Here is a 112,960-nt window from a genome sequence, read left to right as displayed (position 1 = left end):
CTGACAAAATCAACAACATGCTGAAAATACCCGCTACAGCCAACCGTCACAACTGAATAAAGTGCTCGCGGTAGTACGCCAGCTCCGCAACCGATTCGCGGATATCGTCCAGTGCCTGGTGGGTATTGCGCTTTTTAAAGCCCGCCAGAATCTCGGGTTTCCAGCGGCGCGCCAGTTCCTTGAGCGTACTGACGTCCAGATAGCGGTAATGGAAGTAGGCTTCCAGTTCCGGCATGTAGCGGAACAGGAAACGACGATCCTGCCCGATGCTGTTGCCGCAAATCGGCGATTTGCCCGCTGGTACCCACTGTTGCAGGAACGCAATGGTTTCCCGCTGCGCCGCGTCTTCGTCAACGCGACTGGCTTTCACTCTCTCTACCAACCCGCTGGCGGTATGGGTACGCACGTTCCAGTCATCCATCAGCGCCAGTTGGCTGTCAGGCTGATGCACCGCCAGCGTCGGGCCTTCTGCCAGCACATTCAGGTTAGCGTCGGTCACCAGTGTTGCGATCTCGATGATCCGATCCCGTTCAGGATCCAGCCCCGTCATTTCCAAATCGATCCAGATCAGGTTGTTTTCATTTACCATCGTCGCGTTCCCGTGTCGCCCTTGCTATTGAAAGTTTCGCCGCCAGCAGGCTGACAGGCCCGGCGGCGGTTAATTAAAATAAAATAGCGTGTATTATAGTCGCTTCCATCGCCACCGGCGATAAGCGCCGAACCAAGAGAGACTGCGTGAGTAAAAAGAAACTGTCAAAAGGTCAGCAACGGCGGGTTAGCGCCAACCATCAGCGCCGCCTGAAGCATGCCGACAGCAAGGTCGAGTGGGATGACAACCAATTGGGCGAACCGCAGGAAGGCATCATTATCAGCCGCTTCGGCATGCATGCCGATGTGGAAGCGCCGGATGGCGAGGTACACCGCTGTAATCTCCGCCGTACTATCCCCTCGCTGGTCACCGGTGACCGGGTCGTCTGGCGTGCCGGTAATGAAACGCTGGCCGGCATCAGCGGTATTGTCGAAGCGGTACACCCACGTCAGTCGGTGTTGACCCGGCCGGATTACTATGACGGTATCAAACCGATCGCCGCTAATATCGACCAGATTGTGATTGTCTCCGCCATATTGCCGGAACTGTCGCTCAACATTATCGACCGCTATCTGGTGGCCTGTGAAACGTTGGAAATCGAGCCGTTGATCGTGCTCAACAAAACCGACTTGCTGGATGACGAAGGCCGTGAGTTCGTAGAAGACGTGATGGATATCTATCGCAACCTGCACTACCGGGTACTAATGCTGTCCAGCCACACCCAACAAGGCATCGCCGAACTGGAAGCCGCGTTGACCGGCCGTGTCAGTATCTTTGCCGGGCAGTCCGGCGTCGGCAAGTCGAGCCTGCTCAATGCGTTGCTCTACCCTGATGACGCCAAAATTCTGGTCAACGATGTGTCAGATGCTTCAGGGCTTGGCCAGCACACCACCACCGCCGCGCGGTTGTACCACTTCCCCCACGGCGGCGACGTTATCGATTCGCCGGGTGTACGCGAATTCGGCCTGTGGCATCTGGAGCCTGAGCAGGTCACACAGGGTTTTATCGAGTTTCGCGACTATCTGGGCAGCTGTAAATTCCGTGACTGCAAACACGATACCGACCCCGGCTGCGCCATCCGCGCCGCGCTGGAGCGAGGTGAGATAGCCGCTGAGCGTTTTGATAACTACCACCGCATTCTGGAGAGCATGGCGCAGGTAAAAACGCGTAAATCCTTTTCTGCTTCGGATAACTGACATTTATCGTATCCACCGCTACAATGCGCCCCTTTTTACGGCGTACCCTTAGAAAACGACGAGGCTCACTGTGCTGGACAGAATCAAGATTGCTCTACAACATCTGCTCCCGAAGGTCTGGCTGACGCAACTGGCCGGTTGGGGAGCCAACCGCCAGGCTGGCCTGCTTACCAGACTGGTGATTGAACTGTTTGCGCGCATCTACAAGGTCAATATGCAGGAAGCGCAGCAACCCAAGGCCGCATCCTACCGTACGTTCAACGACTTTTTTGTGCGCCCGCTAAAACCGGGGATCCGTCCGGTTGATCCGCTGGCAAACCGGTTAGTGTTCCCTGCCGATGGCGCTATCTCTCAGTTGGGCACCATTGACGATCTTCAGGTCTTGCAAGCCAAACAGCACAACTATTCGCTGGAAGCGCTGTTGGCCGGTAACGTTATTCTCGCTGACCTGTTTCGCGACGGTGTGTTCGTCACGACTTATCTCTCGCCGCGCGATTACCACCGCGTGCATATGCCGTGTGACGGTATTTTGCGCGACATGATCTACGTGCCGGGTGACCTGTTTTCCGTTAATCCGCTGACCGCCGCCAACGTGCCGAACCTGTTTGCCCGCAACGAGCGAGTGATCTGCCTGTTCGATACGCCATTCGGCCCTATGGTGCAGATCCTGGTAGGCGCGACCATCGTCGGCAGTATCGAAACGGTGTGGGCGGGTGTGGTTACGCCGCCGCGTGAAGGCATCATCAAACGCTGGGCCTATCCGCTGGAAGGCGAAGACGCGGTTATTCTGGAAAAAGGCGACGAAATGGGTCGTTTCAAACTCGGTTCCACGGTTATTAACCTGTTTGCGAAAGGTCGTGTAGAGTTAATGCCGGGACTGGCCAGCCAGAGTGTCACCCGTATGGGTGAAGCCATGGCCGAGGCATTGGATGAGAGTGTACGGGCTCGCATGAGTGCGGCCAACGACAGCGACACGACCGATACCACCCCCTGACCCCATCAATAACCTGAGGAGGCCAGCCGTGCGTCTGATTCTGATTTTCCTGATGGGATGCCTGTTATCAACCACGTCGCTGGCCGCCCAGTTGCCTGACGAAACGCAACTGAAACAGGATCTCCAGCAAGCCGAAACCAACAAGAACGCCCCGGCGCAAGCCGACATCGTCAAAGAACTGCAATCGGCGTTGCGGCTGCTGGATGAGCGCCGGGAGACCCGCCAACGGGCCGACCAGTACCAGCGTGCGATTGATGACTTCCCCAAACTGACCCGCGAACTGCGCCAGCAGTCTGACGCGGAAGACGCAAAACCGGCGGCACCACCCAAAACTACATCGGTTAACGACCTGGAACAACAAATTGTCCAGATCAGTAGTCAGTTGCTGGAGCAAACCCGCCAGTTACAACAAGAGCAGGACCACCAGCGTGAAATCAGCGACTCGCTGGCCCAGTTGCCACAGCAGCAGACCGAAGCCAACCGCGCACTGAGCGACGTCGAACGACGCGTACAGGCGCTGGGTACTCCCACGACACCTCTCGGTCAGGCGCAACTGGCCGCGTTACAGGCTGAAGCCGCGTTGCGTAAAAGTCGTCTGGAAGAGCTGGAACTGGCGCAGCTTTCCGCCAGTAACCGTCAGGAGCTCTCGCGTCTACAAGCCGAGGTCTATAAAAAGCGGCGTGACCGGCTGGATAATCAGCTCCAGTTATTGCGCAGTACGCTGAATACTTTGCGCCAGCGTGAGGCGGAGCAGGCATTAGAAAGAACGGAGCAACTGGCAGAGCAGGAAGGCCAGTTACCCACCGCCGTCGCCAGCCTGCTGCAAACCAACCGTGAGCTTTCCATGGCACTGAACCAGCAGGCGCAGCGCATGGATCAAATAGCAGCACGCCAGCGCCAGACCGCCGCCCAAACGCTACAGGTGCGTCAGGCGCTGAGTACGCTACGCGAACAGGCGCAATGGCTCGGTTCCTCACCAGCGCTGGGAGAAACGTTGCGCGCTCAGGTCGCCAGGCTGCCGGAAATGCCCAAACCCCAGCAACTGGATGGCGACATGGCGCAACTGCGTGCCCAGCGCCTGCATTATGAAGACCAGCTCAATAAGCTGTCGGCAACCGGCGAACCGACCCGACAGGATAACGGTACCCCGTTGACTGCCGCTCAACAAAAGATCGTCAACGATCAGCAACGCACCCAGCGCGATCTGCTCACGTCGCTGATTTCCGGTTGCGACACGCAGATTCTGGAGTTGACCAAGTTAAAGGTCGCCAGTAACCAACTGGAAGATGCCCTGATCGAGATCCGCGACGCGGCACACCGCTACCTGTTCTGGGTGGCGGATGTCGACCCGATTGGTTTTGCCTACCCGCTGAACCTGTTACGCGATCTATCGCGCCTGTTATCGCTCGATACCCTCACCCAGCTCAGTGGCGCCATGCTGATGATGGTTACCAGTCAGGGAACCCTGTTGCCGCTGCTGGGCGCGTTACTGCTGGTCGGCCTTAGCATCAGCTCACGTCGCCATTACCACGCCTTTCTGGACCGTGCCAGTAGCCGGGTCGGCAAGGTGACGCTTGATTACTTCATGCTGACACTACGTACCGTGTTCTGGTCGGTGATGGTAGCGATGCCGTTGCCAGTGCTGTGGGCCGCACTCGGCTACGGGTTGCAAAACGCCTGGCCTTACCCGGTCGCCGTTGCCATCGGCGACAGTGTGACCGCCACCGTGCCGCTGATGTGGGTGGTGATGATTGGTGCCGCGTTTTCTCACCGTCAGGGGTTGTTCATCGTGCATTTCGGCTGGTCGCCGAAGCAGGTGGCGCGCGCCATGCGCTACTACCGTCTTTCTATCGCCTTTATCGTGCCGCTGGTGATGGCATTGATCACCTTCGATAACCTCAACGATCGGGAGTTTTCCAGTACGCTGGGACGGTTGTGCTTTATCCTGCTGTGCATGGCGCTCAGTCTGGTAACCACAAGCCTGAAACGGGCTGGGATCCCGTTGTATCTGGATAAAGAAGGATCCGGTGAAAACCCGGTAAACCGTGCGATGTGGAATCTGATGATCTGCATTCCGCTGATTGCCGCACTGGCATCCTGCCTGGGCTATCTCACCACGTCGCAGGCGTTGCTGGCACGGCTGGAAACCTCCGTCGCCATCTGGTTCTTCCTGCTGGTGATTTATCACATCATCCGCCGTTGGATGCTGATTCAACGCCGCCGCATCGCGTTTGACCGCGCCAGACAACGCCGGGCGGACATGCTGGCGCAACGCGCCCGGGGTGAAGACGACAATACGACGCTGTCGTCGCACGAAGCCAGCGGGGATGCCGTGGAAGAACCGGTGGTGGATCTGGATGCCATCAGCGCACGCTCACTGAAACTGGTAAGGTCTATCCTGACATTGGTCGCCCTGGTCTCGGTCATCGCGCTGTGGTCGGAAATCCATTCCGCTTTTGCGTTTATGGAGAATATCAGCCTGTGGGACGTCACCAGCACGGTGAAAGGTGTAGAGAGCGTACAACCGATTACGCTGGGCTCGGTATTGATAGCGCTGCTGGTGTTTATTATTACCGCGCAGTTGGTGCGAAATCTGCCTGCGTTGCTGGAGCTGGCGGTATTGCAGCATATTGAACTGTCACCCGGTACCGGCTACGCCATTATTACCATCAGCAAGTACCTGATGATGCTGGTTGGTGGGCTGACTGGATTCTCACTGATCGGCATCGAGTGGTCGAAATTGCAGTGGCTGGTGGCCGCACTCGGTGTAGGGCTGGGTTTTGGTTTACAGGAGATCTTCGCCAACTTTATTTCCGGGTTGATCATTCTGTTCGAAAAGCCGATCCGTATTGGCGATACCGTGACCATTCGCGATCTGACCGGCAGTGTGATGCGCATTAATACCCGCGCCACCACGATCTCCGACTGGGATCGCAAAGAGATCATCGTGCCCAACAAAGCCTTTATCACCGAACAGTTCATCAACTGGTCGCTGTCTGACTCGGTCACCCGTGTGGTACTGACTATTCCCGCCCCCGCCGATGCCAGCACGCAGGAAGTGACCACACTACTGCTGGATGCGGTGAAACGCTGTTCGCTGGTGCTGGATAATCCCCCACCGGAAGTGTTTTTGGTCGACCTGCGTCAGGGCATCCAAATTTTTGAACTGCGTATTTTCGCCGCCGAGATGGGTCACCGTATGCCGTTGCGCCACGAACTGCACCAGCTGATTCTGGAAAGCTACCGCGAGCACAATCTGGTGATGCCGTTCCCACCGTTCCATGTCCGGATGGACTCAGTACAAATCGCCGGGCGCAACGCCGCGACCGCCACCCGTACTACGGGGGGGTTGTAATGGCGCTTACGTGGTCATTTCGCTGAATGCTGTTATTGCGCTGAATAAAGAAAACCACGGTAAGCAATAGCTTCCGTGGTTTCTGTCAAACTCGATTCTTAAGAAGAGAAAACGGTATCAGGCGCGATCCACCGTAAATGCCATCACCTCGCCGATAGACTCGGCGTTCAGCGCCAGCATCACCAGGCGATCGACGCCCAGCGCCACGCCGGAACACGGCGGGATACCCGCGGCCAAGGCCGCCAGCAGGTTTTCGTCAATCGGTTGTACCGGCAAACCACGCGCGGCGCGCTTGCGGTTATCCTGCTCGAAGCGTTGACGCTGCTCTTTACTGTCCGTTAGCTCGCAAAAACCGTTGGCCAGCTCGATACCTTTGTAATACACCTCAAACCGCTCCGCCACGCGGTGATCCTCGGTGCTGATTTCCGCCAGCGCAGCCTGCGTGGCTGGGAAATGGTAGACGAACGCCGGTTTATCACGGCCAATCTGCGGCTCGACGCCAAATGCGAACAGCAACTGCAACAGGGTATCGCGATCTTCTTCCCGGTTCGCCACATCACCGACGCCGATTTTCTCCGCCGCTTCACGCAGCTGTGCTTTATCGGCCGACAACGGGTCTACTTCCAGATGACGCTGGAACGCCTGCTGGTAAGACAGCATTTCGGCGCTGTCACATTCCAGCACCTGTTGCAGCAGGTCATCCATTTCATTCATCAGGCGATACATATCGTAGTGGGGGCGATACCACTCCAGCATGGTGAATTCAGGATTGTGATAGCGGCCGGACTCTTCGTTGCGAAAGCTGCGACACAATTGGTAAATCGGTCCACTTCCTGCCGCCAGCAAGCGCTTCATGTGGTATTCCGGACTGGTCATCAGATACAACGCCATACCATCAGCAGCACCGGGGCCGACAAAGTGGGTCTGGAACGGGAACAGATGCACATCCGTCACCGTCGCCTGGCTCATGGCCGGCGTCTCCACTTCCAGCACGCCCCGGTCTGAGAAGAAACGCCGGATTTCTTTCATTATCGACGCCCGCTTCAACAGATTAGCGACAGGGGCACTGGGTTGCCAACTGGCCGTTTCGCTCATGATTTCCACTCCACACTCAAACTGGAGATGCAGTCTACCCGTATCCCCCCAACCAGACAAATTTATCCAGCGGAAGACTTTCTTCAATTTGATTTGTCGAGATTATTAAAGAAATAAAAGTGATATTTATGAATAAATCACATTTCCCGTCACGTTTTCCGGAATATGTCCGTGCGGATATTAAAAAACAGCAAAATACTGGATCACATCAAATTTCAGACATCTTCAAATCGCTATAATCATTTCCATACAAAAAAAGAGTGATTGAATCTCTCTTTATAGGTAGATCAGCTATTTTTCACTCGATTTACTGTCTTGAAATTAAAACGGAAAATAAGTGACGACGTTGGATTGCATATTATTTTCTTAATTTAATTTATTTAACTTAAGTAACTGGAGGCATGCAGTGCAAACCTTTAATGCCGATTTGGCCATTATCGGGGCCGGGGGAGCAGGTTTACGGGCCGCGATTGCTGCGGCGCAAGCAAATCCCCAACTCAAGATTGCGCTGATTTCCAAAGTCTACCCAATGCGTAGCCACACTGTGGCGGCAGAAGGTGGTTCGGCGGCGGTCACACAGGATCATGATAGCTTCGACTTCCATTTCCACGACACCGTGGCAGGGGGAGACTGGTTATGTGAACAGGACGTGGTGGACCACTTCGTGCAGAATTGCCCGCGCGAAATGACCCAGCTTGAGCAGTGGGGTTGCCCGTGGAGCCGTAAACCGGATGGTTCGGTTAACGTACGTCGTTTCGGCGGGATGAAGATCGAACGGACCTGGTTTGCTGCGGATAAAACCGGTTTCCACATGCTGCACACCTTGTTCCAGACCTCTCTGAAATACCCACAGATTCAGCGTTTCGACGAGCATTTCGTTCTGGACATCCTGGTGGATGACGGACATGCCCGTGGGGTCGTTGCCATCAATATGATGGAAGGGTCGCTGATTCAGATTCGAGCCAACGCCATCGTGATGGCAACAGGCGGTGCGGGTCGCGTCTATCGCTACAACACCAACGGCGGCATCGTCACCGGTGACGGTATGGGGATGGCGTTCCGTCACGGCGTTCCATTGCGTGATATGGAATTCGTTCAGTACCACCCTACCGGTCTGCCGGGTTCCGGTATTCTGATGACCGAAGGCTGCCGTGGCGAAGGCGGCATCATGGTCAACAAAGACGGCTACCGCTATCTGCAAGACTACGGCCTCGGGCCGGAAACGCCGCTGGGCGAGCCGAAAAACAAATACATGGAACTGGGGCCGCGCGATAAAGTATCGCAAGCCTTCTGGCACGAATGGCGCGCCGGACGCACCGTATCGACCCCGCTGGGCGATGTGGTCTACCTCGACCTGCGTCATCTGGGCGAGAAGAAACTGAAAGAACGTCTGCCGTTTATTTGCGAACTGGCAAAAGCCTACGTCGGTGTCGACCCAGTGAAAGAGCCGATTCCGATTCGTCCTACTGCGCATTACACCATGGGCGGCATCGAAACCGACCAGCAGTGTGAAACCCGCATTCAGGGCTTGTTCGCCGTTGGCGAATGTTCATCCGTTGGTTTGCACGGCGCTAACCGCCTTGGCTCCAACTCACTGGCAGAACTGGTGGTGTTCGGCCGCGTAGCCGGTGAAAAAGCCGTAGAACGTTCGCAGTCAGCAGCACCGGCCAACGCCAGCGCACTGGATGCTCAGGCGAAAGACGTGGAACAGCGCCTGCACGCGTTGCTCAAGCAGGAAGGTACCGAAAGCTGGTCTAAAATCCGCGACGAAATGGGTATGTCGATGGAAGAAGGCTGCGGTATTTACCGTACCACCGAGCTGATGCAGAAAACCGTCGACAAGATGGCCGAGCTGAAAGAACGCTTCAAACGCGTGAAAATCACCGACCGTTCCAGCGTGTTCAACACCGATCTGCTCTACACCATCGAACTGGGTCACAGCCTGGACGTCGCCGAGTGTATGGCGCATTCCGCCATCAACCGTAAAGAATCACGTGGTGCACACCAGCGTCTGGATGAAGGCTGCACCGAGCGTGATGACGTCAATTTCCTGAAGCACACGCTGGCGTTCTACAACCCGGAAGGCGCACCACGTCTGGAATACAGCGATGTGAAAATCACCAAGCTGCCGCCGGCAAAACGCGTTTACGGTGCCGAAGCAGAAGCTCAGGAGAAAAACAAGAAGGAGCAAGCGAATGGCTGATATGAAAACCCTGAAAATGGAAGTCATGCGCTATAACCCAGAGCAGGATAACGCCCCGCACTTCGCTACCTACGACGTGCCGTATACCCGCGAAACCTCGCTGCTGGATGCGCTCGGCTACATCAAGGACAACCTGGCACCGGACCTGTCTTACCGCTGGTCCTGCCGTATGGCGATTTGCGGCTCTTGCGGCATGATGGTCAATAACGTGCCGAAACTGGCCTGTAAAACCTTCCTGCGTGACTATGCCAGCAGCGGCATGAAGGTTGAAGCGCTGGGCAACTTCCCGATTGAACGCGATCTGGTGGTGGATATGACCCACTTCATCGAAAGTCTGGAAGCTATCAAGCCTTATATCATCGGCAACAACCGCACACCGGAGCAGGGCCCGAACACACAGACACCGGCACAGATGGCGAAATACCATCAGTTCTCCGGTTGCATCAACTGCGGGCTGTGCTACGCCGCCTGTCCTCAGTTCGGCCTGAATCCGGAGTTCATCGGTCCTGCCGCGATTACGCTGGCACACCGTTACAATCTGGACAATCGCGACCACGGTAAGAAAGAGCGTATGCCGCAACTGAACAGCGACAACGGCGTCTGGTCCTGTACCTTCGTCGGTTACTGCTCTGAAGTGTGTCCGAAGCACGTCGATCCGGCGGCTGCTATCCAGCAAAGCAAAGTGGAAAGCGCCAAAGACTTCATGATCGCCATGCTGAGACCACAATAAGGGAGGCAACAAATGATCACCAAACGTAAAGCGTATGTCCGTGGCATGACGCCCACCTGGTGGCAGAAGCTCGGTTTCTACCGTTTCTATATGCTGCGCGAAGGTACTGCGGTGCCTGCGGTCTGGTTCAGCATCGTCCTGCTACATGGCGTGTTTTCGCTCAAAGCCGGTCCGGAAGGCTGGAGCCAGTTTATCGGCTTCCTGCAAAACCCGCTGGTGCTGCTACTCAACATTGTCGCCCTGCTGGCGGCGGTATTGCACACCAAGACCTGGTTTGATCTGGCACCGAAGGCCTCCATCATCATCGTGAAAGATGAAAAAATGGGGCCGGAGCCGATCGTTAAAGGACTGTGGGCGGCCACTGTGGTCATCACGCTGGCGGTGCTGGCCATCGCCTTGCTGTTCTGAACAGGAGGAATCTCGTGAGTAATCAACAACCCAAACGTTCCGACGAACCACCGTTCTGGGGCCTGTTCGGCGCAGGCGGCATGTGGAGCGCGATGTTCGCGCCGGTTATCATCCTGCTTATCGGGATTTTGTTGCCGCTTGGCCTGTTCCCACAGGCGCTGACCTACGATCGTATCGCCGCGTTCAGCCACAGCCTGATTGGCCGTGCATTTCTGCTGCTGATGATTGTACTGCCGCTGTGGTGCGGTCTGCACCGTATCCATCACGCCATGCATGACCTGAAGATTCATGTTCCGGCCGGTAAATGGGTGTTCTACGGTCTGGCGGCAATCCTCTCCGTCGTCACCATCATTGGTGTCGCAACGCTGTAACAGCGCCTCATGGTTATACGTCACGGCCCGCACTACGCGGGCCTTTTTTATTGCATCTTTGCATTCCGCTTCCTACCTTTAACCCCGAGATAAACCAACACAGGAAGCCGCAAATGAAAAGTTGGCGCGTATTGCTGACCTCATTGATCACCTTATTCACGACAGCCTGCAGCACCACACCACCGCAGGGTGTTCAGGTCGTGGATAATTTCGAACCTGCCCGTTATATGGGAACCTGGTATGAAATCGCCCGGTTGGATAACCGTTTCGAGCGTGGTCTGGAGCAGGTTACCGCGACCTACAGCCCACGGGACGATGGCGGTATCACCGTGGTTAACCGTGGTTTCGACCCGGTGAAACGCGTCTGGCGCGAAAGTATCGGCAAGGGGTACTTCACCGGCTCGCCACAACGTGCTGCGCTGAAAGTGTCTTTCTTCGGAGCATTCTATGGCGGCTACAATGTGATAGCGCTGGACAGCGACTACCGTTATGCACTGGTTTGCGGGCCAAATCGCGAGTATCTGTGGATTCTCTCCCGTACCCCCGAGATTTCCCCGCTTGTAAAGCAAGCACTGCTGGCAAGCGCGCAGCGTAATGGCTTTCAGACAGATAAATTAATTTGGGTAAACACGAAAGCCAGTACGGGGAAATAAACAGCGGGAACCAACAGAAAGAGAAAATAAATAAAACATCGTTTTGATATGATTATTTCACATCATGATAACGCCGCTCATTGGCGTATTTTCAGCCGGTTGTTATACCGGCTGTTTTATCGAATAACGTGACGGCCGATCAGCCCATAATTTTATCGCGGAACATAAAGAATACCGCGCCCAACAGGCACAGCCCGGCCCAAATATAGTCGGTACGGAAGGGTTCTTTGAGAATCACTATCGAGAAAGGAATAAACACCGACAGACTGATCACTTCCTGCAAGATTTTCAGTTGCCCAGCGGAGGCGACCTGATAGCCAATACGGTTCGCAGGCACCTGCAACAAATATTCAAACAGTGCAATCCCCCAGCTGACCAGCGCGGCCACCATCCAGGTCCGTCCACTAAAATAGCGAAGGTGCCCGTACCAGGCAAAGGTCATAAATACATTGCTGAGGGTCAGCATGAATACCGTGATAATAAGTGGGGACATAGCTCTGCTCTCTCCTTAACCAAGACGCGGCATTATTACGTTAGCCGGGATAAAATACCATCAGGGAACGTTCTGGTTGTGTGAAAGAGTTTTTCAGACGGGAATCAGAGGAATGGCAACGCGTAAACCGCCCGATGGGCAGTTTACGCGCCAGGAAGGCTTACTTCACGCGGGAAACGTATTCGCCAGAACGGGTGTCAACCTTGATAACTTCGCCGATCTGTACGAACAACGGTACTTTCACCACAGCACCGGTAGACAGCGTTGCCGGTTTGCCACCTGTACCTGCGGTATCCCCTTTCAGGCCCGGATCGGTATCGGTGATTTCAGCTTCGATAAAGTTCGGCGGCTGAACGGCGATCGGACGACCATCCCACAGGGTAACGATACATTCAGCGTTGTCCTGCAACCACTTGGCAGAATCACCCACGGTTTTCGCTTCAACCTGATGCTGTTCAAAGGTTTCAGGGTGCATGAAATGGAAGAACTCCCCGTCGTTATACAGGTAGTTCATGTTGGTATCCATTACGTCAGCGCCTTCTGCCGAGTCAGTAGACTTGAAGGTTTTCTCAACGCGGGAGCCCGTCAACAGGCGACGCATTTTGACACGAGCAAAAGCCTGGCCTTTACCCGGCTTCACAAACTCACTGGATTCGATAGCATACGGCTCGCCCTCGAACATGATTTTAAGACCGGAACGGAAATCGTTGCTAAAATAAGTCGCCATAATGGCCCTCTACATTGATACTGGTACTTAGCCAAAAAAATGGCACACATTGTAACCCTAAATATACCCTCCCGAGAAGATTGGTTGCAGCAACTCGCCGACGTTATTACCGATCCCGATGAATTGCTGAGACTTCTGGCACTGGATAAGCATCCGCAACTGACCGCCGGACGCGAAGCTCGCACGCTATTTCCGTTGCGGGTACCGCGTGCCTTTGCCGCTCGCATGCGCCCCGGCGACGCCCACGACCCACTGTTGCTACAGGTACTGACCGCCCAGGACGAGTTTATTGTCGCGCCGGGCTTTAGCCAGGACCCACTGGACGAACAGCAGAGTGTCGTTCCGGGGTTACTGCATAAATACCACAACCGTGCTCTGCTGCTGGTGAAAGGTGGATGCGCTGTCAACTGTCGATATTGTTTCCGCCGCCATTTCCCTTATCAGGATAATCAGGGCAACAAAGCTAACTGGCGTCAGGCGCTGGATTATATCCGCCAGCACCCGCAGTTGGACGAAATCATCTTCTCCGGCGGCGACCCGTTGATGGCCAAGGATCACGAGCTGGACTGGTTGCTAACCGAACTGGAACAGATTCCGCATCTCAAGCGCTTACGCATCCATACCCGCCTGCCGGTGGTGATCCCCGCACGTATCACGGCGGAGCTTTGCCAGCGGTTGTCGCAATCCCCGCTGCAGGTGGTGCTGGTCACCCACATCAACCACGCCAATGAAATCGACGCGGATCTCACCGACAGCATGGCGCGTCTGCGTCGTGCCGGGGTGACATTGCTCAACCAAAGTGTCTTGCTACGTGGTATTAACAATCGCGTTGACGCGCTGGTGGCACTCAGCAACGCCTTATTTGACGCCGGTATTTTGCCCTACTACCTGCATGTGCTGGATAAGGTTCAAGGTGCCGCGCACTTTCTGGTACCGGATGATGAAGCTCGTACGTTGGTTCGGGGGCTGATGACGCAGGTTTCAGGCTATTTGGTGCCGAGCCTGACGCGGGAAATCGGCGGTGAGGCCAGCAAAACACTGCTGGATATTGGTATGCGCCAGGAAAATCAGAGCTGAAACGCTGTCAGCGCCATGGGTATTTACCCATGGCGCTGACGGTCTTGAATATCAAGGGCACTTATAAACCTGGCCTTGCATTTTGCTGTCCAGCGGCGCGAAGCTGGACAGGAACGTCTGACTCGGCGTGCTCACGCCATAAATTACGTTACCGCCCATGGCCGCCGCCTTATTGCGCAGATCGTTCGCCGCACCACGCATGGAGCTGCCTTCATTACCACTGCCCGACAACCAGTTAGACTGTGTGCCAGTAACGCTACCCAATAACTGGCATTGCGCTGCCGGTTTGGTGTCAGTAAAACGTACCGCCTGACCGGCAGCACTGAGATCGTTATTCGTACTGCACCCTGCCAACAGCGTGATGGCAGCCAATCCCATCAGTATTCGAGTCCGCATGCTTCTCTCCGTGATGATCGATACACTGGCCGAAGCCGGGCTAACCCGACCCGACAACCGAAAACTTATGCCGAAACAATCCCATGTTACCACCATCAGCATGGCAGTCATTGTTCATGGAGCAACTATTTCTGTCACCATGACGGCGATCACGTCCCCTACAAACTCACAGGCCCCGAAATCGGGGCCTGTTTTATGACTCATCATCATGACATGGCTGTTATAGCGCAGCGCTCAAGACGCGGCTGCGCCGCGGTCATTACGCACGCCACTGTTTGAAGCGGTTGATAAGCCCGTTGGTGGAGCTGTCGTGACTACTGACGGCACTGTCATCCTGCAATTCCGGCAGAATGCGGTTAGCCAGCTGTTTGCCCAGCTCCACGCCCCACTGATCGAAGGTGAAGATGTTCAGGATAGCGCCCTGCGTGAAGATCTTGTGCTCGTAAAGCGCGATCAACACCCCTAGGCTGTACGGTGTGATTTCTCGCAACAGGATGGAGTTGGTCGGGCGGTTGCCTTCGAACACCTTGAACGGTGCCACGTGCGCCACATCAGCAGCGGACTTGCCCGCAGCGGCGAACTCAGCTTCCACCACCTCGCGGGATTTACCGAACGCCAGCGCCTCAGTCTGCGCGAAGAAGTTCGACAGCAACTTGCTGTGGTGGTCGCTCAACGGGTTGTGGGTAGTCGCCGGTGCAATGAAATCACACGGCACCAGCTTGGTCCCCTGATGAATCAACTGGTAGAACGCATGCTGACCATTGGTACCCGGCTCGCCCCAAATGATAGGACCAGTCTGGTAATCTACAGCATTGCCGTTGCGGTCAACGTACTTACCGTTGGATTCCATGTTGCCCTGTTGGAAGTAAGCCGCGAAACGATGCATGTACTGATCGTACGGCAGAATCGCTTCAGTTTCCGCGCCAAAAAAGTTGTTGTACCAGATGCCGATCAACGCCAGCAGTACCGGCAGGTTTTTCTCAGCCGGGGTGGTGGCGAAATGCTGGTCCATGGCATGTGCGCCACTCAGCAATTGCTCGAAGTTATCGAAGCCGACGGACAGGACAATCGACAGACCAATAGCGGACCACAGCGAGTAGCGACCACCGACCCAGTCCCAGAACTCAAACATGTTGTCGGTATCAATGCCGAATTCGCCAACTGCTTTCGCGTTGGTAGACAGCGCGGCAAAGTGCTTGGCGACATGTTTTTCATCACCGGCAGCCTTGAGGAACCAGTCACGCGCGCTGTGGGCGTTGGTCATGGTTTCCTGGGTGGTAAAGGTCTTGGAGGCCACCAGGAACAGGGTGGTTTCCGGGTTGACGCGTTTGAGCACTTCAGCAATGTGGGTGCCGTCAACGTTGGAAACAAAGTGCATGGTCAGGTGATTTTTGTAAGGGCGCAGCGCCTCTGTCACCATGAACGGCCCCAGGTCGGACCCACCGATACCGATGTTCACCACATCGGTAATCGCCTTACCGGTATACCCTTTCCATTCCCCGCCAATGACGCGCTCGCTGAACTGCTTCATCTTTTGCAGCACGGCGTTCACTTCCGGCATCACATCCTTGCCATCAACCACGATCGGCGTATTGCTGCGGTTGCGCAACGCGACATGCAACACGGCACGATCTTCAGTACGGTTGATCTTCTCGCCGGAGAACATGGATTTAATGGCCGTGGACAGATCGGTTTCACGCGCCAGCGCCTGCAGTTTTTCCAACGTTTCAGCGGTGATGCGGTTTTTGGAATAATCCACCAGCATCAAATCGCCGAATGTGGCGGAAAAATGCGAGAAGCGATCAGGATCCTGGGCAAAAAGATCGCTAATCTGAACCTCTTTCATCGCGGCAAAATGCTGCTGCAATGCCTGCCAGGCGGCAGTCTGCGTCGGGTTGATATTTTTCATCACACTACTCTTCGGTTTGAGAACAAATCGGTCGACAGGCGGGAAAACCCACCCGCTTTTACCCCGATTGTATCCCTTAACGCCGTGCTGGGAAGCCCTTTTCTTGCGAAATGCCCCGCCCCCATCCAATGTTGATTGACAGCCGACGCGTTACCCGCTATTTGTAAAAGACTACTTGCGCACGTGTTGCGCAAGCCAGAAGAGGAGCGCCGCCCAGGCAAGGTATCGGAGGAACCGTATCCGATGACGATATCAGAGGGGGAGCAGCGCCGAGACGGACGTAACCTACGGTGTTTACGCTGTCGACTGCAGGGGCTGAATCCCCTGGGTTGTCACCCGCATCGCTTCGCAACGCGAAACGATCAGCAAGGTGGAGCGCTTCTGGGTGTGCCGTAGCCAGTTCCTACGCCTGCCCCCTGCTTACCGCTCTTCCCTTGTGCCAAGGCTTAACGATGGAATGCTGTTGTCGATAACGACGATGACGCCCCTGACACGAGGTTTTTTGAATGTCTGTTAATACGAACAACTCACTGATTATCGCTAAATTCGGTGGCACCAGCGTCGCAGATTTCGACGCCATGAACCGCAGCGCCGACATCGTGCTGTCTGACGCTCAGGTACGCGTGGTGGTGCTGTCTGCCTCTGCCGGCGTCACCAACCTGCTGGTTGCACTGGCTGAAGGTTTGCCGCCGGATGAACGTGCGGCGCAACTGGAAAAACTACGCCAGATCCAATACGCCATTATCAACCGCCTCAACCAGCCTGCCGTTATCCGCGAAGAAATTGAACGTATGCTGGAAAACGTAGCCCGCCTGTCGGAAGCGGCGTCGCTGGCTACCTCCAACGCCCTGACCGACGAGCTGGTCAGCCACGGCGAACTGATGTCCACCCTGCTGTTTGTGGAAATCCTGCGTGAGCGTAGCGTCGCCGCAGAATGGTTCGACGTGCGTAAAATCATGCGCACCAATGACCGCTTCGGCCGCGCCGAACCAGACTGCGACACGCTCGGCGAGTTGACCCGCAGCCAGTTGGCACCGCGTCTGGCACAAGGTCTGGTCATTACCCAGGGCTTTATCGGCAGCGAAGCCAAAGGCCGCACAACCACACTGGGCCGCGGCGGCAGCGATTACACCGCCGCCTTGCTGGGCGAAGCGTTAAACGTTAGCCGCATCGATATCTGGACTGACGTACCCGGTATCTATACTACCGACCCGCGCGTGGTGCCCTCTGCCCACCGCATCGACCAGATTACCTTTGAAGAAGCCGCCGAAATGGCGACCTTCGGTGCCAAAGTGCTGCACCCGGCGACGCTGTTGCCTGCCGTGCGCAGCGATATTCCGGTATTTGTCGGCTCCAGCAAAGACCCGGCAGCGGGTGGCACGCTGGTGTGCAACAACACCGAAAACCCACCGTTGTTCCGTGCGCTGGCCTTGCGCCGCAAGCAGACGCTACTAACCCTGCACAGCCTCAACATGCTGCACGCACGCGGCTTTCTGGCGGAAGTGTTCAGCATTCTGGCTCGCCACAACATCTCGGTGGATTTGATCACCACGTCTGAGGTCAATGTCGCGCTGACGCTGGATACAACCGGCTCAACCTCCACCGGCGACAGCCTGCTGTCCAGTGCGCTTTTGACTGAACTCTCCTCGCTGTGCCGGGTGGAAGTGGAAGAGAACATGTCACTGGTAGCGCTGATCGGTAACAAACTGTCGCAAGCCTGCGGTGTCGGCAAAGAAGTGTTCGGTGTACTGGAGCCGTTCAATATTCGCCTTATCTGCTATGGTGCCAGCAGCCATAACCTGTGCTTCCTGGTGCCGTCCAGCGATGCCGAGCAGGTGGTACAGACACTGCACCACAACCTGTTCGAATAAGCCTTCCGTACTGCCGCAACAAAAAAACCGAAATCCATAGGATTTCGGTTTTTTTTACCTTCACTGAACGGCTATCACCGGGTTACGCCGACGCAGAGGACTCTTCCCGCTCGTCATCCTCATCTTCCGTCATCATCAACACGTTATAGGCCACCGCGCAGAACAGTGAATTCAGTCGGTTCATATCGCCCAGTAACCCAAGATGCAGCGAACTGGTTTCCAGACTTTGCACATTTTGCTGATGCAGCCTGTCAACATGCGCATGGGAATAACGCCGATTCAGAATACGGAAACGGTGTTTGGCGCGGCGCAGGCGTCTGGCGCTGGTCACATCCGACGACAGGAATACCGACATCCCCAGACGCAGGTTGTTCATCAGTTGCTCATAAAGCGTGTTCAGCTCATCCTGACCTGCCGTTGAGAACCCGCGCAACCCGTCAGGCGCGCGGGCGTCTAAATCGCAAACCACCCGTTCGATGATATCGCCAGCCTGTTCCAGACTGAGCGCCATTTCGATCACTTCCGCCCAGCGTTGGGAATCACGCTTATGCAGGCCGGCTTTTTCAATCTGCGCCAGATAGAGCTTGATGGCGTTGTAGAGCACGTCCACATCATCATCCAGCTTACGGATCTCGCGCACCGGCGGGCGGTTGCCCTGCAGTGCGTCCTGAAACATCTTCAACATCTGTTCAATCACATCGCCAATACGCAGTGTTTCCCGCGCGGCGTTAGCCAGCGCCAGCGTCGGGGTATCCAGCGCACTGACATCCAGATGACGGGGGCGCAGTCGTGGGTCGAGATCCGGTTCAACCCGCACCAGATTACTGCACAACTCCGCCATACGCCCGGCAAACGGCAACAGCAGCAGACAGCGCACCAGGTTGTAAAACAGATGGAAATAAATCACCCGCTCTGCATCCGGTAATGCCAGCGCTTCCATCAGGTCCGTCAGATAACCGATAGCTGGCAACGCCGGCAGACAGCCGATCAGTTTGAAGAACATACTCCCCAGCGCTACCTGTCTCGCTGCAGCCCCCTGCGTGCTGGCATTCGCCAGCGCCACAATGCCGCTGCCCAGATTGGCGCCGATCACCAGACACAACGCTGCCTCAAGAGAAATCATATGGCTGGCAGTCAATGTCGCCGTCAGCAATACCGCCGCCAGACTGGAATAACTCACCACGGCAAACACCGCCCCGACCAGCGCATCCAGCATCACATCGCCGGTCAGCGATGAAAACAACACCTGAACACCTGCGGTCTGGGTAATCGGCGTCGCCGACTGCACAATCAGCTCCAGCGCGAGCAGAATCAATCCCAGCCCGATAGCAACGCGGCCCAATTGACCGGCGCGGGTCTGTTTCCGGCTGAGAAAAAACACCACGCCGAGGAAAATCAGCAGGGGTGACAACCAGGACAGATCAAACGTCAGCACTCGGACCATCAAGGCAGTACCGACATCGGCCCCCAGAATGATGACCAGCGCCGGAGCCAGTGCGATCAGCCCCTGTGAGACAAAAGAGATGGTCAGCAGCGCGGTCGCGTTACTGCTCTGTACCAGTGCCGTCACACCTATCCCTGCGAGAAACGCCAGTGGCTTACGGCTCACGCTATCGCTGATGGTGCGACGCAAACGTGCGCCGTACACCCGCATAATTCCGGTACGAACAATATGCGTCCCCCACACCAACAACGCGATGGCAGACAACAAGTTCAACAACGTCAGCACAGAACCTGGCCTCCTTTAGTTAAAACCGCGGTGATTAACACAGGTATTCCCTCCCTAAACCAGGCGCCTCCTGCCTGTATCCGTTCTTTAGGCTGCCATCTTACTGATATCTTATCTATTCTTACGTGAGCCAACGGGGGTAAATACACGTAATTTTTTAAAAACACGGTCTAAATCAAAAACAAGGTGTTTTTCCACCACGCCGCCTATTTCTGGCGTTATGCTTTTTTCATCAGCCGTTGCAGTCAATACCGGCGACGGTAACGTTTCAGCCCTGAGCAAAGGAAATATGGATGAAGACTAAAACCGCATATGGCCTGAACTGGCTGGCATTGCTCATTATTGTGATTGTGAGCGCCTTCTTCTGGCAACTGACGCCACCTACCGGACTGAAACCCGCCGCCTGGCACTCCGCCGTACTGTTTGTTGCTACTATCATCAGCATCGTGGCGAATGTCTTGCCTATTGGCGCTATTGGCCTCATCAGCATTACCTTGTTCGCCCTGACGTATGCCGCTGGCGACACCAATGCCAGCGCCTCGATTCAAACCGCATTGAGCGATCTCAACAGTTCGCTTATCTGGTTGATCGTGGTGGCGTTCATGATCGCCCGCGGTTTTATCAAAACAGGCCTGGGTCGCCGTATCGCCTTGCAAATGATCCGCCTGTTGGGAAAACGCACGCTAGGGCTGGCTTATGGATTAGCCTTCGCCGATCTGGTGCTGTCCCCCGCCATGCCCAGTAACACCGCACGCTGCGGCGGGGTCATTTACCCGATTGCCGACTCGTTAGCTCGCAGCTTCGACTCCAAACCGGAAGACGCCTCCCGCAGTAAGATCGGCACCTTTCTGATTACCTGTATCGGCAACGTGAATGATGTCACCGCCGCCTTGTTCATGACCGGGTACACCGGCAACCTGCTGGCGGTGAAACTGGCAGCCAACGCCGGTGTCACTATCACCTGGGGCAGTTGGTTTGTCGCCGCGGTGGTGCCCTGTGTGATTTCGCTGTTACTGGTGCCACTGTGTGTGTATGTGCTGGCGAAACCGGAAATTCGACACACGCCGGACGCACCGAAACTGGCAATTACCGAACTGCAAAAAATGGGGCGCATGTCGCGCGGCGAATGGCTGATGGCCGTCACCGTGGTGATCCTGCTGGTCTTGTGGATTTTCGGCGACATGCTGGGAGTGGACGCCACCACCGCCTCCTTTGTCGGCCTGTCCTTTTTACTGCTGACTGGCGTACTCAATTGGGAAGACATCAAGAGCGAAAAAGGCGCGTGGGATACGCTGATTTGGTTCGCCGCGTTGCTCATGATGGCTAACCAGTTGAAGAAACTCGGTTTCACTAACTGGTTTGGCGATCTGATCGGCAATAATATCGGTCATCTGATGCAGGGCACCAGTTGGGTACTGGTGTTGTTGTTGCTCAATGCCGCCTATTTCTACACTCACTACTTTTTCGCCAGCGGCAACGCTCAAATTGCGGCACTGTACGCGGTGTTTCTTGGCGTCGGCATTAATCTGCACATCCCAGCGGCACCGATGGCCCTGATGCTGGCGTTCACCAGCAGCCTGTACTGTTCGCTGACCCAATACACCCACGCCCGTGGCCCGATTCTGTTCGGCGCAGGTTACGTTCCCACCGCCGTCTGGTGGCGCACCGGCTTTATCATCAGCCTGATTAATCAGGCGATATTCATGACTGTTGGCCTGTTGTGGTGGAAAACCATCGGCCTTTACTAATCCTATCAGACATCAAAAAAAGCACAGGCCGGGTTACCCCGGCCTGTTTTTTCTTATCAACCCTACTGGTTAATCAATCTGCGTCATACCCCAGATTCGGCGCCAGCCAACGCTCAATGTCCTCTATCGGCATCTGCTTGCGAACCGCATAGTCTTCCACCTGGTCACGCTGGATTTGCGCCACGGCGAAATACTTGCTGTCCGGATGACTGAAGTACCAGCCAGACACCGACGCACCCGGCCACATGGCGTAAGACTCGGTAAGTTTCATGCCAACGGTGTTGTCCACGTCCAGCAATCGCCAGATGACGGCTTTCTCGGTGTGATCCGGGCAAGCCGGGTACCCCGGTGCCGGGCGAATGCCCTGATAATTTTCGCGGATCAACTCGTCGTTACCGAGGTTCTCGTTCGGCGCATAGCCCCAGTAGACCTTGCGCACCCGCTCGTGCAGGTACTCGGCAAACGCTTCTGCCAGCCGGTCTGCCAGCGCCTTGAGCATGATCTTGTTATAGTCGTCGTGCTGCGCTTCCCATTGCGCCGCCAGCACGTCTTCTTCCAGACCGCCGGTCACCGCGAACGCACCAAGGTAATCCGGCTTGCCGCTGATTTTCGGCGCCACCACATCCGCCAGACAGTAGTTCGGGAAATCCGTCTTTTCGGTTTGCTGACGCAGGTGATGGCTGACGGTCAGCACCTCAGTGCGACGCTCATCGGTATAGATTTCAACGTCATCGCCTACCCGGTTAGCCGGGAACAGCCCCACTACGCCACGCGGGTTCAGCGTACCGTTGGCGGACAGGGTATCCAACATGGCATTCGCGTCCGCAAACAGCCGCTTGGCCTCCGCCCCCACCACCTCGTCTTCCAGAATGTTGGGGTATTTGCCTGCCAGCGACCAGGTCATAAAGAACGGCGTCCAGTCGATATAGTTGCGCAAGGTCTCGATACTGGCGGTAACCGGTTGTACCCCAAGGCGATGAGCTACTGGTGGTGTATAACTTTCCCAGTCGATCGGCATCGCGTTATCGCGCGCCACCTCCAGCGACACCGGCGGTGTGCGCGGTTTTTTACGGCCATGCTGGATGCGCACCGTTTCGTATTCTTTGCGGATACGCGCCACAAAGTCATCGCGCTGCGTATCCGAGAGCAGCGCCGACACCACGCCCACCGAGCGCGACGCATTCTGCACGTATACCGTCGGGCCGCTGTAATTCTGCTCGATCTTCACCGCTGTATGCGCTTTGGAGGTGGTCGCGCCGCCAATCAGCAACGGCAACGTAAAGCCCTGGCGTTCCATCTCTTTGGCGACGTTGACCATTTCATCCAGCGAGGGGGTAATCAACCCTGACAGGCCGATGATATCGACATTTTCTTCACGCGCCGTCTTGAGAATTTTATCGGTCGGCACCATCACGCCCAAATCGATGATTTCGTAGTTGTTGCACTGCAATACCACGCCAACGATGTTTTTGCCGATGTCGTGTACGTCGCCTTTCACCGTCGCCAGCAGAATTTTACCCGCGCTGGACCCTTGCTCTTTACTGGCCTGGATAAACGGCTCCAGGTACGCCACCGCCTGTTTCATGACCCGCGCCGACTTCACCACCTGCGGCAGGAACATCTTACCGGCACCGAACAGGTCGCCGACCACGTTCATGCCGTCCATCAACGGCCCTTCGATCACTTCGATGGGACGTGCTGACTCCGCTCGCGCCTCTTCGGTATCCGGTTCGATAAACTCGGTGATACCTTTAACCAGCGCGTATTCCAGCCGTTTTTTCACCGGCCAGCCGCGCCATTCCGCTTCGCCTTTGTTGCTATCGTCGTCGGATTTGCTGCCCCGGTATTTCTCGGCAATCTCCAGCAACCGCTCGGTGCCGTCGTCGCGCCGGTTGAGAATGACGTCTTCGACGGCGTCACGCAGTTCAGCGGGCAGATCGTCGTAAATAGCCAACTGGCCGGCGTTGACGATCCCCATGTCCATGCCATTACGGATGGCGTAATACAGGAACACGGCGTGAATCGCCTCACGTACCGGCTCATTGCCGCGAAACGAGAACGACACGTTAGACACACCACCGGAAATCAGCGCGTGCGGCAACTGGGCTTTGATATCGGCGCAAGCCTCAATGAAATCCACCGCATAGTTGTTGTGTTCTTCAATACCGGTGGCAACAGCAAAAATGTTCGGGTCGAAAATGATGTCTTCCGGCGGGAAACCGACCTCTTCCGTCAGGATCTGGTAAGCACGGCGACAAATTTCAATTTTGCGCGCGCGGGTATCCGCCTGCCCCACTTCATCAAATGCCATCACCACCACGGCTGCACCGTAACGGCGCACCAGCCGGGCGTGATGAACAAAGGCTTCCACGCCTTCTTTCATCGAAATCGAGTTGACGATGCCTTTACCCTGAATGCACTTCAGCCCCGCCTCTACCACTTCCCACTTGGAGGAGTCGATCATGATAGGCACACGGGCGATATCCGGCTCACCGGCGATAAGATTCAGGAAACGCACCATCGCCGCTTCGGCGTTAAGCATCCCTTCGTCCATGTTGATGTCGATGATTTGCGCGCCACTTTCCACCTGTTGACGCGCCACATCCAGCGCTTCACTGTACTTTTCTTCTTTGATCAGTCGCTTGAATTTGGCGGAACCGGTAACGTTGGTACGCTCGCCGACGTTAACGAACAGCGTGTCGTCACCAATATTCAGTGGCTCTAGCCCGGACAGGCGGCAGGCGACCGGTAGCGTCGGCAGCGCGCGCGGCGCGACACCCTCAACGGCTTTCACCATTGCAGCGATGTGTTCTGGCGTGGTACCGCAGCATCCGCCGATGATATTCAGGAAACCAGACAGCGCCCATTCGCCAATCTGGCGCGCCATTTCATCCGCATCCAGATCGTATTCACCAAAGGCGTTCGGCAGCCCCGCGTTGGGGTGCGCGGTGACATAACATTCAGCAATGCGCGATAACTCCGCCACATACTGGCGCAGCTCATCCGGCCCCAGTGCGCAGTTCAAACCGAACGACAGCGGCCGGGCATGGCGCAGCGAGTTATAAAACGCTTCGGTAGTCTGCCCGGACAGGGTACGGCCGGAAGCGTCGGTGATGGTGCCGGAAATCATCACTGGCAGCGTGACACCCAGCGCCTCGAATTCGGTTTCTACCGCAAAAATGGCGGCCTTTGCGTTCAGCGTGTCAAAAATCGTTTCAATCAGGATGATATCAACGCCGCCGTCAATCAGCGCGCGGGTCGATTCCCGGTAGGCAGCCACCAGTTGGTCAAAACTGACATTACGATACGCCGGGTCGTTCACATCCGGTGAGATTGACGCGGTGCGGTTAGTTGGCCCCAAGACCCCGGCCACATAGCGTGGACGCTCTGGCGTACGTGCCGTCCACTCATCGGCGCAGGCGCGCGCCAGCCGGGCAGCGACCGTGTTGATTTCCGCCGATAGCGCTTCCATCTGGTAGTCGGCCATGGCGATACGGGTGGCGTTGAAGGTGTTGGTTTCCAGAATATCCGCGCCCGCGGCCAGATAATCGTGATGAATGGCGGTGATGACTTCCGGCTTACTCAGTACCAGCAGGTCGTTATTCCCTTTCAGGTCGCAGTGCCAGTCGGCAAAACGTTCACCGCGATAATCTTCCTCCTGCAGACGGTAACTCTGGATCATGGTGCCCATGCCGCCATCCAGAATCATAATACGCTGCGCCAGTTGCTGCTGTAATGCCTGTAACCGATTTGCCATCATCTTATTCTCGTTATTACCCTCGTCTGTGCGAATCCTTATCCTAGCACAAGAGTGCGTCGTGCCAGCGCTGCGCGCCGTTGATAACCCCATCTGATAAGACGGTTGCATTCTGCGCTAAAAAAACGAAAATCGATTCCATGATATGAAAAAGGAAACCGATGATGACGCCACCCGAACCCGCCAAACGCGGTAAAAAACCCCGCGCTACCACTGCCAGCGCAGCGCAGCCCGCCGGTCAGGTACAATCGCTGACCCGTGGTCTGACACTGCTGGAATATATCGCCAAAGCCAACGGCAGCATCGCGTTGACCGATCTGGCCCAACAAGCTGGCTTGCCCAACTCCACCACACACCGATTGTTGACCACCATGCAACAGCAAGGCTTTGTTCGCCAGGTCGGTGATTTAGGATTATGGACCATCGGTACCCATGCGTTTATCGTCGGCAGTAGCTTTCTGCAAAGCAGAAATCTGCTCAGCCTGGTGCACCCGATGCTGCGTCAACTGATGGAAAGTTCCGGTGAAACGGTGAATCTGGCCGTGCTGGACCAAACCGATTATCAGGCGATCATCATCGATCAGGTGCAGTGTACCGCGCTGATGCGTATGTCAGCGCCTATCGGCGGCAAGCTGCCGATGCACGCCTCCGGTGCCGGAAAAGCGTTTCTCGCCATGCTGCCTGATGACAAGGTCACCCAGCTACTGCACCGCAAAGGGCTACACAGCTATACCCCACACACCTTGAACGCCCAGACGTTGAAAGAGAATCTGACGGCGATTCGCCGCCAGGGTTACTCGCTGGACGATGAAGAACATGCGTTAGGCTTACGGTGTGTCGCCGCCTGCATTCTCGATGAACACCACGAAGCCTTTGCCGCTATCTCTATTTCCGGGCCGGTGTCCCGCATCACCGACAGCCGCATTACCGAATTAGGTGCGCTGGTGATTAAGGCGGCCAAAGAGATTAGCTACCAATACGGCGGCGCACGTTAAGCTGCTCACGACCAGCACATCATGACGTCAGCGCCCTGTCTGACGTCACCGGGTCGGCATAGCGCACACTAAAGCGCTTTCTGCGCCGATAGGCGTAGACATCCTCGATATGACCGCTGCGGATCCGCTGCTGTAACGCCCGCCAGTACTCAGCCCGAAACAGGTCGGCGTGCAGTTCCTCAAACAGCGGCAGCAAACGGCGGTCGCTACACAAAAACTGGCGGAACTCCTCGGGAAAGACATCATTCGGCCCAACGCTATACCAGGGCTCTGCCGCCAGCTCGTCCGCCGGATCGCGGGGTGGTGGTATATCGCGGAAATTCACTTCGGTCATGTAGCAGATTTCATCGTAGTCATAAAACACCACCCTGCCGTGACGAGTCACACCGAAGTTCTTAAACAGCATATCACCGGGGAAAATATTGGCGGCCGCCAGTTGCCGGATGGCGTTGCCATACTCCTCAATCACATCGCGCAGCGCCTGCCCGCTAGCCTGCTCCAGATAAAGATTCAGCGGTGTCATCCGCCGCTCCATATACAGATGGCGGATGACCAGTCGGTCGCCCAAGTCTTCCAGCTTGTCCGGCACTTCCCGCCAGAGCTCCGCCAGCAGTTCAGGGCTGATGCGCGCTTTCTCCAGCACGAAGTTTTCATACTCCTGCGTATCGGCCATGCGTCCGACGCGGTCATGCTCCTTCACCAGCCGATAGCACTCGCGTACCCGTGCCTCGCTGACCTCTTTTTGCGGCGCAAACTTGTCTTTAATCACCTTGAACACCCGATCGAACGTCGGCAGTGTAAACACCAGCATCACCATCCCTTTCACGCCCGGCGCGATAATAAACGGCTCCTGAGTGCTGGCGATAAAATCGAGGTACTCCCGGTAGTACTCCGTCTTACTGTGCTTCTGACACCCAATAGCCAGATACAATTCGGCCGTTGTTTTACCCGGCAAAATGTCTCGCAGCCAGGCTACCAGTGCCGACGGCAGCGGCGCGTAGACCATGAAGTAGGAACGGGCGAAACCAAATACAATACTGGCGTCCGAGTGACGAGTCAGGCAGGTATCCAGAAACAACGCACCGCGTTCGTTATGGTGAATCGGCAGTAAAAAGGGAAACACGCCCCCCGGTAAACGCAGTTTCCCCACCAGCCAGGCCGCTTTATTACGATAAAAAAGCTCGTTGGCTACCTGCAGCGAGGCTTTAGCCAGCGATGCTGTCGGAAACGCCTCCCGCAGCGATCGCTCCACATAGCCGATATCCCGCGCCAGGTCTTCCCACGGCAACCGCAACGGCAGTGCCGTCAACACCGCTTCCAGCATAGCCGCCCACCCATTGTCAGGTGTATAAGTTCGAGCCAGTGGTCGTGGAATCGCCTGAAAGCGTCTCGCGGGCTGCGAGCTAAACACAAACAGCTTGTCCGGCGTCAGTTCCCGGTGATTAAACAACCGACAATACACGGAGTTGAAGAAACTCTCTGCAATTTCGAAGCGGGGATAATCCGGCAGCAAGGCGGTGTAAATCTGTTTAACCCGGGCGACGAAGGTGGCGTCATAACATTGCCGATCAGTGATACAGCCCAGTTGTTCCACGACCAGCCCGACATGGTGATCGTAAAGCTGGATACGCTGCTTCATCGCCTGCTGTACCGCATGCCAGTCTGCTTGTTCGAAGCGCTGTTGCGCCCCGGCGGTGATTTCCAGAAACCGACCATACTGTGCATCGAATCCTTGCAGAATGGTCTGTGCCACCAGTTTTTCCCGTCCCCGACTCATCCAACTCTCCTCTTTGGCCATCGACATAACGACACGCGGCCAGCATCAGGCTGGCCGCGATAGGGCGGATAATCCGCGTCAGAACTGTTGTTCTTCTGTCGATCCGGTCAGTGCCGTCACCGACGACACACCTCCCTGAATCAGCGTGGTCACTTTGTCAAAGTAACCGGTCCCCACTTCCTGCTGGTGAGAAGAGAAGGTGTAACCTTGTTGAATAGCCGCAAATTCCGGCTGCTGTACTTTCTCCACATAGTGTTTCATCCCTTCGCCTTGCGCATAGGCATGCGCCAGATCGAACATGTTGAACCACATGCTGTGGATACCCGCCAGCGTAATGAACTGGTATTTGTAGCCCATCGCCGACAGTTCATCCTGGAAATGAGCAATGGTGCGATCGTCCAGATTCTTCTTCCAGTTGAATGACGGCGAGCAGTTATAAGCCAGCAGCTTACCGGGGAAACGGGCATGAATCGCCTGCGCAAAACGCCGCGCCTGTTCCAGATCCGGCTTAGAGGTTTCACACCACACCAAATCGGCGTAAGGGGCATAAGCCAGTCCACGACTGATGGCCTGCTCTACACCGGCGCGGGTACGGTAAAAACCTTCCACCGTACGTTCACCGGTAATAAAGTCCCGGTCGTAGTCATCACAATCCGAAGTCAGCAGATCTGCCGCATCCGCATCAGTTCGCGCCACCAGCAATGTCGGCACGCCCAACACATCGGCTGCCAGACGAGCCGCGACCAGCTTCTGTACCGCTTCCTGCGTCGGTACCAGCACTTTGCCCCCCATATGACCGCATTTCTTCACCGACGCCAGTTGGTCTTCAAAATGCACGGCGGCAGCACCGGCTTCAATCATCGATTTCATTAACTCAAACGCATTCAACACCCCACCAAAACCGGCCTCCGCATCGGCCACTATCGGTAAGAAGTAATCGGTATAACGCGGGTCATCCTGCCCGATACCGTTAGCCCACTGGATTTGATCCGCACGGCGGAAGGTATTGTTAATGCGCTGCACTACCGCAGGCACCGAGTTAGACGGATACAACGACTGGTCCGGGTACATACTGGCAGCCAGGTTGGCATCTGCCGCCACCTGCCAGCCGGACAAATACACCGCTTCCAGCCCGGCTTTCGCCTGCTGCAATGCCTGCCCGCCGGTGAGCGCGCCAAGGCAGTTGACGTAGCCTTTACGTGACTTGCCGTTCAATAACTTCCACAGTTTTTCCGCCCCCAGTTGCGCCAGTGTGCAGGCAGGGTTCACTGAACCACGCAAATTCACCACATCCTCAGCGCGATACGGGCGGGTGATGCCTTCCCAGCGCGGGGTATTCCACTCTTTTTCCAGTTGCTCGATTTGTTGGGTACGAGAGGTGCTCATAGCGATTCCTTTTTTAAACAGGATTAATCAAGTAAGTCGTAACCGGGTAAGGTAAGAAAATCGATTAGCGCGTCTTGCGTGGTGATACGCTCCATCAGTCGGCCTGCTTCCTCGAAACGACCGCTATCGAAGCGGGTGTCACCCAGCTCACTACGGATAACCTGCATCTCTTCAGCCAGCATCTGGCGGAACAAGGCTTTGGTCACCACGCGGCCATCACTGAGGGTTTTGCCATGGTGAATCCACTGCCAGATGGAGGTGCGGGAGATCTCTGCGGTGGCCGCGTCCTCCATCAGACCGTAAATCGGTACGCAACCGTTGCCGGAAATCCAGGCTTCGATGTATTGCACGGCTACGCGGATATTGGCACGCATACCCGCTTCGGTACGCTCACCTGGGCAAGGGGCCAGCAGTTCATCAGCGGTTACCGGATCATCATCTTCACGCAACACATCCAACTGATTGGGGCGATCACCCAGTAAGCGGTCAAACACCGGCATCACGGTGTCAGCCAAACCGGGGTGGGCAATCCAGGTGCCGTCATGACCATTGCGCGCTTCCAGTTCTTTGTCCTGCCTGACCTTCTCTTGCACCCACGCATTACGTTCCGCCTCTTTGCTGGGTATGAAGGCAGCCATCCCCCCCATAGCAAATGCACCGCGCCGGTGACAGGTTTTGATCAGCAAACGCGAGTAGGCGCTCAGGAACGGTTTGTCCATCGTCACTGACTGACGGTCTGGTAATACGCGGTCCGGGTGATTCTTCAACGTTTTGATGTAACTGAAGATATAGTCCCAACGACCGCAGTTCAGCCCGACGATATGGTCACGCAGGTGATACAGGATCTCGTCCATCTGGAACACAGCAGGCAAGGTTTCAATCAATACCGTTGCTTTAATAGTGCCGCGCGCTAAACCGAACTGGTCTTCGGTATAACTGAACACCTCGCTCCACCAGGCTGCTTCCTGCCAGGATTGGGTTTTCGGCAAATAGAAATACGGGCCGCTGCCTTTGGCCAACAGTTGACGGTAGTTGTGGAAAAAATAGAGCGCGAAATCAAACAGGCTGCCGGGGATAGGCTCATCATTCCACAGCACATGTTTTTCCGGCAGGTGTAACCCACGAACCCGGCAAATCAACACCGCGGGATTGGGCTTGAGCTGATAAATCTTTCCCGCCTCGTTGGTGTAGGCGATGGAGCCACGCACGGCGTCACGCAGGTTGATTTGCCCCTCGATCACTTTTGACCAACTGGGTGCCAGTGAGTCTTCAAAGTCTGCCATGAAGACTTTCACATTGGCGTTCAGAGCGTTAATCACCATTTTGCGTTCCACCGGACCGGTAATCTCTACCCGGCGATCCAACAGGTCATTCGGAATACCACGAATTTTCCAGTCAGATTTTTTTATGGAATCCATTTCCGAAATAAAGCCCGGTAATTCACCACTATCAATCCGCGCCTGTATTACCTGACGTTCGGCCAGCAGGTGATTGCGCTGCGATGTAAACCGGCTTACCAGCGCAGTGAGAAAATCAACCGCTTCCGTCGTCAGAATCTGCCGTTCCGCGTCACCTAACGCTGCGGTGAACACCAGTTCCCTGCTTATCGTCTGTTGTGTCATGTCGTCGTTCCTTTTTGCTCCGCCATCTTCGCCTTATTGGCTGCTCAATCTGCGAACTTAACTCGAACGTTTTTCAGCCAACAGCACTAAGCCTAATCCAATAAAATTAAAAATCAAAAACTATTTCCATTTTATTTAAAAGTTAAAAGCAAATACTTGATTAATAAAAAGTTAAATTTCTATGTAATAGAGAAACCTATTTCATACATCATAAAAACAGGTACAAGGAGGAGCCTGTCGTATACCAACAGGAAAAAGAAAAGGCGCCGTTAGGCGCCTGACAGGAAAAATGAAGGTAGGGGGAATCAGTCCAGTGTAGGGTTCATATGACGCAAGTCGAACGGCGTGATCTGGTAAACGTAATAATTCAGCCAATTGGAAAACAGCAGATGCCCGTGGCTACGCCAGGTCGCCCTTGGGGTTTTCTCAGGGTTATCGTCTGGAAAGTAATTTACCGGGATCACCGGCTCCAGACCTGCTTCACGGTCACGGAAATACTCACCCGACAGGGTCAGCGCATCATACTCAGGATGTCCGGTAACAAACGCCAGCCGCTTGTCCTTGCTGGCAAACAAATAGGCGCCTGCTTCATCAGACTCCACCAGAATATCCAAATCGGTATGCTCGCGGATAACACTGGAAGGAAAATCGGCATAACGGGAGTGAGGAGCCAGAAAAGTTTCATCAAAGCCACGCGTCAGCAAGGCATGAGGCTGCAACGTAAGGTGCGAATATACACCGGATAACTTCACCTCGCGGGTCAGTTTGGGAATACCGTACAGGACATTCAGTGCCGCCTGAACCGCCCAGCACACAAACAGAGTGGAAGTGACATGTTCCTTAGCCCACTTAACAATCCGCTCGATCTGCGGCCAATACACCACATCACAAAAATCGACCAACCCCAACGGTGCGCCGGTCACAATCAGGCCGTCAAAGTTCTCGTGCTCGATATCTTCAAAATCGCAGTAGAAGTTGTTGAGGTGCTCTACCGGCGTGTTCTTCGACTCTCGGCTATCGATACGCAGCAATTGAATATCTATCTGCAGTGGTGAGTTCGACAGCAGCCTCAGAAACTGGTTTTCCGTTTCGATCTTCTTTGGCATCAGGTTAAGCACCAACACCTTCAAAGGACGAATTTCCTGTGTTTTTGCTCGGGAAGACGTCATTACAAAGACGTTTTCATTACGCAAAAAGCTGACCGCTGGCAACTCATCAGGAACCCGGATTGGCATAGCCTACACCTCACTGCACACGTTTATACGTTTATACGTTTAGACTTCTAGGCAGCTAAAGATAGCGATTTTCAGTAGCAATGTCGAGTGCATAACCCTCTGGTTGAAAATCTTTCATAAGGAATTCGATTTGTATATCCATCTTTAGCATAAGAGCGAAGAGCAAGGCAGAGTGGGGCTTAGTTCAGCCTCAGAATATTGCTCTCTCATGCTCAGGAATGGGGAAAAACAACAAGGATATAGAGGAGAACGGATGAGAGATAAGGGCGATGGTGGAACCGATGCCCGGGTGAAGAGGCTCGCGTATAAATCAGCGTAATCAAGGCACCGTATCAGAAGTGGCTGACCAGCTGTCTCAGGCTGCCACCTGGACGATACCCATTAAAATCCCGGTGTTAGCCGGGGCGCGCTGTGCGCGCTGACCCTGCTCAACCGGTCATTCATCCGCCCGGTCATTACCCCGCAAACCACAAAAAACAAAAGGCCCGGTCTTTCGACCGGGCCCTTCGCTCTGTTTGATGCCTGGCAGTTCCCTACTCTCGCATGGGGAGACCCCACACTACCATCGGCGCTACGGCGTTTCACTTCTGAGTTCGGCATGGGGTCAGGTGGGACCACCGCGCTCTCGCCGCCAGGCAAATTCTTTTGACGTCTTTCAACGTCCTAACCTTTCATGTCGCCGTGCATCGCTACACCACGCCATCCAATCCTCGAACAAGCTAAAAATTCCGTCTCTCTCACCAAAACACCTTCGGTGTTGTAAGGTTAAGCCTCTCGGGTCATTAGTACTGGTTAGCTCAACGTATCACTACGCTTACACACCCAGCCTATCAACGTCCTCGTCTCGAACGTCCCTTCCGGGGAATCAAGTTCCCAGGGAAGACTCATCTCGGGGCAAGTTTCCCGCTTAGATGCTTTCAGCGGTTATCTCTTCCGCACGTAGCTACCGGGCAGTGCCATTGGCATGACAACCCGAACACCAGCGGTGCGTTCACTCCGGTCCTCTCGTACTAGGAGCAACCCCCCTCAATCTTCCAACGCCCACGGCAGATAGGGACCGAACTGTCTCACGACGTTCTAAACCCAGCTCGCGTACCACTTTAAATGGCGAACAGCCATACCCTTGGGACCTACTTCAGCCCCAGGATGTGATGAGCCGACATCGAGGTGCCAAACACCGCCGTCGATATGAACTCTTGGGCGGTATCAGCCTGTTATCCCCGGAGTACCTTTTATCCGTTGAGCGATGGCCCTTCCATTCAGAACCACCGGATCACTAAGACCTGCTTTCGCACCTGCTCGAGCCGTCACTCTCGCAGTCAAGCTAGCTTATGCCTTTGCACTAACCTCCTGATGTCCGACCAGGATTAGCTAACCTTCGTGCTCCTCCGTTACTCTTTGGGAGGAGACCGCCCCAGTCAAACTACCCACCAGACACTGTCCCCGGCCCGGATGACGGGCCCAGGTTAGAACATCAAACATTAAAGGGTGGTATTTCAAGGTTGGCTCCATGCAGACTGGCGTCCACACTTCAAAGCCTCCCACCTATCCTACACATCAAGGCTCAAGGTTCAGTGTCAAGCTATAGTAAAGGTTCACGGGGTCTTTCCGTCTTGCCGCGGGTACACTGCATCTTCACAGCGAGTTCAATTTCACTGAGTCTCGGGTGGAGACAGCCTGGCCATCATTACGCCATTCGTGCAGGTCGGAACTTACCCGACAAGGAATTTCGCTACCTTAGGACCGTTATAGTTACGGCCGCCGTTTACCGGGGCTTCGATCAAGAGCTTCTCCTTACGGATAACCCCATCAATTAACCTTCCGGCACCGGGCAGGCGTCACACCGTATACGTCCACTTTCGTGTTTGCACAGTGCTGTGTTTTTATTAAACAGTTGCAGCCAGCTGGTATCTGCGACTCCCGTCAGCTCCATCCGCAAGGGACTTCACCAACAGGAGCGTGCCTTCTCCCGAAGTTACGGCACCATTTTGCCTAGTTCCTTCACCCGAGTTCTCTCAAGCGCCTGAGTATTCTCTACCTGACCACCTGTGTCGGTTTGGGGTACGATTCAATGTTACCTGATGCTTAGAGGCTTTTCCTGGAAGCAGGGCATCTGTCACTTCAGCACCGTAGTGCCTCGTCATCACGCCTCAGTGTTGACAGCAGACCGGATTTGCCTGGTCCACCCACCTGCACGCTTAAACCGGGACAACCGTCGCCCGGATGACATAGCCTTCTCCGTCCCCCCTTCGCAGTAACACCAAGTACAGGAATATTAACCTGTTTCCCATCGACTACGCTTTTCAGCCTCGCCTTAGGGGTCGACTCACCCTGCCCCGATTAACGTTGGACAGGAACCCTTGGTCTTCCGGCGTGCGGGTTTTTCACCCGCATTATCGTTACTTATGTCAGCATTCGCACTTCTGATACCTCCAGCAGCCCTCACAGGCCACCTTCACCGGCTTACAGAACGCTCCCCTACCCAACAACACATAGTGTCGCTGCCGCAGCTTCGGTGCATGGTTTTAGCCCCGTTACATCTTCCGCGCAGGCCGACTCGACCAGTGAGCTATTACGCTTTCTTTAAATGATGGCTGCTTCTAAGCCAACATCCTGGCTGTCTGGGCCTTCCCACATCGTTTCCCACTTAACCATGACTTTGGGACCTTAGCTGGCGGTCTGGGTTGTTTCCCTCTTCACGACGGACGTTAGCACCCGCCGTGTGTCTCCCGTGATAACATTCTTCGGTATTCGCAGTTTGCATCGGGTTGGTAAGCCGGGATGGCCCCCTAGCCGAAACAGTGCTCTACCCCCGAAGATGAGTTCACGAGGCGCTACCTAAATAGCTTTCGGGGAGAACCAGCTATCTCCCGGTTTGATTGGCCTTTCACCCCCAGCCACAAGTCATCCGCTAATTTTTCAACATTAGTCGGTTCGGTCCTCCAGTTAGTGTTACCCAACCTTCAACCTGCCCATGGCTAGATCACCGGGTTTCGGGTCTATACCCTGCAACTAGACGCCCAGTTAAGACTCGGTTTCCCTGCGGCTCCCCTATTCGGTTAACCTTGCTACAGAATATAAGTCGCTGACCCATTATACAAAAGGTACGCAGTCACACCTAAAAGGTGCTCCCACTGCTTGTACGTACACGGTTTCAGGTTCTATTTCACTCCCCTCGCCGGGGTTCTTTTCGCCTTTCCCTCACGGTACTGGTTCACTATCGGTCAGTCAGGAGTATTTAGCCTTGGAGGATGGTCCCCCCATGTTCAGACAGGATACCACGTGTCCCGCCCTACTCATCGAACTCACGACCTGTGCATCTTCGTGTACGGGACTGTCACCCTGTACCGTGCGCCTTTCCAGACGCTTCCACTGACACACAAGCCGATTCAGGTTCTGGGCTCCTCCCCGTTCGCTCGCCGCTACTGGGGGAATCTCGGTTGATTTCTTTTCCTCGGGGTACTGAGATGTTTCAGTTCCCCCGGTTCGCCTCATTAACCTATGGATTCAGTTAATGATAGTGTGACAAGTCACACTGGGTTTCCCCATTCGGGTATCGTCGGGTATAACGGTTCATATCACCTTGCCGACGCTTTTCGCAGATTAGCACGCCCTTCATCGCCTCTGACTGCCTAGGCATCCACCGTGTACGCTTAGTCGCTTAACCTCACAACCCGAAAGTGTCTCGGGATGCGAGTATTTTGAGAGACTCGAACAACACATGAATTCTCATTCACATGCTGTCGTTTCAATTTTTCAGCTTGTTCCGGATTGTTAAAGAGCAGATAACATAAACCTGACTATCTCTAATCAGTTTTAGGTTAGCGTTGACCGTGCCTTTCACCCACTGTCAGTCATACTGGCGTCCCCTAGGGGATTCGAACCCCTGTTACCGCCGTGAAAGGGCGGTGTCCTGGGCCTCTAGACGAAGGGGACATCACTTGTCAGCTTCGCAAGACGCTTTTGACTCTTTCTTATCATCAGACAATCTGTGTGGACACCACGCAGGCACTTCTACTCGGTAAGGAGGTGATCCAACCGCAGGTTCCCCTACGGTTACCTTGTTACGACTTCACCCCAGTCATGAATCACAAAGTGGTAAGCGCCCTCCCGAAGGTTAAGCTACCTACTTCTTTTGCAACCCACTCCCATGGTGTGACGGGCGGTGTGTACAAGGCCCGGGAACGTATTCACCGTAGCATTCTGATCTACGATTACTAGCGATTCCGACTTCATGGAGTCGAGTTGCAGACTCCAATCCGGACTACGACGTACTTTATGAGGTCCGCTTGCTCTCGCGAGGTCGCTTCTCTTTGTATACGCCATTGTAGCACGTGTGTAGCCCTACTCGTAAGGGCCATGATGACTTGACGTCATCCCCACCTTCCTCCGGTTTATCACCGGCAGTCTCCCTTGAGTTCCCACCCGAAGTGCTGGCAACAAAGGATAAGGGTTGCGCTCGTTGCGGGACTTAACCCAACATTTCACAACACGAGCTGACGACAGCCATGCAGCACCTGTCTCAGCGCTCCCGAAGGCACCCTCGTATCTCTACAAGGTTCGCTGGATGTCAAGAGTAGGTAAGGTTCTTCGCGTTGCATCGAATTAAACCACATGCTCCACCGCTTGTGCGGGCCCCCGTCAATTCATTTGAGTTTTAACCTTGCGGCCGTACTCCCCAGGCGGTCGATTTAACGCGTTAGCTCCGGAAGCCACGGTTCAAGACCACAACCTCCAAATCGACATCGTTTACAGCGTGGACTACCAGGGTATCTAATCCTGTTTGCTCCCCACGCTTTCGCACCTGAGCGTCAGTCTTCGTCCAGGGGGCCGCCTTCGCCACCGGTATTCCTCCAGATCTCTACGCATTTCACCGCTACACCTGGAATTCTACCCCCCTCTACGAGACTCTAGCCTGTCAGTTTTGAATGCAGTTCCCAGGTTAAGCCCGGGGATTTCACATCCAACTTAACAGACCGCCTGCGTGCGCTTTACGCCCAGTCATTCCGATTAACGCTTGCACCCTCCGTATTACCGCGGCTGCTGGCACGGAGTTAGCCGGTGCTTCTTCTGCGGGTAACGTCAATGGGTAAAGGTATTAACCTTACCCCCTTCCTCCCCGCTGAAAGTGCTTTACAACCCGAAGGCCTTCTTCACACACGCGGCATGGCTGCATCAGGGTTTCCCCCATTGTGCAATATTCCCCACTGCTGCCTCCCGTAGGAGTCTGGACCGTGTCTCAGTTCCAGTGTGGCTGGTCATCCTCTCAGACCAGCTAGGGATCGTCGCCTAGGTGAGCCTTTACCCCACCTACTAGCTAATCCCATCTGGGCACATCCGATGGCAAGAGGCCCGAAGGTCCCCCTCTTTGGTCTTGCGACGTTATGCGGTATTAGCTACCGTTTCCAGTAGTTATCCCCCTCCATCAGGCAGTTTCCCAGACATTACTCACCCGTCCGCCGCTCGCCGGCGGGGAAGCAAGCTTCCCCCCGCTGCCGCTCGACTTGCATGTGTTAGGCCTGCCGCCAGCGTTCAATCTGAGCCATGATCAAACTCTTCAATTTAAAGTTTGATGTGTTTTCCGAAGAAAACGGCGCTCAAAGAATTTACTGTTTATTCGTAATGAATTAACTGTTGTCACTCTTCAAGACTTTCACTAAATATTTTTAGTGAAGTGTCCTGCGAGTGCCCACACAGATTGTCTGATTGATTGTTAAAGAGCAGTGCGACCGGCCTGAGCCTGCTGTCGCGAGGTGGCGTATACTACGCTTTCCTCATGAAGTGTCAACGATTATTTTCGTTTCCGCTTCCTGACACCGCGCTGCGTTGCCGCTGTTGCCGTGTCAGTGGAAGCGCATTATAGGGATCCGAACGGGTTACACAACCACTTTTTCAATCTTTTTTTCCGTTCGCGCATTTTTCCACCCTTACGTTGAGTTATTGTGCAGGCAACGCTATTTTCTGAGCAATAACGCCGGATCAATCGCAGATCTGGGATCCATTACACTAACGTTAGGAGAATACGGCATATGTCCGAGACATTACGCCCGTTTAAAGGAACGCGCCCTGTTATCGGTAAAAATGTCATGGTGGATCCTTCCAGTGTTGTTATCGGGGAAGTCACACTGGCAGACGATGTGAGCATCTGGCCACTCGTCGTCATCCGGGGGGATGTTAACTTCATCCAGATTGGCGCTCGTACCAACATTCAGGATGGTTGTGTTTTACATGTCACCCATCGTTCAGAAAAGAACGAACATGGAAATCCACTCATCATCGGTGAAGATGTCACTGTCGGGCACAAGGTCATGCTGCATGGCTGCACCATCGGCAATCGTGTGCTGGTAGGAATGGGATCAATCCTTCTTGATGGCGTCACAGTTGAGAATGACGTCATCATCGGAGCAGGTAGTCTGGTTTCACCTGGGAAGACGCTGGAGACAGGCTACCTTTATCTGGGTAGTCCAGCTAAAAAGATCCGCCCACTCACTGAGCAAGAGCTGGAAGGTTTACACTATTCAGCCAACAATTATGTGCGTTGGAAAGACGAATACCTAAACCAGCCATCCCAGTAAATAAAGCATGGGCGCTTTTCATTAATTAATAGATTCATTCCCAAAACAGAAAGCGCCCTTTTCATCATACTCATCATTACGGATCAAACGCTCAAACTCATCTTCCCAATCCCAACGATGTTCGCGAAACAGTGACAGCCACTGTTCCGGCTGTGCTTCACCGTAGCGGGCAAGCAAAACATCTCGTCTAATGATGCACTCACGCTGGAACCCACCGACCAGTACCGGAAAAATGATCGCCTCATCAAGATCACTCCACCGCTCCCGGTCGGGGAATTGGATCGCCTGATTCATGCCCCCAGTTCCTGCTTCATTTTACGGATCACCGGCACAACGTCAGGCATGACACCGTGCCACAAATTGAACGCATGTGCCGCCTGCCAGACCAACATACCTATACCGTCAACATACCGTTGCGCCCCTTGCTGGATGCACCATTTCAAAAAAGGCGTCGGTTCCGACTGATAAAACATGTCATAACAGCACACATCGGGAGATATCAGAGAAGCAGGTAAATCAGGCACCTCACCCGCTATACCTGATGAGGTGGCATTAATAATTACATCAACACGCTGACCATCCAGTGTTTCTAGCGGTAGTGCACTTACCAGACCATAGCAGTTGAAATGCTCAGCCAGTGCTGCTGCTCTGGCAAATGTACGGTTAACGATGATTACCTCGCATCCGTATGCAAGCAAAGGCTGAATAACGCCACGTGCTGCGCCCCCAGCTCCCACGAGCAACACCCGATTACGCGGCTGGATAAACTCATGCTGCTGCAAATCACTCAACAGGCCTATACCATCCGTATTATCACCATACAGCGAACCATCACCTTTCTTTTGAACCGTGTTAACGGCACCAGCAGAACGGGCTCGTTCACTCAACTCGTCCACCGCAGCACATGCACGTTCCTTGAATGGGGCAGTCACATTCGCGCCACATGCACCATTCTGAAAAAATGCATTCAGGCTATCTTCAAAACCATCCAATGGGGCGAGGATACGCTCATATGTCAGCGAAATCCCGGTTTGCTCTGCAAACAACGCATGAATACGCGGCGATTTGCTATGCGCGATAGGATGACCAAAAACAGCAAAAGATTGACTCGCGGGCACCTTATTCTCCAGTAGTTACTACCCTTGACGCAGCATTTCACCCGTCAAAGCATCACGAATTTCAGACGGATTCAGACGACCGCCAACGTCCCCATTGAGGACAGGAAAACGCTCGCCAAACTGCGCAGTAACTTCTCTGGCGGTACGACAGGGCGGCTGACCGCTCAAGTTAGCGCTGGTTGAAACCAGCGGCTTGCCAAATGCCAGACACAATTGCTTCACCAACGGGTGATCACTCACTCGCACCGCCAGCGAACTAAAACGTCCGGTCAACCAGTCCGGTGTTTCCGCTCTGGCTGGAATCACCCAGGTCACCGGACCAGGCCAGGTAGCGAAAATCGTCTGACGTTGCACATCTGACAAGGCAGAGAACTCAATATAAGATTCCAGTTGCTGAAAATTCGCTGCAATCAGAATCAGACCCTTTTCACGCGGGCGTTGTTTTAGCGCCAGCAAGCGCTCTACCGCCACCTCACTGTCAGGATCACATCCGAGTCCAAATACAGCCTCCGTTGGATAGGCGATCACTCGCTCCTCCCGCAATTGCTGTAACAGCAGTGCTAAATATTCAGAATTTACGTTACTCATCACTATGACGTTCTTCTACCGGCTTTCCACATAATTTACTGGCGCAAAAGCGTCTTACTCCGTGCGCAGTTTTCTTCTCGAGTAATAATGGATAATGACAATACTCACACTCCCCTGCGAGCGGCTTATGATTCAGCGAAAATTGACAAGAAGGGTAACGCTCACAAGCGTAAAACGTCTTGCCGTAGCGAGATTTCCGCTGAAGTAATCGGCCTTCATGGCATTGGGGGCATATCAAGGCAGTTTCATCTGGGTGATCAATCGCTTCTGTATGATCGCATTCAGGATAGTTGCTACAACCAATGAACATACCATAGCGCCCTTGACGTAACACCAGTGTCGACTGGCAGCGAGGGCAAGATTGACCATCCAGCACTTTCACCACATGCCCATCAGCATTGGCTTTAAGCGGCCGGATATAACGACATTCAGGATAATTTGAACAGCCAAGAAACGGGCCGTGCTGCCCGGAACGGATAATCAGCACAGCCCCACATTCAGGACATACCTGTTGATGCTTGTCAGCAATAACGGCTTTGTTCATGATTCACTCTGATTCCCGACTACTGCAAATACCCTTCATTAGCCTCAAAGAGTAAATCTTCCATTTGCTGATAAGCATTTTCACAACCAGGCACATTGAACAGCACCATCAAAATGACCCATTTCAAATCCTCAAGGTCAAAATCCTGTGTCTCAAGTGCCATGACCCGATCAATAACCATTTCTCGGGTTTCCAGATTAAGGACTTTAATCTGCTCAAGAAACAGCAGAAAACCGCGGCAATCTGCATCCAGACGCTGCTCTTCTTCAGCCGTGTAGATGCGTAACGCCAGGGGATCACTGGCCAATGCTAAAGGCGGGGTTTGCCCTTCCTGCAGATCAGCCAGTTTTTCCAGCCAGTCCAACGCGCTGTAGATATCATCACGATCAAATCCCGCGCGGGTGAGGTCATCAGTCAACGTATCCTGATCGACACGCATTTCAGTTTCATTGTGGATGTAAGTTTCAAACAAGTACATGAGTACGTCGAACATGGCCTGCCCTCCTTATACGGACATAGCCGCCGGGTACAGCTGCGATCCACCCTGCTAACTCCAGATCCAGTAACTTACTCACCACCTCTGGCACAGGTTGGCCGGCACGTTCAGCGACAACGTCAACAGGTGTAACCTCATCTCCTACGGTAGCCAACACATCAGCAAATGGCAATTCCAGTTCGCCTTCCGTCGCACAAATAATTTCCGGAACGCCCTCATTGGGAATATCGGCAAACCAACGCAGCCCATTATGGAGTTGTTCAAAAATGTCCAGAGGTTGAGTAACCAGGCTTGCGCCTTGTTGTATCAGCCAGTGGTTACCCTCCGTCATCGGATTGCCAATCGGACCGGGCAAGGCAAAAACCTCACGATTCTGTTCCAATGCATAACGCGCCGTCACCAGCGATCCACTACGCAGCGACGCCTCTACGACCAGAACCCCCAGACTTAATCCACTAATAATGCGATTACGGCGAGGAAAGTTTATCGGCAGCGGCGGTGTATTTAGAGGAAACTCCGACACCAGAGCACCGCCCTGTGCCACGATGGCATCCGCTAACGCCACATGTCGGCGGGGGTAAAGTCGGCGTAATCCACTTCCTAAGACGGCAAGGGTTTTCCCTTCTGCCTGTAACGCGGCACGATGGGCAATTCCATCAATACCAACAGCCAGCCCACTGGTTACTGTCAAACGATTCTGGCTGAGCTGTTCGCTAAAGAAATGTCCCCACTGTTCGCCATAAGCACTATTGTTACGGCTACCCACCACCGCGATTTGCGGAGATGACAGGAGGGTTGGCTCTCCAATGACATACAAACATGCCGGGGGAGACGCAATGTTACTGAGCAGTGGAGGATAATCGTCGCTGCCGAATGTCACCAGATGATGGGCCGACGTTTCCAACCAGTTTATGGAATTCTGTATATCCAAATCACTCAGGCCGAAAAATTGCTCAGTCTGATTTTGCGTCAAACCTAATGCTTTCAGATGTTCGGCCGAATACGAATTCTCGGCCTGCAATTGGCTGAACACTAGCGTACAGCGTTTGGCGCCAAGCCCCTTAACCGACGCCAGACGCAACCAGATTTCCGTATCCGTCATACCCCACTCCACACCCTGCTCTACTGTGGCCATGATGCTGTCAATCCCCCCCGGAAATGTCTACAATAAAGACTGGAGCATTCTAACCACCTGAATACAGATCTAAACCTATATGTCAGTCTTGCAAGTATTACATTTTCCCGATGAGCGGCTTCGCACTCAGGCAAAGCCGGTAAAAGAAGTTAATGCAGAAATTCAGCGTATCGTGGACGATATGTTCGACACCATGTACGAGGAAGAAGGTATTGGCCTTGCCGCAACACAAGTTGATATCCATCAGCGCATCATTGTTATCGATGTCTCCGAAGAACGGGATCAACGACTTGTGCTGATCAACCCGGAACTGCTGGAAAAATCCGGCGACACCGGAATAGAAGAGGGTTGCTTGTCGATTCCAGAAACCCGCGCACTGGTTCCTCGGGCTGAGCACGTCAAAGTGCGGGCGCTAGACCGTGAAGGAAAACCTTTTGAACTTGATGCTGATGGATTGCTGGCAATTTGTATCCAACATGAAATGGATCATTTGGTTGGTAAGCTGTTTGTCGACTATCTGTCGCCGCTGAAGCGCCAGCGCATTCGCCAAAAGCTGGAGAAATTAGCCCGGCAAAACAGCAAGGCATAAAACAGTATCGTAAACCTATATCCAGACAGGAAACTACGTGTCATTACGCATTATTTTCGCAGGAACGCCCGATTTCGCCGCGCAGCACCTTGCGGCGTTGTTATCCTCGGAGCATGAGATTGTCGGCGTCTTTACCCAGCCTGACCGCCCAGCAGGGCGCGGTAATAAACTGACCCCCAGTCCGGTCAAGGTGTTGGCTGAGCAGCATAGTATCCCGGTATTTCAACCCAAGTCATTACGCCCTGGCGAAAACCAGCAAATCGTGGCAGGACTCAACGCTGACGTGATGGTCGTGGTTGCCTATGGTCTTATCCTGCCACAAGCGGTTCTGGATATGCCTCGTTTAGGATGCATCAACGTTCATGGGTCACTATTGCCACGCTGGCGCGGAGCCGCACCGATACAACGTGCGCTTTGGGCTGGTGACAGCCTGACTGGCATCACGATTATGCAAATGGATGCCGGATTAGATACAGGAGCCATGCTTCATAAAATCGAATGTCCTATTTTGCCGGATGACACCAGCGCCACACTCTACGACAAACTGGCGAAGCTTGGCCCACAAGGGCTGATGGAAACTCTGGCACAGTTGTCTTCACCTCAGGTCACAGCACAAGTGCAGGATGACAGTCTGGCAACCTACGCAGAAAAGCTAAGCAAAGAAGAAGCGCGATTAGACTGGCAATTGTCCGCAGAGCAACTGGAACGTTGTATTCGGGCTTTCAACCCCTGGCCCGTCAGCTACTTTCTGGTTGAGGAACAACCAGTGAAAGTCTGGAAAGCACAGGTGCTAGATACTCAGCACCAACAACAGCCAGGAACTGTGCTTGCAGCCGATAAAGAAGGCATCAGAGTCGCCACCGCTAACGGCATATTAAATATTCAAATTCTTCAGCCATCGGGCAAAAAAGCCATGTCGGCACAGGACTTGCTGAACTCGCGTCGTGAATGGTTTATCCCAGGCAACACATTAGCCTGATGCCTTAAGCTGATGCTATTCGCCTGATACTGCGGTGCCGACAGACTTGTCGGTACCATCATTATTCCCCTATTCTTCTGAGCCGATGAAAAGCACATACAATCTTCGCAGTATTGCCGCCACCACCCTTGTACAGGTTGTAGAACAAGGGCAATCACTTAGTCAATTACTGCCTGCGCTCCAACGTGACATCAGTGAAAGAGATCGCGGCCTGCTGCAAGAGATCTGCTTTGGTGTATTGCGCGTATTACCGCAGTTGGACTGGTATCTTCGTCAACTGATGGCCAAACCGCTTACTGGCAAACAGAAAGTTCTGCATTATCTGCTAATGGTTGGCCTTTACCAGCTCATCCATACCCGCATTCCCCCTCACGCCGCTCTGGCAGAAACGGTTAATGGCGCAGTAGCCCTGAAACGCCCGCAATTAAAAGGGTTGATTAATGGCGTATTACGCCAGTTTCAGCGCGAACAAGAGGCGTTGCAGCAGCGGTTACAGAACAACCCAGCACGTTATTCGCACCCCGACTGGCTGTTACAACGACTGAAAAAAGCCTACCCCAGCCAGTGGGAACAAATTATCGACGCCAACAATCAACATCCTCCGATGTGGTTAAGGGTCAATCGCCGCCATCATACCCGTGAAGCTTATCTGACGTTATTACAGGAAAAAGGAATTGAGGCTCATCCTCACGCGCACTATCCAGATGCCATCAGACTGAGCACGCCTTGTGCTGTCAATTTATTGCCGGGCTTTGAACAAGGGTTTGTGACCGTACAAGATGCTTCTGCACAGGGCTGTATCCACTGGCTATCACCACAAGACCACGAAGATATTCTCGACCTCTGTGCCGCACCCGGCGGCAAAACAACGCATATACTTGAAGCAGCACCTCATGCCCGCGTACTGGCCGTTGATGTTGATGAACAACGTTTGAAACGAGTCAGAGAAAATTTGCAGCGGCTTAATCTGCATGCCGAAGTCAAATGTGGTGATGGCAGAACACCTGCACAGTGGTGCGGTGATAAGTGTTTTGACCGCATTTTACTCGACGCACCCTGCTCTGCTACCGGTGTCATTCGTCGCCACCCAGATATCAAATGGCTACGTCGGGATAGCGATATCGCCGAACTGGCATCGCTACAAAAAACGATTCTGGATGCCGTCTGGCCACGACTGAAAAACGGTGGCACGCTGGTTTATGCCACTTGTTCGGTATTACCGGAAGAGAATTGCCAACAAATAGCGGATTTCCTGCAACGACACGCTGACGCTATGTTGGTCGATACCGGAACACCGACCTCGCCAGGGATACAAATGTTGCCTGCGGCGGAAGATGGCGATGGTTTCTTTTATGCGAAGCTGATAAAAAGCGGACAATAGTCCACAGGTCCCCCAACGGGAACAGACACGGCAGAAATGACGATGAAGATAATTATTCTTGGTGCAGGTCAGGTTGGCGGAACGCTGGCAGAAAATTTGTCAGGTGAAAACAACGATATTACGGTTGTAGACACCAATACCACTCGACTACGCCAGCTTCAGGACAAATTCGATCTGCGCGTGGTTACAGGTTATGCCTCTCATCCACGCGTGTTGCGCGAAGCTGGAGCGGAAGACGCAGATATGTTGATAGCCGTAACCAATTCCGATGAAACCAACATGATCGCTTGTCAGGTCGCTTATTCGCTGTTTAATACCCCTAATCGTATTGCCCGAATCCGTGCATCAGAGTATATCCGCGAGTCAGAGCAGTTATTCCAGTCTGAAGCAGTACCCATCGACCATCTCATTTCGCCGGAACAGCTGGTCATCGATAATATCTACAAATTGATCGAGTATCCGGGAGCATTACAGGTTGTCAATTTCGCCGAGGGTAAAGTCAGTATTGCTGCAGTAAACGCATACTATGGTGGACCTCTGGTAGGGAATGCCATCGCCACAATGCGCGATCATATGCCGCATATTGAAACCCGAGTTGCCGCAATTTTTCGCCATGACCGCCCTATTCGTCCACAAGGCTCAACCGTTATTGAAGCGGGAGATGAAGTATTCTTTATTGCTGCTTCACAACATATTCGGGCAGTAATGAGTGAAATGCAGCGCCTTGAGAAGCCCTATAAACGCATCATGATTGTTGGTGGAGGAAATGTAGGAGCCGGCCTTGCCCGTAAACTCGAGAAAGACTATAGCGTTAAACTGATAGAACGCGATGCGCTTAGAGCTTCAGAATTGGCTGAACGTTTACAAAATACCATTGTTTTCCATGGTGATGCCTCTGACCAGGAGTTACTGGCCCAGGAACATATTGAGCAAATCGATGTATTTATCGCCATCACCAACGATGATGAAGCCAATATCATGTCAGCGATGTTAGCTAAGCGAATGGGTGCGAAGAAAGCAATGGTCTTGATCCAACGCCGGGCCTATGTCGACCTGGTTCAGGGAAGTGTCATTGATGTGGCGATCTCACCGCAGCAGGCAACGATTTCAGCTCTGTTGGGACATGTTCGCAAAGCGGATATCGTCAGTGTCTCATCTCTACGACGTGGAGTGGCAGAAGCCATTGAAGCCATTGCGCATGGTGATGAGGGCACATCAAAAGTAGTCGGTCGCATGATTGCCGATATCAAACTGCCACCAGGAACAATTATTGGTGCCATTGTACGTGGCGACGATGTGATCATTGCTAATAATAATTTGCAGATTGAGCAGGGTGACCACGTCATCATGTTTCTGACTGATAAGAAATATATCTCTGACGTTGAGCGTTTATTCCAACCTAGCCCATTCTTCCTCTGATAACCTTTCCTCTGGGCGTGTTAACCCACGCCCTATGTCATATACCATTTTGGTAATTTCTTTATCGCTTGTTAGAATTAAAAAAGGTTTAACAGGAGATAATGCAATGAGCCTAATAAAAGAGTTTCGTGAATTCGCCATGCGCGGCAATGTTGTTGACCTGGCTGTAGGGGTCATTATTGGTGCTGCATTCGGGAAAATCGTATCGTCGCTGGTGTCCGACATTATTATGCCACCATTGGGGTTACTGATAGGTGGTGTCGATTTCAAGCAGTTCCATTGGGTGTTACGAGAAGCGCAGGGCAACCTTGCTGCCGTCAGCATCAACTACGGCACATTCATTCAGAATATTTTTGATTTTGTTATCGTGGCCTTCGCCATCTTCATGGCCATTAAACTGATGAACAAATTGCGCCGTACTCAGCAGGAACAACCGAATACCCCGCCGAAAGTTACCGCAGAAGAAAAACTCCTGACAGAAATAAGAGATCTACTCAAACAGCAGATCGATAGCTAGTCTAAAAATTCATAACTGACCTTAATAACTGAAACAGCAAATCAGGAGGCCAGTGGTAAAAGTGTTATTTCTCTTACCACTGGCCTCCCAATTTTTACTCTGTGCTTTCTGATGTTTCTCTTTGCGTCGGTAGCTTCCTTTACCTTTGGTATTTTGCTCGACACGCTGGCGAAACAAGGGGTCATGCAGCAATGCTTCAAGTGCATTATCAGTTATTCGACCTTTGGTATGACGATAGTTCGACATAAATTACCTCATTTGATAGACATAACATTGGCAAGAACACCATATATAACGACAGGTCAGTCGTCTTTATCAGGGTGCAAACTCTTCTCAAACCGGCTCATCAGCTGATGCCGATAAGACATTTTTAAAAAATCCGTATTGACGCCTGAAAACTGTAAACGCAATTCAAGTGCTCTGAGCTGCCGGGATAACTCAACATACTCTTTTGATGCAGGGTCAGTAACGAGCAGCAAATCTGCCAGCGTCAACGCGTCCTTACGAGCTGATAACTCTGGTGGTAAAAACCCCGAATTTTTCATCAAGTGGTATGCGCTGCGCAACTCAGCAGGGACGGCACTATTATCATCCAATTGAAGCGGCTTACCGCTTCCCGATAAGTTCTCCAATTCTCCGCGCTTTTGTGCTTCGAGTATATGACGCTCAGCCCATTCATCAATAGGAAACATAGCATAACCCCCACACGCGAGATTTTGCTCATATGATAGTGGATTGAAAAGCACTCGAACAGCGGCGGGGAGGACTAAAATAAGGACGTAAAAAAACCGGGTTTCCCCGGCTTTTTTACGCTAGTGCAAATTACTCTGCAGCAGCAACTTCTTCTGTCTGAGAAACTGCGCGATCAACGAGCTCGATGTATGCCATCGGCGCATTGTCACCAGCACGGAAGCCACACTTCAGAATACGAGTGTAACCACCAGCACGGCTCGCGAAACGCGGGCCCAGTTCGTTAAACAGTTTAGCCACGATCTCGTTATCACGAGTGCGGGCAAATGCCAGACGACGATTAGCAACGCTGTCGGTCTTGGCAAGAGTAATCAGCGGTTCAACAACACGACGCAGCTCTTTCGCTTTCGGCAGGGTCGTCTTGATAATCTCATGACGAACCAAAGAACCAGCCATGTTACGGAACATAGCCTGGCGATGGCTGCTGTTACGGTTCAGTTGACGACCACTCTTACGATGGCGCATGACCTTATCCTTCTCAGTAAAACCTTAACCTGTGATCCGGTTACTCATCAGCAATGCTTGCCGGTGGCCAGTTTTCCAGGCGCATGCCCAGTGACAGACCACGAGAAGCCAGCACGTCTTTGATCTCAGTAAGAGATTTTTTACCCAGGTTAGGCGTTTTAAGCAATTCAACCTCGGTACGCTGTACCAGATCACCGATGTAGTGGATAGCTTCTGCCTTAAGGCAGTTAGCAGAGCGGACAGTCAATTCAAGATCGTCAACAGGGCGCAGCAGGATCGGATCGAATTCTGGTTTCTCTTCTTTCACTTCCGGCTGACGTACATCACGTAAGTCAACGAAAGCTTCCAATTGTTCAGCCAGAATGGTTGCCGCACGGCGGATCGCCTCTTCAGGATCGATCGTACCATTGGTTTCCATTTCGATAACCAGCTTGTCCAGGTCAGTACGCTGTTCAACACGCGCTGCTTCAACATTGTAAGCGATACGCTCAACAGGGCTGTAGCAAGCGTCGACTAACAGACGACCGATCGGGCGCTCATCTTCTTCCGTATGAATACGGGCAGACGCCGGCACATAACCACGACCACGCTGAACTTTGATACGCATATTGATAGATGCGTTCTCATCGGTCAGATGGCAGATCACATGCTGTGGCTTGACGATTTCGACATCACCATCATGGGTGATGTCGGCTGCAGTCACAGGGCCAATGCCAGATTTATTCAGGGTAAGAATAACTTCATCTTTGCCTTGAACTCTCACCGCCAGCCCTTTCAGGTTGAGCAGGATTTCCAGGATATCTTCCTGTACGCCTTCTTTGGTGCTGTACTCGTGCAGTACACCATCAATCTCAACCTCGGTCACCGCGCAACCAGGCATGGATGAAAGCAGAATACGGCGCAGTGCGTTACCAAGAGTATGGCCGAAGCCCCGCTCTAACGGCTCAAGGGTCACCTTGGCGTGCGTCGAACTAACTTGCTCGATATCTACCAGGCGCGGTTTTAGAAACTCTGTCACAGAACCCTGCATTGTGTCCTCTCTTTGGTACTAAGCTTTACTTGGAGTAAAGCTCGACGATCAGGTGTTCATTAATGTCCGCAGACAGATCGGTACGTTCAGGAATACGCTTGAACACACCTTCCATCTTGGCAGCATCAACTTCCAGCCAAGTTGGCTTTTCACGCTGTTCAGCCAGCTCCAGAGCGGCCTTAACACGAGACTGCTTTTTCGCCTTCTCGCGGATGCTGACTACGTCATTCGGAGATACCTGATAAGAAGCGATGTTAACAACGCGACCATTTACCATAACAGCTTTGTGACTTACCAGCTGACGAGCTTCTGCGCGGGTAGCGCCGAATCCCATACGGTAAACAACGTTGTCCAGACGACCTTCCAGCAACTGCAACAGGTTGGCACCTGTATTGCCTTTCAGGCGAGCGGCTTCTTTGTAGTAGTTACGGAATTGACGCTCCAGAACACCGTAGATACGGCGAACTTTCTGCTTCTCACGCAACTGCACACCATAGTCAGACAGACGCGGTTTACGTGCGCCGTGCTGGCCAGGAGCTTGTTCAATTTTACACTTGGAATCGATCGCGCGAACACCAGACTTTAGAAACAGGTCGGTGCCTTCACGACGGCTCAGCTTGAGCTTAGGACCCAAATATCTTGCCATTTTCTTTCTCCAGCAATCCTAAAAGCGGCGTTACACGCGACGCTTTTTCGGCGGACGACAACCGTTATGAGGGATCGGAGTCACATCAGTAATATTAGTGATGCGAAAACCAGCCGCGTTCAGAGCGCGGATAGTAGACTCACGGCCCGGACCAGGTCCTTTAACCATAACTTCCAGATTCTTGATACCGTACTCTTTCACAGCTTCAGCGCAGCGCTCTGCTGCTACCTGAGCGGCGAACGGAGTGGATTTACGAGAACCACGGAAACCGGAACCACCGGCAGTTGCCCAACCCAACGCATTACCCTGACGATCGGTAATGGTAACGATGGTGTTGTTGAAAGAAGCATGGATATGAGCCACACCGTCAGAGACTTGCTTTCTTACACGCTTACGTGCACGAATAGGTGCCTTTGCCATTATTCAATCACCCCGATTATTTCTTGATCGGTTTGCGCGGACCCTTACGGGTACGGGCGTTAGTCTTGGTACGCTGACCGCGAACCGGCAGACCACGACGGTGACGCAAACCACGATAAGTACCAAGATCCATAAGGCGCTTGATGCTCAGGGTGATTTCACGACGCAGATCGCCTTCTACAACAAACTTGGCAACTTCGTCACGCAGCTTATCGATTTGCTCTTCAGACAGCTCACTGATCTTAACATCTTCAGCAATACCCGTTGCAGCACAGATAGATTTGGAACGGGTTTTACCAATGCCGTAAATAGCAGTTAATGCAATTACGGTATGTTTATGATCAGGAATGTTAATGCCTGCTATACGGGCCACTATGCACTCCTACAATTTTATAAAGCAATACCATTCTGAAAAGCCCGTTTTCAGGATACTCAAATGACATTGCAGTTACATACAAAAGATTGGCTGGCTAATCTAGCCAGCTCAATCCAACTTTGCAAGAAAAATATGCGAGATAATCAGCCTTGGCGCTGTTTATGCTTCGGTTCGGCACTGCAGATAACGCGAACGATGCCGTTACGCTTAACAATCTTACAGTTACGACATAATTTCTTGACGGAAGCACGAACTTTCATTTTTACTCTCCGTAACTTCTCAAGCCAACCTAATCAGCGGCTATAGCCTTTCAGGTTTGCCTTCTTCAATGCAGACTCATACTGACTTGACATCAGCAGCGTTTGCACTTGAGCCATAAAGTCCATGATCACGACAACAACGATCAATAATGACGTCCCACCGAAATAGAACGGCACTTTCATTGCGTCACGCATGAACTCCGGGATGAGGCAGATAAAGGTAATATACATCGCACCAACTAATGTCAGGCGGGTCATTACTTTATCAATATACTTCGCCGTTTGCTCTCCCGGACGAATTCCTGGCACGAATGCACCGGACTTCTTCAGGTTATCTGCTGTTTCCCGCGGGTTAAACACCAACGCGGTATAGAAGAAACAGAAGAAGATGATTGCAGATGCATAGAGTAACACATAAAGCGGTTGTCCAGGCTGCAGATACAGCGAAATAGTCGTCAGCCAGTTCCAACCGGTACCGCCCCCAAACCACGATGCTATCGTCGCCGGGAACAGAATAATACTGGAAGCAAAGATAGCTGGAATAACACCGGCCATATTCACCTTCAGTGGTAAATGCGTACTCTGTGCTGCATATACGCGACGTCCTTGCTGGCGTTTGGCGTAGTTAACAACGATACGACGTTGACCGCGCTCAATAAACACTACAAAGAACGTTACTGCGAATACCAGCACTGCAACCAACAGCAACAGGAGGAAGTGCAGATCGCCTTGCCGCGCTTGCTCGATGGTATGGCCAATAGCCGGCGGTAGACCCGCAACAATACCTGCAAAGATTATGATTGAGATACCGTTACCGATACCGCGTTCAGTAATCTGCTCGCCCAGCCACATCAGGAACATAGTCCCGGTGACCAGACTGACAACAGCGGTGAAATAAAACGCAAAGCCTGGATTAATTACCAGACCTTGCATTCCAGGCATATTCGGCAAACCGGTAGCAATACCGATTGACTGAAATATTGCCAACACCAGAGTGCCGTAACGGGTATACTGGCTGATTTTACGTCGGCCAGCTTCCCCTTCCTTCTTAATTTCCGCCAGTGCGGGATGAACCACCGTCAACAACTGAATGATGATGGATGCCGAGATATACGGCATAATTCCCAGCGCGAAAATTGAAGCGCGGCTTAAAGCACCACCAGAGAACATGTTAAACATTTCAATGATGGTGCCACGCTGTTGTTCGAGCAATTTGGCAAGCACAGTGGCATCAATACCAGGAATGGGAATAAAAGAGCCAATACGGAAAACAATCAACGCACCGATAACAAACAAAAGTCTGCGTTTCAGTTCGCCAACTCCGCCTTTAGCACTTTGAAAATCTAATCCTGGTTGTTTAGCCATCTGCTACTTATTCCTCAATTTTGCCGCCAGCAGCTTCGATAGCAGCACGAGCGCCTTTGGTGACGCGCAGACCACGAATCGTTACCGGACGTGCAACTTCGCCAGACAGAATCACTTTCGCGAATTCAATCTGAACGCCGATGACGTTAGCAGCTTTCAGCGTATTCAGATCAACAACATCGCCTTCTACACGAGCCAGATCAGACAGACGGATTTCCGCTGTAATCATAGCCTTGCGAGAAGTGAAGCCGAACTTCGGCAGACGACGATACAAAGGCATCTGACCGCCTTCGAAACCACGGCGTACACCACCGCCAGAACGAGAGTTCTGACCTTTGACGCCGCGACCACCAGTCTTACCGAGGCCGGAACCAATACCGCGACCTAAGCGCTTCGGCGCGTGTTTAGAGCCTTCGGCCGGAGACAGAGTATTCAAACGCATCTGTTACTCCTCCACTTTAACCATGTAGGAAACCGCGTTGACCATACCGCGAACAGCAGGAGTATCCTCGCGCTCAACGGTGTGACCAATACGACGCAGACCCAGGCCAAGCAGCGTTGCCTTGTGTTTAGGCAGACGACCGATTGCACTACGGGTTTGAGTAATTTTAATAGTCTTTGCCATGGTCAATTACCCCAGAATGTCTTCAACGGATTTACCACGCTTGGCAGCGACCATTTCCGGGGACTTCATGTTAGCCAAGCCATCGATAGTTGCACGAACCACGTTAATCGGGTTTGTGGAACCATAGGCTTTAGCCAATACGTTGTGAACCCCTGCAACTTCCAGAACGGCGCGCATTGCACCACCGGCGATGATACCGGTACCTTCGGAAGCTGGCTGCATGAACACACGAGAACCTGTGTGTGCACCTTTAACCGGGTGCTGCAGAGTGCCGTTGTTCAGCGCGACATTCATCATATTGCGACGGGCTTTTTCCATCGCTTTCTGGATCGCTGCCGGAACTTCGCGAGCTTTACCGTAACCAAAACCGACGCGACCGTTACCATCACCTACCACAGTCAGTGCTGTGAAGGAGAAAATACGACCACCCTTAACGGTTTTAGATACGCGATTTACCGCGATCAGCTTTTCCTGCAGTTCGCCAGCTTGTTTTTCGATGTGAGCCATCTTACACCTCTACCTTAGAACTGAAGGCCAGCTTCACGGGCAGCATCTGCCAGTGCCTGGACTCGACCATGATATTGGAACCCGGAACGGTCAAAGGCCACACCCTTGATGCCTTTTTCCAGAGCGCGTTCAGCAACAGCTTTACCGACAGCTGCAGCAGCGTCTTTGTTACCGGTATACTTCAGTTGCTCAGCGATAGCTTTTTCTACAGTAGAAGCGGCTACCAGGACTTCAGAACCGTTCGGTGCGATAACCTGCGCATAAATATGGCGGGGGGTACGATGTACCACCAGACGAGTCGCACCCAATTCACGGATTTTGCGACGTGCGCGGGTTGCACGACGGATACGAGCTGATTTCTTATCCATAGTGTTACCTTACTTCTTCTTAGCCTCTTTGGTACGCACGACTTCATCGGCGTAACGGACACCTTTGCCTTTGTAAGGCTCAGGACGACGGTAAGCACGCAGGTCAGCAGCTACCTGGCCGATCAGCTGTTTATCCGCACCTTTCAGTACGATTTCAGTCTGAGACGGACATTCAGCAGTAATGCCTGCAGGCAGTTCGTGATCGATCGGGTGAGAGAAGCCCAGGGCCAAATTCACCACATTACCTTTCACGGCTGCACGATAACCTACACCTACCAATTGCAGCTTTTTGGTGAAGCCTTCGGTAACACCGATAACCATGCTGTTCAACAGAGCGCGGGTAGTACCGGCCTGAGCCCAGCCATCGGCAAAACCTTCGCGCGGGGCGAAAGTCAGCACGTTATCAGCTTGTTTAACTTCGACAGCGGCATTGATCTCACGAACCAACTCGCCGTTTTTACCCTTGATCGAAACATCCTGACCGTTGAGTTTTACCTCTACGCCGGCAGGAATGACGACGGGTGCTTTTGCAACACGAGACATTCTTCCCTCCCGATTACGCTACGTAGCAGATAATCTCGCCACCAAGACCAGCCTGGCGAGCTGCACGATCAGTCATCACACCTTTAGAGGTAGAAACAACTGCGATACCTAAACCGGCCATAACTTTCGGCAGCTCATCTTTGCGTTTATAGATGCGCAGACCAGGACGGCTGATACGCTGAATGCTTTCTACAACAGCCTTGCCCTGGAAATACTTAAGAGTCAGTTCCAGTTCAGGCTTGGTGTCGCCTTCAACTTTAAAATCTTCAATAAAACCTTCTTCCTTCAGCACGTTGGCAATTGCCACTTTCAGCTTGGAGGAAGGCATGGTGACCGCAACTTTGTTCGCGGCCTGACCGTTACGGATACGGGTCAGCATATCCGCGATCGGATCTTGCATGCTCATCTGTCTTTACTCCCGTGATTCAATTGGTGACAATTACCAGCTAGCCTTTTTCAGACCCGGAATTTCACCGCGCATGGCGGCTTCACGGACCTTGATACGGCTCAACCCGAACTTCCGCAGGAAAGCGTGCGGACGACCTGTCTGGCGGCAGCGGTTACGCTGACGGGACGGGCTGGAATCACGCGGCAGAGTCTGCAGCTTGAGAACAGCATCCCAACGATCTTCGTCGGATGAGTTCACATTGGAGATGATAGCTTTCAGCTCAACGCGCTTGGCGAAGAATTTATCAGCTAATTTCACGCGTTTAACTTCGCGTGCTTTCATGGATTGCTTAGCCATTAGTAACCCTACCTTACTTGCGGAACGGGAAGTTAAAGGCGGCCAACAGCGCACGGCCTTCATCATCGGATTTCGCAGTGGTGGTAATGGTAATGTCCAAACCACGAACGCGATCGACCTTGTCATAGTCGATTTCCGGGAAGATGATCTGCTCACGCACGCCCATGCTGTAGTTACCACGTCCATCGAATGATTTCGAAGACAGACCGCGGAAGTCGCGGATACGTGGTACAGCAATGGTAATCAGACGCTCAAAGAACTCCCACATGCGTTCGCCACGCAGAGTTACTTTACAGCCGATCGGATAGCCCTGGCGGATTTTGAAGCCTGCAACAGATTTGCGTGCTTTGGTGATCAACGGTTTTTGACCGGAGATAGCTGCCAGATCAGCTGCGGCGTTATCCAGCAGCTTTTTGTCAGCGATCGCTTCACCAACACCCATGTTCAGGGTGATCTTCTCGACCCGAGGGACTTGCATGACAGAATTGTAGCTGAACTGAGTCATCAGTTTGCTAACCACTTCGTCTTTGTAGTAATCATGCAGTTTCGCCATCGTACTACTCCAAATTACTTGATAGTTTCGCTGTTAGACTTGAAGAAACGGACTTTTTTGCCGTCTTCGAATCTAAAGCCTACACGATCCGCCTTGCCGGTGGCCGCATTGAAGATTGCAACGTTAGAAACCTGGATAGCAGCTTCTTTTTCAACGATGCCGCCTGGTTGATTCAGCGCCGGAACCGGCTTCTGATGTTTTTTAACCAGGTTGATACCTTCAACAACGACCTTACCAGAAGTCAGGACGTTCTTAACTTTACCGCGCTTACCTTTATCTTTGCCGGTCAGCACGATAACTTCGTCATCACGACGGATTTTCGCTGCCATGATTCGCTCCTTAGAGTACTTCTGGTGCCAGAGAGATAATTTTCATGAACTTTTCAGTACGCAGTTCACGAGTTACCGGCCCAAAAATACGCGTACCGATAGGTTGCTCGCTGTTATTGTTCAGAATAACGCATGCATTACCATCGAAGCGAACGACAGAACCGTCAGGGCGACGAACACCCTTCTTGGTGCGCACCACTACCGCCTTCAGTACATCGCCTTTTTTCACCTTACCGCGGGGAATTGCTTCCTTAATGGTAATTTTGATGATGTCGCCGACGCCTGCGTAGCGACGGTGCGAGCCACCCAGAACCTTGATACACATTACGCGACGTGCACCGGAGTTATCGGCCACATTCAGCATAGTCTGTTCTTGGATCATGTTTAGTGCTCCGCTAATGTCAACTACTACTTTTCGAACCCTTGCGGGTCATTAATACCCCAGAATCGAGGGCGCAGCATTATAACACCACTTATCGACTGTGGGTAGAAAAAATAAACGGCCCTTTACAGAGCCGTTTATTATCAAGAGAAGTGCAATACTGTATTACAGAATCGCTTTCTCTACAACGCGAACCAAGGTCCAGGATTTGGTCTTGGACAGCGGACGGCATTCGCGGATTTCAACCACGTCGCCAATTCCACATTCGTTGTTCTCGTCATGCACGTGCAGCTTGGTCGTGCGTTTGATGAATTTACCGTAGATCGGGTGTTTCACGAAACGCTCAATAGCAACAACAGCAGATTTCTGCATTTTGTCACTAACGACACGACCTTGCAGAGTACGGATTTTATCGGTCATTACGCACCCGCCTTCTCAGTCAGTAAAGTCTTAACGCGTGCGACATTACGACGCACTTGCTTCAACAGGTGAGTTTGTTGCAGCTGACCGCTGGCAGCCTGCATGCGCAGATTGAACTGTTCACGCAGCAGTCCGAGCAGTTCGGTATTCAGCTCTTCAACGCTCTTTTCACGCAGCTCTTTTGCTTTCATTACATCACCGTCTTAGTTACAAAGGTGGTTTTGATCGGCAGTTTCGCTGCTGCCAGTTCGAATGCCTCACGGGCTAACTCTTCCGGCACCCCGTCCATTTCGTACAGGACTTTACCTGGCTGAATCAAGGCAACCCAATACTCCACGTTACCTTTACCTTTACCCATACGCACTTCAAGCGGTTTCTCAGTGATCGGCTTGTCCGGGAATACACGGATCCAGATCTTACCCTGACGCTTAACAGCACGGGTCATAGCACGACGAGCAGCTTCGATTTGACGAGCAGTCAGGCGACCGCGGCCAACAGCTTTCAGACCGAAAGTGCCGAAGCTAACATCCGTACCTGCAGCCAGACCACGGTTGCGGCCTTTGTGCACTTTACGGAATTTTGTACGCTTTGGTTGTAACATTCAGCGACTCTCCTTACTTGCGGCCTTTACGCTGCTGCTTTTTCGGTTGAGCAGCCGGTTTTTCCGGTTGTTCAACGGCAGCCATACCACCCAGGATCTCACCTTTGAAGATCCACACTTTCACACCGATGACACCGTAAGTGGTGTGCGCTTCGGAGGTGTTGTAGTCGATGTCAGCACGCAGTGTGTGCAACGGAACACGACCTTCGCGGTACCATTCGGTACGTGCGATTTCGGCGCCGCCCAGACGACCGCTAACTTCAACTTTGATACCTTTAGCGCCCAGACGCATGGCGTTCTGAACAGCACGCTTCATCGCACGACGGAACATAACACGACGTTCCAGCTGAGAAGTGATGCTGTCAGCAACCAGTTTTGCGTCCAGTTCAGGCTTACGAACTTCAGCGATGTTGATCTGCGCCGGTACGCCAGCGATATCCGCTACGCCCTTACGCAGTTTTTCAACGTCTTCACCTTTCTTGCCGATAACGATACCCGGGCGAGCAGTGTGAATGGTCACACGAATGCTTTTAGCCGGACGCTCGATAACGATGCGAGAAACGGAGGCTTTCTCCAGTTCCTTGTTCAGGTACTGACGAACTTTAAAATCGCTGTCCAGGTTGTCAGCGAATTCTTTGGTATTCGCATACCAGGTAGAGTTCCAAGTTTTGACAATACCCAGGCGAATACCATTAGGATGTACTTTCTGACCCATTGCTAGTCTCCAGAGTCTCAGCGATCGGACACAACCACAGTGATGTGGCTGGTACGCTTCAGGATGCGATCCGCACGACCTTTAGCACGCGGCATAATGCGTTTCATGCTCGGGCCTTCGTCTACGAAGATTTTCGCAACTTTCAGATCGTCAATGTCAGCGCCATCGTTGTGTTCTGCGTTAGCAATGGCAGACTCCAGTACTTTCTTAACCAGACCAGCAGCTTTCTTGTTGGTATAGGTCAAAATATCCAGAGCTTGCGACACTTTCTTACCGCGAATCAGGTCAGCCACCAGGCGAACCTTCTGGGCAGAAGAACGAGCATGGCGATGTTTAGCGATAGTTTCCATCTCTTCCTCCTACCTTATTTCTTCTTGGCTTTTTTATCAGCCGCGTGGCCGCGATAAGTACGAGTCGGCGCGAATTCACCCAGCTTGTGTCCGACCATCTCATCAGAGATGAATACCGGAACGTGCTGACGACCATTATGGACAGCGATGGTCAAACCGATCATGTTTGGAAAGATCGTTGAGCGACGGGACCAGGTGCGCAGGGGCTTCTTGTCACCGCTTTCCACCGCTTTCTCTACCTTCTTCAGCAAGTGCAGGTCAATAAATGGACCTTTCTTGAGAGAACGTGGCATGGTTTATCCTCTAAAATTATTTAGTACGGCGACGTACGATGAATTTATCAGTACGCTTGTTGCTGCGGGTCTTCTTACCTTTGGTCTGAACGCCCCACGGAGTAACCGGGTGCTTACCAAAGTTACGACCTTCACCACCACCGTGCGGGTGGTCAACCGGGTTCATTGCCGTACCGCGAACGGTCGGACGAACACCACGCCAGCGTGCAGCACCTGCTTTACCCAGAACGCGCAGCATATGCTCAGCATTGCCAACTTCGCCCAGCGTTGCGCGGCAGTCAGATTCGACTTTACGCATTTCGCCAGAACGCAGACGCAGGGTAACGTAAGCACCTTCACGCGCAACGATCTGAACGTAAGCACCAGCAGAGCGAGCCAGCTGGCCGCCTTTACCTGGTTTCATTTCTACGTTGTGAACCGTTGAACCGACCGGGATGTTACGCATCGGCAGGGTGTTACCGGTTTTGATTGCAGCATCAACACCAGACTGAATCTGGTCACCTGCTTTCAGGCCTTTCGGCGCCAGGATGTAACGGCGTTCGCCGTCTTTGTACAGAACCAGCGCGATGTTCGCGGAACGGTTCGGATCGTACTCCAGACGCTCAACTACAGCCGGGATACCATCTTTGTTGCGTTTGAAGTCAACAATACGGTACTGCTGTTTGTGACCACCACCGATGTGACGAGTGGTGATGCGACCATTGTTGTTACGGCCACCGCTTTTGCTGTTTTTTTCCAGCAACGGGGCATACGGTTTGCCCTTGTGCAGCTCAGGGTTAACCACTTTAACAACGTGGCGACGACCCGGAGATGTCGGTTTACACTTAACAACTGCCATTGTTCTTACTCCTCCGACTTACTCTGCGCCGCCGATGAAGTCCAGATTCTGGCCTTCTTTCAGGGTGACGTAAGCTTTTTTCCAGTCGCTACGACGACCGATACGCTGTCCGTGACGTTTTACTTTCCCTTTAACAACCAGGGTGCGGACGTCATTGACTTCGACTTCAAACAGTTTCTGTACAGCAGCTTTGATTTCTGCTTTAGTCGCGTCTTTAGCAACTTTGAGTACGATGGTGTTGTTTTTTTCCATCGCAGTAGACGCTTTTTCAGAAACGTGCGGCGCGCGCAATACTTTCAGCAGACGTTCTTCACGAATCATGCCAGCATCTCCTCAACTTGCTTAACAGCATCAGCAGTCATAACCACTTTGTCGAAGGCGATCAGGCTTACTGGATCGATGCCTGCTACGTCGCGTACGTCAACCTTGTACAGGTTGCGAGCGGCCAGGAACAGGTTCTCATCCAGTTCACCAGTGATGATCAGCACGTCATCCAGCGCCAATTCTTTCAGTTTCTGAGCCAGCAGCTTGGTTTTCGGTGCTTCAACAGAGAACTTCTCGACAACGATCAGACGGTCCTGACGTACCAGTTCGGACAGGATGCTTTTCAGCGCGCCGCGGTACATCTTTTTGTTTACTTTCTGGCTGTGATCCTGCGGCTTGGCTGCGAAAGTCACGCCACCAGAACGCCAGATCGGGCTCTTGATAGAACCAGAACGCGCACGGCCGGTGCCTTTCTGACGCCACGGTTTTTTACCGGAACCAGTTACTTCAGCACGGGTCTTCTGAGCGCGAGTACCTTGACGGGCACCTGCTGCATAAGCAACAACAACCTGGTGAACCAGCGCTTCGTTGAAATCACGACCGAAGGTAGTTTCGGAAACAGTCAGCGCGCTTTGCGCGTCTTTCAATACTAATTCCATTGCTATCTCCTCACGCCTTCACAGCCGGTTTAACGATCAGGTCGCTACCGGTTGCACCCGGGACTGCACCTTTAACCAGCAGCAGGTTGCGCTCAGCGTCAACACGTACTACGTCCAGGCTCTGAACGGTTACACGTTCGTTACCCAGCTGGCCTGCCATTTTCTTGCCTTTGAACACTTTGCCCGGAGTCTGGTTCTGACCGATAGAACCCGGAACACGGTGAGACAAGGAGTTACCGTGGGTAGCGTCCTGAGTGCGGAAGTTCCAGCGCTTAACGGTACCGGCAAAGCCTTTACCTTTAGAAGTACCGGTAACGTCTACTTTCTTAACGTCAGCGAAAACTTCAACGCTAATGTCCTGTCCTACAGCGAATTCTTCGCTGTCAGCCAGACGGAATTCACGCAGAACGCGGCCAGCTTCTACGCCAGCTTTAGCGAAGTGACCTGCTTCAGGCTTGGTTACACGGTTAGCTTTTTTAGCGCCGGTGGTGACCTGGACAGCACGGTATCCGTCGTTCTCCAGGGTTTTAACCTGAGTCACGCGGTTTGCTTCAATTTCGATTACGGTTACGGGGATAGAAACGCCTTCTTCAGTGAAGATGCGGGTCATACCCACTTTTTTACCGACTAAACCAATCATTGTTTCAACCTCTCAATCGCTCAATGACCTGATTAACCCAGGCTGATCTGCACGTCTACACCGGCAGCCAGATCCAGACGCATCAGAGCATCAACGGTTTTCTCGGTTGGCTCAACGATGTCAACCAGACGCTTGTGAGTGCGAATCTCGTACTGATCACGCGCGTCTTTGTTGACGTGCGGGGAGATCAGAACGGTAAAGCGCTCTTTGCGGGTCGGCAGCGGGATCGGACCACGGACCTGCGCACCAGTGCGCTTGGCAGTCTCGACGATTTCCGCGGTTGATTGATCGATCAGACGATGATCAAACGCTTTCAGGCGGATACGGATTCTTTGGTTCTGCATGAGACCAGAGCTCCAATTATTTTATAAACGAAAATAATTACTACTCGTACCCATTACGATTGATGGGAGAGTGTAATCGTTCGGTACATAACCCCCATATCGGGAGTATTGTTCGGCGGGTATCGGGTACCTGCCTTCAGATTCATACGAATCGGGCCTACCATTTCAGGTAAGCCCGCGCATTATACGTAAATTCGCTCAGGAAGCAATCGAAAGTTAGAAGTGATGCTTTATTAACCTGATTAGGGTTACATTGTGGTCATCTTGACGCATGTGGCAGAGGGGAGAACATCACTCTTCTTTCAACTGCGTTTGCAGGTAATTCTGTATACCCAGACGCGCGATCAGCTCCAGTTCGGTTTCCAGCCAATCGATGTGCTCTTCTTCATCGGTGAGCACCTCAATCATCAAATCACGGCTGACATAATCTCTCACTGAATCAGCATAGGCGATGGCCTCGCGTAAGTTCTTCGCGCCTTCAAGCTCTAGCGCGAGATCCGAGCGTAGCATTTCTTCAACATCTTCACCGATATTCAGTTTGCCGAGATCCTGTAGGTTAGGGACCCCTTCCAGAAACAGTATGCGTTCAATGTACCGATCTGCATGTTTCATTTCGTCAATCGACTCATGATACTCATGGTCGTTAAGACGCTTAAGTCCCCAGTTCTTAAACATGCGGGCGTGAAGGAAGTACTGGTTGATAGCCACCAGCTCATTGCCCAACAGTTTATTCAGATGTGTAATGACATTTTTATCGCCTTTCATGACTTTGCTCCTCCGCTTCAGTATTAAAAAGTGTAGAAGCGGTCTACACAGAGTCAAAAAAATGCCCTTACGACTCAGGCGACTTTATACAATTGCGCATCTTTTGCTGTTTCTTCTTCCAGAATCAGCCTGGCCTGGCGGATACATTTGCCGCATGACGTTCCGATCGGCACAAATTGCTTCAGCTGTTTCAGCGACTGCGGTTGGTGCTGGCGAACAACTTGCCGGATGACTTTATCGGAGACGGCATTGCATAGACAGACATACATACGCGGATAACTCATTTTTTAATCAACTAACCGCATTGTAAATAAGAATGGTTTTTATTTCAATTCATGATTGGGGTAATAAAAAAGGGTACCGAAGTACCCTTTTTACTTTTCATGTCAGTTATCGATATTAAGCGATAACTTTGGCAACCACGCCGGCGCCTACAGTACGGCCACCTTCACGGATAGCGAAACGCAGACCGTCGTCCATCGCGATCGGAGCAATCAGGTTTACGACCATCTTGATGTTATCGCCAGGCATAACCATTTCCACGCCTTCCGGCAGTTCGATGGTGCCAGTCACGTCAGTAGTACGGAAGTAGAACTGCGGACGGTAGCCTTTGAAGAACGGCGTGTGACGGCCACCTTCGTCTTTGCTCAGAATGTACACTTCAGATTCGAACTGAGTGTGCGGCTTGATTGAGCCCGGTTTAGCCAGTACCTGACCACGCTCAACTTCATCACGTTTGGTACCACGCAGCAGAACACCCACGTTCTCGCCCGCACGGCCTTCGTCCAGCAGTTTACGGAACATTTCAACGCCGGTGCAGGTGGTTTTCGTGGTGTCTTTGATACCCACGATTTCCACTTCTTCACCCACTTTGATGATGCCGCGCTCTACACGACCGGTCACTACAGTACCACGGCCGGAGATAGAGAATACGTCTTCGATCGGCAGCAGGAACGGCTTGTCAATCGCACGCTCAGGTTCCGGAATGTAGCTGTCCAGCGCTTCAGCCAGTTCAATGATTTTCGCTTCCCACTCGGCATCGCCTTCCAGCGCTTTCAGCGCAGAACCGCGGATTACCGGCGTGTCGTCGCCCGGGAAGTCGTACTGAGACAGCAGCTCACGCACTTCCATCTCAACCAGTTCCAGCAGCTCTTCGTCATCAACCATGTCACATTTGTTCAGGAACACGATGATGTACGGAACGCCTACCTGACGACCCAGCAGGATGTGCTCACGAGTCTGCGGCATCGGGCCGTCAGTCGCAGCAACTACCAGGATCGCGCCGTCCATCTGGGCAGCACCGGTGATCATGTTTTTCACGTAGTCGGCGTGTCCCGGGCAGTCAACGTGCGCGTAGTGACGAGTCGGGGTATCGTATTCAACGTGAGAGGTGTTGATGGTGATACCACGCGCTTTTTCTTCCGGCGCGTTGTCGATCTGGTCGAATGCACGAGCCTGGCCACCGTAGGTTTTTGCCAGAACGGTAGTGATGGCAGCAGTCAGAGTAGTTTTACCATGGTCAACGTGGCCGATAGTACCGACGTTGACGTGCGGTTTTGTACGTTCAAATTTTTCTTTAGACACGGCTATATTCCTTACTCAAATGCTCTCTCCTTATGGAGATAGCACGGGATCAATGTGTTGTTAAACCCGAATTACTTACCACGGGCTTCGATAACGGCCTGGGCAACGTTGTTCGGCGCATCATCGTACTTCAGGAACTCCATAGAGTAAGAAGCACGACCTTTGGTCAGAGAACGCAGCTGAGTTGCATATCCGAACATTTCAGACAACGGAACTTCAGCGTGAATCACAACGCCAGTCACGTTGGATTCTTGACCACGCAGCATACCACGACGGCGGCTCAGGTCACCGATGACATCACCAGTGTTCTCTTCCGGCGTTTCTACTTCAACCTTCATGATCGGCTCAAGCAGAACAGGTTTCGCTTTACTGAACGCAGCTTTAAAGGCGATAGAAGCGGCCAGTTTAAACGCCAGCTCGGAGGAGTCAACGTCATGGTAAGAACCGAAGTGCAAACGCACGCCGAGATCAACTACCGGGAAGCCTGCCAGCGGACCCGCTTTCAGCTGTTCCTGGATGCCTTTATCAACGGCCGGGATGTATTCGCCAGGAATCACACCACCTTTAATGTCGTTGATGAACTCGTAGCCTTTCGGATTTGAGCCCGGCTCCAGCGGGTACATGTCGATAACAACATGACCATACTGACCACGACCACCAGACTGCTTAGCGTGTTTACCTTCAACATCAGTAACTTTAGCGCGAATCGCTTCACGGTAAGCAACCTGCGGTTTACCCACGTTTGCTTCCACGTTGAATTCACGCTTCATACGGTCAACGATGATATCCAGGTGCAATTCACCCATACCCGCGATGATAGTCTGGTTAGATTCTTCGTCAGTCCATACACGGAAAGACGGGTCTTCTTTCGCCAGACGGCCCAGAGCCAGACCCATTTTTTCCTGGTCAGCTTTGGTTTTCGGTTCTACAGCGATGGAGATAACCGGTTCCGGGAATTCCATACGCTCCAGAATGATCGGGTTTTCCGGGTCACACAGGGTATCACCGGTGATAACGTCTTTCAGACCGATCGCAGCGGCGATGTCGCCTGCACGAACTTCTTTAATCTCTTCACGTTTGTTGGCGTGCATCTGAACGATACGGCCAAAACGTTCACGTTCGGATTTCACTGAGTTCAGTACGGTGTCACCGGAGTTAACCACACCGGAGTACACGCGGAAGAACGTCAGGTTACCCACGAACGGGTCGGTTGCGATTTTAAACGCCAGTGCAGAGAACGGCTCATTATCGCTAGCGTGACGCTCAGCCGGCGTATCTTTACCGTCATCCAGAATACCGTTGATCGCAGGAACGTCAGTCGGTGCCGGCAGATAGTCGACAACGGCGTCCAGCATTGCCTGCACACCCTTGTTCTTGAACGCAGAACCACAGGTAACCAGAATGATTTCGTTGTTCAGTACGCGCTGACGCAGTGCTGTTTTGATTTCTTCCTCGGTCAGCTCTTCGCCGCCCAGGTATTTTTCCATCAGCTCTTCAGAGGCTTCTGCCGCAGACTCGATCAGGTTCTGGTGCCATTCATCGGCCAGATCCTGCATGTCAGCCGGGATATCTTCATAAGTGAAGGTAACGCCCTGGTCTGCTTCATTCCAGTTGATGGCTTTCATTTTCACCAGGTCAACAACACCGGTGAAGTTTTCTTCTGCGCCGATGGCCAGCTGCAACGGAACCGGGTTCGCACCCAGACGCACTTTAATCTGGTCAACAACTTTCAGGAAGTTCGCGCCCATACGGTCCATTTTGTTAACGAACGCGATACGCGGAACTTTATATTTGTTCGCCTGGCGCCATACGGTTTCAGACTGCGGCTGAACACCACCTACCGCACAGTAAACCATGACTGCGCCATCCAGAACACGCATAGAACGTTCTACTTCGATGGTGAAGTCAACGTGCCCCGGGGTGTCGATGATGTTGATACGGTGCGGTTCATACTGCTTAGCCATACCAGACCAGAAGGCAGTGGTCGCAGCGGAGGTAATGGTGATACCACGCTCTTGTTCCTGCTCCATCCAGTCCATAGTGGCGGCGCCATCATGAACTTCACCGATTTTGTGGTTCACACCGGTGTAGAACAGAATACGTTCAGTAGTGGTGGTCTTACCGGCGTCGATGTGTGCGCTGATACCGATATTACGATAGCGCGCAATGGGTGTTGTACGAGCCATTTGTTTCCTCTATTCCTAGGGCGTTCAAAGTAGTAAACCCGGGCGGGTCAGCCGTTGAGCGCCCGCCAGGGTATTAACGTCTACGCAGGGATTACCAGCGGTAGTGAGCGAACGCCTTGTTGGCTTCAGCCATACGGTGAACGTCTTCACGTTTCTTCACAGCAGTACCTTTGTTGTCTGCTGCATCAGAAAGTTCGTTCGCCAGGCGCAAAGCCATGGATTTATCACCGCGTTTACGAGCAGCTTCAACGATCCAACGCATAGCCAGAGCATTGCGACGAACCGGACGGACTTCAACCGGAACCTGATAAGTTGAACCACCTACACGGCGGGACTTAACTTCGACAGTCGGACGAACGTTGTCCAGAGCGACTTCGAAAGCTTCCAGTTCGCTTTTACCAGAACGCTGAGCCAGGGTCTCCAGCGCGGTATAGACGATTGCTTCTGCAGTAGATTTTTTACCATCTACCATCAGGATATTGACAAATTTAGCCAGCAGTTCTGATCCGAACTTCGGATCCGGCAGAATTTTACGCTGACCAATGACGCGACGACGTGGCATGGAAATACTCCGTTGTTAATTCAGGATTGTCCAAAACTCTACGAGTTTAGTTTGACATTAAAGTTAAAACGTTTGGCCTTACTTAACGGAGAACCATTAAGCCTTGGGCTTCTTCACGCCGTATTTGGAACGGGATTGCTTACGGTCTTTAACACCAGAGCAGTCCAGCGCGCCACGAACGGTGTGGTAACGCACACCTGGCAGGTCTTTAACACGACCGCCACGGATCAGGATCACGGAGTGTTCCTGCAGGTTATGACCTTCACCACCGATATAGGAGGTAACTTCAAAACCGTTGGTTAAGCGAACACGGCAAACTTTACGCAGTGCGGAGTTCGGTTTTTTCGGGGTGGTGGTATATACACGGGTACATACGCCACGTTTCTGCGGGCAGGCTTCCAGCGCCGGAACGTTGCTCTTAGCAACCTTCAGGGAGCGCGGTTTGCGTACCAGCTGGTTAATTGTTGCCATTCAAAAAGCTCCTGGTTTTTGCTTCGTAAACACGTAATAAATCACCCCATACAGAGACAGAGGCAAAGTATGAGGACGCAGAATTTTAGGGCTGGCCGGGTAAGGAGTCAAGAAATATACAAAAAGGCGAAATTACCAAGCCAGTTGCCGGGAATGCAGGACTGTTAATTGCACGAATTGAGTATAGTCAATCAGTACAATTGTGGTGGAAATTTGCTCAGAAAGCCCGCGAGCTGCCACATCGTCTTGCAAGGCATACACCGTAGCGCCAGAAGACTGCAGACGTTCGCTAAAAGGCACGCCGCTTAACGCCGCAATCACACCATCTTGCAGCAGCAAAATAGCGTCATCCGCTCCAACGTTACGCAGCAACGCATCCAGATCGGTATGGTAGGGAGAATGCGCCAGAGTATGCAGCATGGGTTCACCGCTCAAAAGGTCAGTACAGTATCGTAAGTATTGAGCATGTTACGTAGCGCATCTGCCGCCAGCGGCTCGACATCTAACACCCAGCGGGTGTCCACAGACAGGCCTCGCTGAAGAAGCGATGCCTCGCAGACGTAACAACGCTCTATGTCATACAACGGCAGCACACCGAAAGTCGCAATATAATTGCGCATCAGAATCCGCTCTGGTTGCTGGTTGGGGAGAAGCTGGAATACGCCGTCAGCGATAAAGAAAACCCCGATATCTTCGGTCAATGCCGACATTGCCAGCAATGCATCCAGCCCTTCCCGGCCAGAGGCCGAACCATGAGGCGGCTGGGTAAATACAAAGGCAACGCGTTTCATCTTCTTTTCCCACTGACTAAAACTGGACGACGCGATCGCAACGCAAAACCGACTGCGACAGTTCGCCTAAACCGCTCAGGGTAAACCCTGGCTGAAGATTAGCGCCTGACAGTTGCAACTGCGCCGACTGCGTTGCATCGGTCACACCGCGCCGCAGCGCCGCCGCGACACAAACGTTCAGTTCCACCTCATGAGACGACGCCAGTTGCTGCCAGGCACGCACCAAATCAAACTCATCATTCGCGGGTGCCGTGAGTTGGTTGGCGTTCAGCACCCCTTCGCGGTAGAAGAAAACGCTTTGTAACCGGTGCCCTTGCGCCAGTAAAGCCAGTGCGAACTGAAACGCGCTACTGGCTTGCTGCGTGCCATAAGCAGGCCCGGTCACCAGCAGGCAATAGCTCAACATTACCGATCGTGCCCGCTGAAATCGCCGCTTTTGAACTGGCGGATGTACAGATAGACGGTGTGCTTGGAAATGTTCAGCCGATCAGCGACCTGATTGATGGCATCCTTGATATCAAAAATACCTTTCTCATAAAGGTTCAACACAATCTGGCGGTTCTTGGCATTGTTCGAAACATTGCGATCGGCATTCACTTCTTCAATCGTGAACTCCAACGTCTGCGCCACCAGTTCATCCACCGAAGAGGCAAAGTTGACGGAAGACGCCACTTCCTTGATCTCCGGTGGCAGGAAGGTTTGCATGATCTGCGAGAAAGGAACGTCGAGGTTCATATTGATGCACAACAGCCCGATGACGCGCTGTTCGCGATTGCGGATGGCGATGGTGACCGACTTCATCAATACGCCGCTTTTGGCGCGGGTAAAATACGCTCTGGAAACACTGCTGTCTTCGCCCGCCATGTCATGTAACATACGCAGCGCCAGATCAGTAATGGGCGAGCCGATTTTACGTCCGGTGTGCTCGCCATTCGCGATACGAACCGCCGAGCACTTCAGGTCGTCCAGCGAGTGCAAGACTATCTCGCAATGATCGCCGATCAGCATCGCCAGGCCGTCAACCACAGCCTCATACGATTTCAGGATTTCATAATCCGTCTGCGTGAACGGACGCTGGTCAAGCAAATCAAGGTCGCTGGATTCGCCAGTAACAAGCGAAGTAGACATGACAGGCACCACCCTCAACGTCATTTATCATCGTATTGACAGAATAGTGAGTTTACCAAATAACCCTTGCGTCGTCCTTTGTATTTCGAGAGCGGTCGGGTGTTTTCCTTCTTAAGGTTGAGTTAATTTATGCGCTTTAGAGTGCGACACATCATATTTTCCCGCATGGATGGCCTATCTACAATGCTCAGAATTTCACGCATTTCCCGCCCGGTATGGAGCAGTTTTACTTATAATTTTGTCTTCGCGGCATTTATCACCCTGATACAAAATATCGCCTACTACCGTCAGGTCTCACACCTGGTCGCGGTCAACTCCTGGCTGGATGCCGTGTTTATCGCCACCATGCCCATCGTTATCTTTGCGGTACTCAATATCCTGTTCACGTTACTGGTTATCCCCTGGTTGCGTCAGGGTATCGTCGCGTTGCTCTTAATCGGCGGCGCGGCGGTACAGTATTTTATGATTAATTACGGCATCATCATTGACCGGACCATGATGCAGAACGTGTTCGAAACTAACATGGCGGAATCGATGGCGCTGGTGACGCCTCAATATGTACTCTGGTTGACCTTGTCCGGTATTCTTCCAGCGCTCGGTGCATTGTGGGTGAAGATTCGGCCCACACCAGTAAGCTGGATAGCCATTGGTTCGCGTATTTTCAGCATCATGGTGTCGATTGTCGCCATTCTGTTGGTGGCCACGTTTTTTTATAAAGATTACGCCTCGCTGATGCGCAATAATAAGGAGCTGGTGAAATCATTAACCCCCAGCAATATTATTCTCGCGAATATTTCCTATTACCGTCATCACGCACAAGCCAATTTACCGTTGGTGCAAATCGGACTGGATGCACACAAAAACCCGCCGCCTGCGGGCGATGTCAAAAAGAATCTGGTGATTCTGGTGGTGGGAGAAACCTCTCGTGCCGAGAATTTTTCACTCGGCGGCTACGGAAAACTCACCAATCCCCGGTTGGCAAACGATAATGTGGTTTATTTTGGACAGACCGCTTCCTGCGGAACCTCTACCGGGGTGTCAGTTCCCTGCATGTTTTCCGGCATGCCGCGTACTGGCTACGACGAGCAGTTAGCCTCCCATCAGGAAGGATTACTCGATATTCTGCAGCACGCGGGTGTCAGTGTTCTCTGGCAAGAAAACGACGGTGGCTGCAAAGGTGCCTGCGATCGCGTGCCGACGCGTGACATCACCGAGCTGGATCTTCCCGGACAATGTATTGACGGCGAATGCCACGATGAAGCCCTGTTCCATGGCGTGGACGACTACATTAATCAGTTGAATAATGACGGTATTATCGTGCTGCATACTATGGGTAGCCACGGGCCAGCCTATTATCAACGTTACCCTGAAGCGTTTAGACAATTCACGCCGACCTGTGATACCAATCAAATTCAGACGTGCTCGCGAGAATCATTAATCAATACTTACGATAATACGATTCTCTACGTAGACTATATTGTTGATAAGGCAATTAATGTCTTGAAAGGGCATCAGGATAAATTTAATACCGCTTTGGTTTATCTTTCCGACCACGGCGAATCATTGGGCGAAGACGGAATGTACCTGCACAGCATGCCGTATGCCGTTGCGCCCACACAGCAAACCCATATCCCGATGTTGATGTGGTTTTCCGGCGGCTACCAGAAGCAGTTTGCCATCAACGACAGTTGTATGCGCAAGCAAGCCGACCAACAGCGTTTTTCTCAGGACAATCTTTTCCACACCGTTCTGGGCATGTTTAACATTGCGACAAAAGAATATCAGGCACCGCTCGATATTCTTCAACCGTGTCGGGGCACTTCATGAAACTCTTGATTGTTGAAGATGATACGTTGTTACAGGAAGGATTATTGCAGGCGATGCGCAATGAAGGGTATGTCTGCGATTGTGCTTCCACAGCCAAAGAAGCGGATGCCCTCATCAACAGCGCCCACTACAGCCTGGTGGTGCTGGATCTGGGCTTACCGGACGAAGACGGCCTCACCTTGCTAGGGCGCTGGCGCCGGAACAATTACCAGCAGCCGGTGCTCATTCTCACAGCCCGGGATACCGTGGATGATCGTGTCACCGGGCTGGATGTCGGTGCCGACGATTACATGATAAAGCCCTTTGCATTGAGTGAGTTTCAGGCACGGGTTCGCGCGCTTATTCGCCGCCATCAGGGATCCAGCGATAGCTGGATTCGGGTAGACAACATCACGCTCGATCTCAACAATCAACAGGTTATGCTGGACGACAAGCCTATCGTGCTGACGCCGAAGGAATTCGCCATTCTCTCCCGACTTATCCTTAAGGCAGGCACACAGGTACACCGCGAAGTGCTGCATCAGGACTTGTACAGTTGGGACGACGACCCCTCGTCTAATTCGCTGGAAGTCCACATCCATAATCTGCGGCAAAAGATCGGCAAAAATCGCATCAAGACGCTACGCGGTTTCGGCTATCTGCTGACCAAGGATGAGCAGCCATGAAACTGCTTCTCCGCCCTTCGCCGCTGGAGAAAACCGCCAGCATCAGAACCCGGTTGATTCTGACGCTGGGGTGTATTTTGCTGGCATGCCAGTTGCTGAGCGTGGTCTGGCTCTGGCATGAGAGTGAAGAACAGATTCACTTGCTAGTGGAACAGGCGCTGACCGCGAAAAATCTGACTCAAGATATCGACTTAGAGGTTCATGAAGCGATTGCCTCGCTGAGTATTCCCAGCCTGGTGACGATCATCGCCTCTCTCATTTTGTGTGCCCATGCGGTAACCTGGATCACCCGACCACTCTTAAAGCTGCAGGAAGAATTACACAACCGCACAGCGGAAAATCTCGACCCACTACAACAACACAGTGATGTCACCGAGATTGCGGCCGTCATCACCAGCATGAATCAATTGCTGGCGCGTTTTAGTGAGTCGTTATACCGCGACCGGCTTTTCGCCTCGAATGTCGCGCATGAGTTACGCACCCCGCTGGCCGGTATCCGGTTAAGCCTGGAATTGCATGAGCAACTCCACCATATCGATTGCCAACCATTAATTAAGCGCGTCGACCACCTGACCAAAACCATCGAACAGTTGCTGTTACTCGCACGCACCAGTAATGAGCTAGCGACCGGTCACTATGAATCGGTGTCGTTAGCAGATGATATCATCACGCCGAACCAGCAGGAGCTTGAAGAAATGGTGGCGGCACGGCACCAACAGCTCGACTGGCAATCAGAAACGCAAAACGCCATCGTGCCGGGCAACGCGACACTGTTGCAGTTATTGCTGCGTAATCTGGTGGAAAACGCCTACCGGTATAGCCCTGAACACAGCACGATTCGTATCAGACTGGCCGATCATCCCGACGGTGGCTACGAGCTGAGCGTTTCTGACGAGGGGCCGGGGATTAATGAATCTCAGGTGGGGGAGCTCACCAAAGCGTTTGTGCGTATGGACACCCGCTATGGCGGCATCGGCCTTGGCCTGAGTATCGTCACCCGCATCGTGCAGTTGCATCACGGTGAATTCTTTCTGGAAAACCGGCGCGATCGTACTGGTACCCAGGCTCGTGTGGTGTTCAAGCGAAACAGCAACGGTATCATCTGCTATGAAAGCGATATCCACTAATCGTATTCAGGCTGCTCGCCATAGTACACTAACCTGATGATGTCATAAGTCGTTCTTCTGCGACAAAAATGACCAAACCGCACCGAACTGGTGCGGTTTTTCGCTTTATTTTCCCCCTTCTTTTCATTCACTCACGCCAGTCTCCCGTTGCGTCAGCCCTTCACACACTGGCCCACTTCTTGCTTTAACCACTTTGTATCTTTGGATCCAAAGTGAAGGATTTACGACATGCGACTTTTTACCAACGGCGAAAACGTGGTGTACGCCGCCAGCGGTGACGGCAGCGACCATAACGGTACAGCGGAAGATCAGGCTTACCAGTACCTGCTGGACGGTATTTGCCGCGGGCGCCACCCACAGGGCACCCATCTGGTGGCAGAAGATGTTGCGGCCGAACTGCAAATGAGCCGGATGCCGATACGCGGCGCGTTCAAACGACTGGCAGCAGAAAGCCTGCTGACGTTGCGGCCGAACCGTGGTGCGGTAGTCAGCGGCCTGAATCGCGAGCAGATGTGCGAAGTGTTTGAAATGCGAAGCGTACTGGAGGGGCTTGCTATCCGCATCGCGGTACCGAAGCTGACAGAGAAACACCTCACCCATCTGGCGCGGCTGCTGGATAGCATGGATGACACCCACAATGAACCCTATGAATGGGTGCTCCATCACCGTGTCTTTCATGAGTACCTGTGCAGCCTGAGCGAACGGCCGCGCCTGCTGCGCCAGATAAGCCTGTTGAATTCGTCGATCTCCCCGTACATGCACCTGTGGCGTCAGCGGGTCAATCAACCGCAAAACGACCGGGAAGATCACCGGCAGATAATCGATGCGCTACGCACCGGTGATCCCACACTGGCGGAACAGATGATTCGCCACCATGTGGAAGGCACCATTCCATTGCTGACCAACATGCTGCCGTAATACCCGATAGGGCCAATTAACCGATAGAACAGATAACAAATAAAACAGGTAACCAATAAAACAGATAACCAATAGTGCCATCCCGGCACATCGCTCCACTGACAATCGCTCCCCCACTTAACGAGGTGAACAATGTTAAAACCTGGTGCTCTTCTCTGTGCTTCGGCGCTTGCTCTTTCCGTCGGCCTGGCTCATGCCGCCACGGAGATCCCCGCTCGCCTGAAGTCCGTGGATAAAATCACCCTGTGCGGCGGCATGGATTCCCCCCCCCATCGGCTTTTATGACAGTAATCAAAAGCTACAAGGCGTGGTCGTAGATTTTGGTAATGAAATCGCCAAACGTTTGGGCGGCAAAAAAGTGGAGTGGAAAGTCATCCCGTTTTCCGGGCTGATTCCGGCACTGGTAGCCAGTCAGTGCGATATGCTGGCCGACCAGCTCTTTGATAAACCGGCCCGTCGGGAAGTGATCGACATGGTCGACTACATGTATTCCAGTCAGTCAGTAGTAGTAGCGAAGGGCAACCCGAAAGGGATTCATACGCTGGATGACCTGTCAGGTAAGAAAGTCGCGGTGTTAAACGGCTCAACAATCCGCTCCCTGCTGGAAGACCAGAACAAAACCCTGGTGGCCGCGGGAAAAGCGCCGATGACTATCGTGGTATTCAACACCGATACCGATGCGTTTCAGTCGTTGCGCATCCAGCAAAGCGATGCCTACGGCACCACGGTGGAAACTGCCGGTTATTACCAATCTCTCGCTCCCAATCTGTTTGAAACCGGCGTACCCGCGTTTGCCCGCATCCTCACCGGGTTCGGTTTTCGTAAAGGCGACAACGCCTTCAGCGGCGCGGTGGAACAGATTATCAAGGATATGCAGGCGGATGGCAGTTACCTCAAGCTGCTGGAAAAATGGCACATCGCGGGTGACCGGCTGGATGCCGGCCAATCATCATGAATTTCAGTTGGGAGGTGTTCTGGCAGTATCTGCTCAAGCCTAGCGATGTCTATCTCTATGGGCTATGGCTGACCTGCATTATTGCCGTCTCCGCCATGCTGCTTGGCAGCGTGTTGGGGCTGATGGCCGCGTTACTGCGGCTGTCCGCCAGCCCACTGTTGCGCTACCCGGTGGGGTTCTATATCTGGTTGATGCGCGGCACGCCATTACTGGTGCAGATCGTGTTTTTGTATACCGCACTGGCGGCGGGCGGCCTTTTCCACTTTCAGGATATCACCCTCGGTTCACTGGTGATCCCGGGTAATATTCAGGCGGCTATTGTGGCACTCGGGCTGAACGAAGGCGCGTACATGGCCGAAATCATCCGCTCAGGGTTGGGGGCGGTGGATAAAGGCCAGTATGAGGCGGCCAAATCCCTCGGTATGACATTTCCCAGGCTGATGCGCCGCATTATTCTGCCACAGGCGTTCCGGGTCATCATCCCGTCCATCGGCAATGAGTTTAATGTGATGTTGAAAAACACCACGCTGGTGAGCGTTATCGGTGTACAGGAATTGCTGTTAAGCACCCAGATGATTACCTCCGCTACGTTCCGGGTATTTGAGCTATACACCGTAGTAGCCATCTATTTTCTGGTGCTTACGTCACTGTGGGGACTGTTTCAGTACTGGCTGGAAAAACGCTTCAATCAGCCGCACGTGCGTGTCAGCGCATCAAGCCGACTGTTTGGCCGTCAGACGATGAGCCTGTTTGGTCGTCAGGCGATGAAAACGTTGAGGGGGCGCTAATATGTCCTATCACGAAAAAGATATCGTTATTTCCGCCCGGGATATCCACAAGTCTTTTGGCGACCAAAATATCCTCAAAGGCGTGTCGCTGGATGTCCACCGGGGGGAAGTGGTAGTGCTGATTGGCTCTTCAGGCTCCGGCAAAACCACCTTCATTCGCTGTATCAACTGCCTTGAAGATATTCAGTCTGGCAGCATTCGCATCAACGGTGAGCTGATAGGCTTTCGTCAGCGCCCGGACGGCAGCCTGATGCGTGATACGGAAACCAATATTGCCCGCCGCCGTCGCGATGTCGGCATGGTGTTTCAGCGCTTCAACCTCTTCCCACACATGACCGTGTTGGAAAACATCATTGAAGCGCCGACGCAGGTACTGGGCGTGTCGCGCGAAACGGCAGTAGCCGATGCCTACAACCTGCTGGCTCGCGTCGGTTTGCAGGAAAAAGTGGACTTCTACCCCTCCCAGTTATCGGGCGGGCAGCAGCAACGGGTCGCTATCGCGCGCTCGCTGGCGATGAAACCACAGGCGATGCTGTTTGACGAACCCACCAGCGCACTCGACCCGGAAATGGTGGGCGAAGTGCTGGCCGTCATGAAAGAGCTGGCTCAGGACGGCATGACTATGGTTATCGTCACGCACGAGATGGGATTTGCCCGTGAAGTGGCGGACCAGGTGGTCGTGCTCCATCAGGGAGAGCTTATCGAACAGGGCTCACCGGAGCAGGTGTTCAGTCATCCCGTGCATCCGCGTACCGGTGAATTTCTCAGCCGGGTACGCTGACTCTCTCATTAAGGAAATCTCGTTAAGGAAATCCTATGCTGAACTTTTCCACCCACCACTACCCTTACACGTCACAGCGCCAGTGCGTCTTTGCGAAACGGGGAATGGTCGCCACCTCGCAACCGCTGGCAGCCGAAGCGGGCATCGAGATGATTCGTCGGGGCGGCAATGCTATCGATGCCGCCATCGCCACCGCCGCCGCGCTGACCGTGGTGGAGCCCACCGGCTGCGCCATCGGCGGAGATGCTTTCGCGCTGGTGTGGGTGAAAGACACCCTACACGGGCTGGACGCCAGCGGTTACGCCCCTGCCGCGCTCAGTATTGACGCGGTCACATCACGTGGTCACACCGCCATGCCGTTGTACGGCTGGGAGCCGGTGACGGTTCCCGGTTGCCCGGCAGCCTGGGCGGAACTGTCACGCCGGTTTGGCACACTGCCGTTTGCCGATCTGCTGCAACCAGCCATCCAGCTCGCCCAGGATGGCTTTCCAGTGTCGCCGATGGTGGCCTATCAATGGCAGGAAGCACACCGGCTTTATCAGCGCCACCGCCTGCCGATTTTCGATACCTGGTTCGACACCTACCTTAATCACGATCAGGCCCCAGCTGCCGGCGAACTGTTTCGTAATCCCGCACAGGCGAAAACGTTACAGGAACTGGCCGAAACCCAGTGCGAGAGTTTCTACCGTGGGACACTGGCGCAACGGCTGGCAGACTTCGCTCAGTCCACCGGCGGTTACCTGACGCTGGCAGATTTGAACCGCTATCAACCTGGCTGGGTAGACCCGATTCGCCTCAACTACCGTGGCTATGACATTTGGGAAATTCCACCCAGCGGTCAGGGGCTGATTGCGCTGATGACGCTCAATATTCTACAAGGCTTCAGCTTCGATCAGCGCGACAGCCACCAGACCTGGCACCGTCAGTTAGAAGCATTAAAAATGGCGTACGCCGATGGCCTGCACTACATCACCGACCCGGAACAGATGCGAACCAGCACCGCCGCGTTATTGTCACCACGTTACGCGGCACAGCGTCGGGTGGAAATCACCGAGCAGGCGCAACCACCACGCCACGGTGACCCACACGCCAGCGGCACCGTCTACCTTGCGACCGCCGATGCCGACGGCAACATGGTGTCGTTCATCCAGAGCGCCTACCACGGTTTCGGCTCTGGCGTGGTGCTGCCCGATAGCGGCATTGGACTGCAAAATCGCGGCTCAGAATTCAGCCTCGACCCTCATCATGTCAACTGCCTCCAGCCCGGTAAGAAGACCTTCCATACCATTATTCCCGGCTTTATCAGTAAGGATGGTCAGGCGGTGGGGCCATTCGGCGTGATGGGTGGCTACATGCAACCACAAGGGCATGTACAAATGGCGATGAACCTGATTGATTTCAATCTGAATCCACAGGCAGCGCTGGATGCGCCACGCTGGCAATGGCTGGGTGGCATGAAAGTCGGCATTGAGCAAAGCGCCCCGCACGCTCTGGCGTTGAGCCTGCTGCGGGCCGGTCATCAGGTACAAATCGACTGTGATTCTGTCGACTACGGCCGTGGACAGATTATCGTGCGTCATCCCACCAGCGGCGTGCTGTGTGGTGGGACTGAGCCGCGTGCCGACTCCAGTATCGCGGTGTACTGATTCCAGCCATGCAGGGGCCGCAGGTACAGAATAACACGGAGGCGGTGATACGACAGGTTTGGTCTGGCGCACAAAAAAATACCGCCTGTACAAACGCACGGGCGGTATCGAAACCGGTTTACACGCCCCGAACTGGCGGCGTACAAGGCATTACTGAGCGGCTTTCTTCGCTTTGTCGTCAGCCGGTTTTTCTGCTTTCGGTGCAGCAGCGCCTTTCGCATCAGCATCCGATTTGATATCCAGCAGTTCGACGTCGAATACCAGTGTAGAGTTAGCCGGGATCCCCGGAACACCCGCTTCGCCGTAAGCCAATGCCGGTGGGATAACCAGCTTGATCTTACCGCCTTTCTTCACGTGCTTGAGGCCTTCAGTCCAGCCCGGGATAACGCCATCCAGACGGAAAGACAACGGCTCGCCGCGTTTGTAGGAGTTATCGAACTCGGTGCCATCAACCAGCGTACCCTTGTAGTTCACCACTACGGTATCGCTGTCTTTAGGTGCCGCGCCGGTCCCTTCCTTCTCTACCTGATAAAGCAGGCCGGATTCAGTTTTCTTCACACCTTTTTCTTTGGCGAAGGCATCACGGAATTTGGTGCCTTTATCCGCATTATCTTTAGCGTCCTGCTGCATTTTCGTCTGAGCCGCTTCTTTCACACGGCCTTCAAACGACTGCAGGGTTTTCTCGATTTCTTCGTCAGACAATTTGCTCTTGTCAGCAAACGCGTCCTGAACCCCCTGGATCAACTGTTGTTTGTCCAGTTTGATACCCAGCTTTTCCTGCTCTTTCAGGGAGTTGTCCATGTAGCGCCCCAAAGAGGCACCCAGTGCATACGCGGCGGCTTCTTCATCGCTCTTAAATTTACCTGTCGCTGCTTTCGCTGCGTCCGCTGCCGCAGGAGCGGTAGCCGCTGCATCAGTGGTCTTGGCCGCATCCGCTGCCATAACACCCGTACTCAGCGCCAGTCCCATGGCCGCCGTCAGCAGTGTGACTTTAAACAGTGATTTCATCCATCTCTCCAACATTCGGAGCACCATGCCCCGGCAACATTAACATTTCGCCAGCTACTATAACGTTGCGTGCAAAGACAATACAACGACACGCCGCACCAGATAGCGAAAAATTCTGAATACCAGGATTTGCGCTCGATGGCGTAGGGTTTTACTACCAGAACTTTCCGCTTTCTGACACACTTTGCACTCACTGCACGGGAGGAAAAATGATGTCACTGTCACCACTGGAACAACGGCTCGAATTGCTGGAAAGCCGACTGGCTTTTCAGGAGATAACGATTGAGGAATTGAACCAGACCGTCGTGCACCATGAACTGGAAATGGCTCGGTTGCGCGAACAATTACGGTTGCTCACCGAAAAACTGCGGGCGACGTCGCCTTCCATGATTGCCTCGCAGTCGGAAGAAACACCGCCGCCGCATTATTAAATACCGGCAAGCCCGATAACCACCAGCGTGTTATGCCTTGCGCCACTGCCGTGGGCTGATGCCAAACCAGCGGCGGAAGGCGCGGGAAAACGCGCTCACCTCAGAGTACCCCAGCAGGAATGCCATCTCGGAAATCGACAGCTGGCGTTGCTGTAAATAGTGGGTCGCCATCTCGCAGCGCACCTTTTCCACCAGTTGGGTGAAGGTGATACCTTCGTCTTTCAGCCGACGTTGTAGCGACCAGCTCGATAACCCGATGCTCTCCGCCACCTCGTCCAGCGACGGCTCCCCCTGCGACAATACCTGACGTAGCCGGGCGCGCGCCAGTTCCACTACGCTCTGCTGGGGAGCATCGTTGTTAAGCCGACGCAACGCATCCTGTACCACCAGCAGCAACAGCGGGTCATTGTCCGGCATAGACCGCGTCACATCACGTTTGGGGATCAACAACGAGTTGAACGGCTGGTCGAAATACACCGGCGCGTCAAACACTTTACAATGCTCATGCCACTGCTCGGGGCGAGGATGTTCAAAATGGACCTCCCGCGGTGCCCAGTTTTTGCCTGCCGCATGACGAATCAGGTTTAATATCATCCCCAATGTCAACTCGGCATCCTGCCGACAATGCAGGATAGCGCCGTGACGCACCTGATAGTCAAAGCGCCAGCAGTCGCCTTTATCTACCAGGCGAATCAATGTGTCGTGTTGATGGAACGGGAAGGCATTGACTACGTTATGCAATGCCTGCTCCAGAGTGGCACTGCATAACCCAACATAGCCTATCAACCCCAACGCCTGCGGTTTGAACTGTCGGCCGTAATGCAGCCCGAAATTATCACAGTCCGAATAGCGGGCCGCTTCCTCCAGTACCCGACAATAATTGACCAGTCCGACGCTAAGCGTCGGGCAGGCCAGCATTTCCGGGTTGATACCACTGATACCGAGAATACGATCCGCATCGCCGCCTTTTTCACCGATAAAATCGGTCAGACCTGATGCCGCCGCCGCCAGAACCCCCCGATGCCCGGATAGCTCGGCCACCGGCGGCAACCGAAAAGACGTGGTTTCCATGATTCCTGCCTCACACAACCGATTCAATATCGTAAACCTGCAAATTCCATACCATTCACAAGTCACTGATTTCTATCGCGTCGAAAGGCAAAGTGGCACCACGACGATCCCGTGGTGCGCTATCATGGTGCACGGTTCGCCACGGCAGGATCAGGCACCTACCGGCAGTGCGGCGTTCTCCAGATAACGTCGACATAACCGCACGGTGTGATCGCTCCAGTCGGTTCCCAGGCTGATGGCCTGCTCAGTCTGACTGTGTGATCCCGCCCAGGCCATTAACTGAATACGCCGCTGGATCAGCAACGAGGGGATCACCGCCCGGTCCGCCTCGCCCAGTGGGCAAATTTTCTGGTAACCGTCTAACCAGCCTTCCACCCATGACGGCGCGCTGGGGTGATGCTCCACAAAGCTGATTGCCGCCGCCAGATCGTGCAGATACCAGCTAAAGCCGCAATCATCAAAGTCGATCACCCGGGTTTCGCCGTTTTGCAGCAACAGGTTGGTCAGCCGTAAATCCGCGTGGATCAAACCATAACGCTGGCGATCCTTGCCGTAATGGGTCAGCGCCTGGCGCACTTGTGTCAGCGTTTCTTCGATGACGCCGTGATCCGTTGCCTTCAGGTTGGGCGCATCCTGCCAACGCCCCCAATGTCCTTTCGGCCCGACCATGGTGTCATGGTCCCAGACCAGCCGACGGAAACCGTTGGGGCGCTCCCAACGACGGCTGTGTTGATGCAAACGGGCAGTAATCATCCCCAGTTGTTCAAAAGCAGCGGCGTCGACCTCTGTGGTCGGCATCTCACCGTCAATCCAGTGGAACAGCACCACATTACGCACCGTGCCATCACGCATCGTCACTGTTTGTACTGCTTCGCCATCCAGCCCGTTCAGTGCCTGCGGCACGGTAATACCTTCTTCGCGCAACGCGTCCAACCAGGCCAGTTCACCGGCGATGTCCTCACGCTGATGATAGCCGGGACGGTGAATACGCATTGCGTAGCGTTTACCGCCAGCGATCAGCCGATAGGTGGCATTTTCCGAACGACACAACAGGCTGAGCTGCCCCTGCTGCGCCGATGGGTAACGTTGCATAGCCAGTGCGGCCAACTGGTCCAGCGTGGTGTTATCAAGGGTATCGTACTGTTCTGCCATATCCTGCTCTGCCATAGGTGTTATCTCATCCAAAGAGGGCCAAACCGGGTGGTGTCCAGCGGACAGGGCACCGCCTGACTATCAGAATGAGATCACTCCCGCGATGATGCTTGACGTCACAGCGCCGCAAATTGACCTTGCACGACACCGCCCCAGCGAATCCTCCCGGTTTGACCGTAGAGCGCAAAAATCTACGGGCAGATGTCAAGTCGCCGACGAACCCCTGGCGGCATTATCGAAAGCGTACCACCCTGCCGGACAGATCTGGCACAGCACGGAGCCGTACCGTTTTCTGACTCGGTTATTTTTATAAACACATGATTTTTATACACAGAGGTGATGAAAAGCCGCTATTTTCATCCCACGACTTGTAGGGGAGACCGTCATGACAATGCAGCTAAAACCCACGCAGTTAAAACCCACCCTGGGTACGCTTCATCTGTGGGGGATTGCCGTCGGCCTGGTGATTTCCGGCGAGTACTTTGGCTGGAGTTACGGCTGGGGTGTGGCGGGAACGCTAGGCTTTCTCGTCACCACCCTGATTATCGCCGCCATGTACACCTGCTTTATTTTTAGCTTCACCGAACTGACCACCGCCATTCCTCATGCTGGTGGCCCCTTCGCCTATAGCCGCCGCGCCTTTGGCGAAACCGGCGGCCTGATTGCCGGTATGGCGACCCTGATCGAATTTGTGTTCGCGCCACCGTCGATCGCGATGGCTATCGGCGCTTATCTCAATGTGCAGTACCCGTCGTTGGATCCGCGCTACGCCGCCACCGGCGCTTACCTTATCTTTATGACACTGAATATTTTGGGCGTGAAACTGGCGGCGATGTTTGAACTGTTCGTCACCGTGTTGGCGGTCATCGAATTGCTGGTGTTCATGGGGGTGGTCGCGCCCGGTTTCAGCATCAGTCACTTCGTCGCCAACGGCTGGGCCGGTAGTACTGATTTCGGTAGTCCGGCCATTTCCGGTATCTTTGCCGCCATTCCTTTCGCCATCTGGTTCTTTCTGGCGATTGAAGGTGCCGCGATGGCTGCCGAAGAAGCCAAAGACCCGCAGCGCACCATTCCTAAAGCCTACATCAGCGGAATTATCACGCTGGTGGTGCTGGCGCTCGGCGTCATGGTGATGGCGGGCGGTGTGGGTGACTGGCGTACGCTGTCCAACATCAACGACCCGCTGCCGCAGGCGATGAAAGCCGTGGTGGGCTCAAACTCAGGCTGGATGCACATGCTGGTGTGGATCGGCCTGTTCGGGTTAATCGCCAGCTTCCACGGCATTATTCTCGGCTATTCACGTCAATTCTTCGCGCTGGCCCGGGCCGGTTATTTACCTGCCGGACTGGCGAAGTTATCCCGGTTCCAGACACCGCACCGCGCTATTCTGACTGGCGGCGTAATTGGCATCGCCACCATCTTTAGCGATAGCTGGATCAACCTGCAGGGAATGACGCTGACCGCCGCGATGATCACGATGGCGGTGTTCGGAGCCAACGTGATGTACATGATGAGTATGCTGAGCCTGTTTCGTTTACGCCGCAGCGAACCGGAGCTGCATCGTACGTTCATGGCACCAGGTTATCCGGTAATCCCGGCTATCGCACTGGCGCTGTCGGTGGTGTGCCTGATCGCGATGCTGTGGTTCAACCCGGTCATTGGCGGCCTGTTTATTGTGCTGATGCTGATGGGTTACAGCTATTTCCTGATGACCCGAGCCCAGCGAGACAATGCCCCTCAAGATGCCATGCTGGTAGGGAAGGAGTAGTCCGTCTTTCTCACCGGAATGATTCAACGCCATATTATTCAACGCTATATTGTTCAACGCTATATTGTTCAACGTCTCCCTCGGGAGGCGTTGAACTGTGAGGTGACAACAGCGCAACCTGTAAACAAGCATTACAGCATATCCGCCGTCCGGCACAGCCATACCGCTCCCTTGTCCTCGCTATTTTTTTGCCAAAGTACGCATTAAGCGAAACAAAAACGAAACATCAGCGAAACAAATGGCAAGCACAGCCATTTCCCCCACCCTTTCCCACCGAGAATACATAAATAATATTTATATTTATTACCAACAACTCCTTACAAGTCACCCACAGAGAAAGTGAGCTGCTGTTATAAAAATACAGGATGTCTGACTGCGACGAGATAGCACGGCATCAGCCTGTATCACGAGCAGGCCATTGCGAATGGTATCCGCCGTCATGATGACATCACATTAACTTAGCAAGGAGTCGCTCATGAATGCATTAACACGTCGAAACTTTATGGCGTTTACTGTTGGCGGAACCGTAGCGCTGGCCGCCGGTAAACTACACGCACAAGATAACGCCATCCCATGGACTGGGAACGGCCTGGGAGGGAACGACCCCGGCCCGCAAAACCGGCAGCGGCAAATGCAGAACCCCGATCTGGTCAACCCACCATTAACCGATAACGGGACCTTACCCAATCTGCGTTTTTCTTTTAGCGACGCTCATATACGCAAAGGTAGTGGTGGCTGGACACGTCAGGTAACGCAACGCGAGCTGGGTATCTCCACCACCATCGCCGGTGTGGATATGCGCCTCAACGCAGGTGGTATCCGTGAGCTGCACTGGCATAAAGAAGGCGAATGGGCCTACATGCTGTACGGTAACGCCCGAATTACCGCTATCGACGCGCAAGGACGTTGGTTTGTTGATGATCTGGGTGTCGGCGACCTGTGGTATTTTCCGCCTGGCGTACCACACTCGATTCAGGGCCTGGGGCCTGATGGCTGTGAGTTCCTGTTAGCCTTTGACAGCGGTAACTTCGATGAAGACAGTACATTTTTGCTGAGTGACTGGTTTAAACATATACCGCCGGACGTACTGGCGAAGAATTTCGGCGTACCGGTAGAGACCTTCAGCCACCTGCCCAGCCCATCCGACGAGTACATTTTTGCCGCGCCGGTACCGGGAAACATCGACAAGGGCGCATTTGGCGGCGCAGGTCAGGTAGTCAACCCATTCAACCACCGTATGCTGGCGCAGACACCCATCAAGACCAAGGGCGGTACCGTGCGTATTACCGACTCGTCGGTGTTCAAGGTATCCAAAACTATCGCGGCAGCACTGGTAGAACTGGAACCCGGTGCCATGCGGGAACTGCACTGGCATCCGAATAATGACGAGTGGCAATACTATCTTGAAGGAGAGGGGCGGATGGGGGTGTTTGCCTCATCCGGGCAGGCGCGCACCTTCGATTTTCGTGCGGGTGATGTCGGTTACGTCCCCTTTGCGATGGGGCATTACGTGGAAAATACCGGTACAACGCCACTGCGTTTTCTGGAGCTGTTTAAGAGCGACCACTACGCGGATATCTCGCTCAATCAATGGCTGGCACTGACACCACCGGCCCTGGTGGAACAGCATCTGCACCTGAACAACGCCTTCATGCAGTCATTACAAAAAACCAAAACACCAATTGTTCCGGACTACCCGGAAACAAAGACGGGCACCAAACGCTAACGCATTCGACAGCGCCACCACAACCGCCATACTTCGGCAGGGAAAAATCCCCCTCCTCTCTCGAGGGGGGAAATAGCAAAAAAAAAGCCGCGTTCACACGCGGCTTTCTCTGAAACGGGAAAATATCAGTGCTGGCAACCGCAACCGCCGTGGCCGCCGCAACCGCCTTTACCCTTTTCATGGTCATGGTCGTGATCATGGTCGTGGCCGCCGCAGCAACCATCGTGATCATGCCCGTGACCACCGCAGCAACCTTCATGATCATGGTCGTGCGCACCGTGCACATGGCCGTGGGCCAGCTCTTCTTCCGTTGCTTCACGGATAGCAACCACTTCCACGTTGAATTTCAGGTTCTGGCCTGCCAGCATGTGGTTACCGTCAACCACAACGTGGTCATCCTGCACCTCGGTGATTTCTACCGGTACCGGCCCCTGATCGGTATCAGCCAGGAAGCGCATGCCAACCTGCAGTTCATCCACACCGACAAATACATCTTTCGGTACGCGCTGAACCAGATTGTCGTCGTATTCGCCGTAGGCATCGTTAGCACCGACGCTAACGTCAAAACGTTCGCCCACATCGCGGCCTTCCAGCGCTTTTTCCAAACCTGAAATCAGCGAACCGTGACCATGCAGATAGTCCAGCGGTGCGCTCACCGGAGACTCATCAACTAATACACCATCTTCTGTACGAACCTGATAAGCCAGGCTGACCACCAGGTCTTTTGCTACTTTCATGATATCTCCTAGCGTTGGAAATCAATTTGCGCAAATTGTAGCGGAAAAACATCCCCATGTATTGCCCGGGATAAAAAACTGTCTGGAAGACCCGTTCCATCGGCGTACTGTGCATAGTCAACCGCCATTACAGCGGCTTTCCGCCTGGCTATTCCGGTCGAAACAGGCCAATGATTTCACCGGTGGGCGGCGTGGCTGCCTTGGGTGGTGCTTCCGACTGGCTTTGCTGATACCCGCAGTGCACACACACCACGACCTCGTCATCGCCTTCGCGTCCCACCGCCAGCGTATCCTGCGAATGACACTTCGGGCACACCGCTCCGGCAATAAAGCGTTTACGCATAGTTGTTCTCCGACTCCTGGTTAATCAGGTCTGCATTCACTCATAGCGTACGACTTGTACACCGTGTCCCTGCTTAATGGTCGTCATGTTCATCCCAGTCATCCGGTCGACGCCGTTCACGCTGCATTTCTCGCTCAAAGATCTCCTCAAGCTCGCGGCGGGCCTCTTTGACGCGGGAAATCTGCGCCACATCGCTTTTATGCTGAGGCATCAGCTCACGCAGCATACGCATATCCAGACGGCGAAAATGCTGCTGTGCCCGGTACGCCTGATGGGGATGCATACCGAGTGTAATCAGCGTTTTGCGCCCCAATTCCAGCGCACTCGAAAACGTTTCACGGGTGAACAGGGTGACACCGGCCTGAAGCAGCTCATGCGCTTCCACACGCCCGCGGGCACGCGCCAGAATCTCCAGATGGGGGAAATGCTGTTGACACAAATGCACAATTGTCATGGCGTGCTCAGGGTTCACACAGGTAATCACGATGGATTGCGCCTGATCCGCCCCGGCGGCACGCAGTAATTCGAGCTGAGTCGCGTCACCGTAATACACTTTATAGCCATAGGAGCGCATCAGGCGCACCGCACTGATGTCACGATCCAATACCGTGATGCGCATTTTGTTGGCCATTAATAAACGCGCGACAACCTGCCCAAAACGCCCGAACCCCACCACGATCACCTGAGGCCGATCATTCTCCACATAATGCTTTTCATCCACCTCTTCCTGATGGTTGAAGCGGCGCGATAACAGTTTGTCGATCAGCGTCATCAGCAGCGGCGTCAGCATCATCGACAGGGTGACCGTCACCAGTAACAACGGCAGTTGCGACCCTTTCAGTACCCGGTAGGTCGCCGCAGAAGAAAACAGCACGAAAGCAAATTCACCGCCCTGGCTGAGCACACCGGCAAACTGCAGTCGTTCAGAAGAACGCAGCCCGTACACCCATGCCAGCAGGTACAAAATAATCCCTTTCACCACCACCAGAATCGCCACGCCCGCCAACACCATCAGGATATTGGCGTACAGTACCCCGAGGTTGAGCGACATGCCGACCGAGATGAAAAACAGCCCCAACAGCAACCCTTTGAACGGCTCGATGGCGATTTCCAGTTCATGGCGGTATTCACTTTCCGCCAGCAGCACACCGGCGATAAACGTGCCGAGCGCCATCGACAGGCCCAGCGCATCCATAAACAGCGCCGAACCCAACACCAGCAACAGCGCGGCAGCGGTGAACACCTCCCGCACGCCGGAGGCAGCGATAAAACGAAACAGCGGACGCACCAAATAGCGGCCGCCAATCAGCATGCCGCCAAACGCTACCACCTTCAGTACCACCTGCCGCCAGTCATCCAATTCGCCTTGTACCCCGGCCAGTACCGGGATCAGCGCTAGCGCTGGGATAACCGCCAGATCCTGAAACAGCAGCACGGAAAAGCCGAGCTGACCGGCCTCGTTACGGTGCATGCCTTTTTCCCGCATCAGCTGTAACGCGATAGCCGTAGAAGACATCGCCAGCCCAATGCCGCCGATCATCGCCGACTGCCAGGAAAACTGACTCAGATACAACGCGCCACCCAATAGCGCCGCGCTCAGCAAAACCTGTGCCGCACCGGTGCCGAAGATAGACCGCCGCAGCCGCCACAATTTGGCCGGGTCCAGTTCCAGACCAATGATAAACATCAGGAAGACCACACCCAGCTCGGAAAAATGCAGGATGGCTTCCACATCACGGATGAATCCCAGCCCCCACGGGCCAATGGCGATACCGGCCAGCAAGTAGCCCAGCACCGCGCCAATCCCCAACCGTGCGGCAATCGGCACCATCAACACGGCGACAAACAGGAACAACACCCCGGCATTCAATAACGAAGACGTTTCCATGTTTACTGACCCCCATGGGGAAACGGTGACGCCAGCCAATCGCCGTAGGCTTTAGCGTGTTCCCGTAACACATCAGGCGGCAAACGCCGGGCCCAGTAAATCACCAACGGCGATAACCAATTCATGTGGCACATGGCCGCCGTCATCTCAAACGGCCGCAAGACTTCATCCATCGAGTAGCGGTTCACACCCGACGCACGGTAGGCATCTTGCGGCTCACCGGTCGTCACCACCGAGCGCCAATATTTTCCGGCCAGCGCATTACCGCCGACCCCGTTGGCGAAGCCACGCGTCAGTACCCTGTCCAGCCACTCTTTCAGCAAAGCAGGACAACTGTAGGTATAAAGCGGGTGCTGAAACACAATCAGTTGGTGATCACGCAGCAACTGTTGCTCATGATGAATGTCGATAAAAAAATCAGGATAGTGTGCATACAGGTCGTGCACCGTGACATGCCCAAGTTGCTGGGCATAGTGCAGTAGCAGCTTATTCGCGACCGAATCCTGAGATTCCGGATGGGCAAACAGCAGCAAAATCTTTGGTGGCTGCGACATCATTCCCCTCCAGGGCGTCGTCATTGCAGGTATTTTCGGCTACCATGCGTAGTGCAATACAACAGGACACGGCAGTCCTGATACCCGATCGGTAATTTAACATATTTGAACATTTGGCGCGTTATGATTGTTTTCTCCTCTTTGCAAATTCGACGCGGTACACGGGTACTGCTGGACAACGCCACCGCTACCATCAACCCAGGTCAGAAAGTGGGTCTGGTGGGTAAAAACGGCTGTGGCAAATCAACCCTGTTGTCATTACTGAAAGGAGAAATCAGCGCCGATGGCGGCAGCGTCACCTTTCCGCAAAACTGGGCACTGGCATGGGTGAATCAGGAAACGCCGGCGCTGGCACGCTCGGCGCTTGATTACGTGATAGACGGCGACCGTGAGTATCGTCAGTTGGAAGCCGACCTCGACGCAGCCAACGCCCGCAACGACGGCCACGCTATCGCCACTCTGCACGGCAAACTGGACGCGATTCAGGCCTGGTCGATTCAAGCCCGCGCCGCCAGCCTGCTCAACGGGCTGGGTTTTCAACAAGACCAGCTGCAACGCTCAGTCAGTGATTTCTCCGGTGGCTGGCGTATGCGTCTGAATCTGGCGCAAGCGCTGATTTGCCGCTCCGATTTACTGCTGCTTGACGAACCGACCAACCACCTGGATCTGGATGCAGTGATCTGGCTGGAGAAATGGCTGAAAAATTACCCGGGTACGCTGGTGCTCATTTCCCACGACCGGGATTTTCTTGACCCCATCGCTAACCGGATCCTGCATATCGAGCAGGAAACCCTGTTCGAGTACACCGGCAACTACACCTCGTTCGAGCAACAGCGCGCCACCCGTCTGGCCCAGCAACAGGCGATGTACCAGCACCAGCAGGAGCGGGTCGCGCACCTGCAACACTATATCGACCGTTTTCGCGCCAAAGCCAGTAAAGCCAAACAGGCCCAAAGCCGCATCAAGATGCTCGAACGCATGGAGCTTATCGCCCCGGCGCATGTCGACAACCCGTTCCGCTTCAGTTTTCGTGAACCGCAAGCGCTACCCAACCCGCTGTTGCGGATGGAAAAAGTCAGCGCGGGCTACGGCGACCGGTTGATCCTCGATTCTATCAAACTCAATCTGGTGCCCGGCTCACGCATCGGGTTACTGGGTCACAATGGTGCCGGTAAATCGACGCTCATCAAACTGCTGGCGGGCGAACTGCAGCCGTTTAGCGGCGACATCGGCCTGGCCAAAGGCATAAAGCTGGGGTATTTCGCCCAGCACCAGCTGGAGTTTCTGCGCCCCGACGAGTCACCGTTACAGCACCTGACCCGACTGGCAGAGAGGGAAACCGAGCAGCAACTGCGTGATTATCTCGGCGGTTTCGGCTTCCGGGGCGACAAGGTAACCGAGTGCACCGAGCGTTTTTCCGGCGGCGAAAAGGCGCGACTGGTGCTGGCACTGATTGTCTGGCAGCGCCCTAACCTGTTGCTGCTCGATGAACCGACCAACCATTTGGATCTCGACATGCGCCAGGCGCTGACCGAAGCGTTGATCGACTTCGACGGCGCGCTGGTGGTGGTATCGCACGATCGTCACCTGATCCGATCCACCACCGACGATCTCTATCTGGTGCACGACGGCAAGGTCGAGCCGTTTGACGGCGATCTGGAGGATTACCAGCAGTGGCTATTGGATGCCCAGAAACAGGATAACACGGCGGAATCTGCCCCCAAAGACAACGCCGCCAACAGCGCGCAGTCGAGGAAGGATCAAAAACGGCGTGACGCCGAACTGCGCGCCCTGACCCAACCGCTGCGTAAGCAGATAAACCAACTGGAACAACAGATGGAGAAACTGCAAGCAACGCTGAGCGCGGTAGAAGACCGCCTTGCCGACAGCGGGTTATATGACGTCAGCCGTAAAAGCGAATTGACCGACTGTTTGCAAAAACAAAGCGCGACGAAGGCCGAACTGGAAAACACCGAAATGGCCTGGCTGGATGCGCAGGAACAACTCGAACAATTGCTGCGCGACGCAGAGACGCAGGGTTAAGCACCATCCTGAGTGAACGGCGGGCGCAATACGGTAGCCCGCCGTTCAGACGCTCTTCACGATGATTAATGCCAAATCATCAGCACGCAGGTTGCCGTCAGTAACCCCATCGCAATGTTGAACACCTTCCAGGCACGCGGACTTTGCAGCAGGCGGCCGATCATCGCACCAAACCCTAGCCAGATAACCCCGGCCACGAAATTAACGCACACCATCGCCACGCTGATGGCCACCACCGACGCGACATAGCCGTCACCAGACAGGCTAAACCCTGCCACCGCGCCCAGCGACATCAGCCAGGCTTTGGGGTTGAGGAACTGCAACAACCCGCCCTGATACAACGGAATCGGCCGCGGCGGTGCCGTTTCGGTATCCAGCTTTTCGTAAGCCGCCGTGGCAATCTTCCACGATAACCACAGCAGATAGGCACTGCCCAGCACCTTCAGCGCCAGATGCAGCGAAGGATAAAGCAGGATAAGGCTACCCAGCCCCAACGCCACCAATAACAGTATGCTCTGCATACCGATCATGATGCCCAGCATCAACGACATGGAACGTAACACGCCAAAGTTGGCTGCGGAGGCAGTAAGTAGCATATTATTGGGTCCTGGTGTAATGGCAGCGACCCACAAGAAACCGAGCATTGAAAGAAACAGGCTGACGTGCTCCATGAAACGACGATCCTTTAACATAAGGGACGTTAAACCTAGCAGCGCAGCAGGATGCAGACAAGTGCTTCGCCATGCCGCGACAGGCCCCAATGCCTCTTTTCATCATGGCTCTCTTTTTATGAATAATTCTTCTTACCGTAGTGCGTGCTTTCAGCCCCTGCCGGGTGGGCGCAATCCGCATATTCAGACGCTGTTGCCGCGTCTGTTTCGCCGTCGTGCGGCTCTGAAACCCGTCTGGCAGCGTCTGACTCTGCCGGACGGCGATTTTATCGACCTTGCCTGGAGCGAAGCGCCACAACACGCGGCCCATAAACCCCGTGTGGTACTGTTTCACGGGCTGGAAGGTAGTTTTCACAGCCCTTATGCCCACGGACTGATGGCGGCCTGCCAACAACGTGGCTGGCTGGCGGTGGTGATGCACTTTCGTGGGTGCAGCGGACAACCGAACCGCCTGCCGCGGGCGTATCACGCCAGCGAAACCGAAGACGCGCGCTATTTCCTGCATTGGCTGCGTCAGACGCTGGGTAACGCCCCTACCGTCGCGGCGGGGTTTTCTCTGGGCGGGAATATGCTGGCTTGCCTGCTGGCGCAACAAGGGGCCGCCTGCCCATTGGATGCCGCGGCGGTAGTATCCGCGCCGTTGATGCTCGAATCGTGCGGCACCCGTCTGGAACAGGGTTTTTCGCGTATTTACCAGTTCTATCTGCTGCACTCGCTGCGCCGTAACGCCTTGCACAAGTTGACGATGTATCCCGATTGCCTGCCGATATCCGCCAGCCGGTTACGTCGGGTGTATCGCCTGCGAGAGTTTGACGAGCTGGTAACATCGCCTCTGCACGGTTTCACCGGCGCAACCGATTATTACCGACGGAGCAGCGCCTTGCCGTTGCTGCCGCGTATCCGCCAACCATTGCTGGTCATCCACGCCAAAGACGACCCGTTTATGACGCCGGAGGTCATCGCTGATGTCTCGCAACTCCCGGCCAATATCGACTACCAGTTGACAGAGCATGGCGGTCATGTCGGTTTTGTTGGCGGATCATGGCAACGGCCTGAATTGTGGCTGGAGCACCGTATTCCCGAGTGGTTTACCCCTTATCTGGAGCAGCACGCATGATCATTCCCTGGCAAGAACTAGCGCCGGAAACACTGCAAAATCTGATTGAATCATTCGTCCTGCGTGAAGGCACCGACTACGGCGAGCAGGAGCGCACACTCGAAGAAAAAGTGGCGGATATCCGTCAGCAACTGGCAAACGGCGAGGTCGTCCTGGTGTGGTCGGAATTACACGAAACCGTCAATATCATGCCCCGCCGCCAGCTCAGCAACAATGAACGGTATCAGCCCTGAATCAATCGTAAATTGCCGTGTCAGTGTGCGATAAACATGCTAACAATGATCAGATATAACATGGCCTGATGGCTCTGCACGGCATTGCCCTTACTCATCGAATGATGACTTCACCGAAGATTGCCCTACACATCGGAGGTTACACACCATGTCGCACCAGCACCCGATTATCGCGGTCACCGGCTCCAGCGGCGCGGGGACCACGACCACCAGCCTGGCGTTTCGCAAGATCTTCCAGCAACTGAATCTGCGCGCCGCGCTGGTGGATGGCGACAGTTATCACCGCTATACCCGACCGGAAATGGATATGGCGATCCGCAAGGCACGGGACCTGGGGCGTCACATCAGCTATTTCGGACCGGAAGCCAATGACTTCTGCCAACTGGAAAACACCTTTATCGAATACGGTCGTAGCGGCACCGGGCAGACCCGCAAATACCTGCACACCTATGATGAGGCCATCCCCTACAATCAGGTGCCGGGGACCTTCACGCCCTGGGAGCCGATGCCTGAGCCGACCGACCTGCTGTTCTATGAGGGATTACACGGCGGCGTGGTCACCGCACAGCATGATGTTGCCCGGCATGTCGACCTGCTGGTCGGCGTGGTGCCGATAGTCAACCTGGAGTGGATTCAGAAGCTGGTACGTGACGTCAACGAACGCGGACACTCCCGCGAGGCGGTGATGGATTCCGTCGTGCGCTCGATGGAAGACTACATCACCCATATCACGCCGCAGTTTTCCCGCACCCACATCAACTTCCAGCGCGTACCGACGGTCGATACCTCTAACCCGTTCGCCGCCAAAGCCATTCCCTCGATGGACGAAAGTTTCGTGGTGATCCACTTTCAGGGGCTGGACCGCATCGATTACCCCTACCTGCTGGCCATGTTGCAGGGCTCGTTCATTTCCCACATCAATACGCTGGTGGTGCCGGGTGGCAAAATGGGGCTGGCGATGGAGTTGATCATGATGCCGCTGGTACAGCGGTTGATGGAAGGCAATAAAATCGACTGACACCGGCAATATACCGATGATAAGCACCGATGATAAGCGCCGATGAACCGGCGCTTAACGACGCGGCGGCCAGGACAACACGCCGCCGCGAACAGGCGCTTAATCCAGCGCGATCACTTCATGGCTATGGGTAATGTTCACGGCTTTTCCCAGCATCAACGCCACAGAGCAGTATTTTTCGGCTGACAGCGACACCGCACGCTCCACGGCTTTATCGCCCAAGCCCTTGCCGGTGACGATAAAATGCAGGTTGATGGCGGTGAACAAACGCGGTGCTTCCTCACGGCGTTCAGACGTCAGGCGGACTTCACAATCCACCACGTCATGACGGCCTTTTTGCAGGATAGACACCACATCGATGGCGCTGCATCCGCCTGCGGCCATCAGTACCATTTCCATCGGGCTGGGCGCTTTATCGCCTGCGTTGCCGTCCATCAGCAGTTGATGTCCGGAAGCGGATTCACCAAGAAATGTTAACCCTTCAACCCATTTCACCCGCGCCTGCATAATTTTGTCCTCAATCAATTATTTTTGAAATTTTACATCGCTTATGTACAAAAAAGCCTGATAATCAGAGCTTAATCATGCTGAAGCGAGACAACACAAGACACTACACTCAACCTGTGTTACAAACAAAAGCGTAAACCGGCATGTGTTGTTGCGTCGATGCCTGACCCACCACCGGCTTACTGGCGTCATCTGATAGACAGCCTCAGTATATTCCCTGACGTCATTCCGCCAGGACGGAATTGAATTATAACTATGTTATCACGCCGTACAGGGAACTCTGAGCCCTGTGATTTGCGCAGTGAATTAACAACAGAGGATAACAGCGAATGGTTCTCGGCAAACCGCAAACAGACCCGACTCTCGAATGGTTCCTTTCTCATTGCCACATTCACAAGTACCCATCGAAGAGCACCCTAATCCACCAGGGTGAAAAAGCAGAGACGCTTTACTACATCGTGAAAGGCTCGGTTGCCGTGCTGATCAAGGATGAAGAAGGCAAGGAAATGATTCTGTCTTATCTGAATCAGGGCGATTTTATCGGCGAACTTGGCTTGTTTGAAGACGGGCAGGAACGCAGTGCGTGGGTCCGGGCGAAAACAGCCTGTGAAGTTGCTGAAATCTCCTATAAAAAATTCCGCCAGCTCATCCAGGTCAACCCGGACATTCTGATGCGCTTGTCCTCACAGATGGCACGTCGTCTGCAGGTTACCTCGCAAAAAGTCGGCAACCTGGCATTCCTCGACGTGACGGGTCGCATCGCGCAAACCCTGCTTAATCTGGCCAAACAGCCGGACGCCATGACCCACCCGGATGGTATGCAGATTAAGATCACCCGTCAGGAAATCGGCCAAATCGTCGGCTGTTCCCGCGAAACTGTCGGCCGTATTCTGAAAATGCTGGAAGACCAGAACCTGATCTCCGCCCACGGTAAAACCATCGTGGTATACGGTACTCGCTGATTCGCATTCACCGGATCAACATCCATCGGCCCAACTCAGCCGGATCAAAAAGAGCGTGCCCAGGCACGCTCTTGTCGTTTTAGTAGAGAGGAAAGCGCGGCTTATGCGCCCTTCACTACCTGTGCCACGGCTTTTTCAAACAGCGCCATCCCCTGGTCTATCTCTTCCGGGGTGATCACCAGAGACGGCACAAAACGGATCACATCCGGCCCCGCCACCAAAATCATCAACCCCAGATCTGCCGATGCCGCCAGAAAATCACGGGCGCGGCCATGCCAGGCCGGTTTCAGTTGTGCGCCTAGCAGTAAGCCCATGCCACGAATTTCATCAAAAATGCCGTACTGGGCGTTGATGCGCTCCAGCGCAGACACAAAACGCGCATGGCGATCGACCACGCCGGACAGCACTTCCGGTGTATTGATCACATCCAGCGCCGCTTCCGCCACCGCGCAAGCCAGCGGGTTGCCGCCATAGGTGGTGCCGTGCGTCCCGACTGCCATCACCGACGCAATCTCTTCCGTGGTCAACATGGCGCTGATCGGGAAGCCGCCGCCCAGCGCTTTCGCGGTGGTCAGAATATCCGGTGTGATACCGTAGTGCATATAAGAGAACAGCTTACCGCTGCGGCCCATACCACACTGCACTTCATCAAACACCAGCAGCGCCTGATACTGATCGCACAGCTCACGCACCCCCTTGAGGAAAGCCGGTGTCGCAGGCGTAATGCCGCCTTCGCCCTGAATCGGCTCCAGCACCACGGCACAGGTGTGGTCATCCATCACGGCTTTGACCGCGTCCAAATCGTTGAACGGCACGTGCACGATATCCGCCGGTTTCGGGCCGAAGCCATCGGCATATTTCGGCTGACCACCGACCGACACGGTAAACAAGGTACGGCCATGAAACGACTGATAAAACGAAATTATCTTGGTTTTGTACGGGCTATGACGGGTAATGGCGTAATGCCGTGCCAGTTTGAACGCCGCTTCATTGGCTTCTGCACCAGAGTTGGCGAAAAACACACGATCGGCAAACGTGGCGTTGATCAGTTTGGTCGCCAGACGCAGCGCCGGTTCGTTGGTGAATACGTTGCTGGTGTGCCACAGGGTTTCACCCTGCTCTTTCAACGCCGCCACCAACGCCGGATGGCAATGTCCCAGCGCGGTTACCGCGATGCCACCAGAAAAATCGATATATTCTTTGCCCTGCTGATCCCAGACACGGCTCCCTTTGCCTTTTACCGGCACAAACTGCGCGGGTGCATAAACCGGAAGAATTACCTTATCGTAAGTATCCCGTGTTACTGCTGCTTTCTCTGTCGCCATTTGCTGCCCCGTTGTCATATCCCGTAGTGTGGAGTGAAGATCTTAAGTGAAAATATAATCAATAAATATGCATAAAAAATCAAAAATAGGCAATCACTAATCCGATACGCCCGGCCTGCCCTGCGCTATCCGACTATAAATCAAGGAAATTTTTCAATAGCTGATGCCCTTGCTGGCTGAGGATGCTTTCTGGATGAAACTGCACACCTTCCAGCGGCAACGAACGATGACGTATTCCCATGATCTCGTCGATATCACCGTCAAGCTCAGTCCAGGCTGTGACCTCAAAACAGTCAGGTAGCGTATTTTTTTCCAGCACCAGCGAATGGTAACGCGTGACAGTGAGTGGGTTTGCCAACCCGGCGAACACACCGCGCCCGGTATGCCGCACTGGCGAGGTTTTGCCGTGCATCACCTGGCGGGCGCGTACCACCTGGGCGCCGAATACCTGTCCCAGCGCCTGATGCCCCAGACAGACCCCCAGAATCGGTAGTTGACCGGCAAAATGGCGAATCGCCGCCAGCGAGATCCCTGCGTCATCCGGTGTACAAGGGCCGGGAGAAATCACCAGTCGTTGCGGCGATAACCGCTCGATGTCCGCCAGCGTCAGCACATCATTACGCCTGACCAGCACCTCCGCACCCAGTTCGCAAAAATACTGGTACAGGTTGTAGGTAAAGGAGTCGTAGTTATCGATAAGTAGCAGCATATTTTTATTGATCAGCGGATATAAATGACGCCAGGTGCGTCATCGATATCATGCTGACCGCGCATGATGTCGAATGAATGTGCCGAGTCTGAAGAGTTGAGAGGTGGTTGTCCAGATACGAGGTGGAAACAATCGGTACAGAACGTAAATGTGGTGCAGAAAGCGGGGATAAAAACCTGCCGACATCATGGAAAAACCCCGGTCAGTCACGACCGGGGTGTTCCGCGACAATCGGGCTCTCACCCGGTTTCATTACGCAGCAGCATCGGATTGAACTGTTTGCGAAACTCGATGGGGGTGGCACCGGTGTAGCGCTTAAACATCTTTTCAAAATGACTCAGGTCACCGTAGCCGCAATCCAGATAGAGGTTGGTAATCCGGCTCATGGGGTGGCACTCCAGCCGCTGGCAGGCATAGAAAATGCGGGTCTGGTTCAGAATCTGTTTAAACGATAAGCCGAGACTGTGCTTGAGTAGATAAGAAAGATGCGACGGACTGATATGCGAATTCTCCGCCAGTTCAATCAGCGTCACTTCACGTTGAAAATGCTCGCCCAGATACAACAGCGCTTTGATCACCGAGGGGTGAAACTGCTGTAACGCGTCCTGATCACGGCTGAGTACCGCGTCACACAATGAGCGGTTAATCCGTCGCCCTTCCCCCCTCTGCGCCAGCTCCGTTGGGGGGATAATATGCGGCAGAATACGGCTGGCCTGAGTCAGGCTAATCTCAGCATCATCACTGAGCATTAATAGCCGGGCGACGCTGTGCCACAATTGCCTGACATTGCCGGGCCATTCGTAATGGTGCAGATAAAACAGCACGTCAGGATGCAATGTCTGCCGGACCGATTGACGGTACGCCTGCCAGGCCGCGTGGACCAATTCGACTATCTCCGGCGTTTTGCCTTTCAGGGCCGACACAGACAATAGCTGGCACCCAAAGGTCGACATCAGTTGTGTGCCGGGTTGTGTCGGCAACGCACCGCGTTCTGTCGGCGTGGCTATCAACCCGAATACCAGCCGCAGCGCATTGCGACCGGCATGTTCATCTTGCAATTGTGTCAGCAACGCCTGTTGTTGTTGTTCGGTCAGGGCGTCAAAGCCCGGTATGCACAGCGTCAACCGATGACCATCAGGCTGTGAGGCCAACATATCCCTCACCTGTTTCGTTGGGTCACCCTCGCCGCTGAGTTCGACATAACGCCCTTGTGATGCCAGCAACCTGGCACGAATATAGCTGGTGATATCAGACAGATCAGCACCCGGTTCGCCATACAGCAGAATCGGCCTGCCGGACAGCAATAACCGATCGATTTGCCCACGCAGCGCAGAGGGTAAAAAGATGAACTCAGGAATATGCCTTCCTACCGAATAACCCGCCAGAGGGATCTTTTCAGCAGGAATATTTCTTAATTTACCAGGTAGTATATTTTCTGTTTTCACGGGAAAATCCTTTATTCAACTCCTGCCAGCGTACATTTCACAACAATGTACTCCTTCATAAGAACGGGTATGGCTTATGCAACGCTACCGTCTTATTTCAACCGCTACTCCAACCATAAAAACAACTATCCCTACCCCAATAATTCGGGTTGCCAAAAAGCAGCGATGCAACAATTACCCAGGTGCTGACTCAGGTGAGTGACTGGAGTGACCCCGTCAATACATACACCAGCAACCTGAAATGTGATAGCGATATACCCTGTCGAAAAACTGTCCTGACTACACCCTGGTAAAATAAAGTAAATCCCTTTACTGTTTTTATTTATTATCACCGCGAACATGGGATAAAAATAAAATGCTTTCCCTGCTGGCACTCGAATTCAATTCACAACGCCAACATTGGTGACGTGACCGCTACAGTTCATGCCTGTGCTTATCTATAATCACCCACCCTCACAACACTCATTCGAGGGTTAATATGGCCTTCATTAAAATATTATTTTCTATGTCTACAATCAGGTCTTATTCGCCTCATTCATGATCAACATGTTATATATCCCGGCAAAAATAAACGCGATACATTTACACTCATCGTGAGTCACGTCACGAGAAACCCGCTCATGCGAGGGTAAGATGAGATTGTCCACCGTGACATCAAAGAATTTCGCAAATTTACACAACGTTTGCCTGGAAATAGGCTTGCCCAACTCAGCTCTTTTTATTGTAGAGATAGAAATATAACACTTCGACTCAAGACTCTGCTCCGACAATTCCTCCTGACTTAATTTTTTTTTAGCCTGAGGTCTTTGATCACTGCGGTGTTCAAGAAAAATCCATTGTTAGACATACATTCCCCTCTGCAATAAAAATTAATACGCTCTTTTTATGGCACTATTTTCATGGCATGCTTTAAACATCAACCCTCATTCACTGTGGGTTGATATTCATACACACTAATCATGCAGAGCCACCATCGAACCTATTAATTCGTTATAATGTACATTCACCGAACGTCATATCCCCTGATTCTGACAATATAATTATTACCGTATTACATCACTGTATTTTTTCTTATTGTGAAGAAATGGTGCACGGCCATATGGCCATGCACCATTGTCGATTAGCTCAGTACGCCGCTCAGCGCGCCCTGGCCTGCTTTTTTCAGCAGATTCAGTGCTTCACCCCAGAAAGCCGGGTTAACGCCAGAGGCTTTGGCTTCAGCAACACGGTTAGCGCGGTTCACATTCTGTGCTTGGGTTGGAAGTTTCATGGTATTTCTCCTTGAGTGTATTTACATCGTATTTTGGGGATATCCCCAGGTTAATGCCCCCAACTGGCGGCAAATCTTAAAACCGAGAACAAACGGCAAGCCGGTATTAATAGGCATGCCAGCTACGCAGCGTGCCAATGGTGACCGGCATGACATCGCTGACGTCAATGGTGTAGCGATACAGTTTGCGGGCAGCGGTAAGACGCTCTTTCGGGTTGAAGAACTCCAGCACCACGTCCCAGCAATCGGATTCCGGGCGGCTGACCGGGCTGCGCTCTGCGCTGATTTTGTTCAGGAATAACCCTTCAGCGAAGGCGTCATCGAAGATTTCTTTCATCTGATACGCGTTGGTGGCCGCATAGTTAATCGCACGCTCATTCGACTCATAACCACGGTTACGCAGTTCGTAGTAAATACGATTGATGAAGTTAATCAGCTCTTTGGATTTCGGCGTACCGACGGCGCTTTCGCCCATCAGCATTTTCGAAATATCCTGGGATTCCCAGTTGAACATGCCGCGTAATACCGGGCTGATGGTCGGAATCACCTGGCCATTGAACAGCCGCGTTTCACCGCTGATAATCCCGGCGATGGAAACACGTTCTACGCCTTTGGTTTCCTGCTCGTACAGGAACTCCACCAGACGGGCGTATTCCAGCACCGCGAACTGTGCATCCGGTTTAATGGCGTACACCGGAATACCGTCGATTTTTAATGTCCAGATCAACGCGTTGGATTGCTCCGCGTTATCGCCGGTATTCAAATGCTCGGCCATTTGCACCGGATCAAACGGATAGCCGCTTTTATTTCCCATGACCTGGGTGAAGTAATCCAACCGCGCTTCGGTACCGAAGTCATAGCCAACCTGGCCGATAACAAAAATCTTTTCCTGATCACGCACTGTGCGCGCATCCAGCGCAGAAGACTGCGGCATAATCCGCCGGGCGGGCGCATGCACATAATGGTTAGCCGCCGGGTCGCTGATTTTGGGTAACGCCAGGCCAGCGTCACGCGATGGAGCGCTCACTTCAGTACTCAGGCTGGAGGGCGCCAATACGGCATCATCGCCCAACGCCACATCCTGACTCTCCTGATGGGTATCGATAATCGAGGGAACCAGCAGCTCCACAGCGGCAGGCTCAATATTTTTTTCTTCAGTTGACATGGTCATGATCCTTTTGGGTGGTTGGTGAGAGAATTCCTGTGCTATTTGCCGGAATACTTTCTGAATATTTAATCGGTATATCACTGACTCCCGATTAGCTGCCGTTGACAACACCAGTGGGGTCGCTGTAGTAAACAGCAGGTCCCGAATAATTTGTGGCGCACGACAATGCCCTGCCACATTTATTGCCCTCATGATTAATGCCGATATCGCCGATACCACCGGGGCAGAAAAACTGCTGCCAGAGACAACTGACAGATCATAATTCGGCGTAGCAACAGGAATGGATACACCAGATGCCAGCAACATTTTCTTTCTCAGTTTCAACCCATAGTTATTAAATGGAGCGGGCAACCCTTCTTTATCACAGGCACCAACAGCCAGAACAAAATCCATTGATGCCGGCAATGATTCACTATTGCGGCCTTCATTACCGACAGCGGCAACAATCAACACGCCTTCTTTTTCACAATCGTCAATGGCTTTACGTAATTCATCCGTTCCCTGGCCATTTATCGATAATGATGCACCACTCACGTTAATAATATGACAACCATGTAAACGGGCATCACGAATCGCTTTTGCCAGTGTACGTTCAGAACAGCCATGAATATTCCCCCGCTCATCCTCATGAAATACAGGTATACTCAAAATAGTGACGGCTGGAGCAATACCTACACCTTTTCCGCCAATAATACTGCTGACTGCCGTTCCGTGTGAGGTCGTTTTATTTTGCTGTGCAGCCAGGTGTTCAATGGTTAAATGGTTTAATATCGGATGATGATGATCAATGGCACCATCAATAATACCGACTTTCACTCCCGCTCCATTTATCCCTAATTGCTGTAATCCCGACAGTGGATTATCAACGAATACATCACGAGTGTTCGACGAGTGCATCATCATTCTATTTCCTGAATGTGGAATGTAAAATTCCCGGTATTTTCAGACCATTTTTAGTCGCAAGAGAATAACAACCGCTACTATCACATGAATGATAACCATGCTGTCCGGTTATATTTTCTTTCACTCTGAAACTGGCGCAGAACTTTCACACAACAAACACGACTATCGCACTAGACTATCGCAATAAATGTCATCGTCACAGATGATTTAAACGACCTGCGATGTGTCATTTATTTATCCTGAACGAATAAATTCATACTAGCCTTACTTAAAGAATATTTTGGTATCACTTTAGTATCAGTTTTATCAGTCCCAGGTAACTCAATGGGTTACCCATAATCGCCCAATAAAATACTGAAAACTTATTGAACAACACACCCCGTTTTAAAAAGACGCGGCGTTAACGTCATTACGGAAAATATCGGTTCCAGATAAACCGGCGCTACATCTTCTCGCCGAATTGGCCTCTGGCACCGGTATTGTCCGCATGCATCACATTTATTAGTTAAAAACACGTTTATCAGTTAAAAACGCGTTTAGCCTTCGCCAGATAGTTTTTACGATCAACCAGGCCATTCAAGCCGCCATTGATCTTACGGGTGATCCCATTGATATTATCCTGATCGGCCAGTTCGTTGAGACCGTTCTTTTTCCAAAACCAAATTGCCGCCGCCACCGAAACGTCCGGATTCTGGCTAATCAAGTCGGGATTGGTCACCAAATCCTGCCCAATGGCGCTTCCACAGGCACGATAGTTATCCCGTCCCGTCAGTTGAATCAGCCCACGGCCGCGATACTTCCAGCCATCACCGGTTTGTGTCGCACCATTACCCAGTCGGTTGGCATAAACAATATTGGCGATGGCTTCGGGGTTTCGTTCACACTGTGCGGCCATCTCATCCGTGGTGAAATACCGCCCAAACACCGAGCGCAGCCCTTTGGCGCTGTAATTCAGGTTCTCCACCCGAGCGCGCAATTCATTGCTCTCATGCGCAATCTGGGCAATAAAGTGTGCAAAACGCAAAGGGGTGTCGATCTGCGCCGCGTTACATTCCTGCTGTAACGCCGGCTGGAATTGCGCGAGATCGTCAGCACCTGCGGCCGTCATTACCTTTTTTAACTTTTCCTGACTAATTTCGAGAGTCATTCGGTTTCCTCCTCAATGGCTTGACGCAGTCAGTTTGCAGAGGAAGACGCTTCCCTCTCTTGGGGAAATCTCGGTAAAAAACAGGGGAACATGCAGCAAAATCGGAGGAAATCAGGACATCATGAGCCTGCGCCCCGGTCATCAACCGGGGCAACGAAGCAAAACGGCCACATTCCTGTGTCCGCGACGAGAGCAGGCATCAAGAAGCGGTATTTATTGAAACGGCGTTTGGTGTTCAACCAATTCCCACACCAGATAACAGAGGAACGCGCAGCCGACCACCACCAGCACCATCGTCATCCCCTCTGGCCCCATGCGGTCCATCATGAAACCGATGCCAATCAAACCAGCGATGCCGCCGAGGGAATCCATCATGGTGTAACTCATGTTGGCAGACATCTGCTGCTGTGGAGGAAAACGATCACCAATCAGCGACAAGCCGATGCTGTATACACCGCCCATGCTCCCGCCCCAGAGATACAACAACACCAGTGTGGCACCGTAGTCGGCGTACACCGCCAGTGCCAGAAATACCGCGCACACCACCGAGCAGAAAATACAGAACGCGACGATCCATTGCCGGTTTACCCAATCCGATAACAGGCTGACAGCCATGCCAAGCGTCACGCTGCCCAACATGAACATGGTCATCAGCAACGATGCCCGCTCGTCCGTCAACCCATCACTCATGCCATACAAGGTCAGGAAATTAGGTAAACCGTAGAAACTGACTCCCCCCACCAAAGCGGAAACCAGAATGGCGCGGGCATGACGGCAGACAAAGCGAAAACGTACCGCAGAAACCGTCCCCGACTGCGGATTAATGTGGGCAATCCACACCAGCAACAGCGAACTCAGGCTGAGCAACGCAGTCAGCCAGAACCGCTGTGTCATCGATACCTGCGTCAGTTGCAACAAGACCGGCCCCAACGCCACCCCCAATGACAGCGCGGCTGAAAACAGCCCCATCACCACGCCACGCCGTCGCAGTGGCAATTGGTTAAGCCAGGTCTGCAACAGGATCAACTGCATCCCGGTGCACAACCCGTACCCCAAAATACTGATCAGCCAGCCGGGATAAAACTGTTGCCACGCCATGCTGACGCACAGACCGGCTCGCAACAACACCAATAATAGCGTTGACCACACCAGCCCTATCCACTGAATCAGCCGACTCAATCGCCGATGAAATAGCAGTACGCCAATGATTTCGCAGGCCATCGCCACGCCTATCCACAAATTGTTATGACCTTGCAGGTTCATCAGCACCGGGATAGTGACGTAATTGATGCCGGAGACCAGTTGAATCAAGAAAGTTTGTATGATCAATAGGATAGGTAATAACCGCCGTATCATAACGCCTCCGGATATTTAGGTACCCGCCAGCTCAGCCAGAGCTGCCCCTTCTCCACATAGCGGATAGCCACGTGTGCGGATGCGGCCTCTGCCTGCCAGAGCAGAAAACGTCGCCACCAGTCTGCTGCGCTGTCGTCTTCGTCCTTATCCGGTTCACCGGTTCGTATCAGAAGGATATCCAGCACCCAGTACAGCAACGCTTCTTCCTGCAAGTGCACCTCAATCCTCAACGGCTGCTGCGCCAGTTGCCGCCACAGTTGAAAGCTCTGCAACCAGAAACCACGGTAATAATCCGATGAGAAATAGGCTTCCAGCGCGTCGGTGGGTACCTTCGTTAGCACGGATGCCGGGCAGGGCAATAACGATGGCGCAGTGTTTTGCCACCATGCGGATAAATTGCTCTGCAACGCGCCGTGATTTTCCCGCCGCGTCGGGTCTACGGTGGCGGTGTCTGCAGAGAGAGTGATAGATGTCATGTCTAGCGGTGAGCGGGCAGGGGTGCCGCCACGCAAAAACAACAGCGGCAGTGTCTGGTCATACAACCGTTCCAGTTGCAATGGGGACGTGGCGTGCAACAACGCCTGGTAAGCCTGCTCGCGGTGTGCCAGTTGCCTGCGTACCTGCTGGCTGCTGCGCCGCATCCACCACACCGCCAGTCCGACCACTAAACCAAGAAACAGGATGGTAATGATGGCCTTACGAAATACCTGATTAAGCGCCTCTAACCGCTGATAAAAACGCGATAATTCAAGGTCCATCGCCAGTACGCCGCGAAACATCCCCTGTCGGTCATAAAAAGGCGCGTAGGCGCTGATGAAAACGCCCCATTCGTCCCGGTACGGTTGTTCCGATACCCCGGTTTTATGCTCTCGTAGCGCCTCCACCAGTTCCGATGGCGCATTGTCATAGACCTGCATCAACGCCGGGGGCAGATCGGGGATGCCGTCGCCATCATTGTCGTTTTGCGGACTGGGGTTGACGACAAAGCGCACCTTGTCCTGATCAAGTATCGTGGTATAGATGTAACGCACATCCTGCGACGCCTGACGAATACGCTCCAGTTGCATCGCCAGTTGCTGGTAAAGCGGATCATCACGCTCGGTACGCGCGGTGATGTTCTGGTGCTCATCGCCAGACAGGGTGGACGCGGCCGATCGCACGTTCGACAACAAGCCGATTTTAATTTCCTGTTCCAGCGCATTGACCGACTTGTGGTAAACCATGTAGGTCGAAAACCCCAGCAAGCCGATAAAAATCAGGCTGGCGAACAACGCTTCAACCAGCGCTGCCCGTGAAGGTGAAACGTTCATAGCGTGATCCCCCGAATAACCAGCATCCCACCTATCGCCAGAAAGCTGAGCGGAAAAACCAGACGGCAGCGGCGTATCAATCGCTCATCTTCCATGCCATTCGCCTGACGATGATGGGCGAAGATAATCAGCAGAATCGCCGCGAAAATGCTGCCATACCCGGCGATGATCATCTGATCGATGATCGTGGTATAAGGCAGGCGCGGCAGAATATTGCTGGTGTAAAACGCATAGGCCACCACCGTCAGCATCAGCGTGAACGAGGTCTGCAAACGCTCGGAAAACGATTCGAGCCAGAACACGCTCCAGGAGGCGGCGATAATCAGCCCCAGCGGCAGGATAAAACTCCACAGGTAGTAGGACGGGTTGCGAACGGCGTCTATCTGCACCGTAATACGGGAAAATTCGTTCTGGTTGGGCTGCACACTGCTCAAATGGTCATAACGAATATCGCTGATATGGGTGGCGGCTTTTCCTCGAATCCACCACTCGTCTATCTCTTCGTTATCAATGTTTTCGGTATAAACCTGGATGCTGCTGAAGCGCAATTGCTGGTTGTTATAGGAAAAAGGCTCCAGTTCCAGCACAAACTGTTGGTGATCAAACGGGAACAGGCGGAAATCCATGTCATTACTGAACGAGCCCAAGAAGCGGGCGTTATAGATAACCCGGCCATCGGGAAACAACATCAGGCGCTTATTACCGGTATCCGGGCTGCCAACCACGTTGATAAATTCCAGTGCCGGTACCCACAAGCCATTCTTAATCCACCACTCGATCTGGTTGTTTTCAACGATCAATGGTTTGTCACCGGGTGTTTTGCGTGGTTTACCGGTCCATTGCGCGACCAGGTAACCATCCACCTTGTAGGTTTGCTCGAGGGTGTTTACGCCGTAAATTTTATTGATAAAAATACTCACGCTCACATCGACCGGTCGGGTATCCGGCGCGTTATCCGCCACCGCCGCCCACACCGCCCCACCCCAAAACAGACACCCCGCTGCGATGCATACCCATAGCGTTCGCATAATCACACCTCCGTAACCGGCGCAAAAGCACCGGGCTGTCTGAGCGCCCACAGCAGGCTATCTACCAGTGCCTGATGACAATGCGGCAACACCACCAGATGGCAGAATCGCCTCGGCGTTCCCTGCACGACCACCTGATCACTGGATAATGAAAACCGTTCAATCACCGACGGGTGTGGCGCACTGAATTGCACCATCAGCGAACCGCGGATTAACGGCAGTACCACTAACCGCTCCCGGCCAGGGTCAAGGCGTTCAAACAGATAGCGAAGCTGCTGGTATGCGTAGTGTTGTACGTCGTGACAACGGCGGATCATCTCCTGCTGTCCTTGTTCGCCCAAACGGCACAGCTGGTTCCACAACACCACCGCCGACAAACCGGGACGCGAGCCGGATAACGTTGCCTCGCCGCTACCGATATAGTTCGGGCGATTGAGTGCTACCGCACGATACGCTTCAGGCAGCATCACAATGCCGCACGGCCACGGCATACTTAACCATTTGTACGGGCTGGCGCAGATGGAATGCAGTGATGCCGCCTGTGCATCAATCGCCAGTTGACGCCCTTCCGACTCCGGCCAGAACGGCAGATAATTGGACGACAACGCCCCGTCCATGTGCAGCCAATAGTGACGTTGCTGCGGGGTATTCGGCGGCAGCAATCGCTGCAATTGCGCCGCAATCTGCGCCCAGTCGTCACAAGCACCGCTAAACGTCGTCCCACTGGTCAGGCAGATAATCACTGGCCGTCGGTAGCGATGAAAAAATGTCACCAGTTGCAACAGGCTCTCTACGTCCACGCGCCCGGCATCATCGCAGGGCAGCGCCTGTGGCCAGACACCAGCATTAATCGGGCAACGCCCCAACGCCGGACCGGCTTGCGCAGGGGTTGCCAGTTGCAATACCCGACACGCCTTGGCCAGTGAATAGTGGCTGCGCTCGGCATACAGGACCACGGGCGCGTAGCGCGCAAGCGTAGTGGACGGCCAATGGGTGGTCGCCGCACCACACAAAAAATCGCGCGCATTCCACAGCGCAAACAGGTTGCCTTCCGTCGACCCCATCGCCGTCAGGTAACCCCAGTACGGCGATGGCAAACGCCACAGTTGGGCGTAATACGCCAGCACCGCCCGTTCAAAACGCTTGCTGTTAACCTGATAAGCACCGGGCTCCATGCTATCCCCCAGGTTCAGCAGGTTCATCTCCAGCAACGGACGCAACCCGACATCAAAGCCACCCTGTTGGTTGGTCTGAAACCCGGCAAAATGCCGTTGCTGCTCCTCCATGTGCGCAATGTAAGTGCGCAAAATTCGCCTTCGTACCACATCATGCAGTCCATCGGCCAAAATCGTCAGTTCATCAACTGGTTGCATATCCCCACCCTTTGCTCATGTCAGCGATAAGAGCAGAGTAAGAAATCGCCCGCTTCACGAGCGCGGCTGTTCAACGTGGAAATACGGCGAAATGCGGGGGAGAAGCCACCGGGTGACACAACCGGGTCAGCGAACGGATAGACCGCCGTGCTCGTGAACAACTTCACAATTCATTCCAAACCAAAACTATGAAGATTTACTGAATAGTGATTGCCAACCCTGTAACCGAAACCCGTTAGCGTGAACCTGCTCAAAACTATTAAAAAATCTATTCGATCCAGATAGTGAAATGTCGTTTCGCTTGTTGAAGTGTTCGATTTTTACACTAAGACTGAGTCTGGTGACCGGCATACCGGTCAACGTCCACTATGGGCGCAGGGAAAAACTCATGCCCACAAACTTATTGATGGTTTAGAGAAAAGGAATACAGGCTATGAAATCACTCATTACCCCGATTACCGCTGGACTGTTACTGGCACTCAGCCAACCCGTGCTGGCTGCCACCAATACCGGCGGTTACGCCGCAACTGCCGGGGGCAACGTGACAGGTGCGGTCAGCAAGACGGCCACATCAATGCAAGATATTGTCGATATCATCGCGGCGGCCCGTCTGGATGCGAACGGTAAAAAGGTGAAGGGTGGCGCGTACCCACTGGTCATCACCTATACCGGTAATGAAGACTCGCTGATCAACGCCGCTGCCGCCAATATCTGCGGCCAATGGAGCAAAGACCCCCGCGGCGTGGAAATCAAGGAGTTCACCAAAGGCATCACCATCATCGGCGCTAACGGCTCTTCCGCTAACTTCGGTATCTGGATTAAGAAATCCTCTGACGTGGTGGTACAAAACATGCGTATCGGCTATGTGCCGGGCGGGGCTAAAGATGGCGACATGATCCGCGTGGATGATTCGCCGAACGTCTGGGTTGACCATAACGAATTGTTCGCCGCCAACCATGAGTGCGACGGTACGCCAGACGGCGACACCACCTTTGAAGCCGCGGTAGATATCAAAGGAGCATCGGATTACGTCACCGTTTCCTACAACTACATCCACGGTGTGAAAAAAGTGGGGCTGGACGGTTCCAGCAGCAGCGACACCGGCCGCAACATCACCTATCACCATAACCGCTACAACGACGTGAACGCCCGCCTGCCGTTACAACGCGGTGGTCTGGTGCATGCTTACAACAACCTGTACACCAATGTCACCAGCTCCGGTCTCAACGTACGTCAGAACGGCCAGGCCTTGATCGAAAACAACTGGTTCGAAAACGCAGTGAATCCGGTGACATCCCGTTATGACGGCAAGAATTTCGGCACCTGGGTGCTGAAAAACAACAATATCGCCAAACCGGCAGACTTCTCGACTTACGGCATCACCTGGACGGCAGACACCAAACCTTACGTTAATGCGGATAGCTGGACCTCCACCGGCACCTTCCCGGCGGTGAACTATAGCTACAGCCCGGTTAGCGCACAGTGCGTGAAGGACAAACTGGCTAATTACGCCGGTGTGGGTAAAAACCTGGCCACGCTGACCAGCGCATCCTGTCAGTAACCCAACAATCAATAACCCAGCAATCGAGCAGGCAACCGCCTGCTCTTTTCCCGGTATGGATCAGCCTGCCACTCATCTGGCGAATGAATTTAATAATCGGCAGGTTTTTAATTATTAAAGGTTATAACCAGCAGGTCAGAACTCCGTCCACAAAGAGTGATGCCTGTCAAAATTTGAAAAAACATAACCGTTACTAATAATGAACTGCCGTTTCATCTATTGAAATGTCGTCTTTTTGAGCTAAAACTGAGCGCAGGTTGATTCATGCGCTTCGGTTTTACTTATGTGTACCCTGCATGAGTTGTGTGACTGAACGGCAGTTAATGCCCCTGCAACATGAAGCATGACGGGAATATCGCGGCTGCATCAACCACCAATAAGGGCATGTGGAACGATAAATGCCCATTTCACATTTTTTTAAAAACAGGAACACGACTCATGAAATCATTCATTACTCCCATTGCCGCCGGTCTGCTGCTGGCATTCAGTCAATCCAGCCTGGCTGCGGATACCGGCGGTTATACCAAAACGGACGGTGGTAACGTCACAGGTGCGGTCAGCAAAACAGCCGCGTCCATGCAAGATATTGTGGATATCATCAATGCCGCCAAAGTGGATGCCAACGGTAAAAAAGTGAAAGGCGGTGCCTACCCGCTGATCATCACCTATACCGGTAACGAAGACAGTCTGATCAACGCGGCAGCCGCCAATATTTGCGGCCAGTGGAGCAAAGATGCCCGTGGCGTGGAAATCAAAGACTTCACCAAAGGTATCACCCTCATTGGTGCCAATGGTTCTTCCGCGAACTTCGGTATCTGGATAGTCAATTCCTCCGACGTCGTGGTACGCAACATGCGTATCGGCTACCTGCCGGGCGGTGCTCAGGATGGCGATATGTTCCGTATCGACAACTCGCCAAACGTCTGGCTGGATCATAACGAACTGTTCGCTGCGAACCACGAATGTGACGGTACCAAAGACGGCGACACGACCTTTGAATCCGCCTTCGATATCAAAAAAGGCGCTACTTACGTCACCATCTCCTACAACTACATCCACGGTGTGAAGAAGGTCGGTCTGGCAGGCTTCAGTTCTTCTGACAGCGCTGAACGCAACATCACCTACCACCACAACATTTACAACGACGTCAACGCCCGTCTGCCATTGCAACGCGGGGGTAATGTCCATGCGTACAACAACCTGTACACCAATGTCACCAGCTCCGGCCTGAACGTCCGCCAGAACGGCAAAGCGCTGATCGAAAACAACTGGTTCGAAAATGCGGTAAGCCCGGTAACGTCACGCTATGACGGCAGCAATTTCGGCACCTGGGTACTGAAGAATAACAACATCACCAAACCGGCCGACTTTGCGACTTACAACATTACCTGGACAGCCGACACCAAGGCTTACGTTAACGCCGACAGCTGGACGTCCACCGGTACCTACCCGACTGTGCCTTACAGCTACAGCCCGGTTAGCGCCCAGTGTGTGAAGGACAAACTGGCTAGCTACGCCGGGGTAGGCAAGAACCTGGCAACGCTGACCAGTGCAGCCTGTAAGTAATACGTTCCCGTCAGCCTGACTGATGTCAGGAACGTCCTCCGCCCGGCAAAAACGGGCGGAGGACGCCGGATTGATTCTGGGTGGAAGAGCCATCATTACTCACCCGCTTTTTGTTTGACAACGCCTGGCTATCAGGCAGAACACGCCCCGGCATAGGGATCAAGCCATCATGAGACACACCCTGTTATTTACATTGCTATTCAGTACCTGCGTTCTGACCGCTCAGGCCGCCAGTACTGCTGCCCCGGACCTGAAAGGCTTCGGCACCGAGACGGTAGCCGGTAGCGGCGGTAAAATTATCCGCGTCACCACTCTGGCTTCCAGCGGCGCTGGTTCGCTGCGCGAAGCGCTGGCCACCAAAGGCCCGCGTATTATTGTGTTCGAAGTGGGCGGCGTGATCGACATATCGGATAGAGACATCCGGCTTGCCGAACCTTACGTCACCATTGCCGGTCAGACTGCACCGTCGCCGGGCATCACGCTGGTCAAGGGCGGCATGATGATCACCACTCATGATGTCCTGATGCAGCATATCCGCTTTCGCATTGGCGATAACGGTCACGCCAGAAAGAGTGGTTTTGAGAAAGACGTCTCGCTGTATGGACCGACCGCCTACAACGTTGTCGTGGATCACTGTAGCTTTGCCTGGGGCACCGATGAAAACCTGTCGGTTTCAGGCCCACGTTACGACGGCCAGTCCGGCACCGCCCATAACGTTACCTTCTCAAATAACATTATTGCGGAAGGGCTGTACGACTCCAGCCACTCCAAAGGCATCCACTCGATGGGAACGCTGGTGCACGATAACGTGACCAACGCGGCGATCATCGGCAACCTGTATGCCCACAACAATGAACGCAACCCATGGTTTAAAGGTGCAACCACCGGCGTTGTGGTCAACAACCTGATCTACAACCCGGGGATTTGGGGCATCCGTATCGGAGCGATACAAAGTGAGTGGGAAGGCCGCGCTTTGCCGGTTAACGCCAAAGTCGCGATCGCCGGTAACGTGATGTATTACGGCGCTAACACCAAATCCGATCTCTCACTGGTCGGCAGTAATACCACTGGTGGCGATGTCTGGATGAGCGACAACCTGGCCTTCGATAAAGCAGGCAAAGCCGTCGCGCAGACATCCGGTACAGGTATTAACTTGCTGAAATCCGCCCCCGTCTGGCCCACCGGGTTGACGGCGCTTAGTTCCTCGTCAGTAGCCAACCAGGTGACGCAG

The 112,960-nt window shown here is 53.4% G+C and carries 116 protein-coding genes, 1 tRNA gene, 3 rRNA genes and 1 riboswitch (1 of these 121 cut by a window edge); of the genes, 37 read left to right on the top strand and 83 right to left on the bottom strand.

Annotation, left to right across the window (positions count from 1 at the left end; genetic code table 11):
- Positions 1-46 precede the first annotated feature (46 nt).
- On the bottom strand, positions 47-589 hold the full coding sequence (gene orn, locus FGI04_RS21400; RefSeq protein ID WP_019843278.1) for an oligoribonuclease: 543 nt from the start codon (positions 587-589) through the stop codon (positions 47-49).
- 146 nt (positions 590-735) lie between these two features.
- Between orn and rsgA the strand changes: the two genes are divergently transcribed.
- The 3 genes from rsgA (at position 736) to mscM (ending at position 6,134) form a co-directional block, all read left to right on the top strand.
- Positions 736-1,785, top strand: coding sequence for a small ribosomal subunit biogenesis GTPase RsgA (gene rsgA / locus FGI04_RS21395; RefSeq protein WP_342698481.1), 1,050 nt, complete (start codon positions 736-738; stop codon positions 1,783-1,785).
- Between the two features lie 70 nt (positions 1,786-1,855).
- The gene (gene asd, locus FGI04_RS21390) at positions 1,856-2,779 is read left to right on the top strand and encodes an archaetidylserine decarboxylase (RefSeq protein ID WP_023640849.1); all 924 of its coding nucleotides are present in this window, start codon (positions 1,856-1,858) and stop codon (positions 2,777-2,779) included.
- Positions 2,780-2,807: 28 nt separating this feature from the next.
- Positions 2,808-6,134, top strand: coding sequence for a miniconductance mechanosensitive channel MscM (gene mscM / locus FGI04_RS21385; RefSeq protein ID WP_407337212.1), 3,327 nt, complete (start codon positions 2,808-2,810; stop codon positions 6,132-6,134).
- A gap of 117 nt (positions 6,135-6,251) precedes the next feature.
- Here the strand turns inward: mscM and epmA are convergent, their stop codons facing one another.
- A complete protein-coding gene (gene epmA, locus FGI04_RS21380; protein ID WP_012886304.1) occupies positions 6,252-7,229 on the bottom strand; it encodes an elongation factor P--(R)-beta-lysine ligase in 978 nt (325 codons plus the stop codon).
- 406 nt (positions 7,230-7,635) lie between these two features.
- On the opposite strand from epmA, the gene frdA reads away from it, so the two are divergent.
- From frdA to blc, 5 genes are all read left to right on the top strand, one after another.
- Complete coding sequence (gene frdA, locus FGI04_RS21375; protein ID WP_016940762.1) at positions 7,636-9,432, top strand: fumarate reductase (quinol) flavoprotein subunit; 1,797 nt, start codon at positions 7,636-7,638, stop codon at positions 9,430-9,432.
- Positions 9,425-10,162, top strand: coding sequence for a succinate dehydrogenase/fumarate reductase iron-sulfur subunit (locus FGI04_RS21370; RefSeq protein WP_168366550.1), 738 nt, complete (start codon positions 9,425-9,427; stop codon positions 10,160-10,162). Before frdA ends, FGI04_RS21370 begins: the two co-directional genes overlap by 8 nt.
- Positions 10,163-10,174: 12 nt before the next feature.
- Complete coding sequence (frdC, locus tag FGI04_RS21365) at positions 10,175-10,570, top strand: fumarate reductase subunit FrdC (protein ID WP_342698477.1); 396 nt, start codon at positions 10,175-10,177, stop codon at positions 10,568-10,570.
- A gap of 14 nt (positions 10,571-10,584) precedes the next feature.
- A complete protein-coding gene (gene frdD, locus FGI04_RS21360; protein WP_012886308.1) occupies positions 10,585-10,941 on the top strand; it encodes a fumarate reductase subunit FrdD in 357 nt (118 codons plus the stop codon).
- A gap of 113 nt (positions 10,942-11,054) precedes the next feature.
- Positions 11,055-11,594: an outer membrane lipoprotein Blc gene (gene blc / locus FGI04_RS21355; RefSeq protein WP_407337211.1), complete on the top strand. Its 540-nt coding sequence runs from the start codon at positions 11,055-11,057 to the stop codon at positions 11,592-11,594.
- Positions 11,595-11,733: 139 nt separating this feature from the next.
- On the opposite strand, the gene FGI04_RS21350 is transcribed toward blc, so the two are convergent.
- Positions 11,734-12,087, bottom strand: a complete 354-nt coding sequence (locus FGI04_RS21350) for a DMT family protein (protein WP_012886310.1) — start codon at positions 12,085-12,087, stop codon at positions 11,734-11,736.
- A gap of 160 nt (positions 12,088-12,247) precedes the next feature.
- Positions 12,248-12,814, bottom strand: coding sequence for an elongation factor P (gene efp, locus FGI04_RS21345; RefSeq protein WP_016940766.1), 567 nt, complete (start codon positions 12,812-12,814; stop codon positions 12,248-12,250).
- Positions 12,815-12,853: 39 nt separating this feature from the next.
- On the opposite strand from efp, the gene epmB reads away from it, so the two are divergent.
- Positions 12,854-13,891, top strand: a complete 1,038-nt coding sequence (epmB, locus tag FGI04_RS21340) for an EF-P beta-lysylation protein EpmB (RefSeq protein ID WP_342698476.1) — start codon at positions 12,854-12,856, stop codon at positions 13,889-13,891.
- Positions 13,892-13,942: 51 nt separating this feature from the next.
- Here epmB and FGI04_RS21335 read toward each other — a convergent pair whose 3' ends face one another.
- Together FGI04_RS21335 and pgi are read right to left on the bottom strand one after the other, a co-directional pair.
- Positions 13,943-14,287 (bottom strand): DUF4156 domain-containing protein, encoded by a 345-nt coding sequence (locus FGI04_RS21335; protein WP_012886313.1) that lies wholly within the window; start codon positions 14,285-14,287, stop codon positions 13,943-13,945.
- Positions 14,288-14,546: 259 nt separating this feature from the next.
- Positions 14,547-16,196 (bottom strand): glucose-6-phosphate isomerase, encoded by a 1,650-nt coding sequence (pgi, locus tag FGI04_RS21330; RefSeq protein WP_407340026.1) that lies wholly within the window; start codon positions 16,194-16,196, stop codon positions 14,547-14,549.
- Positions 16,197-16,387: 191 nt separating this feature from the next.
- A riboswitch (Lysine riboswitch) is annotated at positions 16,388-16,585 on the top strand.
- 117 nt (positions 16,586-16,702) lie between these two features.
- On the opposite strand from pgi, the gene lysC reads away from it, so the two are divergent.
- Positions 16,703-18,067: a lysine-sensitive aspartokinase 3 gene (lysC, locus tag FGI04_RS21325; protein ID WP_342698474.1), complete on the top strand. Its 1,365-nt coding sequence runs from the start codon at positions 16,703-16,705 to the stop codon at positions 18,065-18,067.
- Between the two features lie 82 nt (positions 18,068-18,149).
- Here lysC and FGI04_RS21320 read toward each other — a convergent pair whose 3' ends face one another.
- Positions 18,150-19,796 carry a Na/Pi cotransporter family protein gene (locus tag FGI04_RS21320; RefSeq protein WP_342698473.1) on the bottom strand — a complete coding sequence of 549 codons (1,647 nt, stop codon included), beginning with the start codon at positions 19,794-19,796 and terminating at the stop codon, positions 18,150-18,152.
- Positions 19,797-20,089: 293 nt separating this feature from the next.
- Between FGI04_RS21320 and FGI04_RS21315 the strand changes: the two genes are divergently transcribed.
- Entirely contained in the window at positions 20,090-21,544 is a 1,455-nt protein-coding gene (locus FGI04_RS21315; RefSeq protein WP_342698472.1) for a DASS family sodium-coupled anion symporter, read from the top strand.
- 73 nt (positions 21,545-21,617) lie between these two features.
- On the opposite strand, the gene metH is transcribed toward FGI04_RS21315, so the two are convergent.
- Positions 21,618-25,301 carry a methionine synthase gene (gene metH, locus FGI04_RS21310; protein ID WP_407337371.1) on the bottom strand — a complete coding sequence of 1,228 codons (3,684 nt, stop codon included), beginning with the start codon at positions 25,299-25,301 and terminating at the stop codon, positions 21,618-21,620.
- A gap of 164 nt (positions 25,302-25,465) precedes the next feature.
- Here metH and iclR point away from each other — a divergent pair, with 164 nt between their 5' ends.
- Complete coding sequence (gene iclR, locus FGI04_RS21305) at positions 25,466-26,296, top strand: glyoxylate bypass operon transcriptional repressor IclR (RefSeq protein ID WP_342698666.1); 831 nt, start codon at positions 25,466-25,468, stop codon at positions 26,294-26,296.
- 19 nt (positions 26,297-26,315) lie between these two features.
- Here iclR and aceK read toward each other — a convergent pair whose 3' ends face one another.
- The 8 genes from aceK to FGI04_RS21265 form a co-directional block, all read right to left on the bottom strand.
- Entirely contained in the window at positions 26,316-28,073 is a 1,758-nt protein-coding gene (gene aceK, locus FGI04_RS21300; protein ID WP_407274128.1) for a bifunctional isocitrate dehydrogenase kinase/phosphatase, read from the bottom strand.
- Between the two features lie 78 nt (positions 28,074-28,151).
- Positions 28,152-29,459 (bottom strand): isocitrate lyase, encoded by a 1,308-nt coding sequence (gene aceA / locus FGI04_RS21295; protein WP_342698470.1) that lies wholly within the window; start codon positions 29,457-29,459, stop codon positions 28,152-28,154.
- 23 nt (positions 29,460-29,482) lie between these two features.
- Complete coding sequence (aceB, locus tag FGI04_RS21290) at positions 29,483-31,081, bottom strand: malate synthase A (protein ID WP_407337210.1); 1,599 nt, start codon at positions 31,079-31,081, stop codon at positions 29,483-29,485.
- Positions 31,082-31,386: 305 nt separating this feature from the next.
- The gene (gene metA, locus FGI04_RS21285) at positions 31,387-32,316 is read right to left on the bottom strand and encodes a homoserine O-acetyltransferase MetA (RefSeq protein WP_168366557.1); all 930 of its coding nucleotides are present in this window, start codon (positions 32,314-32,316) and stop codon (positions 31,387-31,389) included.
- Between the two features lie 520 nt (positions 32,317-32,836).
- Positions 32,837-32,952 (bottom strand): 5S ribosomal RNA (gene rrf, locus FGI04_RS21280).
- 125 nt (positions 32,953-33,077) lie between these two features.
- Positions 33,078-35,983 (bottom strand): 23S ribosomal RNA (locus FGI04_RS21275).
- Positions 35,984-36,176: 193 nt separating this feature from the next.
- Positions 36,177-36,252: transfer RNA gene (locus FGI04_RS21270), tRNA-Glu, on the bottom strand.
- A gap of 86 nt (positions 36,253-36,338) precedes the next feature.
- A 16S ribosomal RNA gene (locus FGI04_RS21265) occupies positions 36,339-37,880 on the bottom strand.
- Together the 16S, 23S and 5S rRNA genes with 1 tRNA gene alongside form the textbook arrangement of a ribosomal RNA operon.
- Positions 37,881-38,345: 465 nt before the next feature.
- On the opposite strand from FGI04_RS21265, the gene FGI04_RS21260 reads away from it, so the two are divergent.
- A complete protein-coding gene (locus tag FGI04_RS21260; RefSeq protein WP_016943901.1) occupies positions 38,346-38,891 on the top strand; it encodes a gamma carbonic anhydrase family protein in 546 nt (181 codons plus the stop codon).
- 21 nt (positions 38,892-38,912) lie between these two features.
- Here FGI04_RS21260 and FGI04_RS21255 read toward each other — a convergent pair whose 3' ends face one another.
- Genes FGI04_RS21255 through dprA form a run of 6 tightly spaced genes read right to left on the bottom strand, consistent with a single transcriptional unit; the run spans position 38,913 to position 42,739 of the window.
- Complete coding sequence (locus FGI04_RS21255; protein WP_407274130.1) at positions 38,913-39,185, bottom strand: DUF1488 family protein; 273 nt, start codon at positions 39,183-39,185, stop codon at positions 38,913-38,915.
- Positions 39,182-40,009, bottom strand: a complete 828-nt coding sequence (aroE, locus tag FGI04_RS21250) for a shikimate dehydrogenase (protein ID WP_407274131.1) — start codon at positions 40,007-40,009, stop codon at positions 39,182-39,184. Before aroE ends, FGI04_RS21255 begins: the two co-directional genes overlap by 4 nt.
- A gap of 18 nt (positions 40,010-40,027) precedes the next feature.
- Entirely contained in the window at positions 40,028-40,597 is a 570-nt protein-coding gene (gene tsaC, locus FGI04_RS21245; RefSeq protein WP_342699229.1) for an L-threonylcarbamoyladenylate synthase type 1 TsaC, read from the bottom strand.
- Positions 40,590-41,141: a DNA topoisomerase family protein gene (locus FGI04_RS21240; protein WP_342699230.1), complete on the bottom strand. Its 552-nt coding sequence runs from the start codon at positions 41,139-41,141 to the stop codon at positions 40,590-40,592. Before FGI04_RS21240 ends, tsaC begins: the two co-directional genes overlap by 8 nt.
- Positions 41,142-41,160: 19 nt before the next feature.
- Positions 41,161-41,634, bottom strand: coding sequence for a DUF494 family protein (locus FGI04_RS21235; protein ID WP_012886329.1), 474 nt, complete (start codon positions 41,632-41,634; stop codon positions 41,161-41,163).
- Positions 41,606-42,739, bottom strand: coding sequence for a DNA-protecting protein DprA (gene dprA / locus FGI04_RS21230; RefSeq protein WP_342699231.1), 1,134 nt, complete (start codon positions 42,737-42,739; stop codon positions 41,606-41,608). The genes FGI04_RS21235 and dprA overlap by 29 nt, the downstream gene beginning before the upstream one ends.
- Before the next feature lie 112 nt (positions 42,740-42,851).
- Between dprA and def the strand changes: the two genes are divergently transcribed.
- From def to mscL, 5 genes are all read left to right on the top strand, one after another.
- A complete protein-coding gene (gene def / locus FGI04_RS21225) occupies positions 42,852-43,361 on the top strand; it encodes a peptide deformylase (RefSeq protein ID WP_012886331.1) in 510 nt (169 codons plus the stop codon).
- A 37-nt stretch (positions 43,362-43,398) separates the two neighbouring features.
- The gene (gene fmt, locus FGI04_RS21220) at positions 43,399-44,340 is read left to right on the top strand and encodes a methionyl-tRNA formyltransferase (RefSeq protein WP_407274132.1); all 942 of its coding nucleotides are present in this window, start codon (positions 43,399-43,401) and stop codon (positions 44,338-44,340) included.
- A gap of 85 nt (positions 44,341-44,425) precedes the next feature.
- Positions 44,426-45,721, top strand: coding sequence for a 16S rRNA (cytosine(967)-C(5))-methyltransferase RsmB (rsmB, locus tag FGI04_RS21215; RefSeq protein WP_342699232.1), 1,296 nt, complete (start codon positions 44,426-44,428; stop codon positions 45,719-45,721).
- A 42-nt stretch (positions 45,722-45,763) separates the two neighbouring features.
- The gene (gene trkA / locus FGI04_RS21210; RefSeq protein ID WP_038905811.1) at positions 45,764-47,140 is read left to right on the top strand and encodes a Trk system potassium transporter TrkA; all 1,377 of its coding nucleotides are present in this window, start codon (positions 45,764-45,766) and stop codon (positions 47,138-47,140) included.
- Between the two features lie 106 nt (positions 47,141-47,246).
- A complete protein-coding gene (gene mscL, locus FGI04_RS21205; protein WP_342699233.1) occupies positions 47,247-47,657 on the top strand; it encodes a large-conductance mechanosensitive channel protein MscL in 411 nt (136 codons plus the stop codon).
- Between the two features lie 21 nt (positions 47,658-47,678).
- Here the strand turns inward: mscL and FGI04_RS21200 are convergent, their stop codons facing one another.
- The 40 genes from FGI04_RS21200 to FGI04_RS21005 form a co-directional block, all read right to left on the bottom strand.
- Positions 47,679-47,903 (bottom strand): alternative ribosome-rescue factor A, encoded by a 225-nt coding sequence (locus tag FGI04_RS21200; RefSeq protein WP_407337209.1) that lies wholly within the window; start codon positions 47,901-47,903, stop codon positions 47,679-47,681.
- A gap of 56 nt (positions 47,904-47,959) precedes the next feature.
- A complete protein-coding gene (locus FGI04_RS21195; protein ID WP_407337208.1) occupies positions 47,960-48,349 on the bottom strand; it encodes a DnaJ family domain-containing protein in 390 nt (129 codons plus the stop codon).
- A gap of 130 nt (positions 48,350-48,479) precedes the next feature.
- Positions 48,480-48,872, bottom strand: a complete 393-nt coding sequence (gene rplQ, locus FGI04_RS21190) for a 50S ribosomal protein L17 (RefSeq protein ID WP_012768122.1) — start codon at positions 48,870-48,872, stop codon at positions 48,480-48,482.
- Positions 48,873-48,912: 40 nt separating this feature from the next.
- On the bottom strand, positions 48,913-49,902 hold the full coding sequence (locus FGI04_RS21185; protein WP_012768121.1) for a DNA-directed RNA polymerase subunit alpha: 990 nt from the start codon (positions 49,900-49,902) through the stop codon (positions 48,913-48,915).
- Positions 49,903-49,927: 25 nt separating this feature from the next.
- Positions 49,928-50,548 carry a 30S ribosomal protein S4 gene (gene rpsD, locus FGI04_RS21180; protein WP_012768120.1) on the bottom strand — a complete coding sequence of 207 codons (621 nt, stop codon included), beginning with the start codon at positions 50,546-50,548 and terminating at the stop codon, positions 49,928-49,930.
- Between the two features lie 30 nt (positions 50,549-50,578).
- Complete coding sequence (rpsK, locus tag FGI04_RS21175; RefSeq protein ID WP_002919257.1) at positions 50,579-50,968, bottom strand: 30S ribosomal protein S11; 390 nt, start codon at positions 50,966-50,968, stop codon at positions 50,579-50,581.
- 16 nt (positions 50,969-50,984) lie between these two features.
- Positions 50,985-51,341 carry a 30S ribosomal protein S13 gene (gene rpsM / locus FGI04_RS21170; protein ID WP_012768119.1) on the bottom strand — a complete coding sequence of 119 codons (357 nt, stop codon included), beginning with the start codon at positions 51,339-51,341 and terminating at the stop codon, positions 50,985-50,987.
- 146 nt (positions 51,342-51,487) lie between these two features.
- On the bottom strand, positions 51,488-51,604 hold the full coding sequence (gene rpmJ / locus FGI04_RS21165) for a 50S ribosomal protein L36 (protein WP_012768118.1): 117 nt from the start codon (positions 51,602-51,604) through the stop codon (positions 51,488-51,490).
- 33 nt (positions 51,605-51,637) lie between these two features.
- Positions 51,638-52,969, bottom strand: a complete 1,332-nt coding sequence (secY, locus tag FGI04_RS21160; RefSeq protein ID WP_013319693.1) for a preprotein translocase subunit SecY — start codon at positions 52,967-52,969, stop codon at positions 51,638-51,640.
- A 7-nt stretch (positions 52,970-52,976) separates the two neighbouring features.
- Positions 52,977-53,411 (bottom strand): 50S ribosomal protein L15, encoded by a 435-nt coding sequence (rplO, locus tag FGI04_RS21155; protein ID WP_012886341.1) that lies wholly within the window; start codon positions 53,409-53,411, stop codon positions 52,977-52,979.
- Between the two features lie 3 nt (positions 53,412-53,414).
- Positions 53,415-53,594, bottom strand: coding sequence for a 50S ribosomal protein L30 (rpmD, locus tag FGI04_RS21150; RefSeq protein WP_004846568.1), 180 nt, complete (start codon positions 53,592-53,594; stop codon positions 53,415-53,417).
- A gap of 6 nt (positions 53,595-53,600) precedes the next feature.
- Complete coding sequence (gene rpsE, locus FGI04_RS21145) at positions 53,601-54,101, bottom strand: 30S ribosomal protein S5 (protein WP_012768115.1); 501 nt, start codon at positions 54,099-54,101, stop codon at positions 53,601-53,603.
- 14 nt (positions 54,102-54,115) lie between these two features.
- On the bottom strand, positions 54,116-54,469 hold the full coding sequence (gene rplR / locus FGI04_RS21140) for a 50S ribosomal protein L18 (protein ID WP_012768114.1): 354 nt from the start codon (positions 54,467-54,469) through the stop codon (positions 54,116-54,118).
- A 9-nt stretch (positions 54,470-54,478) separates the two neighbouring features.
- The gene (gene rplF / locus FGI04_RS21135) at positions 54,479-55,012 is read right to left on the bottom strand and encodes a 50S ribosomal protein L6 (protein WP_013319697.1); all 534 of its coding nucleotides are present in this window, start codon (positions 55,010-55,012) and stop codon (positions 54,479-54,481) included.
- A 13-nt stretch (positions 55,013-55,025) separates the two neighbouring features.
- Positions 55,026-55,418 (bottom strand): 30S ribosomal protein S8, encoded by a 393-nt coding sequence (gene rpsH / locus FGI04_RS21130; RefSeq protein WP_012768112.1) that lies wholly within the window; start codon positions 55,416-55,418, stop codon positions 55,026-55,028.
- 33 nt (positions 55,419-55,451) lie between these two features.
- Entirely contained in the window at positions 55,452-55,757 is a 306-nt protein-coding gene (gene rpsN / locus FGI04_RS21125; RefSeq protein WP_012768111.1) for a 30S ribosomal protein S14, read from the bottom strand.
- Positions 55,758-55,770: 13 nt separating this feature from the next.
- Positions 55,771-56,310, bottom strand: coding sequence for a 50S ribosomal protein L5 (gene rplE / locus FGI04_RS21120; RefSeq protein WP_016943913.1), 540 nt, complete (start codon positions 56,308-56,310; stop codon positions 55,771-55,773).
- A gap of 14 nt (positions 56,311-56,324) precedes the next feature.
- Positions 56,325-56,639, bottom strand: coding sequence for a 50S ribosomal protein L24 (rplX, locus tag FGI04_RS21115; protein WP_012768109.1), 315 nt, complete (start codon positions 56,637-56,639; stop codon positions 56,325-56,327).
- 10 nt (positions 56,640-56,649) lie between these two features.
- The gene (gene rplN, locus FGI04_RS21110) at positions 56,650-57,021 is read right to left on the bottom strand and encodes a 50S ribosomal protein L14 (RefSeq protein WP_012768108.1); all 372 of its coding nucleotides are present in this window, start codon (positions 57,019-57,021) and stop codon (positions 56,650-56,652) included.
- 165 nt (positions 57,022-57,186) lie between these two features.
- Positions 57,187-57,441, bottom strand: coding sequence for a 30S ribosomal protein S17 (gene rpsQ / locus FGI04_RS21105; RefSeq protein ID WP_012768107.1), 255 nt, complete (start codon positions 57,439-57,441; stop codon positions 57,187-57,189).
- Positions 57,441-57,632: a 50S ribosomal protein L29 gene (rpmC, locus tag FGI04_RS21100; RefSeq protein WP_012764048.1), complete on the bottom strand. Its 192-nt coding sequence runs from the start codon at positions 57,630-57,632 to the stop codon at positions 57,441-57,443. Before rpmC ends, rpsQ begins: the two co-directional genes overlap by 1 nt.
- Positions 57,632-58,042 carry a 50S ribosomal protein L16 gene (rplP, locus tag FGI04_RS21095; protein WP_012768106.1) on the bottom strand — a complete coding sequence of 137 codons (411 nt, stop codon included), beginning with the start codon at positions 58,040-58,042 and terminating at the stop codon, positions 57,632-57,634. Before rplP ends, rpmC begins: the two co-directional genes overlap by 1 nt.
- Before the next feature lie 13 nt (positions 58,043-58,055).
- Positions 58,056-58,757 carry a 30S ribosomal protein S3 gene (gene rpsC / locus FGI04_RS21090; protein ID WP_012768105.1) on the bottom strand — a complete coding sequence of 234 codons (702 nt, stop codon included), beginning with the start codon at positions 58,755-58,757 and terminating at the stop codon, positions 58,056-58,058.
- 17 nt (positions 58,758-58,774) lie between these two features.
- Entirely contained in the window at positions 58,775-59,107 is a 333-nt protein-coding gene (gene rplV, locus FGI04_RS21085) for a 50S ribosomal protein L22 (protein WP_012764045.1), read from the bottom strand.
- 14 nt (positions 59,108-59,121) lie between these two features.
- The gene (rpsS, locus tag FGI04_RS21080) at positions 59,122-59,400 is read right to left on the bottom strand and encodes a 30S ribosomal protein S19 (protein ID WP_012764044.1); all 279 of its coding nucleotides are present in this window, start codon (positions 59,398-59,400) and stop codon (positions 59,122-59,124) included.
- 16 nt (positions 59,401-59,416) lie between these two features.
- Positions 59,417-60,238, bottom strand: a complete 822-nt coding sequence (rplB, locus tag FGI04_RS21075; RefSeq protein ID WP_012886343.1) for a 50S ribosomal protein L2 — start codon at positions 60,236-60,238, stop codon at positions 59,417-59,419.
- Positions 60,239-60,256: 18 nt separating this feature from the next.
- Positions 60,257-60,559 carry a 50S ribosomal protein L23 gene (rplW, locus tag FGI04_RS21070; protein ID WP_009111205.1) on the bottom strand — a complete coding sequence of 101 codons (303 nt, stop codon included), beginning with the start codon at positions 60,557-60,559 and terminating at the stop codon, positions 60,257-60,259.
- Positions 60,556-61,161, bottom strand: coding sequence for a 50S ribosomal protein L4 (gene rplD / locus FGI04_RS21065; protein WP_012764041.1), 606 nt, complete (start codon positions 61,159-61,161; stop codon positions 60,556-60,558). Before rplD ends, rplW begins: the two co-directional genes overlap by 4 nt.
- A 10-nt stretch (positions 61,162-61,171) precedes the next feature.
- On the bottom strand, positions 61,172-61,801 hold the full coding sequence (gene rplC, locus FGI04_RS21060; protein WP_012886344.1) for a 50S ribosomal protein L3: 630 nt from the start codon (positions 61,799-61,801) through the stop codon (positions 61,172-61,174).
- 32 nt (positions 61,802-61,833) lie between these two features.
- On the bottom strand, positions 61,834-62,145 hold the full coding sequence (rpsJ, locus tag FGI04_RS21055) for a 30S ribosomal protein S10 (protein ID WP_001181005.1): 312 nt from the start codon (positions 62,143-62,145) through the stop codon (positions 61,834-61,836).
- 291 nt (positions 62,146-62,436) lie between these two features.
- On the bottom strand, positions 62,437-62,910 hold the full coding sequence (gene bfr / locus FGI04_RS21050; protein WP_038925450.1) for a bacterioferritin: 474 nt from the start codon (positions 62,908-62,910) through the stop codon (positions 62,437-62,439).
- A 74-nt stretch (positions 62,911-62,984) separates the two neighbouring features.
- Positions 62,985-63,179 (bottom strand): bacterioferritin-associated ferredoxin, encoded by a 195-nt coding sequence (bfd, locus tag FGI04_RS21045; protein ID WP_012886346.1) that lies wholly within the window; start codon positions 63,177-63,179, stop codon positions 62,985-62,987.
- A 130-nt stretch (positions 63,180-63,309) separates the two neighbouring features.
- Positions 63,310-64,494: an elongation factor Tu gene (tuf, locus tag FGI04_RS21040; protein ID WP_012882957.1), complete on the bottom strand. Its 1,185-nt coding sequence runs from the start codon at positions 64,492-64,494 to the stop codon at positions 63,310-63,312.
- A 71-nt stretch (positions 64,495-64,565) separates the two neighbouring features.
- Complete coding sequence (fusA, locus tag FGI04_RS21035) at positions 64,566-66,680, bottom strand: elongation factor G (protein WP_407274136.1); 2,115 nt, start codon at positions 66,678-66,680, stop codon at positions 64,566-64,568.
- Between the two features lie 91 nt (positions 66,681-66,771).
- Positions 66,772-67,242, bottom strand: a complete 471-nt coding sequence (rpsG, locus tag FGI04_RS21030) for a 30S ribosomal protein S7 (protein ID WP_012768096.1) — start codon at positions 67,240-67,242, stop codon at positions 66,772-66,774.
- 96 nt (positions 67,243-67,338) lie between these two features.
- Positions 67,339-67,713 carry a 30S ribosomal protein S12 gene (gene rpsL / locus FGI04_RS21025; protein WP_012768095.1) on the bottom strand — a complete coding sequence of 125 codons (375 nt, stop codon included), beginning with the start codon at positions 67,711-67,713 and terminating at the stop codon, positions 67,339-67,341.
- Between the two features lie 132 nt (positions 67,714-67,845).
- Positions 67,846-68,133, bottom strand: a complete 288-nt coding sequence (tusB, locus tag FGI04_RS21020) for a sulfurtransferase complex subunit TusB (protein WP_016943005.1) — start codon at positions 68,131-68,133, stop codon at positions 67,846-67,848.
- A gap of 11 nt (positions 68,134-68,144) precedes the next feature.
- Positions 68,145-68,504, bottom strand: a complete 360-nt coding sequence (gene tusC / locus FGI04_RS21015; protein WP_342699238.1) for a sulfurtransferase complex subunit TusC — start codon at positions 68,502-68,504, stop codon at positions 68,145-68,147.
- 16 nt (positions 68,505-68,520) lie between these two features.
- Positions 68,521-68,910 carry a sulfurtransferase complex subunit TusD gene (gene tusD, locus FGI04_RS21010; RefSeq protein ID WP_407340028.1) on the bottom strand — a complete coding sequence of 130 codons (390 nt, stop codon included), beginning with the start codon at positions 68,908-68,910 and terminating at the stop codon, positions 68,521-68,523.
- Positions 68,910-69,632, bottom strand: a complete 723-nt coding sequence (locus tag FGI04_RS21005) for a helix-turn-helix transcriptional regulator (protein WP_012886351.1) — start codon at positions 69,630-69,632, stop codon at positions 68,910-68,912. The genes tusD and FGI04_RS21005 overlap by 1 nt, the downstream gene beginning before the upstream one ends.
- Before the next feature lie 183 nt (positions 69,633-69,815).
- Between FGI04_RS21005 and eptA the strand changes: the two genes are divergently transcribed.
- From eptA to FGI04_RS20965, 8 genes are all read left to right on the top strand, one after another.
- Entirely contained in the window at positions 69,816-71,459 is a 1,644-nt protein-coding gene (gene eptA / locus FGI04_RS21000) for a phosphoethanolamine transferase EptA (protein WP_407274138.1), read from the top strand.
- Positions 71,456-72,124, top strand: coding sequence for a two-component system response regulator PmrA (gene pmrA / locus FGI04_RS20995; RefSeq protein ID WP_342699242.1), 669 nt, complete (start codon positions 71,456-71,458; stop codon positions 72,122-72,124). The genes eptA and pmrA overlap by 4 nt, the downstream gene beginning before the upstream one ends.
- Positions 72,121-73,251 (top strand): two-component system sensor histidine kinase PmrB, encoded by a 1,131-nt coding sequence (pmrB, locus tag FGI04_RS20990; protein WP_342699243.1) that lies wholly within the window; start codon positions 72,121-72,123, stop codon positions 73,249-73,251. The genes pmrA and pmrB overlap by 4 nt, the downstream gene beginning before the upstream one ends.
- A 228-nt stretch (positions 73,252-73,479) precedes the next feature.
- Positions 73,480-74,169, top strand: coding sequence for a GntR family transcriptional regulator (locus tag FGI04_RS20985; RefSeq protein ID WP_342699244.1), 690 nt, complete (start codon positions 73,480-73,482; stop codon positions 74,167-74,169).
- A gap of 307 nt (positions 74,170-74,476) precedes the next feature.
- Entirely contained in the window at positions 74,477-75,124 is a 648-nt protein-coding gene (locus FGI04_RS20980; RefSeq protein WP_407337207.1) for an ABC transporter substrate-binding protein, read from the top strand.
- Complete coding sequence (locus FGI04_RS20975) at positions 75,121-75,912, top strand: amino acid ABC transporter permease (RefSeq protein ID WP_016942997.1); 792 nt, start codon at positions 75,121-75,123, stop codon at positions 75,910-75,912. The genes FGI04_RS20980 and FGI04_RS20975 overlap by 4 nt, the downstream gene beginning before the upstream one ends.
- Before the next feature lies 1 nt (position 75,913).
- A complete protein-coding gene (locus FGI04_RS20970) occupies positions 75,914-76,693 on the top strand; it encodes an amino acid ABC transporter ATP-binding protein (RefSeq protein WP_342699245.1) in 780 nt (259 codons plus the stop codon).
- Between the two features lie 35 nt (positions 76,694-76,728).
- The gene (locus FGI04_RS20965) at positions 76,729-78,339 is read left to right on the top strand and encodes a gamma-glutamyltransferase family protein (protein ID WP_407337206.1); all 1,611 of its coding nucleotides are present in this window, start codon (positions 76,729-76,731) and stop codon (positions 78,337-78,339) included.
- 150 nt (positions 78,340-78,489) lie between these two features.
- Here FGI04_RS20965 and fkpA read toward each other — a convergent pair whose 3' ends face one another.
- Positions 78,490-79,347, bottom strand: a complete 858-nt coding sequence (gene fkpA, locus FGI04_RS20960) for an FKBP-type peptidyl-prolyl cis-trans isomerase (RefSeq protein WP_342699247.1) — start codon at positions 79,345-79,347, stop codon at positions 78,490-78,492.
- A gap of 212 nt (positions 79,348-79,559) precedes the next feature.
- Here fkpA and FGI04_RS20955 point away from each other — a divergent pair, with 212 nt between their 5' ends.
- The gene (locus tag FGI04_RS20955) at positions 79,560-79,778 is read left to right on the top strand and encodes a protein SlyX (RefSeq protein ID WP_342699375.1); all 219 of its coding nucleotides are present in this window, start codon (positions 79,560-79,562) and stop codon (positions 79,776-79,778) included.
- A gap of 30 nt (positions 79,779-79,808) precedes the next feature.
- On the opposite strand, the gene qhpR is transcribed toward FGI04_RS20955, so the two are convergent.
- Both qhpR and FGI04_RS20945 read right to left on the bottom strand, forming a co-directional pair.
- On the bottom strand, positions 79,809-80,849 hold the full coding sequence (gene qhpR, locus FGI04_RS20950) for an AraC-like transcriptional regulator QhpR (RefSeq protein WP_016942992.1): 1,041 nt from the start codon (positions 80,847-80,849) through the stop codon (positions 79,809-79,811).
- A 150-nt stretch (positions 80,850-80,999) separates the two neighbouring features.
- Positions 81,000-82,016: a phosphotransferase enzyme family protein gene (locus tag FGI04_RS20945; protein ID WP_407337205.1), complete on the bottom strand. Its 1,017-nt coding sequence runs from the start codon at positions 82,014-82,016 to the stop codon at positions 81,000-81,002.
- A 370-nt stretch (positions 82,017-82,386) separates the two neighbouring features.
- Between FGI04_RS20945 and eat the strand changes: the two genes are divergently transcribed.
- Together eat and FGI04_RS20935 are read left to right on the top strand one after the other, a co-directional pair.
- Positions 82,387-83,769, top strand: a complete 1,383-nt coding sequence (gene eat / locus FGI04_RS20940) for an ethanolamine permease (RefSeq protein ID WP_342699249.1) — start codon at positions 82,387-82,389, stop codon at positions 83,767-83,769.
- Between the two features lie 475 nt (positions 83,770-84,244).
- Positions 84,245-85,495 carry an oxalate decarboxylase family bicupin gene (locus FGI04_RS20935; RefSeq protein ID WP_407337204.1) on the top strand — a complete coding sequence of 417 codons (1,251 nt, stop codon included), beginning with the start codon at positions 84,245-84,247 and terminating at the stop codon, positions 85,493-85,495.
- Positions 85,496-85,620: 125 nt separating this feature from the next.
- Here the strand turns inward: FGI04_RS20935 and slyD are convergent, their stop codons facing one another.
- The 4 genes from slyD to kefG all read right to left on the bottom strand — a co-directional run bounded on the left by slyD (position 85,621) and on the right by kefG (position 89,017).
- Entirely contained in the window at positions 85,621-86,232 is a 612-nt protein-coding gene (gene slyD, locus FGI04_RS20930; protein WP_342699251.1) for a peptidylprolyl isomerase, read from the bottom strand.
- A 148-nt stretch (positions 86,233-86,380) separates the two neighbouring features.
- Positions 86,381-86,575: a YheV family putative zinc ribbon protein gene (locus tag FGI04_RS20925; protein WP_342699252.1), complete on the bottom strand. Its 195-nt coding sequence runs from the start codon at positions 86,573-86,575 to the stop codon at positions 86,381-86,383.
- 73 nt (positions 86,576-86,648) lie between these two features.
- Complete coding sequence (gene kefB / locus FGI04_RS20920) at positions 86,649-88,463, bottom strand: glutathione-regulated potassium-efflux system protein KefB (protein WP_342699253.1); 1,815 nt, start codon at positions 88,461-88,463, stop codon at positions 86,649-86,651.
- 2 nt (positions 88,464-88,465) lie between these two features.
- Positions 88,466-89,017, bottom strand: a complete 552-nt coding sequence (kefG, locus tag FGI04_RS20915; protein ID WP_342699254.1) for a glutathione-regulated potassium-efflux system ancillary protein KefG — start codon at positions 89,015-89,017, stop codon at positions 88,466-88,468.
- A 123-nt stretch (positions 89,018-89,140) separates the two neighbouring features.
- Here kefG and FGI04_RS20910 point away from each other — a divergent pair, with 123 nt between their 5' ends.
- Entirely contained in the window at positions 89,141-91,060 is a 1,920-nt protein-coding gene (locus FGI04_RS20910) for an ABC transporter ATP-binding protein (protein ID WP_407274143.1), read from the top strand.
- A gap of 65 nt (positions 91,061-91,125) precedes the next feature.
- Here the strand turns inward: FGI04_RS20910 and FGI04_RS20905 are convergent, their stop codons facing one another.
- Positions 91,126-91,731, bottom strand: coding sequence for a LysE family translocator (locus FGI04_RS20905; RefSeq protein WP_342699256.1), 606 nt, complete (start codon positions 91,729-91,731; stop codon positions 91,126-91,128).
- Between the two features lie 118 nt (positions 91,732-91,849).
- On the opposite strand from FGI04_RS20905, the gene FGI04_RS20900 reads away from it, so the two are divergent.
- The 3 genes from FGI04_RS20900 to FGI04_RS20890 all read left to right on the top strand — a co-directional run bounded on the left by FGI04_RS20900 (position 91,850) and on the right by FGI04_RS20890 (position 94,099).
- Positions 91,850-92,848 carry a hydrolase gene (locus tag FGI04_RS20900; RefSeq protein ID WP_407274145.1) on the top strand — a complete coding sequence of 333 codons (999 nt, stop codon included), beginning with the start codon at positions 91,850-91,852 and terminating at the stop codon, positions 92,846-92,848.
- On the top strand, positions 92,845-93,081 hold the full coding sequence (locus FGI04_RS20895) for a YheU family protein (protein WP_019845179.1): 237 nt from the start codon (positions 92,845-92,847) through the stop codon (positions 93,079-93,081). Before FGI04_RS20900 ends, FGI04_RS20895 begins: the two co-directional genes overlap by 4 nt.
- Before the next feature lie 148 nt (positions 93,082-93,229).
- A complete protein-coding gene (locus FGI04_RS20890) occupies positions 93,230-94,099 on the top strand; it encodes a phosphoribulokinase (RefSeq protein ID WP_012886368.1) in 870 nt (289 codons plus the stop codon).
- Between the two features lie 99 nt (positions 94,100-94,198).
- Here FGI04_RS20890 and FGI04_RS20885 read toward each other — a convergent pair whose 3' ends face one another.
- On the bottom strand, positions 94,199-94,606 hold the full coding sequence (locus FGI04_RS20885) for an OsmC family protein (RefSeq protein ID WP_012886369.1): 408 nt from the start codon (positions 94,604-94,606) through the stop codon (positions 94,199-94,201).
- Positions 94,607-94,935: 329 nt separating this feature from the next.
- Here FGI04_RS20885 and crp point away from each other — a divergent pair, with 329 nt between their 5' ends.
- Positions 94,936-95,568, top strand: a complete 633-nt coding sequence (crp, locus tag FGI04_RS20880) for a cAMP-activated global transcriptional regulator CRP (RefSeq protein ID WP_012768072.1) — start codon at positions 94,936-94,938, stop codon at positions 95,566-95,568.
- A gap of 101 nt (positions 95,569-95,669) precedes the next feature.
- Here the strand turns inward: crp and argD are convergent, their stop codons facing one another.
- The 12 genes from argD to FGI04_RS20820 form a co-directional block, all read right to left on the bottom strand.
- On the bottom strand, positions 95,670-96,893 hold the full coding sequence (argD, locus tag FGI04_RS20875) for a bifunctional acetylornithine/succinyldiaminopimelate transaminase (protein ID WP_016942972.1): 1,224 nt from the start codon (positions 96,891-96,893) through the stop codon (positions 95,670-95,672).
- A 133-nt stretch (positions 96,894-97,026) separates the two neighbouring features.
- Positions 97,027-97,602, bottom strand: coding sequence for an aminodeoxychorismate synthase component II (locus FGI04_RS20870; protein WP_342699258.1), 576 nt, complete (start codon positions 97,600-97,602; stop codon positions 97,027-97,029).
- A 239-nt stretch (positions 97,603-97,841) separates the two neighbouring features.
- Entirely contained in the window at positions 97,842-99,047 is a 1,206-nt protein-coding gene (locus FGI04_RS20865) for a helix-turn-helix domain-containing protein (protein ID WP_407337202.1), read from the bottom strand.
- Between the two features lie 515 nt (positions 99,048-99,562).
- Positions 99,563-99,880 (bottom strand): helix-turn-helix domain-containing protein, encoded by a 318-nt coding sequence (locus tag FGI04_RS20860; RefSeq protein ID WP_342699376.1) that lies wholly within the window; start codon positions 99,878-99,880, stop codon positions 99,563-99,565.
- Between the two features lie 287 nt (positions 99,881-100,167).
- Positions 100,168-100,317: a hypothetical protein gene (locus FGI04_RS20855; RefSeq protein WP_012886384.1), complete on the bottom strand. Its 150-nt coding sequence runs from the start codon at positions 100,315-100,317 to the stop codon at positions 100,168-100,170.
- Positions 100,318-100,423: 106 nt separating this feature from the next.
- Positions 100,424-102,388, bottom strand: coding sequence for a PatA/PatG family cyanobactin maturation protease (locus tag FGI04_RS20850; RefSeq protein ID WP_407337201.1), 1,965 nt, complete (start codon positions 102,386-102,388; stop codon positions 100,424-100,426).
- A gap of 520 nt (positions 102,389-102,908) precedes the next feature.
- Positions 102,909-103,535: a glycoside hydrolase family 19 protein gene (locus FGI04_RS20845; protein ID WP_342699261.1), complete on the bottom strand. Its 627-nt coding sequence runs from the start codon at positions 103,533-103,535 to the stop codon at positions 102,909-102,911.
- 213 nt (positions 103,536-103,748) lie between these two features.
- Entirely contained in the window at positions 103,749-104,891 is a 1,143-nt protein-coding gene (locus FGI04_RS20840) for an MFS transporter (protein WP_342699262.1), read from the bottom strand.
- Positions 104,888-106,201 carry a PDC sensor domain-containing protein gene (locus FGI04_RS20835; protein ID WP_342699263.1) on the bottom strand — a complete coding sequence of 438 codons (1,314 nt, stop codon included), beginning with the start codon at positions 106,199-106,201 and terminating at the stop codon, positions 104,888-104,890. Before FGI04_RS20835 ends, FGI04_RS20840 begins: the two co-directional genes overlap by 4 nt.
- A complete protein-coding gene (locus FGI04_RS20830; protein ID WP_342699264.1) occupies positions 106,198-107,229 on the bottom strand; it encodes a ligand-gated ion channel in 1,032 nt (343 codons plus the stop codon). Before FGI04_RS20830 ends, FGI04_RS20835 begins: the two co-directional genes overlap by 4 nt.
- 2 nt (positions 107,230-107,231) lie before the next feature.
- Positions 107,232-108,602, bottom strand: a complete 1,371-nt coding sequence (locus tag FGI04_RS20825) for a pyridoxal-dependent decarboxylase (RefSeq protein ID WP_407337200.1) — start codon at positions 108,600-108,602, stop codon at positions 107,232-107,234.
- A 20-nt stretch (positions 108,603-108,622) separates the two neighbouring features.
- Positions 108,623-108,769 (bottom strand): hypothetical protein, encoded by a 147-nt coding sequence (locus FGI04_RS20820; protein ID WP_342699266.1) that lies wholly within the window; start codon positions 108,767-108,769, stop codon positions 108,623-108,625.
- A 266-nt stretch (positions 108,770-109,035) separates the two neighbouring features.
- On the opposite strand from FGI04_RS20820, the gene pelC reads away from it, so the two are divergent.
- The 3 genes from pelC to pelZ all read left to right on the top strand — a co-directional run.
- Positions 109,036-110,163, top strand: coding sequence for a pectate lyase PelC (gene pelC / locus FGI04_RS20815; protein WP_342699267.1), 1,128 nt, complete (start codon positions 109,036-109,038; stop codon positions 110,161-110,163).
- A 438-nt stretch (positions 110,164-110,601) separates the two neighbouring features.
- Positions 110,602-111,729 carry a pectate lyase PelB gene (gene pelB, locus FGI04_RS20810; RefSeq protein WP_407274148.1) on the top strand — a complete coding sequence of 376 codons (1,128 nt, stop codon included), beginning with the start codon at positions 110,602-110,604 and terminating at the stop codon, positions 111,727-111,729.
- A gap of 169 nt (positions 111,730-111,898) precedes the next feature.
- Positions 111,899-112,960, top strand: the 5' portion of a protein-coding gene (gene pelZ, locus FGI04_RS20805; RefSeq protein ID WP_342699269.1) for a pectate lyase PelZ. It continues 201 nt past the right edge of the window; only the first 1,062 of its 1,263 coding nucleotides appear in the window; its start codon is at positions 111,899-111,901; the stop codon falls past the right edge of the window.

This window comes from Dickeya ananatis (assembly GCF_019464615.1).
GTDB classification, from domain to species: Bacteria; Pseudomonadota; Gammaproteobacteria; order Enterobacterales; family Enterobacteriaceae; genus Dickeya; species Dickeya oryzae.
This window is presented reverse-complemented; position numbering and strand designations above follow the sequence as displayed.

What these genes read in the sequence shown, in the direction of transcription:
- orn (WP_019843278.1), bottom strand. Translation starts at nt 589, where the DNA reads ATGGTAAATGAAAACAACCTGATCTGGATCGATTTGGAAATGACGGGG.
- epmA (WP_012886304.1), bottom strand. Translation starts at nt 7,229, where the DNA reads ATGAGCGAAACGGCCAGTTGGCAACCCAGTGCCCCTGTCGCTAATCTG.
- FGI04_RS21370 (WP_168366550.1), top strand. Translation starts at nt 9,425, where the DNA reads ATGGCTGATATGAAAACCCTGAAAATGGAAGTCATGCGCTATAACCCA.
- frdC (WP_342698477.1), top strand. Translation starts at nt 10,175, where the DNA reads ATGATCACCAAACGTAAAGCGTATGTCCGTGGCATGACGCCCACCTGG.
- blc (WP_407337211.1), top strand. Translation starts at nt 11,055, where the DNA reads ATGAAAAGTTGGCGCGTATTGCTGACCTCATTGATCACCTTATTCACG.
- FGI04_RS21350 (WP_012886310.1), bottom strand. Translation starts at nt 12,087, where the DNA reads ATGTCCCCACTTATTATCACGGTATTCATGCTGACCCTCAGCAATGTA.
- efp (WP_016940766.1), bottom strand. Translation starts at nt 12,814, where the DNA reads ATGGCGACTTATTTTAGCAACGATTTCCGTTCCGGTCTTAAAATCATG.
- epmB (WP_342698476.1), top strand. Translation starts at nt 12,854, where the DNA reads ATGGCACACATTGTAACCCTAAATATACCCTCCCGAGAAGATTGGTTG.
- FGI04_RS21335 (WP_012886313.1), bottom strand. Translation starts at nt 14,287, where the DNA reads ATGCGGACTCGAATACTGATGGGATTGGCTGCCATCACGCTGTTGGCA.
- pgi (WP_407340026.1), bottom strand. Translation starts at nt 16,196, where the DNA reads ATGAAAAATATCAACCCGACGCAGACTGCCGCCTGGCAGGCATTGCAG.
- lysC (WP_342698474.1), top strand. Translation starts at nt 16,703, where the DNA reads ATGTCTGTTAATACGAACAACTCACTGATTATCGCTAAATTCGGTGGC.
- FGI04_RS21315 (WP_342698472.1), top strand. Translation starts at nt 20,090, where the DNA reads ATGAAGACTAAAACCGCATATGGCCTGAACTGGCTGGCATTGCTCATT.
- metH (WP_407337371.1), bottom strand. Translation starts at nt 25,301, where the DNA reads ATGGCAAATCGGTTACAGGCATTACAGCAGCAACTGGCGCAGCGTATT.
- iclR (WP_342698666.1), top strand. Translation starts at nt 25,466, where the DNA reads ATGACGCCACCCGAACCCGCCAAACGCGGTAAAAAACCCCGCGCTACC.
- aceK (WP_407274128.1), bottom strand. Translation starts at nt 28,073, where the DNA reads ATGAGTCGGGGACGGGAAAAACTGGTGGCACAGACCATTCTGCAAGGA.
- aceA (WP_342698470.1), bottom strand. Translation starts at nt 29,459, where the DNA reads ATGAGCACCTCTCGTACCCAACAAATCGAGCAACTGGAAAAAGAGTGG.
- aceB (WP_407337210.1), bottom strand. Translation starts at nt 31,081, where the DNA reads ATGACACAACAGACGATAAGCAGGGAACTGGTGTTCACCGCAGCGTTA.
- metA (WP_168366557.1), bottom strand. Translation starts at nt 32,316, where the DNA reads ATGCCAATCCGGGTTCCTGATGAGTTGCCAGCGGTCAGCTTTTTGCGT.
- FGI04_RS21260 (WP_016943901.1), top strand. Translation starts at nt 38,346, where the DNA reads ATGTCCGAGACATTACGCCCGTTTAAAGGAACGCGCCCTGTTATCGGT.
- FGI04_RS21255 (WP_407274130.1), bottom strand. Translation starts at nt 39,185, where the DNA reads ATGAATCAGGCGATCCAATTCCCCGACCGGGAGCGGTGGAGTGATCTT.
- tsaC (WP_342699229.1), bottom strand. Translation starts at nt 40,597, where the DNA reads ATGAGTAACGTAAATTCTGAATATTTAGCACTGCTGTTACAGCAATTG.
- FGI04_RS21240 (WP_342699230.1), bottom strand. Translation starts at nt 41,141, where the DNA reads ATGAACAAAGCCGTTATTGCTGACAAGCATCAACAGGTATGTCCTGAA.
- FGI04_RS21235 (WP_012886329.1), bottom strand. Translation starts at nt 41,634, where the DNA reads ATGTTCGACGTACTCATGTACTTGTTTGAAACTTACATCCACAATGAA.
- dprA (WP_342699231.1), bottom strand. Translation starts at nt 42,739, where the DNA reads ATGACGGATACGGAAATCTGGTTGCGTCTGGCGTCGGTTAAGGGGCTT.
- def (WP_012886331.1), top strand. Translation starts at nt 42,852, where the DNA reads ATGTCAGTCTTGCAAGTATTACATTTTCCCGATGAGCGGCTTCGCACT.
- rsmB (WP_342699232.1), top strand. Translation starts at nt 44,426, where the DNA reads ATGAAAAGCACATACAATCTTCGCAGTATTGCCGCCACCACCCTTGTA.
- trkA (WP_038905811.1), top strand. Translation starts at nt 45,764, where the DNA reads ATGAAGATAATTATTCTTGGTGCAGGTCAGGTTGGCGGAACGCTGGCA.
- mscL (WP_342699233.1), top strand. Translation starts at nt 47,247, where the DNA reads ATGAGCCTAATAAAAGAGTTTCGTGAATTCGCCATGCGCGGCAATGTT.
- FGI04_RS21200 (WP_407337209.1), bottom strand. Translation starts at nt 47,903, where the DNA reads ATGTCGAACTATCGTCATACCAAAGGTCGAATAACTGATAATGCACTT.
- FGI04_RS21195 (WP_407337208.1), bottom strand. Translation starts at nt 48,349, where the DNA reads ATGTTTCCTATTGATGAATGGGCTGAGCGTCATATACTCGAAGCACAA.
- rplQ (WP_012768122.1), bottom strand. Translation starts at nt 48,872, where the DNA reads ATGCGCCATCGTAAGAGTGGTCGTCAACTGAACCGTAACAGCAGCCAT.
- FGI04_RS21185 (WP_012768121.1), bottom strand. Translation starts at nt 49,902, where the DNA reads ATGCAGGGTTCTGTGACAGAGTTTCTAAAACCGCGCCTGGTAGATATC.
- rpsD (WP_012768120.1), bottom strand. Translation starts at nt 50,548, where the DNA reads ATGGCAAGATATTTGGGTCCTAAGCTCAAGCTGAGCCGTCGTGAAGGC.
- rpsK (WP_002919257.1), bottom strand. Translation starts at nt 50,968, where the DNA reads ATGGCAAAGGCACCTATTCGTGCACGTAAGCGTGTAAGAAAGCAAGTC.
- rpmJ (WP_012768118.1), bottom strand. Translation starts at nt 51,604, where the DNA reads ATGAAAGTTCGTGCTTCCGTCAAGAAATTATGTCGTAACTGTAAGATT.
- secY (WP_013319693.1), bottom strand. Translation starts at nt 52,969, where the DNA reads ATGGCTAAACAACCAGGATTAGATTTTCAAAGTGCTAAAGGCGGAGTT.
- rplO (WP_012886341.1), bottom strand. Translation starts at nt 53,411, where the DNA reads ATGCGTTTGAATACTCTGTCTCCGGCCGAAGGCTCTAAACACGCGCCG.
- rpmD (WP_004846568.1), bottom strand. Translation starts at nt 53,594, where the DNA reads ATGGCAAAGACTATTAAAATTACTCAAACCCGTAGTGCAATCGGTCGT.
- rpsE (WP_012768115.1), bottom strand. Translation starts at nt 54,101, where the DNA reads ATGGCTCACATCGAAAAACAAGCTGGCGAACTGCAGGAAAAGCTGATC.
- rplR (WP_012768114.1), bottom strand. Translation starts at nt 54,469, where the DNA reads ATGGATAAGAAATCAGCTCGTATCCGTCGTGCAACCCGCGCACGTCGC.
- rplF (WP_013319697.1), bottom strand. Translation starts at nt 55,012, where the DNA reads ATGTCTCGTGTTGCAAAAGCACCCGTCGTCATTCCTGCCGGCGTAGAG.
- rpsH (WP_012768112.1), bottom strand. Translation starts at nt 55,418, where the DNA reads ATGAGCATGCAAGATCCGATCGCGGATATGCTGACCCGTATCCGTAAC.
- rpsN (WP_012768111.1), bottom strand. Translation starts at nt 55,757, where the DNA reads ATGGCTAAGCAATCCATGAAAGCACGCGAAGTTAAACGCGTGAAATTA.
- rplE (WP_016943913.1), bottom strand. Translation starts at nt 56,310, where the DNA reads ATGGCGAAACTGCATGATTACTACAAAGACGAAGTGGTTAGCAAACTG.
- rplX (WP_012768109.1), bottom strand. Translation starts at nt 56,639, where the DNA reads ATGGCAGCGAAAATCCGTCGTGATGACGAAGTTATCGTGCTGACCGGC.
- rplN (WP_012768108.1), bottom strand. Translation starts at nt 57,021, where the DNA reads ATGATCCAAGAACAGACTATGCTGAATGTGGCCGATAACTCCGGTGCA.
- rpsQ (WP_012768107.1), bottom strand. Translation starts at nt 57,441, where the DNA reads ATGACCGATAAAATCCGTACTCTGCAAGGTCGTGTCGTTAGTGACAAA.
- rpmC (WP_012764048.1), bottom strand. Translation starts at nt 57,632, where the DNA reads ATGAAAGCAAAAGAGCTGCGTGAAAAGAGCGTTGAAGAGCTGAATACC.
- rplP (WP_012768106.1), bottom strand. Translation starts at nt 58,042, where the DNA reads ATGTTACAACCAAAGCGTACAAAATTCCGTAAAGTGCACAAAGGCCGC.
- rpsC (WP_012768105.1), bottom strand. Translation starts at nt 58,757, where the DNA reads ATGGGTCAGAAAGTACATCCTAATGGTATTCGCCTGGGTATTGTCAAA.
- rplV (WP_012764045.1), bottom strand. Translation starts at nt 59,107, where the DNA reads ATGGAAACTATCGCTAAACATCGCCATGCTCGTTCTTCTGCCCAGAAG.
- rpsS (WP_012764044.1), bottom strand. Translation starts at nt 59,400, where the DNA reads ATGCCACGTTCTCTCAAGAAAGGTCCATTTATTGACCTGCACTTGCTG.
- rplB (WP_012886343.1), bottom strand. Translation starts at nt 60,238, where the DNA reads ATGGCAGTTGTTAAGTGTAAACCGACATCTCCGGGTCGTCGCCACGTT.
- rplW (WP_009111205.1), bottom strand. Translation starts at nt 60,559, where the DNA reads ATGATTCGTGAAGAACGTCTGCTGAAAGTATTGCGCGCGCCGCACGTT.
- rplD (WP_012764041.1), bottom strand. Translation starts at nt 61,161, where the DNA reads ATGGAATTAGTATTGAAAGACGCGCAAAGCGCGCTGACTGTTTCCGAA.
- rplC (WP_012886344.1), bottom strand. Translation starts at nt 61,801, where the DNA reads ATGATTGGTTTAGTCGGTAAAAAAGTGGGTATGACCCGCATCTTCACT.
- rpsJ (WP_001181005.1), bottom strand. Translation starts at nt 62,145, where the DNA reads ATGCAGAACCAAAGAATCCGTATCCGCCTGAAAGCGTTTGATCATCGT.
- bfr (WP_038925450.1), bottom strand. Translation starts at nt 62,910, where the DNA reads ATGAAAGGCGATAAAAATGTCATTACACATCTGAATAAACTGTTGGGC.
- bfd (WP_012886346.1), bottom strand. Translation starts at nt 63,179, where the DNA reads ATGTATGTCTGTCTATGCAATGCCGTCTCCGATAAAGTCATCCGGCAA.
- fusA (WP_407274136.1), bottom strand. Translation starts at nt 66,680, where the DNA reads ATGGCTCGTACAACACCCATTGCGCGCTATCGTAATATCGGTATCAGC.
- rpsG (WP_012768096.1), bottom strand. Translation starts at nt 67,242, where the DNA reads ATGCCACGTCGTCGCGTCATTGGTCAGCGTAAAATTCTGCCGGATCCG.
- rpsL (WP_012768095.1), bottom strand. Translation starts at nt 67,713, where the DNA reads ATGGCAACAATTAACCAGCTGGTACGCAAACCGCGCTCCCTGAAGGTT.
- tusB (WP_016943005.1), bottom strand. Translation starts at nt 68,133, where the DNA reads ATGCTGCATACTCTGGCGCATTCTCCCTACCATACCGATCTGGATGCG.
- tusC (WP_342699238.1), bottom strand. Translation starts at nt 68,504, where the DNA reads ATGAAACGCGTTGCCTTTGTATTTACCCAGCCGCCTCATGGTTCGGCC.
- tusD (WP_407340028.1), bottom strand. Translation starts at nt 68,910, where the DNA reads ATGTTGAGCTATTGCCTGCTGGTGACCGGGCCTGCTTATGGCACGCAG.
- FGI04_RS21005 (WP_012886351.1), bottom strand. Translation starts at nt 69,632, where the DNA reads ATGTCTACTTCGCTTGTTACTGGCGAATCCAGCGACCTTGATTTGCTT.
- eptA (WP_407274138.1), top strand. Translation starts at nt 69,816, where the DNA reads ATGCTCAGAATTTCACGCATTTCCCGCCCGGTATGGAGCAGTTTTACT.
- pmrA (WP_342699242.1), top strand. Translation starts at nt 71,456, where the DNA reads ATGAAACTCTTGATTGTTGAAGATGATACGTTGTTACAGGAAGGATTA.
- pmrB (WP_342699243.1), top strand. Translation starts at nt 72,121, where the DNA reads ATGAAACTGCTTCTCCGCCCTTCGCCGCTGGAGAAAACCGCCAGCATC.
- FGI04_RS20985 (WP_342699244.1), top strand. Translation starts at nt 73,480, where the DNA reads ATGCGACTTTTTACCAACGGCGAAAACGTGGTGTACGCCGCCAGCGGT.
- FGI04_RS20975 (WP_016942997.1), top strand. Translation starts at nt 75,121, where the DNA reads ATGAATTTCAGTTGGGAGGTGTTCTGGCAGTATCTGCTCAAGCCTAGC.
- FGI04_RS20970 (WP_342699245.1), top strand. Translation starts at nt 75,914, where the DNA reads ATGTCCTATCACGAAAAAGATATCGTTATTTCCGCCCGGGATATCCAC.
- FGI04_RS20965 (WP_407337206.1), top strand. Translation starts at nt 76,729, where the DNA reads ATGCTGAACTTTTCCACCCACCACTACCCTTACACGTCACAGCGCCAG.
- fkpA (WP_342699247.1), bottom strand. Translation starts at nt 79,347, where the DNA reads ATGAAATCACTGTTTAAAGTCACACTGCTGACGGCGGCCATGGGACTG.
- FGI04_RS20955 (WP_342699375.1), top strand. Translation starts at nt 79,560, where the DNA reads ATGTCACTGTCACCACTGGAACAACGGCTCGAATTGCTGGAAAGCCGA.
- qhpR (WP_016942992.1), bottom strand. Translation starts at nt 80,849, where the DNA reads ATGGAAACCACGTCTTTTCGGTTGCCGCCGGTGGCCGAGCTATCCGGG.
- FGI04_RS20945 (WP_407337205.1), bottom strand. Translation starts at nt 82,016, where the DNA reads ATGGCAGAGCAGGATATGGCAGAACAGTACGATACCCTTGATAACACC.
- eat (WP_342699249.1), top strand. Translation starts at nt 82,387, where the DNA reads ATGACAATGCAGCTAAAACCCACGCAGTTAAAACCCACCCTGGGTACG.
- FGI04_RS20935 (WP_407337204.1), top strand. Translation starts at nt 84,245, where the DNA reads ATGAATGCATTAACACGTCGAAACTTTATGGCGTTTACTGTTGGCGGA.
- slyD (WP_342699251.1), bottom strand. Translation starts at nt 86,232, where the DNA reads ATGAAAGTAGCAAAAGACCTGGTGGTCAGCCTGGCTTATCAGGTTCGT.
- FGI04_RS20925 (WP_342699252.1), bottom strand. Translation starts at nt 86,575, where the DNA reads ATGCGTAAACGCTTTATTGCCGGAGCGGTGTGCCCGAAGTGTCATTCG.
- kefB (WP_342699253.1), bottom strand. Translation starts at nt 88,463, where the DNA reads ATGGAAACGTCTTCGTTATTGAATGCCGGGGTGTTGTTCCTGTTTGTC.
- kefG (WP_342699254.1), bottom strand. Translation starts at nt 89,017, where the DNA reads ATGTCGCAGCCACCAAAGATTTTGCTGCTGTTTGCCCATCCGGAATCT.
- FGI04_RS20910 (WP_407274143.1), top strand. Translation starts at nt 89,141, where the DNA reads ATGATTGTTTTCTCCTCTTTGCAAATTCGACGCGGTACACGGGTACTG.
- FGI04_RS20905 (WP_342699256.1), bottom strand. Translation starts at nt 91,731, where the DNA reads ATGGAGCACGTCAGCCTGTTTCTTTCAATGCTCGGTTTCTTGTGGGTC.
- FGI04_RS20900 (WP_407274145.1), top strand. Translation starts at nt 91,850, where the DNA reads ATGAATAATTCTTCTTACCGTAGTGCGTGCTTTCAGCCCCTGCCGGGT.
- FGI04_RS20895 (WP_019845179.1), top strand. Translation starts at nt 92,845, where the DNA reads ATGATCATTCCCTGGCAAGAACTAGCGCCGGAAACACTGCAAAATCTG.
- FGI04_RS20890 (WP_012886368.1), top strand. Translation starts at nt 93,230, where the DNA reads ATGTCGCACCAGCACCCGATTATCGCGGTCACCGGCTCCAGCGGCGCG.
- FGI04_RS20885 (WP_012886369.1), bottom strand. Translation starts at nt 94,606, where the DNA reads ATGCAGGCGCGGGTGAAATGGGTTGAAGGGTTAACATTTCTTGGTGAA.
- crp (WP_012768072.1), top strand. Translation starts at nt 94,936, where the DNA reads ATGGTTCTCGGCAAACCGCAAACAGACCCGACTCTCGAATGGTTCCTT.
- argD (WP_016942972.1), bottom strand. Translation starts at nt 96,893, where the DNA reads ATGGCGACAGAGAAAGCAGCAGTAACACGGGATACTTACGATAAGGTA.
- FGI04_RS20870 (WP_342699258.1), bottom strand. Translation starts at nt 97,602, where the DNA reads ATGCTGCTACTTATCGATAACTACGACTCCTTTACCTACAACCTGTAC.
- FGI04_RS20855 (WP_012886384.1), bottom strand. Translation starts at nt 100,317, where the DNA reads ATGAAACTTCCAACCCAAGCACAGAATGTGAACCGCGCTAACCGTGTT.
- FGI04_RS20850 (WP_407337201.1), bottom strand. Translation starts at nt 102,388, where the DNA reads ATGATGATGCACTCGTCGAACACTCGTGATGTATTCGTTGATAATCCA.
- FGI04_RS20845 (WP_342699261.1), bottom strand. Translation starts at nt 103,535, where the DNA reads ATGACTCTCGAAATTAGTCAGGAAAAGTTAAAAAAGGTAATGACGGCC.
- FGI04_RS20840 (WP_342699262.1), bottom strand. Translation starts at nt 104,891, where the DNA reads ATGATACGGCGGTTATTACCTATCCTATTGATCATACAAACTTTCTTG.
- FGI04_RS20835 (WP_342699263.1), bottom strand. Translation starts at nt 106,201, where the DNA reads ATGAACGTTTCACCTTCACGGGCAGCGCTGGTTGAAGCGTTGTTCGCC.
- FGI04_RS20830 (WP_342699264.1), bottom strand. Translation starts at nt 107,229, where the DNA reads ATGCGAACGCTATGGGTATGCATCGCAGCGGGGTGTCTGTTTTGGGGT.
- FGI04_RS20825 (WP_407337200.1), bottom strand. Translation starts at nt 108,602, where the DNA reads ATGCAACCAGTTGATGAACTGACGATTTTGGCCGATGGACTGCATGAT.
- pelC (WP_342699267.1), top strand. Translation starts at nt 109,036, where the DNA reads ATGAAATCACTCATTACCCCGATTACCGCTGGACTGTTACTGGCACTC.
- pelB (WP_407274148.1), top strand. Translation starts at nt 110,602, where the DNA reads ATGAAATCATTCATTACTCCCATTGCCGCCGGTCTGCTGCTGGCATTC.